At 65.4% G+C, this 115,343-nt stretch carries 102 protein-coding genes and 1 pseudogene (2 of these 103 cut by a window edge); 38 read left to right on the top strand and 65 right to left on the bottom strand.

The window, feature by feature from the left end; all coding sequences use genetic code 11:
• From pafA to U7114_RS09170, 10 genes are all read left to right on the top strand, one after another.
• Nucleotides 1-355: the 3' end of a Pup--protein ligase gene (gene pafA / locus U7114_RS09215; RefSeq protein ID WP_323057151.1), read on the top strand. Its footprint begins 1,010 nt before the window's first position; 355 of the gene's 1,365 nt are visible here — the last part of the coding sequence; the start codon falls outside the window, past its left edge; its stop codon occupies nucleotides 353-355.
• Nucleotides 356-467: 112 nt separating this feature from the next.
• A complete protein-coding gene (locus U7114_RS09210) occupies nucleotides 468-1,394 on the top strand; it encodes an FKBP-type peptidyl-prolyl cis-trans isomerase (RefSeq protein ID WP_323057150.1) in 927 nt (308 codons plus the stop codon).
• Nucleotides 1,395-1,492: 98 nt separating this feature from the next.
• Nucleotides 1,493-1,888: an FKBP-type peptidyl-prolyl cis-trans isomerase gene (locus U7114_RS09205; protein WP_104997974.1), complete on the top strand. Its 396-nt coding sequence runs from the start codon at nucleotides 1,493-1,495 to the stop codon at nucleotides 1,886-1,888.
• 120 nt (nucleotides 1,889-2,008) lie between these two features.
• Nucleotides 2,009-3,988, top strand: a complete 1,980-nt coding sequence (locus tag U7114_RS09200) for a helix-turn-helix transcriptional regulator (RefSeq protein WP_323057149.1) — start codon at nucleotides 2,009-2,011, stop codon at nucleotides 3,986-3,988.
• Between the two features lie 10 nt (nucleotides 3,989-3,998).
• Nucleotides 3,999-4,352, top strand: a complete 354-nt coding sequence (locus tag U7114_RS09195; protein ID WP_157242308.1) for a hypothetical protein — start codon at nucleotides 3,999-4,001, stop codon at nucleotides 4,350-4,352.
• Nucleotides 4,353-4,379: 27 nt separating this feature from the next.
• The gene (gene tatA, locus U7114_RS09190; protein ID WP_045731378.1) at nucleotides 4,380-4,652 is read left to right on the top strand and encodes a Sec-independent protein translocase subunit TatA; all 273 of its coding nucleotides are present in this window, start codon (nucleotides 4,380-4,382) and stop codon (nucleotides 4,650-4,652) included.
• Between the two features lie 48 nt (nucleotides 4,653-4,700).
• Nucleotides 4,701-5,495: a twin-arginine translocase subunit TatC gene (tatC, locus tag U7114_RS09185; protein WP_157242307.1), complete on the top strand. Its 795-nt coding sequence runs from the start codon at nucleotides 4,701-4,703 to the stop codon at nucleotides 5,493-5,495.
• A gap of 19 nt (nucleotides 5,496-5,514) precedes the next feature.
• Complete coding sequence (locus U7114_RS09180) at nucleotides 5,515-8,448, top strand: DEAD/DEAH box helicase (protein WP_323057148.1); 2,934 nt, start codon at nucleotides 5,515-5,517, stop codon at nucleotides 8,446-8,448.
• A 53-nt stretch (nucleotides 8,449-8,501) separates the two neighbouring features.
• Nucleotides 8,502-10,157 carry an amidohydrolase gene (locus U7114_RS09175; RefSeq protein ID WP_323057147.1) on the top strand — a complete coding sequence of 552 codons (1,656 nt, stop codon included), beginning with the start codon at nucleotides 8,502-8,504 and terminating at the stop codon, nucleotides 10,155-10,157.
• 94 nt (nucleotides 10,158-10,251) lie between these two features.
• Nucleotides 10,252-10,998 (top strand): polyprenol monophosphomannose synthase, encoded by a 747-nt coding sequence (locus U7114_RS09170; protein ID WP_321213565.1) that lies wholly within the window; start codon nucleotides 10,252-10,254, stop codon nucleotides 10,996-10,998.
• Nucleotides 10,999-11,101: 103 nt separating this feature from the next.
• Here the strand turns inward: U7114_RS09170 and U7114_RS09165 are convergent, their stop codons facing one another.
• From U7114_RS09165 to U7114_RS09145, 5 genes are all read right to left on the bottom strand, one after another.
• Nucleotides 11,102-11,449: an RNA polymerase-binding protein RbpA gene (locus tag U7114_RS09165; protein WP_013600997.1), complete on the bottom strand. Its 348-nt coding sequence runs from the start codon at nucleotides 11,447-11,449 to the stop codon at nucleotides 11,102-11,104.
• Between the two features lie 264 nt (nucleotides 11,450-11,713).
• A complete protein-coding gene (locus tag U7114_RS09160) occupies nucleotides 11,714-12,655 on the bottom strand; it encodes an SPFH domain-containing protein (protein ID WP_157242304.1) in 942 nt (313 codons plus the stop codon).
• 33 nt (nucleotides 12,656-12,688) lie between these two features.
• Nucleotides 12,689-13,153 carry an NfeD family protein gene (locus U7114_RS09155; protein ID WP_157242303.1) on the bottom strand — a complete coding sequence of 155 codons (465 nt, stop codon included), beginning with the start codon at nucleotides 13,151-13,153 and terminating at the stop codon, nucleotides 12,689-12,691.
• 125 nt (nucleotides 13,154-13,278) lie between these two features.
• The gene (locus U7114_RS09150; protein WP_323057146.1) at nucleotides 13,279-14,160 is read right to left on the bottom strand and encodes a putative RNA methyltransferase; all 882 of its coding nucleotides are present in this window, start codon (nucleotides 14,158-14,160) and stop codon (nucleotides 13,279-13,281) included.
• A 46-nt stretch (nucleotides 14,161-14,206) separates the two neighbouring features.
• On the bottom strand, nucleotides 14,207-14,887 hold the full coding sequence (locus U7114_RS09145; protein ID WP_323057145.1) for a peptide deformylase: 681 nt from the start codon (nucleotides 14,885-14,887) through the stop codon (nucleotides 14,207-14,209).
• A gap of 58 nt (nucleotides 14,888-14,945) precedes the next feature.
• On the opposite strand from U7114_RS09145, the gene U7114_RS09140 reads away from it, so the two are divergent.
• The gene (locus tag U7114_RS09140) at nucleotides 14,946-15,359 is read left to right on the top strand and encodes a nuclear transport factor 2 family protein (RefSeq protein ID WP_321213568.1); all 414 of its coding nucleotides are present in this window, start codon (nucleotides 14,946-14,948) and stop codon (nucleotides 15,357-15,359) included.
• A gap of 35 nt (nucleotides 15,360-15,394) precedes the next feature.
• On the opposite strand, the gene U7114_RS09135 is transcribed toward U7114_RS09140, so the two are convergent.
• The 3 genes from U7114_RS09135 to U7114_RS09125 are packed head-to-tail and all read right to left on the bottom strand — an operon-like array spanning nucleotide 15,395 to nucleotide 18,457.
• Entirely contained in the window at nucleotides 15,395-16,543 is a 1,149-nt protein-coding gene (locus U7114_RS09135; protein ID WP_323057144.1) for an NAD(P)/FAD-dependent oxidoreductase, read from the bottom strand.
• Between the two features lies 1 nt (nucleotide 16,544).
• A complete protein-coding gene (locus U7114_RS09130) occupies nucleotides 16,545-17,240 on the bottom strand; it encodes a class I SAM-dependent methyltransferase (protein ID WP_323057143.1) in 696 nt (231 codons plus the stop codon).
• Between the two features lie 5 nt (nucleotides 17,241-17,245).
• Nucleotides 17,246-18,457: a type III polyketide synthase gene (locus tag U7114_RS09125; protein WP_157242299.1), complete on the bottom strand. Its 1,212-nt coding sequence runs from the start codon at nucleotides 18,455-18,457 to the stop codon at nucleotides 17,246-17,248.
• A gap of 335 nt (nucleotides 18,458-18,792) precedes the next feature.
• Between U7114_RS09125 and U7114_RS09120 the strand changes: the two genes are divergently transcribed.
• Nucleotides 18,793-18,993 carry a hypothetical protein gene (locus tag U7114_RS09120; RefSeq protein WP_236820718.1) on the top strand — a complete coding sequence of 67 codons (201 nt, stop codon included), beginning with the start codon at nucleotides 18,793-18,795 and terminating at the stop codon, nucleotides 18,991-18,993.
• Nucleotides 18,994-19,029: 36 nt separating this feature from the next.
• Here the strand turns inward: U7114_RS09120 and U7114_RS09115 are convergent, their stop codons facing one another.
• The 7 genes from U7114_RS09115 to U7114_RS09085 all read right to left on the bottom strand — a co-directional run bounded on the left by U7114_RS09115 (nucleotide 19,030) and on the right by U7114_RS09085 (nucleotide 27,273).
• Complete coding sequence (locus U7114_RS09115; protein ID WP_323057142.1) at nucleotides 19,030-20,166, bottom strand: Fis family transcriptional regulator; 1,137 nt, start codon at nucleotides 20,164-20,166, stop codon at nucleotides 19,030-19,032.
• A gap of 337 nt (nucleotides 20,167-20,503) precedes the next feature.
• Nucleotides 20,504-20,857, bottom strand: coding sequence for a helix-turn-helix domain-containing protein (locus U7114_RS09110; protein ID WP_115789147.1), 354 nt, complete (start codon nucleotides 20,855-20,857; stop codon nucleotides 20,504-20,506).
• A complete protein-coding gene (locus tag U7114_RS09105; protein ID WP_323057141.1) occupies nucleotides 20,850-21,941 on the bottom strand; it encodes a tyrosine-type recombinase/integrase in 1,092 nt (363 codons plus the stop codon). The genes U7114_RS09110 and U7114_RS09105 overlap by 8 nt, the downstream gene beginning before the upstream one ends.
• A gap of 981 nt (nucleotides 21,942-22,922) precedes the next feature.
• A complete protein-coding gene (locus U7114_RS09100; RefSeq protein ID WP_321213570.1) occupies nucleotides 22,923-23,360 on the bottom strand; it encodes a hypothetical protein in 438 nt (145 codons plus the stop codon).
• A gap of 126 nt (nucleotides 23,361-23,486) precedes the next feature.
• The gene (locus U7114_RS09095) at nucleotides 23,487-25,070 is read right to left on the bottom strand and encodes an alpha/beta fold hydrolase (protein ID WP_321213571.1); all 1,584 of its coding nucleotides are present in this window, start codon (nucleotides 25,068-25,070) and stop codon (nucleotides 23,487-23,489) included.
• A gap of 575 nt (nucleotides 25,071-25,645) precedes the next feature.
• Nucleotides 25,646-26,461, bottom strand: coding sequence for an AfsR/SARP family transcriptional regulator (locus tag U7114_RS09090; RefSeq protein ID WP_323057140.1), 816 nt, complete (start codon nucleotides 26,459-26,461; stop codon nucleotides 25,646-25,648).
• Nucleotides 26,462-26,799: 338 nt separating this feature from the next.
• On the bottom strand, nucleotides 26,800-27,273 hold the full coding sequence (locus U7114_RS09085; RefSeq protein ID WP_321213572.1) for a VOC family protein: 474 nt from the start codon (nucleotides 27,271-27,273) through the stop codon (nucleotides 26,800-26,802).
• Nucleotides 27,274-27,345: 72 nt separating this feature from the next.
• Here U7114_RS09085 and U7114_RS09080 point away from each other — a divergent pair, with 72 nt between their 5' ends.
• Nucleotides 27,346-27,747 (top strand): DUF3054 domain-containing protein, encoded by a 402-nt coding sequence (locus tag U7114_RS09080; protein WP_321213573.1) that lies wholly within the window; start codon nucleotides 27,346-27,348, stop codon nucleotides 27,745-27,747.
• Nucleotides 27,748-27,855: 108 nt separating this feature from the next.
• On the top strand, nucleotides 27,856-28,137 hold the full coding sequence (locus U7114_RS09075; protein WP_321213574.1) for an Lrp/AsnC ligand binding domain-containing protein: 282 nt from the start codon (nucleotides 27,856-27,858) through the stop codon (nucleotides 28,135-28,137).
• A 21-nt stretch (nucleotides 28,138-28,158) separates the two neighbouring features.
• On the opposite strand, the gene trpD is transcribed toward U7114_RS09075, so the two are convergent.
• Entirely contained in the window at nucleotides 28,159-29,214 is a 1,056-nt protein-coding gene (gene trpD / locus U7114_RS09070) for an anthranilate phosphoribosyltransferase (RefSeq protein WP_321213575.1), read from the bottom strand.
• A 112-nt stretch (nucleotides 29,215-29,326) separates the two neighbouring features.
• Here trpD and U7114_RS09065 point away from each other — a divergent pair, with 112 nt between their 5' ends.
• The 4 genes from U7114_RS09065 to U7114_RS09050 all read left to right on the top strand — a co-directional run bounded on the left by U7114_RS09065 (nucleotide 29,327) and on the right by U7114_RS09050 (nucleotide 33,696).
• Nucleotides 29,327-30,001 carry a cytochrome c oxidase subunit 3 gene (locus U7114_RS09065; protein ID WP_197432522.1) on the top strand — a complete coding sequence of 225 codons (675 nt, stop codon included), beginning with the start codon at nucleotides 29,327-29,329 and terminating at the stop codon, nucleotides 29,999-30,001.
• Between the two features lie 86 nt (nucleotides 30,002-30,087).
• On the top strand, nucleotides 30,088-30,876 hold the full coding sequence (locus U7114_RS09060) for a c-type cytochrome (protein ID WP_321213577.1): 789 nt from the start codon (nucleotides 30,088-30,090) through the stop codon (nucleotides 30,874-30,876).
• A 98-nt stretch (nucleotides 30,877-30,974) separates the two neighbouring features.
• Nucleotides 30,975-32,048 (top strand): ubiquinol-cytochrome c reductase iron-sulfur subunit, encoded by a 1,074-nt coding sequence (locus U7114_RS09055; RefSeq protein WP_157242294.1) that lies wholly within the window; start codon nucleotides 30,975-30,977, stop codon nucleotides 32,046-32,048.
• On the top strand, nucleotides 32,026-33,696 hold the full coding sequence (locus U7114_RS09050; protein ID WP_321213578.1) for a ubiquinol-cytochrome c reductase cytochrome b subunit: 1,671 nt from the start codon (nucleotides 32,026-32,028) through the stop codon (nucleotides 33,694-33,696). Before U7114_RS09055 ends, U7114_RS09050 begins: the two co-directional genes overlap by 23 nt.
• A 119-nt stretch (nucleotides 33,697-33,815) precedes the next feature.
• Here the strand turns inward: U7114_RS09050 and U7114_RS09045 are convergent, their stop codons facing one another.
• Nucleotides 33,816-34,586 (bottom strand): GntR family transcriptional regulator, encoded by a 771-nt coding sequence (locus U7114_RS09045; RefSeq protein ID WP_157242292.1) that lies wholly within the window; start codon nucleotides 34,584-34,586, stop codon nucleotides 33,816-33,818.
• Nucleotides 34,587-34,749: 163 nt separating this feature from the next.
• On the opposite strand from U7114_RS09045, the gene U7114_RS09040 reads away from it, so the two are divergent.
• A complete protein-coding gene (locus U7114_RS09040; RefSeq protein ID WP_321213579.1) occupies nucleotides 34,750-35,043 on the top strand; it encodes an HPr family phosphocarrier protein in 294 nt (97 codons plus the stop codon).
• A gap of 74 nt (nucleotides 35,044-35,117) precedes the next feature.
• On the opposite strand, the gene U7114_RS09035 is transcribed toward U7114_RS09040, so the two are convergent.
• The 5 genes from U7114_RS09035 to U7114_RS09015 all read right to left on the bottom strand — a co-directional run bounded on the left by U7114_RS09035 (nucleotide 35,118) and on the right by U7114_RS09015 (nucleotide 40,347).
• Entirely contained in the window at nucleotides 35,118-35,519 is a 402-nt protein-coding gene (locus U7114_RS09035) for a cytochrome c oxidase subunit 4 (RefSeq protein ID WP_013601026.1), read from the bottom strand.
• A 2-nt stretch (nucleotides 35,520-35,521) separates the two neighbouring features.
• A complete protein-coding gene (gene ctaD / locus U7114_RS09030; protein WP_321213580.1) occupies nucleotides 35,522-37,243 on the bottom strand; it encodes a cytochrome c oxidase subunit I in 1,722 nt (573 codons plus the stop codon).
• A gap of 10 nt (nucleotides 37,244-37,253) precedes the next feature.
• Nucleotides 37,254-38,126 (bottom strand): cytochrome c oxidase subunit II, encoded by an 873-nt coding sequence (coxB, locus tag U7114_RS09025; RefSeq protein WP_321213581.1) that lies wholly within the window; start codon nucleotides 38,124-38,126, stop codon nucleotides 37,254-37,256.
• Nucleotides 38,127-38,312: 186 nt separating this feature from the next.
• Nucleotides 38,313-38,702 (bottom strand): HesB/IscA family protein, encoded by a 390-nt coding sequence (locus U7114_RS09020; RefSeq protein ID WP_066275924.1) that lies wholly within the window; start codon nucleotides 38,700-38,702, stop codon nucleotides 38,313-38,315.
• A gap of 202 nt (nucleotides 38,703-38,904) precedes the next feature.
• Nucleotides 38,905-40,347, bottom strand: coding sequence for a dipeptidase (locus tag U7114_RS09015; protein WP_323057138.1), 1,443 nt, complete (start codon nucleotides 40,345-40,347; stop codon nucleotides 38,905-38,907).
• A 92-nt stretch (nucleotides 40,348-40,439) separates the two neighbouring features.
• Here U7114_RS09015 and U7114_RS09010 point away from each other — a divergent pair, with 92 nt between their 5' ends.
• Complete coding sequence (locus U7114_RS09010; RefSeq protein ID WP_321213583.1) at nucleotides 40,440-41,039, top strand: DUF3043 domain-containing protein; 600 nt, start codon at nucleotides 40,440-40,442, stop codon at nucleotides 41,037-41,039.
• A gap of 77 nt (nucleotides 41,040-41,116) precedes the next feature.
• Here U7114_RS09010 and U7114_RS09005 read toward each other — a convergent pair whose 3' ends face one another.
• Entirely contained in the window at nucleotides 41,117-42,187 is a 1,071-nt protein-coding gene (locus tag U7114_RS09005) for a quinone-dependent dihydroorotate dehydrogenase (protein ID WP_323057137.1), read from the bottom strand.
• A 75-nt stretch (nucleotides 42,188-42,262) separates the two neighbouring features.
• Here U7114_RS09005 and U7114_RS09000 point away from each other — a divergent pair, with 75 nt between their 5' ends.
• Complete coding sequence (locus U7114_RS09000; protein WP_157242287.1) at nucleotides 42,263-43,258, top strand: alpha/beta hydrolase; 996 nt, start codon at nucleotides 42,263-42,265, stop codon at nucleotides 43,256-43,258.
• Nucleotides 43,255-44,283, top strand: coding sequence for an alpha/beta hydrolase (locus U7114_RS08995; RefSeq protein ID WP_323057136.1), 1,029 nt, complete (start codon nucleotides 43,255-43,257; stop codon nucleotides 44,281-44,283). Before U7114_RS09000 ends, U7114_RS08995 begins: the two co-directional genes overlap by 4 nt.
• Before the next feature lie 48 nt (nucleotides 44,284-44,331).
• Here U7114_RS08995 and U7114_RS08990 read toward each other — a convergent pair whose 3' ends face one another.
• The 3 genes from U7114_RS08990 to leuA all read right to left on the bottom strand — a co-directional run bounded on the left by U7114_RS08990 (nucleotide 44,332) and on the right by leuA (nucleotide 47,753).
• Complete coding sequence (locus U7114_RS08990) at nucleotides 44,332-45,159, bottom strand: isoprenyl transferase (RefSeq protein ID WP_321213586.1); 828 nt, start codon at nucleotides 45,157-45,159, stop codon at nucleotides 44,332-44,334.
• 2 nt (nucleotides 45,160-45,161) lie between these two features.
• On the bottom strand, nucleotides 45,162-45,914 hold the full coding sequence (gene recO / locus U7114_RS08985) for a DNA repair protein RecO (RefSeq protein WP_321213587.1): 753 nt from the start codon (nucleotides 45,912-45,914) through the stop codon (nucleotides 45,162-45,164).
• A gap of 99 nt (nucleotides 45,915-46,013) precedes the next feature.
• Nucleotides 46,014-47,753, bottom strand: a complete 1,740-nt coding sequence (leuA, locus tag U7114_RS08980) for a 2-isopropylmalate synthase (RefSeq protein WP_323057135.1) — start codon at nucleotides 47,751-47,753, stop codon at nucleotides 46,014-46,016.
• 253 nt (nucleotides 47,754-48,006) lie between these two features.
• On the opposite strand from leuA, the gene U7114_RS08975 reads away from it, so the two are divergent.
• A complete protein-coding gene (locus U7114_RS08975) occupies nucleotides 48,007-49,959 on the top strand; it encodes a M13 family metallopeptidase (RefSeq protein ID WP_323057134.1) in 1,953 nt (650 codons plus the stop codon).
• A gap of 87 nt (nucleotides 49,960-50,046) precedes the next feature.
• On the opposite strand, the gene U7114_RS08970 is transcribed toward U7114_RS08975, so the two are convergent.
• The 5 genes from U7114_RS08970 to U7114_RS08950 form a co-directional block, all read right to left on the bottom strand.
• On the bottom strand, nucleotides 50,047-51,486 hold the full coding sequence (locus U7114_RS08970) for an LCP family protein (protein WP_409339725.1): 1,440 nt from the start codon (nucleotides 51,484-51,486) through the stop codon (nucleotides 50,047-50,049).
• Between the two features lie 218 nt (nucleotides 51,487-51,704).
• Nucleotides 51,705-52,664, bottom strand: coding sequence for a GTPase Era (gene era / locus U7114_RS08965; RefSeq protein WP_321213591.1), 960 nt, complete (start codon nucleotides 52,662-52,664; stop codon nucleotides 51,705-51,707).
• Nucleotides 52,648-53,979: a hemolysin family protein gene (locus U7114_RS08960; protein WP_321213592.1), complete on the bottom strand. Its 1,332-nt coding sequence runs from the start codon at nucleotides 53,977-53,979 to the stop codon at nucleotides 52,648-52,650. Before U7114_RS08960 ends, era begins: the two co-directional genes overlap by 17 nt.
• Nucleotides 53,976-54,449: an rRNA maturation RNase YbeY gene (gene ybeY, locus U7114_RS08955; protein ID WP_157242282.1), complete on the bottom strand. Its 474-nt coding sequence runs from the start codon at nucleotides 54,447-54,449 to the stop codon at nucleotides 53,976-53,978. The genes U7114_RS08960 and ybeY overlap by 4 nt, the downstream gene beginning before the upstream one ends.
• Complete coding sequence (locus tag U7114_RS08950; RefSeq protein WP_157242281.1) at nucleotides 54,446-55,534, bottom strand: PhoH family protein; 1,089 nt, start codon at nucleotides 55,532-55,534, stop codon at nucleotides 54,446-54,448. Before U7114_RS08950 ends, ybeY begins: the two co-directional genes overlap by 4 nt.
• Nucleotides 55,535-55,891: 357 nt before the next feature.
• Here U7114_RS08950 and U7114_RS08945 point away from each other — a divergent pair, with 357 nt between their 5' ends.
• Nucleotides 55,892-56,839: a GerMN domain-containing protein gene (locus U7114_RS08945; protein WP_321213593.1), complete on the top strand. Its 948-nt coding sequence runs from the start codon at nucleotides 55,892-55,894 to the stop codon at nucleotides 56,837-56,839.
• A gap of 28 nt (nucleotides 56,840-56,867) precedes the next feature.
• On the opposite strand, the gene U7114_RS08940 is transcribed toward U7114_RS08945, so the two are convergent.
• The 3 genes from U7114_RS08940 to hrcA all read right to left on the bottom strand — a co-directional run bounded on the left by U7114_RS08940 (nucleotide 56,868) and on the right by hrcA (nucleotide 59,884).
• Nucleotides 56,868-57,662, bottom strand: a complete 795-nt coding sequence (locus U7114_RS08940) for a 16S rRNA (uracil(1498)-N(3))-methyltransferase (protein WP_323057133.1) — start codon at nucleotides 57,660-57,662, stop codon at nucleotides 56,868-56,870.
• A gap of 2 nt (nucleotides 57,663-57,664) precedes the next feature.
• Nucleotides 57,665-58,792, bottom strand: a complete 1,128-nt coding sequence (gene dnaJ / locus U7114_RS08935; protein WP_157242280.1) for a molecular chaperone DnaJ — start codon at nucleotides 58,790-58,792, stop codon at nucleotides 57,665-57,667.
• 78 nt (nucleotides 58,793-58,870) lie between these two features.
• Nucleotides 58,871-59,884, bottom strand: a complete 1,014-nt coding sequence (gene hrcA / locus U7114_RS08930; RefSeq protein ID WP_321213595.1) for a heat-inducible transcriptional repressor HrcA — start codon at nucleotides 59,882-59,884, stop codon at nucleotides 58,871-58,873.
• A gap of 176 nt (nucleotides 59,885-60,060) precedes the next feature.
• Here hrcA and U7114_RS08925 point away from each other — a divergent pair, with 176 nt between their 5' ends.
• Complete coding sequence (locus U7114_RS08925; protein WP_323057132.1) at nucleotides 60,061-60,909, top strand: DUF3097 domain-containing protein; 849 nt, start codon at nucleotides 60,061-60,063, stop codon at nucleotides 60,907-60,909.
• Between the two features lie 149 nt (nucleotides 60,910-61,058).
• Nucleotides 61,059-61,481 carry a DUF4870 domain-containing protein gene (locus tag U7114_RS08920; RefSeq protein WP_321213596.1) on the top strand — a complete coding sequence of 141 codons (423 nt, stop codon included), beginning with the start codon at nucleotides 61,059-61,061 and terminating at the stop codon, nucleotides 61,479-61,481.
• Nucleotides 61,482-61,546: 65 nt separating this feature from the next.
• Here U7114_RS08920 and hemW read toward each other — a convergent pair whose 3' ends face one another.
• The gene (gene hemW, locus U7114_RS08915) at nucleotides 61,547-62,776 is read right to left on the bottom strand and encodes a radical SAM family heme chaperone HemW (protein WP_323057131.1); all 1,230 of its coding nucleotides are present in this window, start codon (nucleotides 62,774-62,776) and stop codon (nucleotides 61,547-61,549) included.
• Nucleotides 62,777-62,812: 36 nt separating this feature from the next.
• Entirely contained in the window at nucleotides 62,813-64,666 is a 1,854-nt protein-coding gene (gene lepA / locus U7114_RS08910; protein ID WP_199775233.1) for a translation elongation factor 4, read from the bottom strand.
• A 187-nt stretch (nucleotides 64,667-64,853) separates the two neighbouring features.
• Here lepA and U7114_RS08905 point away from each other — a divergent pair, with 187 nt between their 5' ends.
• A complete protein-coding gene (locus tag U7114_RS08905) occupies nucleotides 64,854-65,429 on the top strand; it encodes a type II toxin-antitoxin system PemK/MazF family toxin (protein ID WP_323057130.1) in 576 nt (191 codons plus the stop codon).
• A gap of 169 nt (nucleotides 65,430-65,598) precedes the next feature.
• Complete coding sequence (gene rpsT, locus U7114_RS08900) at nucleotides 65,599-65,859, top strand: 30S ribosomal protein S20 (RefSeq protein WP_011692086.1); 261 nt, start codon at nucleotides 65,599-65,601, stop codon at nucleotides 65,857-65,859.
• Nucleotides 65,860-65,980: 121 nt separating this feature from the next.
• On the opposite strand, the gene holA is transcribed toward rpsT, so the two are convergent.
• The 5 genes from holA to leuS all read right to left on the bottom strand — a co-directional run bounded on the left by holA (nucleotide 65,981) and on the right by leuS (nucleotide 73,725).
• Nucleotides 65,981-66,997, bottom strand: coding sequence for a DNA polymerase III subunit delta (holA, locus tag U7114_RS08895; protein WP_323057129.1), 1,017 nt, complete (start codon nucleotides 66,995-66,997; stop codon nucleotides 65,981-65,983).
• Complete coding sequence (locus U7114_RS08890; RefSeq protein ID WP_323057128.1) at nucleotides 66,931-68,862, bottom strand: ComEC/Rec2 family competence protein; 1,932 nt, start codon at nucleotides 68,860-68,862, stop codon at nucleotides 66,931-66,933. Before U7114_RS08890 ends, holA begins: the two co-directional genes overlap by 67 nt.
• A gap of 315 nt (nucleotides 68,863-69,177) precedes the next feature.
• A complete protein-coding gene (locus tag U7114_RS08885; protein ID WP_323057127.1) occupies nucleotides 69,178-70,071 on the bottom strand; it encodes a ComEA family DNA-binding protein in 894 nt (297 codons plus the stop codon).
• A gap of 49 nt (nucleotides 70,072-70,120) precedes the next feature.
• A complete protein-coding gene (locus U7114_RS08880) occupies nucleotides 70,121-71,134 on the bottom strand; it encodes a DegV family protein (protein ID WP_323057126.1) in 1,014 nt (337 codons plus the stop codon).
• Between the two features lie 56 nt (nucleotides 71,135-71,190).
• Complete coding sequence (gene leuS / locus U7114_RS08875) at nucleotides 71,191-73,725, bottom strand: leucine--tRNA ligase (RefSeq protein WP_321213602.1); 2,535 nt, start codon at nucleotides 73,723-73,725, stop codon at nucleotides 71,191-71,193.
• A gap of 540 nt (nucleotides 73,726-74,265) precedes the next feature.
• Between leuS and U7114_RS08870 the strand changes: the two genes are divergently transcribed.
• Genes U7114_RS08870 through U7114_RS08855 form a run of 4 tightly spaced genes read left to right on the top strand, consistent with a single transcriptional unit; the run spans nucleotide 74,266 to nucleotide 81,955 of the window.
• Nucleotides 74,266-77,439, top strand: a complete 3,174-nt coding sequence (locus tag U7114_RS08870; RefSeq protein ID WP_323057125.1) for an efflux RND transporter permease subunit — start codon at nucleotides 74,266-74,268, stop codon at nucleotides 77,437-77,439.
• Entirely contained in the window at nucleotides 77,436-77,885 is a 450-nt protein-coding gene (locus U7114_RS08865) for a hypothetical protein (RefSeq protein ID WP_321213604.1), read from the top strand. Before U7114_RS08870 ends, U7114_RS08865 begins: the two co-directional genes overlap by 4 nt.
• A gap of 1 nt (nucleotide 77,886) precedes the next feature.
• Nucleotides 77,887-81,027: an efflux RND transporter permease subunit gene (locus tag U7114_RS08860; RefSeq protein WP_321213605.1), complete on the top strand. Its 3,141-nt coding sequence runs from the start codon at nucleotides 77,887-77,889 to the stop codon at nucleotides 81,025-81,027.
• Between the two features lie 31 nt (nucleotides 81,028-81,058).
• Nucleotides 81,059-81,955, top strand: a complete 897-nt coding sequence (locus tag U7114_RS08855; RefSeq protein WP_323057124.1) for a hypothetical protein — start codon at nucleotides 81,059-81,061, stop codon at nucleotides 81,953-81,955.
• A 99-nt stretch (nucleotides 81,956-82,054) separates the two neighbouring features.
• On the opposite strand, the gene glpK is transcribed toward U7114_RS08855, so the two are convergent.
• The 3 genes from glpK to U7114_RS08840 all read right to left on the bottom strand — a co-directional run bounded on the left by glpK (nucleotide 82,055) and on the right by U7114_RS08840 (nucleotide 86,233).
• On the bottom strand, nucleotides 82,055-83,569 hold the full coding sequence (glpK, locus tag U7114_RS08850; RefSeq protein ID WP_323057123.1) for a glycerol kinase GlpK: 1,515 nt from the start codon (nucleotides 83,567-83,569) through the stop codon (nucleotides 82,055-82,057).
• 49 nt (nucleotides 83,570-83,618) lie between these two features.
• Nucleotides 83,619-84,368, bottom strand: coding sequence for an MIP/aquaporin family protein (locus tag U7114_RS08845; protein WP_157242093.1), 750 nt, complete (start codon nucleotides 84,366-84,368; stop codon nucleotides 83,619-83,621).
• A 92-nt stretch (nucleotides 84,369-84,460) separates the two neighbouring features.
• Nucleotides 84,461-86,233, bottom strand: coding sequence for a glycerol-3-phosphate dehydrogenase/oxidase (locus tag U7114_RS08840; RefSeq protein ID WP_370460710.1), 1,773 nt, complete (start codon nucleotides 86,231-86,233; stop codon nucleotides 84,461-84,463).
• 179 nt (nucleotides 86,234-86,412) lie between these two features.
• Here U7114_RS08840 and U7114_RS08835 point away from each other — a divergent pair, with 179 nt between their 5' ends.
• Genes U7114_RS08835 through U7114_RS08820 form a run of 4 tightly spaced genes read left to right on the top strand, consistent with a single transcriptional unit; the run spans nucleotide 86,413 to nucleotide 90,289 of the window.
• Complete coding sequence (locus U7114_RS08835; RefSeq protein ID WP_157242091.1) at nucleotides 86,413-87,387, top strand: sugar-binding transcriptional regulator; 975 nt, start codon at nucleotides 86,413-86,415, stop codon at nucleotides 87,385-87,387.
• 10 nt (nucleotides 87,388-87,397) lie between these two features.
• Nucleotides 87,398-88,267, top strand: coding sequence for an aldo/keto reductase (locus tag U7114_RS08830; RefSeq protein ID WP_323057122.1), 870 nt, complete (start codon nucleotides 87,398-87,400; stop codon nucleotides 88,265-88,267).
• Nucleotides 88,268-88,277: 10 nt separating this feature from the next.
• Nucleotides 88,278-89,204: an alpha/beta hydrolase gene (locus tag U7114_RS08825; RefSeq protein WP_323057121.1), complete on the top strand. Its 927-nt coding sequence runs from the start codon at nucleotides 88,278-88,280 to the stop codon at nucleotides 89,202-89,204.
• The gene (locus U7114_RS08820; protein ID WP_323057120.1) at nucleotides 89,201-90,289 is read left to right on the top strand and encodes a glycosyltransferase family 4 protein; all 1,089 of its coding nucleotides are present in this window, start codon (nucleotides 89,201-89,203) and stop codon (nucleotides 90,287-90,289) included. The genes U7114_RS08825 and U7114_RS08820 overlap by 4 nt, the downstream gene beginning before the upstream one ends.
• A 9-nt stretch (nucleotides 90,290-90,298) precedes the next feature.
• Here U7114_RS08820 and U7114_RS08815 read toward each other — a convergent pair whose 3' ends face one another.
• The 13 genes from U7114_RS08815 to pyrR form a co-directional block, all read right to left on the bottom strand.
• Nucleotides 90,299-92,338: a primosomal protein N' gene (locus U7114_RS08815; RefSeq protein ID WP_323057210.1), complete on the bottom strand. Its 2,040-nt coding sequence runs from the start codon at nucleotides 92,336-92,338 to the stop codon at nucleotides 90,299-90,301.
• Nucleotides 92,339-92,567: 229 nt separating this feature from the next.
• Nucleotides 92,568-93,803, bottom strand: coding sequence for a methionine adenosyltransferase (metK, locus tag U7114_RS08810; protein WP_323057119.1), 1,236 nt, complete (start codon nucleotides 93,801-93,803; stop codon nucleotides 92,568-92,570).
• Between the two features lie 86 nt (nucleotides 93,804-93,889).
• Complete coding sequence (gene coaBC / locus U7114_RS08805; RefSeq protein WP_323057118.1) at nucleotides 93,890-95,131, bottom strand: bifunctional phosphopantothenoylcysteine decarboxylase/phosphopantothenate--cysteine ligase CoaBC; 1,242 nt, start codon at nucleotides 95,129-95,131, stop codon at nucleotides 93,890-93,892.
• Between the two features lie 34 nt (nucleotides 95,132-95,165).
• On the bottom strand, nucleotides 95,166-95,426 hold the full coding sequence (rpoZ, locus tag U7114_RS08800; RefSeq protein WP_321213611.1) for a DNA-directed RNA polymerase subunit omega: 261 nt from the start codon (nucleotides 95,424-95,426) through the stop codon (nucleotides 95,166-95,168).
• A 15-nt stretch (nucleotides 95,427-95,441) separates the two neighbouring features.
• Nucleotides 95,442-96,038, bottom strand: a complete 597-nt coding sequence (gene gmk / locus U7114_RS08795) for a guanylate kinase (protein WP_321213612.1) — start codon at nucleotides 96,036-96,038, stop codon at nucleotides 95,442-95,444.
• A gap of 34 nt (nucleotides 96,039-96,072) precedes the next feature.
• Nucleotides 96,073-96,402, bottom strand: a complete 330-nt coding sequence (gene mihF / locus U7114_RS08790) for an integration host factor, actinobacterial type (RefSeq protein WP_157242087.1) — start codon at nucleotides 96,400-96,402, stop codon at nucleotides 96,073-96,075.
• Nucleotides 96,403-96,512: 110 nt separating this feature from the next.
• Nucleotides 96,513-97,385 (bottom strand): orotidine-5'-phosphate decarboxylase, encoded by an 873-nt coding sequence (pyrF, locus tag U7114_RS08785; RefSeq protein WP_323057117.1) that lies wholly within the window; start codon nucleotides 97,383-97,385, stop codon nucleotides 96,513-96,515.
• Nucleotides 97,378-100,692 carry a carbamoyl-phosphate synthase large subunit gene (gene carB, locus U7114_RS08780; protein ID WP_157242085.1) on the bottom strand — a complete coding sequence of 1,105 codons (3,315 nt, stop codon included), beginning with the start codon at nucleotides 100,690-100,692 and terminating at the stop codon, nucleotides 97,378-97,380. Before carB ends, pyrF begins: the two co-directional genes overlap by 8 nt.
• Nucleotides 100,692-102,011: a glutamine-hydrolyzing carbamoyl-phosphate synthase small subunit gene (gene carA / locus U7114_RS08775; protein WP_323057116.1), complete on the bottom strand. Its 1,320-nt coding sequence runs from the start codon at nucleotides 102,009-102,011 to the stop codon at nucleotides 100,692-100,694. Before carA ends, carB begins: the two co-directional genes overlap by 1 nt.
• Nucleotides 101,992-102,513, bottom strand: a complete 522-nt coding sequence (locus U7114_RS08770; protein ID WP_157242083.1) for a hypothetical protein — start codon at nucleotides 102,511-102,513, stop codon at nucleotides 101,992-101,994. The genes carA and U7114_RS08770 overlap by 20 nt, the downstream gene beginning before the upstream one ends.
• Nucleotides 102,513-103,853: a dihydroorotase gene (locus U7114_RS08765; RefSeq protein ID WP_157242082.1), complete on the bottom strand. Its 1,341-nt coding sequence runs from the start codon at nucleotides 103,851-103,853 to the stop codon at nucleotides 102,513-102,515. Before U7114_RS08765 ends, U7114_RS08770 begins: the two co-directional genes overlap by 1 nt.
• Nucleotides 103,853-104,878 (bottom strand): aspartate carbamoyltransferase catalytic subunit, encoded by a 1,026-nt coding sequence (locus tag U7114_RS08760; protein WP_323057115.1) that lies wholly within the window; start codon nucleotides 104,876-104,878, stop codon nucleotides 103,853-103,855. Before U7114_RS08760 ends, U7114_RS08765 begins: the two co-directional genes overlap by 1 nt.
• The gene (gene pyrR / locus U7114_RS08755; RefSeq protein WP_321213616.1) at nucleotides 104,875-105,462 is read right to left on the bottom strand and encodes a bifunctional pyr operon transcriptional regulator/uracil phosphoribosyltransferase PyrR; all 588 of its coding nucleotides are present in this window, start codon (nucleotides 105,460-105,462) and stop codon (nucleotides 104,875-104,877) included. Before pyrR ends, U7114_RS08760 begins: the two co-directional genes overlap by 4 nt.
• A gap of 189 nt (nucleotides 105,463-105,651) precedes the next feature.
• Between pyrR and U7114_RS08750 the strand changes: the two genes are divergently transcribed.
• Nucleotides 105,652-106,929: a PrsW family intramembrane metalloprotease gene (locus U7114_RS08750; protein ID WP_323057114.1), complete on the top strand. Its 1,278-nt coding sequence runs from the start codon at nucleotides 105,652-105,654 to the stop codon at nucleotides 106,927-106,929.
• Nucleotides 106,930-106,942: 13 nt separating this feature from the next.
• Here the strand turns inward: U7114_RS08750 and U7114_RS08745 are convergent, their stop codons facing one another.
• The 7 genes from U7114_RS08745 to U7114_RS08715 all read right to left on the bottom strand — a co-directional run bounded on the left by U7114_RS08745 (nucleotide 106,943) and on the right by U7114_RS08715 (nucleotide 114,462).
• On the bottom strand, nucleotides 106,943-107,758 hold the full coding sequence (locus tag U7114_RS08745) for a triose-phosphate isomerase family protein (RefSeq protein WP_323057113.1): 816 nt from the start codon (nucleotides 107,756-107,758) through the stop codon (nucleotides 106,943-106,945).
• A gap of 8 nt (nucleotides 107,759-107,766) precedes the next feature.
• Entirely contained in the window at nucleotides 107,767-109,119 is a 1,353-nt protein-coding gene (locus U7114_RS08740) for an MFS transporter (protein WP_321213619.1), read from the bottom strand.
• Nucleotides 109,120-109,278: 159 nt separating this feature from the next.
• Nucleotides 109,279-110,046: an SDR family NAD(P)-dependent oxidoreductase gene (locus U7114_RS08735; protein WP_157242076.1), complete on the bottom strand. Its 768-nt coding sequence runs from the start codon at nucleotides 110,044-110,046 to the stop codon at nucleotides 109,279-109,281.
• Nucleotides 110,047-110,074: 28 nt separating this feature from the next.
• Complete coding sequence (locus U7114_RS08730) at nucleotides 110,075-111,067, bottom strand: 3-hydroxyacyl-CoA dehydrogenase family protein (RefSeq protein ID WP_323057112.1); 993 nt, start codon at nucleotides 111,065-111,067, stop codon at nucleotides 110,075-110,077.
• 2 nt (nucleotides 111,068-111,069) lie between these two features.
• Nucleotides 111,070-111,588, bottom strand: a complete 519-nt coding sequence (locus U7114_RS08725; protein WP_157242074.1) for a ribose-5-phosphate isomerase — start codon at nucleotides 111,586-111,588, stop codon at nucleotides 111,070-111,072.
• On the bottom strand, nucleotides 111,585-113,363 hold the full coding sequence (gene dhaL / locus U7114_RS08720) for a dihydroxyacetone kinase subunit DhaL (RefSeq protein ID WP_323057111.1): 1,779 nt from the start codon (nucleotides 113,361-113,363) through the stop codon (nucleotides 111,585-111,587). Before dhaL ends, U7114_RS08725 begins: the two co-directional genes overlap by 4 nt.
• Nucleotides 113,364-113,460: 97 nt before the next feature.
• Nucleotides 113,461-114,462, bottom strand: coding sequence for a sugar phosphate isomerase/epimerase family protein (locus U7114_RS08715; protein ID WP_323057110.1), 1,002 nt, complete (start codon nucleotides 114,460-114,462; stop codon nucleotides 113,461-113,463).
• On the opposite strand from U7114_RS08715, the pseudogene U7114_RS08710 reads away from it, so the two are divergent.
• Nucleotides 114,460-114,612, top strand: a pseudogene (locus tag U7114_RS08710) (ABC transporter); the annotation flags it as partial. The gene U7114_RS08715 and the pseudogene U7114_RS08710 sit on opposite strands and share 3 nt — an antisense overlap.
• Before the next feature lie 84 nt (nucleotides 114,613-114,696).
• Here U7114_RS08710 and U7114_RS08705 read toward each other — a convergent pair.
• On the bottom strand, nucleotides 114,697-115,343 hold the 3' portion of the coding sequence (locus tag U7114_RS08705; protein ID WP_157243165.1) for a GntR family transcriptional regulator. 40 nt of this gene lie beyond the right edge of the window; the window shows 647 of its 687 coding nt (coding positions 41-687); its start codon lies beyond the right edge, outside the window; it ends in the stop codon at nucleotides 114,697-114,699.

Here is a 115,343-nt window from a genome sequence, read left to right as displayed (position 1 = left end):
CTACCGTGAACGCCACGGGCTGGGCCTGGACGCCCCGCGGATTGCCCAGCTGGATCTCACGTACCATGACATCTCGCGCAGCCGCGGCCTCTACTACCTGCTTCAGTCACGCGGGGCAGTCCGCCGCATCGTGGAAGATACGGTCATCAAGGACGCCGTTGACGTTCCGCCGCAGACAACCCGGGCAAAGCTGCGCGGGGATTTCGTGCGCCGCGCCCAGGAGCTGGGCAGGGACTACACGGTTGACTGGGTGCACCTCAAGCTGAATGACCGTGCGCACCAGACCATCCTGTGCAAGGATCCGTTCCGCAGCGTCGACGAGCGTGTGGATGCGCTCCTTGACTCTATGGGCTGACACCCAGCTTCAGGGGCTATTCTGGATAGGGCCCTTTATCCGGGCCCTGCGCGATGCCGGCCGTTGCCATGCGGAACATCGCATCCATCCTGCCCCGACGAAAGTTTTATACGTGCGCCGACTACTAGCAATCCTTCTTCCCGGCCTGCTGTTGCTGACCGCCTGCGGCGGTTCAACCGCAGAGCCGGAACCCACCAGCGTATCCGCCGGTGAGACTGCCAAGTTCGACTCCCTCAAACTGACCGACAACGGGGACAAGAAAGCCCCCGGTGTTGAATTCACCAAGCCGTTGGAAGTGGCAGAACCCACCATCAAGGTGGTCACCGAGGGCAGCGGCGAAACTGTTAAAGCCAACCAGGTCGCCAACATTTCCATCCTGGCCCTAAACGGTACCGACGGCACTACGCTCGAGGACACATTCCCGGGTGAACCGGAACCGCTTGAGCTGAACGAGGAGCTGAAGACCGGCAGCGAGGTCATCTACAACGCGTTCGTCGGGTCGAAAGTAGGCTCCAGCCTGGCACTGGCTGTGCCCGGCCAAGCCGCGTCAGCCGGAGCCGAAGCCCAGCCCACCCAGTTGCTGGTCATCAAGGTGCTGTCCGCTGAGGATGTAGCGCCGGTCCTGGAAAAGCCCGAGGGCGAGACCGTGACCCCGCCGGCAGGATTGCCCACAGTCACCGAAAAAGACGGCATCCCCGAAATCAACGTCGAAGGCGTAGCCGCCCCCACGGCCCTGGTGTCGCAGGACCTCATCAAGGGCAAGGGCCCCACAGTTAAGGAATCCGACACCCTCACCGTCAACTACGTTGGCGTGACCCTCGTTGGCGGCACCAAGTTCGATTCAAGTTTCGACCGCGGCGAACCCGCAAGCTTCCCGCTCACCGGCGTCATCAAGGGCTGGACCCAGGGCCTTGCCGGCAAGACGGTTGGTTCCCGCGTCCTCCTGGTCATCCCCAAGGACCTTGCCTACGGCGACGCCGGACAGGGCGAGGCCAAGGGGGACCTCGTCTTCGTAGTGGACATCCTCGGGGCGAAGTAGCAACACTTACAGTCGGGCCGCTGCCCCACCGCGGCATCGATCAGCAGCACCACACGTGCGCAGCAGAACACGAGCAGCACAGACCTAAAGGAGTAACCATGTCATTTGGCCAGCGTGATTTCGACCGCCAGAAGCCCGAGATCGACTTCCCCGAGGGCGATGTTCCCACGGAACTGGTGATCACCGACCTCATTGAGGGCGACGGGCGGGAAGCCAAAGCGGGCGACACCGTATCCACCCACTACGTGGGCGTTGCCTGGTCAACAGGCGAAGAGTTCGACGCATCCTGGGGCCGCGGCGCACCGCTTGACTTCCGCGTGGGCGTCGGCCAGGTCATCCAGGGCTGGGACCAGGGCCTGCTCGGCATGAAGGTGGGCGGCCGCCGCCGCCTGGAGATCCCCTCCGAGCTGGCGTACGGCTCACGCGGCGCCGGCGGAGCCATCGCTCCGAACGAAGCCCTGATCTTCGTAGTGGACCTCGTAGGCGTGCGCTGACGGAGATCAGCCCCTCAACGGTATCCATCACCGCCAGGAGCGCGGCAGGCCCAGGACTTTGAACACCCGGGCCTGCCGCGCTTTCTGCGTTCCGGCGCGGACTTTAGTAACGTAGCCAGGGTGTCCGTATCCCGTACTGAACGTCTCCTCAACCTGCTCATCGCGCTCCTGAACACCCGGTATGGCCTGCGCCGCAGTGAGCTGCGGGAGAAGGTCTACCACGACCAGTCAGGAAACGACGTTGCCTTCGGGCGGATGTTCGAACGGGACAAAAACGACCTCCGCCAGTTCGGCTTCGATGTGGAAACACTTACGGACACGGGGTGGAGCGAGGACGACCCTGCAACCACCCGCTACCGGATCGGCAAGGAATCGAACCGCCTTCCTGATGTCCAGCTGGGGCCGGAGGAATGGACCGTACTCCTCCTGGCCTCGCAGTTGTGGGAACGCGCCGCCCTGGGCACGTCCGCCCAAAGCGCGCTCCGGAAGCTCAAGGCTTCCGGCCGGATGGCCGACGTCGGCCTGCCCGCCGGCGTCCAGCCACGGATCAAACCCGCCGGACAGGCCTTCGATGACCTGGTCGCCGCAATGCACTCCCGGCACCCCGTCACCTTCACGTACCTCGCGGGCACCACCGGCAAGGAGGAACTGCGGACAGTGGAACCATGGGGCCTGGGCAGCCGCTTTGGCCAGTGGTACCTGATGGGCCACGACCGGGTGCGGAATGCCACCCGGCACTTCCGGCTCTCCCGCATTACCAGTGCGGTGACAACCCTGGACAAAGAGCTCTTTACGCCGCCCGCGGACTTCAATGTACGGCAGGAACTGGCCCGCCTCCCGGAGCTTCCGCTGCGCCCTGCCATCGTGGACGTCAGGGAAGGACGCCTGCTGGCCCTGCGCCGGCGGAGCTCTGAGGCAGGCAACGCGGCGGGGCGGCCGGCCGCCGGCTATGAGCGGTTGGCCCTGCAATTCAGGGACCCCGAGAGCCTGGCCGAGGAACTCGCCTCTTACGGGCCGGATGCGCGCGCGGTGTCCCCCTCCGAGCTCGTCAAAGCCGTCCGCCGCAGGCTGCGAGCCGCTGCGGACTTCAGCGCGGCTCCTGTGCCCTCCTACCGCTTCGGCGAGGCCCGTGCCCGGAGTGTCCGCAAACGCACTTCCGAGGACCAGCTCAAGCGGATGCTCCAACTGGTGCCCTTCCTGGTGCACAACCAGGGCCTGCACATCCAGGACGTCGCTGATCAGTTCGGCGTCAGCAGGAAGGAGCTGGAGGACGACCTGCAGATTCTGATCTGCTCCGGGCTGCCCGAGGGATATCCCGATGATCTTTTGGACATCCAGTGGGACGACGACCACGTGTTCATCACCCAGGACCTGGACCTGACGAAACCGGTCCGTTTCACCGTGGAGGAGGCCTGCGCCCTCCTGACCGGGCTGGAGACGCTGAACGGGCTGCCGGAAGTAGCCGAGGGCGGCGCCCTGGAATCGGTGACGCTAAAACTCCTGGCAGCAGCCGGCGAAGAAGGGCTCAGGGCGGCCTCCCTTGCCGGGCCCGAAGTCGCACCCGCGGATGCCGCCACTCACGCCGCCGTGCGGCAGGCGATCGAGTCACGCTCACAGCTGCGCCTGGCGTACCTGTCGCCCCAGCGGGACGCCGTGTCCGAACGCGATGTGGACCCCCTCCGGCTCTACTCCCTGGACAACACCTGGTACTTCGAGGCCTACTGCCACCTGGTCCGCGGGCTGCGGAATTTCCGCCTGGACCGGGTCCAGGAGCTGCACCCGAACGGTGCTCCCGTTTCCGCCGACATCACGCCGGCCGAAGGGGCGCCCGCAAAGCTTTTCACCGCCAACGACGACGACACCACCGTCACCGTCCAGCTCACCCGGCAGGGGAGGGGACTGGCAGATGACTACTACGCGGAACGCACGGCGGAACTGCCCGACGGCGGCCTGGTGGCGGACATCCGCTTCAGCAACACCGCATGGTTGCCGATGTTCGTGGCCCAGCACGGGGGTGCTGCCCGTATTCTTGCCCCCGAGGAGCTGGCGGAAGCTGCCCGCACCTGGCTGGCGGCATCGCTGGCCATGTATGGCGACTAGACTTCTCAGCATGCCTTGGTGGTCCTGGATCCTGATATGGGTGGCGCTCGTTGCGCTCTCGCTGCTCTTCTATGTCCTGCTGGGCATCCGGTTGTTCCGCCAGTTCATGGCAACCGTCAAGGACCTGGGGGCGGCCGGTGAAAAACTGGGGCAGCTGGGCCCCATGGAAACATCCCCGGCCTCCACAGCGCCGGCGACGCCCCACCCGGGATCCGCGGTTTTTGCCTCGCCGACTGTCATGAGACATGATTACGAGGCATCCAAGTCGTCCCGACAGGAAGAACGCCGTCTTCGGCGGGTGCAGCGCAAGATCGACCGGGGCCAGCCGCAGGCACTCGGCGATCTGGACTTCACCTCGAAGTAAAATTGTATTGAAACGAAAGGATTTCCCGTGGGAAGACTCTTTGATGGCCCCTGGCCCATCGTAATTATCATCGTTGTTGCATTGCTCCTTTTTGCCGCGCCTAAACTTCCGGCCATGGCGCGCAGCCTTGGCCAGTCCATGCGGATCATCAAGTCCGAAGTCAAGGAAATGAAGAACGACGGCAAGACCGAATCCACTGACGCCTCAGGTCCGGTGGAAGGCACCATCGTCAACCACCCGAAGGCGAAGCCCGGTGAGCCGACAGACGGCACTGACGTTCCGCCGTCGAACCGCGCCTGACCCCCAGTGGCACTGTCGCGGGCCCGTAAAGCCAACCCCGAGGGGCGGATGGCTCTTTGGGACCACCTCAAAGAGCTCAAGAACCGGCTGATCAAGTCGGCGATCGGCGTCGTCATTGGCGGCATCGGGGGCTGGATACTTTACGATCCGTTGCTGAAGGCCCTGGCCGAGCCGGTCAACCGCATCTCCGAGCAGACCGGCGGGCTCTCGGCCATAAACTTCGGAAGCATTGCATCTCCGTTCGATTTCAAGCTGCAAATGTCACTCCTCATCGGCGTGGTCATTTCCAGCCCCATCTGGATCTACCAGCTCTGGGCGTTTATCACGCCCGGCCTGACCTCCAAGGAACGCCGGTACACGCTGGGGTACATGGCGGCGGCAGTCCCGTTGTTCCTGGCCGGTATCTGGGCCGGCTGGCTTGTTGTGCCGCAGGTGGTCCACGCGCTGACGCAGTTCACCCCGGAAGGGTCCTCCAGCGTCATCGATGCCCGCACATACATCGAGTTCGTGACCCGCATGGTGCTGGTCCTGGGCGTGGCTTTCCTGGTTCCCGTGGTGCTGGTGGGCATCAACATGGCGGGCATCATCTCCGGCAGTACCATCCTCAAGGCCTGGCGCATCACAGTGTTCCTCGTGTTCGTCCTCGCTGCCATTGCTGCTCCCGGAGCAGATGCCATCTCGATGTTCATGCTGGCCGGCCCACTGCTGGTGCTTTTCTTTGCCGCGATCGGCATCTGCCTGATGAACGACAAGCGCCGCGAACGCAGGACAGCCAAACGGGCAGCTGAAACCGAGGCCACAGCGGACATCGCCACCCCCGGCAGTGAGCTCAAGAACCTCTGAGCCCCGTTAGGCTTGGGGTATGTCCTCCAACACCGGGCCTTCTTCCATTGGACCGTTCCCTGCCGGGCCCACCGACACTGAAGAGCTCTCTCCTGCCGAGCGGTACCGTGCCAGCGCCGAGCGCAGGGCCGAAGCGGCGACATACCTCGGAGCCTTCGTCCGTACCCTGGACTTCGAACTGGACGACTTCCAGCGGCAGTCATGCCTCTCCCTCCAGGAGGGCAGGGGAGTGCTGGTGGCGGCCCCCACAGGCGCCGGCAAGACCATCGTCGGTGAATTCGCCATCTACCTGGCGCTTCAGCGCGGCCTGAAGGCGTTTTACACAACCCCCATCAAGGCTTTGAGCAACCAGAAGTTCACCGAACTTTCTGAAAAATACGGCGCCCGGAATGTTGGCCTCCTCACCGGCGACACCAGCATCAACGGTGACGCCCCCGTCGTCGTCATGACCACGGAAGTCCTCCGGAACATGCTGTACGCGGATTCGGCAACATTGGACGACCTCGGCTATGTGGTGATGGACGAGGTGCATTACCTGGCCGACAGGTTCCGGGGTGCCGTCTGGGAGGAAGTGATCATCCATCTCCCCAGCGAGGTGCAGGTGGTTTCACTCAGCGCCACCGTCTCGAACGCCGAGGAGTTCGGAGCCTGGCTGGACACCGTCCGCGGTGATACTGACATCATCGTCTCCGAGCACCGGCCGGTACCTCTCTGGCAGCACGTGATGGTTGGCCGCCAGATCATGGACTTGTTCGCCGGAGAAACCAGCTTCGACGAAATTGCGCCGCCGGTGGACGGGGGGGAGACGCAGCCGGTTTCGTCGAAGGACAGCGCAAAGGGCCGCGGCGTCGACGTCAATCCCGACCTCCTCAAGGTAGCGCGCAGCGAAATCCAGCAGAGTTTCCGCAGCCGCCAGGGCGGGCCCGGCGGACGCGGCCAGCGCGGGCGGCGCGGCAACGACCGTCCCGGCCGGGGCGGCGACGAACGTGGCGTTCGCCCCGCCAGCCGCCCCCAGGTCATCGCAAGCCTGGACCGCATGGACCTGCTCCCTGCCATTACCTTCATTTTCTCAAGGGCCGGCTGTGACGCTGCCGTGGCACAGTGCGTCGGCTCCGGGCTGTGGCTCACCACGGAGAAGGAACAGCGGATCATCGCCCAGCGCGTTGACGAAGCCGGCCAGGATATCCCGCCGGACGACCTCGATATCCTGGGCTTCTGGACCTGGCGTGACGGGCTGATCCGGGGCTTCGCCGCCCACCATGCCGGCATGCTGCCCACTTTCAAGGAAGTGGTGGAGAAACTCTTCGCCGACGGCCTGGTCAAAGCGGTTTTCGCCACGGAAACCCTGGCCCTGGGCGTCAACATGCCTGCCCGCTCCGTGGTGCTGGAAAAGCTGGACAAGTTCAACGGTGAAGCCCATGTGGACATCACCGCCGGTGAGTATACGCAGCTGACCGGCCGTGCGGGCCGCCGCGGCATCGACGTCGAAGGCCATGCAGTGGTGCTGTGGCAGCCCGGTACGGACCCGACGGCGGTCGCCGGCCTGGCGTCCCGGCGCACCTACCCCTTGAACTCGAGCTTCCGGCCCACGTACAACATGAGCATCAACCTCCTGGCCCAATTCGGCCGGGCCCGGGCCCGCGAAATCCTTGAGTCCTCCTTTGCCCAGTTCCAGGCTGACCGTTCGGTGGTGGGGCTTGCCAGGCAGGTGCGCAGCCGGGAGGAATCGCTGGCCGGGTATGCCAAGTCGATGACCTGCCATTTGGGCGACTTTACCGAGTACGCGCGGCTGCGGAGGGAACTCTCCGACGCCGAAAACGCCGGTTCGCGTACCAAGTCCCGCGCCCGGAAATCACTCAGCGATGATTCCCTGGCCCGCCTGTTGCCGGGGGACGTGGTGGAGGTGCCCGGGGGCAGGGCGCCCGGCCCGGCCATTGTGCTCAGTTCGGACCACACCAGCCGCGAGCCGCGGCCTGCCGTCCTGACGCTGGACAACCAGTTGCGGAGAATCGGAACCGATGATCTGGAAGGCCCCATCGCGCCGGTGACGCGCATCCGCATTCCCAAGTCCTTCAATGCCAAGGTGCCCAAATCCCGCCGTGATCTCGCGTCCTCGGCCCGGAACGCGTTGCGGGAGAACCGGCCGCCCGCCCCGGGCAACACCCGCAACCACGATTTCGGACTTGCCACGGCCCTGCCCAACCAGGAAAAGCGCATCGCCGACCTCCGCCGCGTCCTCCGGGCCCACCCGTGCCACGGCTGCAGCGAACGGGAGGACCACGCCCGCTGGTCCGAACGCTGGTGGAAGCTGCGGCGGGAAACCGATGGGCTGGTGCGCCAGATCCAGGGCCGGACCAACACGATCGCCAAGACCTTTGACCGTGTGTGCGACGTCCTGACCGCGTACGGGTATCTGGAGCCGGCTGCCGACGGCCGGCTGGGCATCAGTCCCGATGGCCAGCGGCTGCGGCGGATCTACGGGGAGAAGGACCTCCTCATTTCCCAGTCCCTGCGGCTGGGCGCGTTTGACGACCTGGATGCCGTGGAAGTTGCAGCACTGGCCAGTGTGCTGGTGTACCAGGCGAAAAGGGAGGACCGGGGGCTCCGGCCGCGGATGCCCAGTATTTCCCTTGAGACGTCGGTGGATATCGTCGTCCGCGAGTGGTCTGCCTTGGAGGACGTGGAAGAGGAGAACAAGCTTCCGCTGACCGGCGAACCCGAACTGGGGCTCGTCTGGCCGATCTACAAGTGGGCCCGTGGCCGCCACCTGCAGGACGTCCTGAGCGGCACGGACCTGGCAGCCGGTGACTTTGTCCGGTGGGTGAAGCAGGTTGTCGACCTCTTGGACCAGCTCGCCAAGATTCCCGGCCTGGAACCCCGCCTTGCCAGGCTCTGCGCCGAAGCCATCTCGCTGATCCGCCGCGGCGTCGTGGCTTATTCGTCCGTACTCTGACAAGCCTCGCCGGCCGCCCGCCGGCCCACACCAACCCAGGAGCACTGCCCCGCATGTCACAGCCTGAACCGCTGCCCGCTGCCCGCGCCAAGACTGTCCTCTACCGGAACGGGTCCGTCTACACCGCGGCAGACCCTTTTGCCACGGCCATGGTGGTTGACGGCGGCACGGTTGCCTGGGTGGGATCCGAACAGGCAGCCTCATCCATCGCTGACAGTTCAATGGAGATCATCGATCTCCGGGGCGCCCTCGTGGCGCCGGGCTTTGTGGACTCGCATATCCACCTGACCGAGACCGGCATCGCGCTGGACTCACTGCAGCTGGGCGGAATCCGTTCAGCCAAGGAACTGCTGGACGCCGTAGCCGGTGTCCCCGGCGAAGGACCTGTGCTGGGCCACGGCTGGGACGAGACCACCTGGGCCGATGACACCCTGCCCACCGCCGAGGAACTGGAACGGGCGTCCGCCGGGCGGCACGTGTACCTTTCCCGGGTGGACGTTCACTCCGCGCTGGTGTCCGGGTCCCTGGCCCACGCGGCGGGCGTCCGGGAGCTGGACGGGTTCGACGGCGGGGCGAGGGTCCGCCGGGCAGCGCACACGGCCGCCCGACAGGCTACCCGCCGGCTGCCGCACGACGAGCTGCGGCGCCACCAGGGCCGTGCATTGTCCGAAGCGGCGGCTAATGGCTACGTGGCGGTCGCGGAAATGGGCGCACCGCACATCGGCGGCGCAGAGGACCTGCGGCTTGCCGCCGCATGGAACAACGGCGGCCCTGAAAGCGCCGGAGTCCCTGAAGTCCTTCCCTACTGGGGGGAACTGGCGGCCTCCGAAGAACATGCCCGCAGCCTCCTGGACCAGTTTGGCTTCGGCGTGCGGGGGCTGGCCGGCGACCTCAACATCGACGGCTCCATCGGATCGCGGACCGCCGCCCTAAGGTCCGGGTACGAGGACGCGCCGGGCGAGCAGGGGAGCCTGTATCTGACTGTTGATGAAGCTGCAGCGCACCTTGCTGCATGCTCCCTTGCCGGAGTCCAAGGCGGATTCCATGTTATTGGGGACGCCGGGCTGGACACCGCGCTGGCCGCCCTCGAGCTGGCAGCACGTGAAGTGGGTGAGCAGCGGGTGCGTGCCGCAGGCCACCGCCTTGAACACGTGGAGATGGTGGACGCCGCCGCCGTCGAAACCCTGGCCCGGTACGCGGTAACAGTCAGCGCCCAGCCGGCGTTCGACGCTGCCTGGGGCGGCCCCGGAGGGCTGTACGAACAAAGGCTGGGGGAGCGGAGCCGGTCAATGAACCCCTTTGCCAGGCTCTTCGCGGCCGGGGTTCCGGTGTGCTTCGGCAGCGACAGCCCAGTGACGCCCCTGCGGCCCTGGTCCAGTGTCCGCGCCTGCCTGGAGCACCACAACCAGGATGAGCGGATTTCGGCCCGCGCAGCCTTCCTGGGCCACACCCGGGCAGGCTGGCGCGCCGCCAGATATTCCGACCCCATGGCGGGACAGCTCGTGCCCGGAGCTCCTGCCAGTTTCGCCGTCTGGGAGGTCGAGGAACTGATGGTCCAGGTGGCGGACGGCCGCGTCCAGTCCTGGAGCACCGACCCGAGGGCGCGGACACCGCTGCTGCCTGCCCTGGACACCGGCACTGATCCAGTGTGCCTGCAAACGGTCAGGAACGGCATCGAAATTTTCGCAAGTCCAGCGCTCCGGTCCTGACCCGGCTGCCGCCACCCTATAATTGGTAGTTGCGCCTGCTGCGACCCCGATTGCGGCCGGGCGCTCTGACCGTTTCCCCCAGGAAAGGCCCTCTGTGCGCGTCCTCACGATCATTCCCACCTACAACGAGCTGGAATCGCTGCCCAAGACCCTCCAGCGGCTTCGCGCGGCGGTCCCGGCGTCGGACGTGTTGGTGGTGGATGACAACAGCCCTGACGGCACCGGCCAGCTCGCGGACCGTTTCGCTGCCGAGGATTCCCAGGTGCACGTCCTGCACCGCAAGGGCAAGGAAGGCCTGGGCGCCGCGTACATTGCCGGCTTCCGGTGGGGTCTGGACGCCGGATATGACGTCCTGGTTGAAATGGACGCTGACGGTTCCCACCAGCCCGAGCAGCTTCCCCAGCTGCTGGAAGCCGTTGAACAGGGCGCCGACCTTGCCATGGGCTCCCGGTGGGTTCCCGGCGGCAGCGTCGTCAACTGGCCCCTCTACCGCCAGGCCATTTCCAGGGTGGGCAGCACCTATGCGCGCCTCATGCTGGGTCTGAAGATCAAGGACGTCACGGGCGGCTACCGCGCGTTCCGCAGGACCACGCTGGAAAAGCTCAACCTGGACCAGGTGGACTCGGTTGGCTACGGCTTTCAGGTGGACCTCGCGTTCCGGGTGGCCCGCATGGGGCTCCGGATCGAGGAACGGCCCATCACTTTTGTTGAGCGGGAACTCGGCGCCTCCAAGATGAGCGGCAACATCGTGCTCGAAGCCATGGTCAACGTCACCAAGTGGGGCCTGCAGGCCCGCTGGCACGCCCTGACCGGCAAGAAGACACCGGCGCGGCAGCCGTAACCGCTGCAGCGCAGCGCGTAGAAGCCGAATTAAACAAGGAAGGGGCTGTCCCTGCACAAAGTGCAGGGACAGCCCCTTTGGTTCAAGCCCTGGGCTGGATTCCTTAGGCGGAGCGCCGTTCTCCGCGGCGTTCGCGCAGGATGGTCAGCCGGTCTTCGAGGATCTGCTCAAGCTCGGGCAGCGAGCGGCGTTCCAGGAGCATGTCCCAGTGGGTACGGACAGCTTTGTCGTTGCTGGTGTCGGGCCGTTCGCCATCAACCAGGAGCGCTTCCTTGCCGGTTTTGGAAACCCACACCGGGGGGATTTCCGCCTCTGAGGAGAAGGTGACGAAGACCTGCTCGCCGTCCTCGCACCGGTACTCGACACGCTGGCGCGGAGCCGGCTCTACTCCGGACTCGGTCTCCATGCTCTGTGCACCAAGGCGCATGCCCCGCAGGCTGCGATCGCTCATGATTTCTCCCTCTGGTCGATTCGCGGTGTACAACACCGCGCCGGCCGACGGTAAACACGTACCATCGGACTACTGTGTGCTCTGTGCTGCATCTCTAGATTCAACGCATCGCGAAGCTTTGTTGTTCCAGCGGATCTGCTCCAGCCGGACAAATACACAATTATACCGGCGTAGGGCCGGAACAGCCAAAAGAGGGGTCCGTTCAGCACGGACCCCTCCTCGTAACCGGCAAACACCGTCAGCCGGTCCTCCGGCCGTAGCGCCCTAAGGCTCCGACGGTTTGGCCCCGACTTCGTCGAACAGGCCGCCGGCGGATTCCGGGGTGGTCCCGCCCAGGGCGTTGCCGATTCCCTTGAGTGCTTCGCCGACTTCACTGGGAATGATCCACAGCTTGTTGGAGGAGCCCTCCGCCAGCTTGGGCAGTGTCTGCAGGTACTGGTAGGCCAGCAGCTTCTGGTCCGGATTGCCCTTGTGGATGGCGTCGAAGACCTTCTGGATGGCCTGGGCTTCGCCGTCGGCACGGAGGATGGCCGCCTTCGCATCACCTTCCGCTTTCAGGATGGAGGCCTGCCGCTGGCCCTCAGCGGTGAGAATCGCTGACTGCTTGGTTCCTTCGGCCGTCAGGATGGCCGCGCGCCGGTCGCGCTCGGCGCGCATCTGCTTCTCCATCGAGTCCTGGATGGAGTGGGGCGGATCGATTGCCTTCAGTTCCACGCGGGAAACCCGGATGCCCCAGCGGCCCGTGGCCTCGTCCAGGACGCCGCGCAACTGTCCGTTGATCTGGTCCCGGGACGTGAGCGCCTCCTCAAGGTTCAGCCCGCCCACCACGTTGCGCAGCGTGGTGGTGGTCAGCTGCTCCACGGCCTGGATGTAGTTGGCGATCTCGTACGTGGCGGCGCGCGGGTCCGTGACCTGGAAATATACCACGGTATCGATGGAGACCACCAAGTTGTCCTCGGTGATGACAGGCTGCGGCGGGAAGGAGACCACCTGCTCGCGCAGGTCCAGCAGCGGCAGGAGCCGGTCAACGAAGGGAATAAGGATGGTCAGTCCCGGATTGAGCGTCCGCTGGTATTTGCCCAGCCTTTCAACAACACCAGCCCGTGCCTGTGGAATGATCCGGACCGCCCGGACCAGGACAATAATCACAAACACGATCAGGACCACCAGCACAATGGCGAGTGCGGCTCCTCCTGCGTTATCCATACATTTCCTTCTTCCCCAATTGATCAGGCTGTATCAGGACTTGGTGTCGGGTTCGGATGCTGCCGAAACCACGGCGGTGGCACCGTCTATGGCGGCCACCACAACTTTTTGGCCGGCGGGAAGGACTCCTGCCGCTGAGCGGGCGCTCCAGATATCGCCGCCGATTTTGACCAGGCCGCCGTCTGAGGAGACGGGTTCCATGACCACGGCCTGTTCACCGATCAGCCGGTCAACGTTGGTGCGCTGCTCGGACGGACCCTTCTTCAAGTGGGACAGGGCCACCGGCCGGACAAAGGCGATCATGAGCAGGGAGACGACGCAGAAAACCACAATCTGCAGCCAGAGGTCAGCGCCGGCGAAATCAGCCACCAGGGCGGCAAGGGTTCCTCCGCCGAGCATGATGAAAAACAGGTCAAGGGTGATCATCTCGATCACTGCAAAGGCGAGGAAAGCGGTGAGCCACAGTGCCCACCAGTTTTCGCCCAACCATTCAAACAACATGCTCCCCCTTCGCTACGGGGAGCCGCTACCGCGGACCCTCCAGCAACTGTTCTTCCATCCTAATGCTGGCAGCCTTCCTATGGGCGGGCCGCCGTAAGTTGGCGGGGATAGTGGCCAAGTCGTTACTGCGTGCGGGCCGTCGCGGGGCGGAAGACTGTGAGGCGGAACCGCGCTTCGGCCAGGACGGGCTCCGGCTGGCCCTCCAGCCGGGCGGCGATGGCGGTGCGGTCGCTGTGATGCCCCGCCGGACCCATGAACGCAAGGTCCGCTGCCTCCTGGCGGGTTAGCGCAAGGGGGAAGTCGATGTCCCGGGCGCTTTCGATCGTGAAGTGCGGCTCCATTGCCCCGGCCAAACGGTTCTCCTTGCCTTCTTCGATACCGAGCATGCCGGCCGGCTCCGCCATGGAGGCGAGATGACCGGGCCGGGGTGTCACCACGGCCAGCAGGCCCGCTGGCCGCAGCACGCGTGCGAACTCCGGGGCGTTCCGGGGCGCGAAAATGACCGTGACCGCGTCAACCGAGTTGTCCTTCACCGGCAACGGCTGCCATACGTCCCAGGCGAGGTTTACCGCCTCCGGGTTGAGCCGCGCGGCGCGCCGCAGGGCGAATTTCGAGATGTCGAGGCCAAGGGCGGCCACCTCCCGGCCGTTGGCCGCCGCCGCATCAAGCAGAACGCGCAGGTAGTGTCCCGTGCCGGTTCCTGAGTCCAGCACGACGGCTCGGTCCCGGGGCAGGGATGGGACGACGGCGGCTGCCACCGCCTCTGCCAGCGGCAGGTAGTGCCCCTTCCCCAGGAAGTTGAAGCGGGCCTCCACCATCTCGGCGGTGTCCGCTTCGAACGCGGTGCCTTTTCCCACCAGCAGGTTGAAGTACCCCTGCCTGGCGGCGTCGAAGCTGTGGGAAGATCCGCAAAGAAGGCGGCCGTGGCCGGAGGGATGGGGTCCCGCCGGCTCCAGCGGCTGGAAGCACACAGGGCACAGCAGGGGAAGCTTGGGAGCGGGCATAGCCACCATCTTAGGGCGGCCCGCCCGGCGCCCCGGATGGGTCCGGCTAGGAGCCGGCGACGCTGACCGGGCCGGTATCGAACCCGAGCCCTGCCCGGGCCTTGCTGATCCCCGGTTCCGCCCAGTGCGCGGCGTACTCCGCGTTGCTGCTGAGCGACCGCAGCTGGGCCCGGTCCACGTACAGGACACCGTTCAGGTGGTCGGTTTCGTGCTGCACGATCCGGGCCTGCCAGCCTGCGAACTCCCGCTGCACCGGTGAGCCATCGGGTGCCTGGAAGTCCAGCAGGACGTTCTCGGGTCGGGTCACCACTGCCTGGAGCCCGTTCAGGGAGAGGCAGCCCTCGTAAAAGGAGGCATACTCCGTTCCCAGCGGCGTGTACCCGGGATTTAGGAGTGCCAGGAACTCCAATGGACGTCGCTTGCGCAGCGCAGCGGCCTCCGGATCGACGTCGAACTGGTCCTCGACGACCGCGATTTGGAGGGGGATGCCGAGCTGCGGCGCCGCCAGTCCCACGCCGGGGGCCTCGTGCATAACCTGCCGCATGAGGGCGATGAGGCGCTCCAGCTGGTCGGAGGAGAGTTGACCGTCAAGGGCGGCGGCGCGCTGTCGAAGTGCGGGGTGGCCGGCCTGCACGATGGGCGGGAGCGTTCCGGCCGAAAGGATCCGCTCCACGGTTTCCCGGATCTGTTCATCGCTGGCGGTGGTCTCCGGCGGGATGGGGTTCATGGGGAAAGCCTACTGGCCTCCGTCATCCTCCCGGCCGCAGTGGGTTAGTGTCGTTTCCATGGCTGAAGACCCTTCCCTGAGCATCTCCCCGTTGGATCGGGTCCTCGGATTCATCCGGGTACTGGAAGCAGGCGGAGGGGCCGCTGAGATCAGGCCTTTCCTGGCGGACACCTTCGTGCTGGTGGAAGCACCGCACCTCCTGGCTCCGGAAGGCTCCACGCGCACGCTCGCTTCGGTCCTTGCCGGCGCGGACCAGAGCTCCGAGGTGGTCTCGGACCAGAAGTTCCACATCAGGCGCACCACCTGTGAAGGCGGAAGGGTGGCCGTGGAGGCAGACTGGTCAGCGACGGTCCGGATGGACCTCCGCTACTGGGACCGGGGGGAGACCATCCGGGCCCGGACGTCGTCGGTTTTTGAGGTTGCTGACGGAAAAATCGTGAGCCAGGACAGCTACGACTGCTACTTCCGCTGACTCCCGCCGGGGGCCATGTCCGAGCGTTCCCGGCCCTACTGCATGGTGAAGCGCCGGGCCGTCCACCGGTTCATGGCCGGGATTGAAGCGGCTCCGCCGATGGCAAGGTTGCGAAGCCTAAGGAGCGGCGCCGGCAGCGGACGTCCCAGCAGCATGTTCACTTCGGACTGGCGCCGCGCGATCACAGCGGCACGTCGCCGCCCGGCGTCGAATGCCTTCAGCCGCCCGGCCACTGGCTTTCCCGCCACAGCCTCCCGAACCACGGGAGCCAGGGCCTGGGCGTCCAGCCAGCCAAGGTTCATGCCCTGGCCGCCGATCGGGCTGATTTCGTGGGCGGCGTCGCCCACCAGCACTACGCGCCCGGCCACGATGCGCCGGGCCATTGTGGAGCGGACGCTGAAGGCGCTCAGCATGGCGTTGGTCCGCACGTCAGGGAGGATTCCCGTCCGCCGCAGGACCAGGCGTGCCAGCCGGCCGGCGTCGGCTCCTTCCGCGGGCTGGCCGAGCCGTACCACCCACCGCCGCAGCCCGCCCGGGAGCGGAAAGGATTCTACGATCCCCTCCGGCTCGAGGAAGAGGACAGCCATCTGCCCATGGCGTCCGGAGTCGGCGAAGTCGCCCATCAGGTAGTGGTCCGGATAGGCCTTGGTGCGGACGGGCATACGGACGGCATCGCGCAGCCGTGACCTTGCGCCGTCGGCGGCGACCACAATTGACGCTTCAAAGCTGCCGCCCCCTGCCGTTGCGTCGCTGGAAGGTTCGACGACGACGGCGGCCGAAGCGCCGTCGTCGTTCACTCCTGTGACGCGCACGCCCCTGACGATGGCCCGGCTGTCGAGGGCATTGACGCGTTCCTCGAGGAGTTGTTCCGTCCGGTACTGGGGGAGGGCCAGCACGAACGGAAAGTCCTCCGAAACGCCTGCGAAGGACATGGTGCCCACGGTCCTCCCGCCGCTGAGGGCCATGCCCGCACGGATCGGCACGCCCTCCCGCACCATGGCATCGGCCAGGTGGACGCCGTCCAGCGCCTCGAGGGCGGGAGGATGGATCCCGATGGCGCGGGTGTGGATATTGCGTTCCGTCCGCTGCTCGAGGAGCCGTACGGAGACGCCCTCCTGGAGCAGGGAAGCCGCCAGGTAGAGGCCCACCGGGCCGCCGCCGACGATGACCACGTCTGTTTCCACGTCAGTCCCTCGAAAAAGCGAGGACCTGGTGGAAGGCGCTGCTCGGCCTGACCACCCAGCCGGGGGGAGCGACGGCCGCCAGTTCCCGGCGCGAATAGCTGCGCCGGATGGACGTGAGCCCGTCCGCGCGGATGAATGAATGCCGGAAGGGCAGGGCGGCGGCACTGAAAAGGGCATAGGCAACCGGGCTGCGGCGGAGATCGTTGTGCAGCACGGCCTTTTCGGCCAGAACTTGCGAATGCGCCAGCAGTTCCTGCAGTTGTGCCTCAGCAAGGTGGTGCAGGACATGGTTGGAAATCACGAAGTCGTACTGCCTGCCCTCGCTCACCAGATCGGCGCTGTGGGCCTGCCGGAAAGTGAGTCCCGGGACTTCGGGGCGCCGCTTAGCGAAGGCGGCGGCCCGGGGATCGGGATCGATGCCCGTGATGTGCAGGGCGAGGTGGTCGCGCGCGGCCCAGCGCCACAGCAGGGTTGGGAGATCCCCTCCGCCTGAGCCAATGTCAAGGAGCGTCACGGGCCGGGAGCTGCCGGCCAGGAAAGGACGCAGCTCGCGCACGTACAGCCGGCGCCATCCGGAGAGCATCCGGTTTATGACAGCGAACTGGCGGTACGTGTTGTCCAGGGCCTGCGGGTCGCAGTCGGGCAGGTCCATGATTTCCACCGCCCAGGCGGCGCGCCGCCGCAGCAGGAGATCCACGGGGATCAGGCCACCGGCGCTTCCACCGGCAGCCCCTCCTGCACCTGTTCCTCTGGAGAGTTGTGCGCCGGCCGGGTGGTGCGCGGCGCTTGCCGCAGTTTCGTGAAGACCGCCGTTTCCACAGTGAGGCCGGGGCCGAAGGCCATGGAGCAGATCCGTTCGTCACCCGGCTCCGGGTCCTGTTCCAGGATGTGCTTGATGACGAACAGGACGGTAGCGCTGCTCATGTTGCCGTAATTGCGGAGGACCTCGCGGGCCGGAACCAGCTGTTCCTGCGTGAGGCCGAGCCTGGACTCGACTTTGTCGAGGATGCTGCGGCCGCCCGGGTGGATGGCCCAGTGGCGGATGGAGGAATAGGGGAGTGCTGCCAGTTCCGGTTCCCGCGCCAGGAGGGGCGCCAGTGCCCCGACGATGTGGTCGTCGATGATGTGCGGGACGTAGTTGCCCAGGACCATTTCGAATCCGTGGTCGCCAATGTTCCAGGCCATGGAGTCCTCGCCGACGGGGGTGAGGACTGTTTCAAAATGGTCCAGCTGCATCAGCGCATGGTCTTCGGCGCCTTGCCGGGCAGTGACGACGGCGGCTGCCGCACCATCGGCGAAGAGTGCTGACCCCATGATGGTGTCGGGGTCGTTGGAGGTACGGACATGCAGCGAGCACAGTTCGGCGCAGACCACCAGGACAACGGCGTTGGGGTCGGCTTCGCAGAACAGCTTTGCTGCGCGCAGCGCGGGAAAGGCCGCATAGCAGCCCATGAAGCCGAGGTGGTAGCGCTGGACCGCTGGATCCAGGCCGAGCTCCCGCACGATTTTGTAGTCGGGCCCCGGATTGAAGAATCCCGTGCAGGAGACTGTCACCAGGTGAGTTATGTCAAGTAAATTGAGTTCCGGGCAGGCGCTGACGGCGGAGCGGGCGGCTTCGACGAAGAGCTTGGTGGCTTCCCGGCCGAAGATCTCATTCCGGGCTTTGGTGCCGGGGTTCAGGAGGAGGCCGGTGGCCGGGTCGTAGAATTGCGGATCGTCCGAGCGGAACTCGTTGGTCAGTTCCTCGACGGCGGTAAAGCGGGTGTCAATGGCCGCTGAATCGAAGCACGTGTTCACCAGCCGGGAACCAAGCCTGGACAGGCCAGGCTGGGCCGCAAAGACATCCCGGGCTTCCGACTGGATCAGCATCGTTTTCGGAACTGCAGTTTCAAGTGAACGCACGTAGACCGTCATTGGTTCATTCTTAGCGAGCCCTTGGAATAAGGCAACGGTGGGCGGCCCGGTGACCTGCGGAGTTGTCCGTTCCGGCGGGTGCGTCCGCGCTGGTGGACCCACGCTTCCGTAACCTCACATACTGGCATGCACGGGTATTCATGGGACGGGAGTAGCCGCCTCCGTGATTTGCCGACGGTGAACGGCACTCATACTGCTCGGTGGCGGGGCCGGTGTTAGCTCATGACAGAAAGCTCCTCCGGCTGTAGGCTCCGAATATGCCTGAGGGTCGGAAGCGCCTTGAGCCGCGTATGACGCGGGGCGGATTTCGCTGGCAGCTGGTCATGGTGTCCTTCATGGCCGTAAACGCAATCGTGCAAATTGCATTCCGGTGGAATCAAGCTTGGGGTCCCTTTCTTTACCTCATGCTGGCAATGCTGATTATCTGCGCGGTCTTCACCGCCTATCTGCTCTATGTGCGCCACTACGACGGTCATTTCTGGGACGAGGAAGAAGCCCGTCGCCAGGACTGGGATCGTCGGGGCCGGCAGCTTTAGGTATGTCCTCACGGACGCAAGCGAGACGGAGCCGTTCTAGTTTCTCGGGCTTTCGTGCAGGACGGACTCGTTTACTGCTGCGATGTACCGGGCATAGGCGGATGCCGAGTCGGTGGCGTGGCGTTCGATGGTAGTCGGGGAGTAGCCGAGGGTTTCGGCGATGATGGCCACGGGTGCGAGTTTGGTGAGTTCGTGGAGTGTTCCGAGTCGCGCGGCTCGGGTGTTGAAGAGCTTGCTGAGTCGGGTTGTGAGGTGCCCTGGGTGGATGTGGCGTCCGGGTGATGTTCCGCGGAATACCCACTTGGTGTTGGGGTGTGCTGCGGTCAGTTCGTGGCTTGGGTTTGCGGCGAGCTCCCGCCATGGCTGGGCTAACGGGTCCGGCAGCGCAATTTTGGTGGTTCCGAGTTGGATGGTGACTAAGTCTTCAGTGACTGTGACGTCGTCCCAGGTCAGCCGGGCGATGTTTTCGGCTTGTTGTCCGAAGACGAGGATGAGGATCGCGGCGGCCCGGTCACGGGTCTCCAGTGCGTTGGTGTGGATGATTTGTTGGAGCGCTTTGTCTTGCCCGATCTTGGGGAGTCTTGGGCTGGTGCCGCGGCGGTGCGGGACGATGGTGAGCCCCGCTGGGGCGGCCTTGGTTTTGATGGCCCATTTGAGGAAGCGCTCAGCGATGCGTCTCGTCGTGGGCCCCTCGGATTGCCATACATCAAGGTGGGACTGCTGCAGTTCCGGCAGTTTGATGTCATGACCGGTGAGCCAGTTCAGGAGGTCGATGGCGACGGTGACTTCCTGTTTGGCGCGCAGGAAGGTGCCGCGGGGGACTTCGTCCATGAGGTTCATGCGTCGCTGGTGATGCCATCGGATGTAGCGGCGGATCACGTCAAGGTTCTGTGGGTCGCTGACGCGTTCCATGGCTTGGGTGGCCCAGCTTTCGTAGCGAATCAGGAACGCATTTCGCTGGGGGAGCACCCCGTGTTCGATGAGGAGCCCTCGGACGTACTCGCGGGTGCGGGAGTCGGGCAGTTCATCGAAGGTGTCGTGACTGATTTTGGGTGCGGTAGCGAGGTTACGAAGGAAGGCCGTGACGTGCTTTTGCCGGATCCAGGTCATGCCGCTGTTGGCCCGTTTCATTGACTTCAGTGCCGCCGCCAGCGGGATCAGTTCCGTGGCCATGACTCCCGTAGCTGGGTCTGTAGGCAGGTCGTCTACGATGTCGCCGAGGACGCAGGTCCAGCAGCGTCCACCACTGTAAAGTTCGTCTTCGGCGCCGCAGCCCACACAGTCGACGTTGAGCCGAACGCCCGAGCAGCTGCGGCATGCCGGCTCCTCATCGATAATTCCCGGAAGAACACCTTCATGGCCGCAGGCGCAGACTCCACGGGTGCGCTTTGCCTGCTGATAGCAGTAGCCGCAAACGCCGCCGTCTGGCCAGCGCGCGACGGTTTGATGGTGCTGACCGCAGCGACTGCAGGGAACCGGCCAGCGGATCGGGTCCTCTGCTTTGCGTGGCCTACTCACCGTCCTCAGAAGCGACGAGGCGGACACGTCGTGCGATGGGGTTGCCTGGTTGGATGCCGAGGTCTTCACTGCGCTTCGGGGCATTCGCTGTCGCCGCGGCGCGCATCTCCACGAATGGTTCGAACAGGTCGTTGGGTGTGCAGTCCAGGATGTCGCAGAGCGCGGCGAATGTCCTTGCCGGAATGCGCTCCGGCGTGGAGGTGACCAGCCTGTAGACCTGACTTTCGGAGAGGTTGATGCCACGGGACTTCAGGAGCGGCATCAGTTCGGTGGTCTTCCACAGGTTCTGCTTTGCCATCAGGGCTCGCAAGTTCCAGCGGTAGCCGATCCGGCGCTGTTCAGGCATCTGGGTCCTCCAAGTTCGCGATGCGGCGTGCAATCATCTGCTGCACGGTTTTCTGCTTGAAGTCCGACGATACCGAGGTGTAGAGCCCGGTGGTCGAGGCGTAGGAGTGGCCAACCTGAGTCTGCACGAAGGCCGCGTCGTAGCCGGCTTCGATCAGGTGGGTCACGTAGGAATGCCTGAGGCAATGCAGACCCAGCTCCTGGGGCAGGCCGACGGCATCCCGGGCAGCGGCGAACGCATCCCCGAAAGAGCCCAGGGACATCCGGGCGCCACGTTCGCTCGGCCAAAGAGCCGAAGACCGTTCAGCTGTCGGGAACTGCTGCCTCATGCCGCCGGCTGTCCAGGTCTTGAGCTGGTCCACGACCCAGTCGAACTCCGGCACGGTCAACACGGTGCGACGTCTGGGTCCCGAGCCTGCCGTACCTTTGGCGAACCGAACCTGGACTGCTCCGAACCGGCCGTAGTCGCTGACGTGCGGGTTCGGGCCGAAGTCTTCCAGGTCCAGCATGGTCATTTCGCGTCGGCGAAGCCCATAGGCGTAACAGACTTTGAACGCCACCGAGTCGCGGAACAGGGGCAACCAACGCTTGCTGCCAGCGGCGTATTCCCTGTCGACAAGGTCATCGATGTAGTCGAAAAGGCGCTGCAGTTCCGCCTTGGTGAAGGACCGCTTCTTAGCCGGGACGGCATCATCGGTGGTGTGCCGTGGCATGTTCCACTCGAAGCAGATCTGGCCCGGAATATCGCCGAATGTCCGTTCGCAGAACTCGCCCCACCCATAGCCAGGATGCGTCAGGTAAGAGCAGAACATCGCCACGGCGTTGCTGTACGAGCGCAACGTCTTCAGACTGATCGGTTTCTCGCCCGAGCGCAGATCGGCCAGGAAGTCATCAATGTCGGCGGGGCGCCATTGCCACGGAAATTCACCCGTAAAGCGCTGAAAACGCTCCAGCAGCTGGCAGCGCTGCTTGATGGTCTGAGTCGTGAGGCCGCGTGCCAGCATCTGCGCCCGCCAGCCATCGAGCATGGCAGTGAAAACCCGTTCATCAGCCCTGAACAGCCCAATGTCCGGATCCACCAGCATCCGCGGGACGAAACCTGGACCGGCACCACTCACAACGACCCCTAAACCATGGAAACATGCATTAGATGCAGGAAACCTACAGCCATAAGCGATCCAAGGGCAAATTCAGCCGTCGGCGTGAGGAGCGCGCGTTACCAGCAAAGCCCTGTTGACCTGCGGAAACGCTGGATTCGTCAAGGGAAGGGAGTTCTCGCAGCTACTTCTACTCCCGTACTTTGAACGCCGATAATCTACATTATGTCAAGTAGTAGCAAACACGCCGCCGCCGCGGGTGTCCCCATGGCCGGCTACGCAGGTGCGCGTCTGACTCCTCTGGGATCCTGACGCGCCTGACCTCGGTTGCAGCACGGTGGGTCCGCGAACAACTAAAGTCGGTCTCGTGACGGGTGATCTGCGAGGCTTCTCCCTGGGGACGTGGCTGCGAGTGCGCGGGGACCTCATTGGAGTGCTCTGCGGTCCCCGTATCCATGATCGCGCTGCCCCGACGGCCAAGTGGAGGTGACCCAAGTGGAACGGTTTCTGATACTACTGGCCATAGTCCTTGCTTCAGTGGCAGTCTGCGTAGCCGGACGCTATCGATTCCCCATCAAGGAAGGATCCCGAGCGGATCAGTTCTTCGAATGGCTCCAGTTGGCAGGGAACGTAGTATCCATCGGAGTGGAACTCCTGCTTCCTGCCGTCACCGGTTTCCTCGGCCAGCCTTTCCTGGCCTACGCGGCCGCAATCCTCCAAGTTTTCGCTGTGAGCATCTTCCGAATCCAGCTGCCTTCAATTCGGGCGTTCCGCCCCGGGACGGCCGCTCAGCACTCAGTAGGTGAACCGGAACTTCGCCGCACCCGATGGCCCTACCAAACTGCCTTCGCACTGGGATACGTCCTGCTCCTTGCTTACGTGGCGTCCATTTTCGGTACGTATTTCTAATAGCGACGGCGCGTTCTGCAGCTGCCGTGGGGAGAATCACGCGCTGCTTCACGTTCGGATTCATGGAACTTTGGGCGGCTTCGTCGACCCCAGACGTTCGGCCAGCACCGGAGGCCCCCGCGCACCCAACTGTTCCACCTTCCAGGCATCGGGGAAGAACCGGCTCCGCACCTGCTCAGGCGTGATGCCAGGAGGCAGCAAAACTGGATCGAAGGCAAGCTGGTCTTCGAAAAGCAGCAGGTCCACGTCCGCCGGCACGAAGGCCCGCACCCAGGCCACCAATTCGATCATCGGCGCGGGCGGAGCGCTGATCACGAACGCGGTGCGGTCATCGCTGAGCCCGACATCCCAGGCGTCCGAGTAGCCGACTCGCGCCAGCCGTCTACCGCGGCGCTCGAGAGGCTGTCCGATGTGGTCGCGCCGCAGTGCTCCGAAGACGCCTTCGCGGTCGAACCGCCACTCAGCCCCGTTGACCACGACGAAGGTGTAACCGCCCACCGTCACCTCCTGTCCACGAAAGCCCCCTACCTGCTTCTGGCACAATTCTGGCATCCCGCTCTCGCGGACGGCAGGCACCAGTGCGTTCGGAACTGCACCACTCCCCTGCGGCTGAAGCGGTCGGTCTCAGAATGAAAGGGTTCTCGGGGTCACGGTGAGGTTGATCCCTGCATGCCGTCCCAGCAGGTCCCGGGAGGCCTCCGGGACGTCTATGCGTCCGCTCCAGCGGTGAACGGTAGGGTCTATGTCCTTCAACTGGTCCCTCTCCCCCGGCTCCCAGTCCCGAAGGGCCGTCGGGATCACGCTGTTCCAGGCAGCCCATGCCCTCGGCAGCGGCCGGTCTTTTGCGGGAGGTTCGATGTCAACCACCAGGGTGTCCTGCCAGTCCTCGGTCTGCTCCAGGTGGTCGTCAAAGAAGAAGTGTCCCTCCTTCTCCCTGATGGACATCAGCCGGAGCCGGAGCGCATGACGAAGCCGGGGTACCACCCTGCCGCCGACACGCGGCCGTGGCGCCTTGGAGGAAAGGAAAGTCGTCAGCAGCGGAACCGGAGAATCGATGGGGTCCCCTTCCCGCCAGTGCTCAATCTGTACCGGACAGAAGTGGGACGCACTCTGCTCGTGGACCATAACCGGCAGTCCCCTGATGGCCAGCGCGACGTCAAGCTGGAATTCGACGTCGGCAGGTGCGTCCCTGCCGACCGTGAAGCCGACCAGCTCCACTTCGACCTTAAGATCGCCGAAGAGGAAGCGCTGGAGGTTCTGGTAGCCCTCCTCCGAGTTGACGATTCCGTACCGCCCGCTGTGGCTGCGGTGCACTACGGCCAGCGGCGCGCCCCGGACCGCAGCGTTGTCGATCTGGACCAGCCCGTCACTGCGGGCTCCCACCGCCTTGGAGGACAGGCCCAGGGCCACATCGTAGTCCTCCGGATTGGACCCGACGAGGCAGAACAATTCGTCAACCGGGAAGCCCTCCTCGGGCATCTCGGTTGCGATGAATTGGTCGCGCGTCAGCGTCCTCCTGAGGGCAGGAGGGGTGAGGTACTCGTACATCCGGTCAGGGCCAAAGATATCCGCCCCCTGGAGCCCCGTGGCGTCGCGAATCTTCTCCAGCAGGCCAAAACCGATGGCGAAACGGATTCCACCGTGCGGCGTTGCGTAGGTAAAAACCCGGGCAACAAATCCGGCTCCCGCGGCGGGGTCCAAATTTCCGTCCTGCCCGGCGAGGCTTTCCGGGATGACCCGTTGCAGAAGCGAGCGGCAGATCAGCCCGCCCATGGAATGAGCCACCAGGAAGACCTTGGGCGCGCCGGTCTTCTCCAGCACAAGCTTGATCAGCTTGAACAGGTCGCGTGCCGCATCCTCGAAGGAGAAGTTTTCCGGGTCCGCGCCAAAGGTATCTGCTGACACGTCGTAGAAGCGGTGGATCCACACCGACGCCGGGTTCACCGAGCCGGCGTCCGCGCTGTTCAGAAAGGCCCATTGGTCACCGTGAACAGGGACCTCGTACTTATGGTCGCTCACCAGCCGCAGCATCGGAGACTCGAACTGGTGGAACTTCGCCCGGCCATTGCTGTCAGCCCTGACGTGCACAGAGCCCTGACTGAAGCCGTAGAACGGGTCATCGACGGCGGTATTGACGGCGGTGCCTGTTCCGGCGAAACCCCGGACGTAGATCACGGGCAGCCGGCCGTCGTCGCCAGGGAACCCCATACTGTCCCTCCTTAGGCAACAGATCAGGACTCTGCCGTGCGCCTTGCAGCGTACGGGTCTTGGCCGATTGGACCATCCGCGGCGTTACCGCAGCGTTACTGCTGCCGGTTCCTCCGCCGCGCCCCGCGGGTCCCGGTGCCGGTGCCGTGGGGGTTAACGGCTCAGCGGTGTACGGGGGCGGGAGCCCCGCCGGGCAGGACTAATCTTGCGTCAATATTTCGGAAACGCGAGCCAACTCCTGATTTTCCTCCACCAAGATCAAAGGAACCAAGAGGAAGGCCTCCATTCAATGGAGGGCACCTCTGGCGGCCAAGGGATCGGCGCGGCAGAAGCCTGGACCTTCCCACAATCATTGAGCCAGGACGGGAGAGGTGACCGCGGTGATGCAAGACCACCATTGGTCCGAGCCCGCGGGCGACCAGGGACCAGAGCAGGAGCCCCCCTCCGCCGGCTTCATGGTCATTCGAACCTGGCAGGAGCCCGGCCACCCACAGGGGTTCCGCGCGAGGATAACCTACGGACAGACTCCCAGCAGCACTCAAAGCACCGTGGCCACAGCCGACCCCGCGGAGGTCCTAAGCGTGGTCAAGCGCTGGCTGGCCGCTCAGCCAGGGGTGACCGGGCGGAACTGACCGCTCCGTCCCCAAACCTGGCCGGCGCTCAAGGGGCCCCGTGAGAAGCCCGCTGACCGATTCCGAAGGCAGTAGACCCATGTCTTCCCCAAGCTGCTTCCGGTAGCGTTCGTAAGCCCTGAGCGCGGCGGCGGGATTGCCGTGCTGCAATTCAGCCTGGATAAGGAGACTGACGGCAGTCTCATAGAGCGGCTCGATCTCCACCGCCGCCTCGGCGGCTGCCTCTGCCGTACCGGTGTCCCCCACGGCAAGTGCATGCGAAGCGATAGCTACGTAAGCCCGTAAGCGGTCCTGCTGCAACCGGCTCTGTTCAACCATCATCCAGTCCTCGTACCAGCCGGGAAGCAGCTGCGCGTCATGTAGTCCGTCCAGCAGGGATGCAGGGTCGGCCTGCAGCCCTGCACCGCCCAGGGCCCTGGCCTGAAGCCGGACCCGCCTTAGGTCAACATCCACGTCGTCGCTGAGGTACAGCATCCGGCCCTCGTTGACGATCAGCCCGGGCACTTGGCGGGAAATCAGATGCACACTGACGCGCAGGCTCTCCAACGCCTTGGAATCCGGATACTCGGGCCATAACAAGCCGACGAGGTAGTTACGGAGAAGCGGACCCTTGATGGCCAGCGCCGCGATCAGCCGCTGCTGACGCGTCGCAACGTGCACAACCACGCCGTCCCGGCAGAGACGCCAGGACCCGAGCAGTTCCAGTTTCAATTCTCCATAGCCGTCGGCGCCCATGGGAACCTGATTTCGGTTCAGCAAAACGTGTGATGGATGGTACGAATGAGCATCCTCAGGACGGTCGGTCCTGTCAATGGGGCCATCCCCATACTTCCTAAGGGAGAGGTCCCTCTCCGAAGCGGAGGCAACGCGGACGGAATCTAGCGCCTGGACCCGATCCCGGCGCCAACCACGGCCCCGATCCCAAGTCCCAGTGCAAAACCAAGCAACGGACTGTCAAAAACCGCGAGCCCAAGGGTAATTCCAACAGCACCGCCAACGAGGCAACAGATCCACAGTGGCTTGTTCACAGGGCCTCCGGCAGCGGATACTTCGGCAGCGCAGGCCGACCGGAGATTACTTCGGATTTCCCGGCAAGGTCACCCGTCATAGGCTTTCTGCAGTTCGGCGATGTCCAGCTTGCGCATCCCCAGCATGGCCTGCATGGCCCGCTGAGATCCGTGGGGGTCGGGTCCCGCGATCAAGGACGGCAGGATTGAGGGTATGACCTGCCAGGACAAACCGAAGCGGTCCTTTAGCCAACCGCACTGGCTTTCTGAGCCGCCGTCGGTCAGGGCTGCCCAGTACCGGTCCACCGCGGACTGGTCCTCGCAGTCCACCACGAACGAAACAGCCTCAGTGAAGGTGGATCCCCGGGCACCATTCAGGGCAGTGAACCCCCGTCCTTCGAGTTCAAAGTCGACGGCGATTGCTTCGCCTGCCGCGCCCGGTCCGCCCTCACCGAACCGCGAAACATTGAGGATTCTTGAATCGTCGAAAACCGAAGTGTAGAACTGTGCCGCTTCTTCCGCCTGGTTTTCGAACCAGAGGCAGGTCCCGATCTTTCGTGGCATGGTGGCTCCCTTCCGGCTTGAGCCTAATGCCGCGGTCCACGGCACACAACGGCCGGCGTTAAGCTCGGATCCATGACTTCCCGCAACATGAAGACCGCAAAACCGCACGCCTTCCGCCTGACTCTGGCAGCCGCGGCGACCGACGCCGTCATGATTCTGGTGTTCGCCGCCGTCGGACGTGACGCCCACCAGCGCGGCGATGTGGTGACCGGTGTGTTCCTGACCGCCTGGCCGTTCCTGGCGGGTGCTGCGCTGGGCTGGATCATTGCGAGGGCATGGCGGCAACCCCTCTCGGTACGGCGCACCGGCCTCGCCGTTTGGCTCGGCAGCGTGGCGGGAGGGATGGTGCTGCGCGCCCTGACCGGCCAGGCCGTGGCGCTCCCGTTTGTCATAGTGGCTTTGGTCAGCCTGGGGGTCCTGCTGCTTGGCTACCGCGTGCTGCTGGCGGGGTTCAGGCGCCGCCGGCGTACCTGAACAGGACGGGACACGACGGTCCGGCCGCGCGCAACTGCCAATGTAATAGGCTGGCAGCAGAAGCTTGCCGGGCACTGCTACGGCGCAACAGATCCGGAAGGGTTCAACGTGATCACTGCATTTGTCCTGATCAAGACCGACGCTGCCCGCATCCCTGAAACTGCCGAGGAAATCTCCTCGATCGAGGGGATCAGCGAGGTTTATTCCGTAACCGGAGAATGGGACCTCATTGCCGTGGCCCGGGTCCACCGGCACGAGGATCTGGCGGACGTCATCGCGGACAGGCTTTCCAAGGTCCCTGCCGTGGTCCACACCACAACCCACATTGCCTTCCGCGCATATTCGCAGCACGACCTGGACGCGGCGTTCTCGCTGGGCTTTGAGCAGTAGCCAGTAGGGAACTGACCTTGCTCACCGGGCGGTGAGCGAGACCCACTTCCCAAGGACGGCTGCGGCGGCCCCGGTATCAATGGATTCGGCAGCGCGGGCAAAAGCCTTCCGCATCCGGTCAAGGAAGGTGCCCTCGGCCGATTCGTCGAAGGCCACCAGACCGGCCGCTGCATTGACCAGGACGGCGTCCCTGGCCGGGCCTGCCTTGCCGGCGAGGACCTCGCGGACAACGGCTGCGTTTACCTCTGCGTTTCCACCCCGCAGCTGTTCCACGGTGGCAAGGCGGATGCCCAAGTCCTCCGGAGAGAAAGTCAGCTCTGTCACCCGGCCATCACGGATCTCCCACACTGTGGACGGACCCGTGGTGGTGAGTTCGTCCAGGCCGTCGTTGCCGCGGAATACCAGGCCCCTGCTCCCCCGCTGCGCCAGCACGCCGGCTACCAGCGGCGCCATCCTGGCGTTTGCGACGCCGACCGCTGAGGCCTGCACGTTGGCAGGGTTGGTGAGGGGGCCGAGGAAGTTGAAAGCGGTGGGAATAGCCAGCTCGCGCCGGGGAACGGCGGTGTGGCGGAATGAGGGGTGGAACACCTGCGCAAAGCAGAACGTGATTCCGGCCTCTTCGGCGTTGCGCGCCACCTCCTCGATGGTCAGGTCGAGCCGCACGCCCAAGGCTTCGAGTACGTCTGCAGAGCCGGACGACGACGACGCGGCCCGGTTGCCATGCTTGACCACCTTGGCACCGGCCCCCGCCGCGACAAGGGCTGCCATCGTGGAGATATTCACCGTGTTCAACTGGTCTCCGCCGGTGCCCACGATGTCAAGCTTCTCGCCGGAGATGCTCACAGGCCTGGCATGGGCAAGCATGGCCGCCACCAAGCCCGAAAGCTCCTCAACTGTTTCGCCTTTGGAGCTGAGGGCCACCAGGAATCCGGCAATCTGGGCGGGCGTGGCCTCCCCCGACATGATGGTGTCCATCGCCCAGGAGGTATTGTCCGCTGTCAGGTCAGCACCGCCGATCAAGGCGGAGATCAGGCGGGGCCAAGAATTGCCGGACGGTGCGGAAACCTGTGAAGTCACCTCCTGATGCTATCGAGCGTTGCCGGGGCGTGACCAATGTGAACCCCTCCAGGAACTTTTCCGGGCGATTTCGCGTCTTTGTAGAAAAAGTCCCCCGAAAAGGCGGTTTGCGTTGGGCAGCACGGAGTTTTACAGACATAATGTCTATGTGACATCTGCGACCCATGCCCCCAGTACCCCGGCGCACCCCACGCTGAACCGCCCGAACATGGTTTCCGTTGGAACCGTTGTGTGGCTGTCCAGCGAGTTGATGTTCTTCGCCGGTCTCTTCGCCATGTACTTCACGCTGCGCTCCACGAGTGCGCAGATGTGGGCCGATGAGACAGCCAAGCTCAACTTCCCCTTTGCGCTCGTCAACACCATCGTCCTCGTGGCAAGTTCCTTCACTTGCCAGATGGGCGTCTTCGCGGCCGAACGGCTCCAGCCGCGCCGGACCGGGGGCGCTTTCCAGTTCGCCCGCTGGGGAATGAACGAATGGTTCACCCTGACGTTCCTCATGGGCGCATTCTTCGTTGCCGGACAGACCACGGAATACGCCATGCTGGTCTCTGAGCACGTCTCGCTGTCCTCCAACGCCTACGGCTCCGCCTTCTATATGACCACCGGCTTCCACGGCCTCCACGTCATTGGCGGCCTCATCGCCTTCCTGCTCATCATGGGCCGGTCCTTCGCTGCGAAGAAGTTCGGGCATTTTGAAGCGACCTCAGCGATTGTCACCTCGTACTACTGGCACTTCGTGGACGTCGTGTGGATCGGCCTCTTCCTGGTCATCTACGTACTCAAGTAGCCAGCTTTGATTCTTTTTCTACAAGAGGCAGAATTTCAGGTAGCGGCTCCCGGAGCCGGCGCAGGATCGAATAAAGGAACCACCACGTGAAGGCACTCTCACAAAAGCGGCGTCACCCACTAGCAGCACTAGCGCTGCTCCTGATGGGGCTCCTCATCACGGGTGGGGTATACGCCGCGGCTACCACAGTCAACGAGGCCAAGGCCTCCAGCACTTCCTACAGCGCCAATGACGTGGAAGAAGGCGGCAAGCTGTTTGCAGCGAACTGCGCTACCTGCCACGGGATGGGTGCCAGCGGAAGCCAAGCTGGTCCTTCGCTGGTTGGCGTTGGTGCAGCAGCCGTTGACTTCCAGGTGGGCACCGGCCGCATGCCGATGCAGATGAACGGCCCCCAGGCCATGAAGAAGCCCGTGCAGTTCAACGATGAGCAGACCCGGCAGCTTTCAGCCTATGTTGCTTCCCTGGGTGCCGGCCCGGCGGTCCCTGAAGAAGGCCTGCTCGACGAAGGCGGCGACGCAGCAGAAGGCGGCGAGCTGTTCCGCACCAACTGCGCCATGTGCCACAACGCAGCAGCCGCCGGAGGCGCGCTGACCCGCGGCAAGTTCGCACCCGCGCTGGCAGACGTATCCGGCAAGCACATCTACGAAGCCATGGCCACCGGCCCCCAGAACATGCCTGTGTTCAGTGATTCGAACATCACCCCCGAAGGCAAGCGGGACATCATCACCTTCCTCAAGCAGATCGAAACCACCGGCTCGCCGGGCGGAGCAGACCTCGGATCCCTGGGCCCGGTGGCAGAAGGCCTGTTTGTTTGGGTTGCCGGCCTCGGCGTCATTATCGCCTTCACTATCTGGCTGACTTCCCGGACGTCCTGACCCCTGGGAACCACCACACACTTCTGCTGATCCGTCAGCAGCTTGATATTAGAAACTAACCCGGCACCCGCCGGGACGAGAGAAGGATGAGGCGAATTATGGGCAACCATAGTGACGGCAGTCCGAACCACTCGGGCACCGTAGCTACGGCTGGTCAGAATGAGGTGGAGAAATTCCAGGATCCTGGAATCCCTCCGCACCGTTTGCGCCTGGCTGACACGGACCCGAAGGCCGCAAAGCGGGCAGAACGGCAGGTCGCCTTACTATTTGGCATCTCTGTTGTTGGCACCCTGATCTTCCTGGTGGCGTACTTCGCCATTGACCTGGGAGGCGAAGAATCGAGCATCGGCACCATCCGGCTCCAGAACATGCTGCTCGGCCTTGGCACGGCGTTCGCCATGCTCGGGATCGGTACCGGCATTGTGCACTGGGCCAAGGCCCTCATGCCGGACCACGAAGTTTCCGAGGAGCGCCACGCGATCCGCTACGAGGAGGACCGGCAGGCGGCTGTCCGCATCGTCGATGACATCGTCGAAGAGACGGGCATCAAGCGCCGTCCGCTGATCCGTAACACCCTCCTGGGTGCCGTTGCACTCGCGCCGCTTCCGGCAGTCGCTATCTTCGGTGACCTCGGACCGCGCCCGGACGACAAACTGGCCCACACCATGTGGGCACCCCAGGAAGGCAAGCTCAAGCGGCTTGCCCGTGACCCTGACGGAACACCGATCAAGGCCTCCGACGTCACCATCGGCTCGGCCTTCCACGTTATTCCGGAAGGGCTGAACGACCTCCACGAGGGCAAGCTCAACGAAAAGGCCAAGGCCGTTGTGCTGCTCATGCGGCTGGACCCGGCATCGCTGAACCCCTCCGAGGGCCGCGAGGACTGGGGCTACAACGGCATTGTTGCCTACTCCAAGATCTGCACCCACGTCGGTTGCCCTGTTGCCCTGTACGAGCAGCAGACGCACCACCTGCTGTGCCCGTGCCACCAGTCCACCTTCGACCTCACCCAAGAGTGCAAGGTGATCTTCGGCCCCGCCAGCCGGCCCCTCCCCCAGCTGCCCATCGCAGTTGACGACGAGGGCTACTTGGTCGCCACCAGCGACTTCAAAGAACCCGTAGGACCAAGTTACTGGGAGCGTGATATGCATGAGCGCAGCATCACCAGCTGAGCCGGCTTTCGTCGCCAAAACCAAGACGGGCCGGATTACCGACTTCGTCGATGCACGTGTTGGCGGTTCCGGAATCCTCCGCGAGTTCGGCCGCAAGGTCTTCCCGGACCACTGGTCCTTCATGTTCGGCGAAGTGGCCCTCTACTCGTTTGTCATCCTCCTGCTCTCGGGCACGTTCCTGACATTCTTTTTTGATCCGTCCATGGCCGAGACGCACTATGAGGGTTCATACGTCCCGCTGAAGGGCGTGGAGATGTCCGTGGCGTACAGCTCGTCGCTCGACATCTCGTTTGACATCCGTGGCGGCCTGTTTATGCGCCAGGTCCACCACTGGGCGGCCCTGCTGTTCGTAGCCTCCATCGCGGTGCACATGCTGAGGGTCTTCTTCACCGGCGCCTTCCGCAAGCCCCGCGAAATGAACTGGGTTGTGGGCAGCGTCCTGCTCATCCTGGCAATGGCCGCCGGCTTCACCGGCTACTCGCTGCCTGATGACCTGCTCTCCGGAAACGGCCTGCGCATCATCGACGGCGTGATCAAGTCCATCCCGGTCATCGGCACCTACATCTCGTTCTTCCTCTTCGGGGGAGAATTCCCGGGCACCGCCATCATCGGGCGCCTCTACATGCTGCATATCCTGCTGGTGCCGGCACTCATCCTGCTGATGATCGTCCTGCACCTCTTCATGGTGGTCGTCCACAAGCACACCCAGTACCCCGGCCCCGGCCGGAACGACAACAACGTCGTCGGCTACCCTCTGGGTCCTGTCTATGCAGCCAAGGCCGGTGGATTCTTCTTCATCGTGTTCGGCGTCCTGGCCCTGATGGCAGGCTTCTTCACGATCAACCCGATCTGGAACTACGGCCCCTACGATCCCTCCCCCGTATCCGCCGGTACCCAGCCCGACTGGTACATCGGTTTCGTTGACGGCGCCCTGCGCCTGATGCCGGGTGTGATTGGCGACTTCCACTTCGAATACGTCATCTTCGGCTACACCCTCACGCTGAATGTCCTGCTGCCGGCCCTGGTCCCGGCAGGCATCCTGTTCACCATCATGTTCATGTACCCGTGGATCGAACGCTGGGTTACCAAGGACGAACGTGAACACCACGTCCTGGACCGTCCCCGGAACGCCCCCACCCGTACGGCTATCGGTATGGCCGGCTTCGTCTGGTACTGCGTCATGTGGGCGGCTGCCGGGTCCGACCTCATCGCAACCCACTTCCATGTCTCCCTGAACGATGTGACGTACTGGCTGCGCGCCCTGTTCTTCGTCGGGCCGATTATCGCCTTCGTCGTCACGAAGCGCGTGGCGCTGGCCCTCCAGCGCAAGGACCGCGAGATCGCCCTGCACGGACGCGAGACGGGCCGCATTGTCCGCCTCCCGCATGGTGAGTTCATCGAGGTTCACGCTCCCCTGGACGAGTACAAGCGCTACAAGCTGGTGGGCTTCGAATCGCCTGAGGTTCTTCCTGCCGTGCCGAATGAACACGGCGTTGTAACCCGCAAGGAAAAGCGCCGCGCGTTGCTCTCCAAGTGGTTCTTCGAGGACCGGGTTGCACCTGCAACTCCGGCTGAACTTGAAGCTGCGCACGGCCACGGCCATGCCGCAGTGGAAGCACCCGAGGAAGCAAAGAGCCTGTCCCACTAAGGCTTACAAAGGCAAACAGGAAGGCCGGGTCCACAGGCACCGGGCCTTCCTGTTTGCCTTTCGCGTGTCCGCAGCGCCAGCGCTGCACTCCGTCTGCCGCCGGTGTGGCGGCGGGCGCCTCAGTGGTTACGTGCCCGGCGTGCACCCGGGCGCTGCAGCGGCACCCATAGCTTGTACCTGTCTGCGCGGTAGTAGGAGACCGAATAGTCAACCATGGCCCGGGCTACGAAGGCATGCCGCTGGATCTTAAGGAGCGGCGCACCCACCTCCACGTTCAGCAACCGCGCGGTGGACGGCGAAGCCGCGGTGGCCTCGATCATGTCCTCGCCCCATTCCATCACCAGCCCAAATTGCTCGCTGAGGACGTTGTACAGCGAGGTGGGCGGTTCCCCGTCCAGCAGTCCAGGCACCCGGTGGGCCGGAATGAAGTTCTCGTCAACGCTCATGGGTTCACCGTCGGCCAGGAGCAGGCGCCGGAAACGCACCAATGGCGTTCCCTCATCCAACTGCAGCTCGCGTGCAAGGAACGCACTGGCGGCAATCTGCTCAAAGCTCAGGACCTTCGCCGCGGGGACCATCCCGCGTCGCTGCATCTCCTCGCTGTAGGACGTCAGTTTGACCTGGAGATCGAGCTTAGGCCGGCGGACGAACGTGCCCAGGCCCACTACTCTCTCGATCACTTCTTCGCCTACCAACGCATCAATCGCCTGGCGGACGGTCATGCGGGCAAGGCCGAACCGTTCGGCGAGATCCCGTTCAGACGGCAGGGCTGATCCCGGCGGGCAGGAGTCGGCGATGTAGGTACGCAGGATCTCACGCAGCTGGACGTAGATGGCCGTGCCACTGGACCGGTCGATGTCGCCGGTGATGGCTGCCGCACTAGCTGGCATGGATTGTCTCCCCTGCGTTGAAGTTCACCTTCCAATTTTAGGTCAGGTCTAGACCAGCGTCGTTCACCATGCCCAGCCGTTTAGCAGGGCAACGGGGCAGGCCCTATATTTGTCATGAAAACGCGATGTCGACGGAGGGGGCCGTCATAACGGAGGAGTCCCTTTGCCAACACATAACGCCGTGGTCAAAGCATCGGTGGGCCTGCACGCCAGGCCTGCCGCCCTATTTGTACGGGCTGTTACGGAAACCGGACTGCCGGTGACCATCTCCAAGGAGGGTGGCCCAGGCGTTGATGCGCGCTCCCTGCTGCAGGTAATGGCGGCGGATTTTCACCAGGGATGCATCGTGGAGCTTGGCGTCAGCGACGCGGCCGTCAGAGGCCCGCTGGGGCGCCAGGTGGCCGAGGACGCCTTGCGGGCGCTTGGCGAGCTGCTGGAGTCGCAGGGCGCAGCCTAGGGCGCGCCAGGAGCAACAAAAACGACGTCGGGCCCCACCATTTGGTGGGGCCCGACGTCGTAATCGGTGAAGCGTTAGTGCGCGTGGTCTCCGCGGCTGTATTCGTACACCCAGCCGATGAGTGCCACTACTGCCAGGCCGGCCGCGATGAACACAATCCAGAAACCGACCGCAAGGCCCAGGAAACCTGTTGCGCACGCGATTCCCAGGACCAGCGGCCACCAGCTCCAGGGGCTGAAGTGTCCCTGCTCGCCGGCGCCTTCGTGGATCTCAGCATCGCTGCGGTCCTCGGGGCGCATACCAACGCGCTTCCCGGTGAAGCCAAGGTAGCCGCCAATCATGCCGGCAAGTCCGCCCACCAGCAGGATGCCGAGGATGCCCACCCATTCGCCCCAGTTGGTCAGGAAGCCATAGACCAGGGACACCGGGACGAAGAAGAAGACTCCGGCACCAAAAATCCAAGATTCAATTTTCATTGTCAGTTGTCCCTCTGGTCGGCGTTTCCGAGTACCTGGGCGGCCGGCGCCGGTGACTCAACGGTGTGGACCTGGCGAAGTTCCGGGTGGTGCAGGTCCAGGGCGGGCCGCTCGGAACGGATCCGGGGCAGCGAGGTGAAGTTGTGCCGCGGCGGCGGGCAGGACGTGGCCCATTCCAGCGAGGCGCCGAAGCCCCACGGATCATCAACCTGGACCTTTTCCCCGTTGCGCCACGTGATGTAGACGTTCCAGAAGAACGGGATCAGGGAGGCGCCCAGGACGAACGATGCCACGGTGGAGAACTGGTTCATCCAGGTGAAGTTGTCCTCCACCAGGTAGTCCGCGTAACGGCGCGGCATGCCTTCGACACCCAGCCAGTGCTGGATGAGGAACGTCCCGTGGAAGCCAAGGAACAGCAGCCAGAAGTGGATCTTGCCCAGGCGCTCGTTCAGCATCTTCCCGGTGAACTTCGGCCACCAGAAGTAGAAGCCGGCGAACATCGCGAACACCACGGTGCCGAACACCACGTAGTGGAAGTGCGCCACCACGAAGTAGGAGTCCGAGACGTGGAAGTCCAGCGGCGGGGACGCCAGGATGATGCCGGTGAGGCCGCCGAACAGGAAGGTGATCAGGAAGCCGATACTCCAGAGCATCGGGGTCTCGAACGTCAGCGAACCGCGCCACATGGTGCCGATCCAGTTGAAGAACTTCACACCGGTCGGAACCGCGATCAGCATGGTCATGAACGCGAAGAACGGCAGCAGCACGGATCCGGTGACGTACATGTGGTGTGCCCACACGGTTACCGACAGTGCGGCGATGGCGATGGTGGCGTAGACCAGGCCCTTGTAGCCGAAGATCGGTTTGCGGCTGAACACCGGGAAGATCTCCGAAACGATGCCGAAGAACGGCAGCGCGATGATGTACACCTCGGGGTGGCCGAAGAACCAGAACAGGTGCTGCCAGAGGACGGCACCGCCGTTTTCCGGATCGAAGATGTGGGCACCGAAGCGGCGGTCGGCACCGAGCGCGAACAGAGCAGCCGCTAGCGGCGGGAAGGCCATCAGCACGAGGATGGAAGTCACCAGGGCGTTCCAGGTGAAGATGGGCATCCGCCACATGGTCATGCCGGGGGCACGCATACAGATGATGGTGGTGATGAAGTTGACCGCGCCCAGGATGGTGCCGAAGCCGGACAGCGCCAGGCCGAACACCCACAGGTCGCCACCGATGCCGGGGCTGAACGTCGTGTTGGACAGCGGCGCGTAGGCGAACCAGCCGAACGATGCCGCACCCTGCGGGGTGATGAAACCGGACACCGCGATGGTGGAACCAAAGAGGAAGAACCAGAAGGCCAGGGCGTTCAGCCGCGGGAACGCGACGTCGGGGGCACCGATCTGCAGCGGCATGATGACGTTGGTGAAGCCGGCGAACAGCGGTGTCGCGAACATCAGCAGCATGACGGTGCCGTGCATCGTGAAGAGCTGGTTGTACTGCTCTTTGGTCTGCAGGATCTGCATGCCGGGCTCGAACAGTTCGGCGCGGATGAGCAGCGCCATGACGCCGCCCAGGCAGAAGAACACGAACGACGCGATCAGGTACATGTACCCGATGGTCTTGTGGTCGGTGGAGGTGATCCAGTTGACGACGATGCGTCCCTTGGACTTAGGAACTACGGAAGCCTCGAGGGTTCCGGCAGGTGCGGTCTGGGTATAAGTAGCCACGTCGCTCCCCTTACTTAATTTCGTTCAGGTTCGGGTTGCGGTCGTACTCGACGCCGAGGAGACCCGTGTTGCCGGCTTCGCGCAGCTCGTTCATGTGGGCCTGGAATTCGGATTCCGACACCACCTTCACGCGGAACAGCATTTCGGAGTGGTACTCACCGCAAAGTTCGGCACACTTGCCGTCGTAGGTGCCCTCTTTGGTGGGGGTGAACCTGATGTAGTTGGTCTTGCCCGGGATCATGTCGCGCTTCTGGAGGAAAGCGGGGACCCAGAAGGAGTGGATGACGTCGCGTGCGTTGAGTTCGAGGTCAACAGACTTGTTGACCGGCAGGTACAGGGTGGGGAGCTGTTCCTTATCGATGGTGTTGCCCGTGAGGTGCGCCTGCACCCCGGCCTCGTGGACGTCCTCTTGGATGACGTCGCCGGCCTTGTAGTTGAAGTCCCAGGCCCACTGCTTGCCGCGGACGTCGACAACGACGTCGGCAGGCTGGGAGCGGTTGTCAATCGCCTGCTGGTCACGGTCGGTGAAGTAGAAGAACACCACAACCATGAACAGGGGGATGGTCAGGTAAAAGACTTCAAGGGGCAGGTTGAAGCTGGTCTGCCGCGGGAACCCGACGGTGCCCTTGCGGCGGCGGTATGCAACAAGGCACCAGACGATCAGGCCCCAGGTAATGATGCCCACAACCAGGGCGGCAATCCATGAGTTGACCCAGAGGTCCATGATGCGGTCGGTGTTGCTGGTGGTGCCACGTTCAGTGGGCAGCCACCCTTTCTCTACCTCTGGCGAACATCCGGTCAAAACCAACGCGCCGGCAATTGCCAAGCTTGAGATCGTTGTGATCGTTTTGCGTCGGCTGCCGGTTCGGTTCTGCGAACTCACAGACGGCCCTTCCTACTTGTTGCTGTTGTCCGGGCAGCCTTGGCCGCCCCGGGCACACTAAAAGTTTTACTACTCGGTGTAGAGCTTACCGCTCCGCCGGGCGTTTCGCCCACATGTCGGCGCCGTGCCCCCGTACCGATATTTTCGGCAGGAAACCCGGCGCCGGCATCGGGCGAAATAACCGGCTTAGTGGAACGAATCCCCACACGCGCAAGAGCCGCCGGCGTTCGGGTTGTCGATGGTGAAGCCCTGCTTGGAGATGGTGTCCTCGAAGTCGATGCTGGCACCGCTAAGGTACGGAACGCTCATCTTGTCCACGACAACCTCGACGCCGTCGTAATCCCGGACTGCGTCTCCGTCCAGGAGCCGCTCATCGAAGTAGAGCTGGTAGATCAGTCCGGAGCAGCCGCCGGGCTGCACTGCAACCCGGAGGCGCAGATCCGTACGGCCTTCCTGCTCGAGAAGACTGCGTACCTTACCTGCGGCGACGTCGGTCAGCTTGACCTCGTGGACGGGCAGTTCGTCACTGGCCGTGCTGGTGGTACCGGTGCTGTTCTCATTGGTTGCGGTGCTCATTTGGCCTACCTTCTTAGGACGGTCTGGCGGCGCCGCGCTGGCGGTGCCTGCCCCTACGGTTTCGGTATGGGCTATAGCTACATGCTACGCGGGGCGGAGGTGTAGCTCTAACTCCTGAACGTAACCATCGACGGCTCCCCGTTGTTCCCCGGGAACAGCCAGCGCCGCGCTCCCATCGTGCCCCGGGTCCCCTGAACCGGTCCTAGAGTCCCTGGTCGTTAATCCGGGCCAGGAGCAGGGCCTCGGCAAGGATGGCCTTGCGGAAATCGCCAAGGTGCAGGGACTCATTCGCACTGTGCGCCCGGGAGTCCGGATCCTCCACACCGGTCACCAGGATCTGCACGTCCGGATACAGTTCCGTGAGGTCGGCAATAAAGGGAATGGATCCGCCGATCCCTGTTTCCACGGCTTTGACTCCCCAGGCCTCTCCCAGCGCCCACATGGCCAGTGACGCCGCAGACGACGACGTGTCGGTCAGGAACGGGTTGCCGCTCTCCCCCGGCGTGAAGGTCACCTTCGCGCCGAAGGGTGCGTTTGCCGCAACATGCCGGCGCACAGCCTCCATGGCTTCCTCCGGGACCTGGCCAGGGGCGAGGCGCAGGCTGAACTTCGCCCGGGCGCGGGGCAACAGGGTGTTCGAAGCCGCCTCCACTGACGGAGCGTCGAACCCGATGATGGACAGGGCCGGCTTGGTCCACAATCGGGAGGCGATGCTGCCCGACCCGGCAAGCCGGACGCCGTCGAGTACTGAAGCGTCTGCCCGGTAGTCTTCCTCGGAAAGGTCAACCGTGGCTGTATCCCTTGCCACCAGTCCCTCGATGGCGACATTTCCTTCGTCGTCGTGCAGGGTGGCGATGAGGCGCGACAGGAGGGTGGGCGCATCCAGCACCGGTCCCCCGTACATACCGGAGTGCACGGCGTGGTCGAGGACCTGGACTTCGATGGTTCCGTCCACCAGGCCCCGCAGGCTGGTGGTCAGGGCCGGAACCCCCACCTTCCAGTTGCTGGAATCGGCGACGACGATGACGTCGGCGCGGAGCAGTTCCCGGTTTGCCTCCAGGAAAGAGCGGAAAGTAGGCGAGCCGGCTTCTTCCTCACCCTCAAAGAAGAACGTGACGCCGAGCCCCAGCGAGTTCCCGAGCACCTCCGTAACTGCTGCGTATGCCGCCAGGTGCGCCATGATGCCGGCTTTATCGTCCGCCGCGCCGCGGCCGTACAGGCGTCCGTCCTTCTCGACGGCGGTGAACGGTTCCGTCTCCCACAGACTCTGATCACCCGCGGGCTGGACGTCGTGGTGGGCATAGAGGAGGATCGTCGGCTTGCCGTCGGCGGCAGGCCGTTGGGCGACGACGGCGGGCCCTCCCGGCGTGCCGTCAGGCTTGTTGCAGCCAAGGATCTGGACGTTTCCGAGTCCGGTGCCGCGGAGCAGTTCCGCTACAGCTTCGGCGCTGCGTTCCAGCGGGGCCCGGTCAAAGCTTGGCCAGGCGATGCCGGGGATGGCGACCAGCTCTTTGAGCCGGGCCAAGGTCTGGTTGAAGGACCGGTCTATGGAGCTGCGAAGGTCTTCCGTCCGGTTGTTTCCGGCAAGGCCCGGTGATGGAAGGGCATTATGGTTTTGCGGCGTGCCCGTCGGCAATGAAGTCATGGCAAAACATTACCCGCGTCACATTGACTGCTTGGGACCAACGGTTGGCCTGGGCATGACTTCAGTTCCCCGCCGCAAGGTATTCTGTTCTGGTGTTCGGACGTAAAAAGGAAGCGCCCTCGGCGCAGCAAATAATAGACCAACAGGCTGCAGAGCCGGGGCGGACAGAGGGCTTGAGCGGCAAGGGTGCCCCAACTCCCACGCGTAAGGCACAGGAGGCGGCCCGCAGGCGGCCACTTGTCCCGGAAGACCGTAAAGCCTCGAAGGCTGCCGAGCGCCAGGCAATCCAGGACCAGCGGCTTAAGATGCGCCAGGCGCTGGACACCGGTGACGAACGGTTCCTGCCGCTGCGCGACAAGGGTCCGCAGAAACGGTTTGCCCGTGATTACGTTGACGCACGTTTCAGCCTCGGTGAGTACCTGATGTTCGGCGCCCTCGTATTCGTCCTGGTGTCGTTGGTGGTCCCGGCGTCCAGCGACTTGATGATCTACGTCCTCGGCGGGTTCTGGGTGATGTTCCTGGCCGTCTTCGTGGACGTGTTCATCCTGTCCCGCCAGCTTCGCAAGCGGCTGACCGCCAAATTCGGCGAGGTGGAGCGCGGAACCGTGTGGTACGGCTCCATGCGTTCCCTGCAGTTCCGCAAGCTCCGCCTCCCCAAGCCCCAGGTCAAGCGCGGCCAGTACCCGGCCTGAGCCCGCGGCGCCCTCCAACAGCCAACAAAACCCCGGCGGATATTCCGCCGGGGTTTTTGCTTTGGACCGTTCACGGCCTAGGGCCGGCGGCTCTTCGCCAGTTCGCGGTTGATCCGGGCAGCCCAGAACGGTCCTTCATAGAGGAAGGCGGTATAGCCCTGGACCAGGGTGGCCCCGGCGTCGAGCCTGTCCTGGACGTCCTGTGCCGTTTCAACGCCGCCCACGGCCACCAGGGTGAGGGCGTCACCGGTGACCTGCTTCAGGCGGCGCAGCACGTCGAGGGAGCGCTGCTTCAGCGGCGCACCCGAGAGCCCTCCGGCGCCGCACTTTTCCACCTCTTCCGCCGGCGTGGACAGGCCGCTCCTGGCGATGGTGGTGTTGGTGGCGATAATGCCGTCCAGCTTGAGGTCCAGCGCCAGGCGTGCGACGTCGTCGATATCCTCGTCGCTGAGGTCCGGGGCGATCTTTACAAGCAGGGGGACGTGGCGGCCTGCCGACCTGTCCGCTTCCTGGCCCACAGCCGTCAGCAGCGGCCGGAGCGACTCCACATCCTGCAGCAGCCGCAGGCTGGGGGTATTGGGCGAACTTACGTTGACCACCAGGTAGTCCGCAGCAGGTGCAAGGCTGCGGGCACTGACGAGGTAGTCCTCCACCGCATCGGCAAGCTCCACCGTTTTGGTCTTGCCGATATTGACGCCGATGACGGGGCGCACGCCCCGGTGCCGGCGCTGGAGGGCGGCGCGCGCGGCCTTGAGCCGCGGGGCCACGGCGGTTGCGCCGTCGTTGTTGAATCCCATGCGGTTGATGACCGCGCGGTCCTCCACCAGGCGGAAGAGCCGAGGTTTCTCGTTGCCCGGCTGGGCCTGCCCGGTGATGGTTCCCACCTCAACGTGGCCGAAGCCAAGCTCCGTCAGGGCCTCGATCCCATGGCCTTCCTTGTCGAAGCCGGCAGCAAGCCCGAACGGCGATGGAAAGGTGATTCCGAAGGCCGTGGTCTGGAGCGACGGTGCTGGAGCCGTCAGCTTCGCCAGCACCTTCCCCGCACCGGAGCGATGCGCCAGCCTGATGCCCTTGAATCCGATCTTGTGGGCGCGCTCGGCGTCCATCCATGAAAAGGCCAGCCTGAAGAATGTGGGATAAACGCGCATGCCTCTAGTTTTCCGCCTAGGAGGGCCCAGACCAAAATGAGGCGGGGCAAACCTGCAGCGGATTAGCATAAACGCATGGAATGGCAGCAGGACATCCTGGGCGCTGACTTCGAGTCGCACGCCTTCCGCGCCACGGGGCCGGACGGTGTGGAGCGCACCGCCACGCTGGTCCGGTTCCGCCCAGCACTGACGAAGTTGCCTCCATCCCCGGGCCGGCGCAGCGCCGTCCTGTTCCTGCATGGCTGGAGCGACTATTTCTTCAACGCGGACCTTGCCCGATTCTGGTCCACGGCGGGTTACGACTTCTACGCACTGGACATGCACAACCACGGCCGGAGCCTGCGTCCGGATTTCCCGGGCGGATACGTCGCCGACCTCATGGACTACGATGCCGAAATCGAAGCTGCATTCCAACTGATCGGCCAGGACGGCGCGGACCCCTCGCTGACCCTTATGGGCCATTCGACAGGAGGACTGGTGGCGGCGCTGTGGGCCAGCCGGCACCCCGGCCGGGTCTCCCGGCTGGTCCTGAACAGCCCGTGGCTGGAGATGCACGGCAGCTCACTGGTGCGACGTGCGGCATCCAGGATGGTGGGACCGGTCGCGCGGTTCCGGCCCGAAGCCGTGCTTAGGCTTCCGGAACGGGGGTTCTACTGGCGGACCATCAGCAGCTCGGCCGACGGTGAGTGGACTCTGGATGACCGGTACCGTCCCCCGATGGCGTTTCCCGTGCGGGCAGGCTGGCTCAATGCCGTGCTGTCCGGGCACTCCAAGGTGGCGCGGGGCCTCAACATAGACGTTCCCATCCTTGTCCTGCTGTCCAGCGGCAGCGCCAACGGCCTCTTCTGGTCTGAAGAGATGCGGCGGACGGATGCCGTACTTGACGTCAACATCATCGCTACGCGTGCCCTCACCCTTGGCCGTACGGTGACCGTGGAACGCATAGACGGCGCCCTTCATGACGTGTTCCTCTCCCGCGCCGCGGTGCGTGCCGATGCCTATGCCCGGTTGGCACGCTGGCTTAAGGCTTATGGCGACGACGAGCCATCCGAAAGTTGGAAGAGCGGATGAGCAAAGGGCACGCGGGCCGGGAAAGAGCCGCTGCCCAATGGTCTGCCGACATCCTGGGGCCGCGTTTCGAGCAGCGCGTGCTGCCCCTGGAACCCGATGATGAAGGCGAAGTATGCGCAACGCTTGTCCGTTGCACCGGCCAGGGACCCCGGCAGGGTACGGCGGAACAGCGGGCGGCTGTCAACGTGGTCCTTTACGTCCACGGCTGGGCGGACTACTTCCTCCAGGCGGAAGTCGCGGAGTACCTCACCGGGGCGGGGTTCCCTTTCTACGCCGTTGACCTGCGCAAGTTCGGCCGCAGCCTGCGCCCCTGGCAGACGCCCGGCTTCACTGACGACCTGGGAGTCTACGATGCTGACCTGGCAGCCGCCATCGCGGCGATCAGGGAGGACTTCGAGGAGGCCCTGGGACCGGGAGTCTTCCCCACGGTGCACGTCCTGGCGCACTCCCTGGGCGGGCTTATCACCGCCCTGTGGGCTGACCGGAACCCGAAGGCGGTGGGCACCCTGATCCTGAACGCACCGTGGCTGGAACTGCAGGGGAGCAGCATCATCCGCACCATTGCCATGCACCTGGTGGACCCGCTGTCCAGGGCCGATCCCCGCCGCCCATTGTGGCTTCCGGAGATGCCCGGCTACTGGCAGAGCGTCAGCAGCGAGGCCCACGGGGAGGGGCACCTCGACCCGCAGTGGCGCCCACGGGCGTCCTTTCCCATTCGGGCAGGATGGGCCAAGGCAGTCCTTGCCGGCCACGCCGCGGTGGAACGGCGGCTGGACATCCGGGCCCCGGCCCTGGTCATGCTGTCGGACCGCACCCGCATCCAAATCGAGTGGTCGGCGGAATTGATGGAGGCGGACGCCGTCATCGATGTCGAGGAGACAGCCCACCGTGCGCTCCGCCTTGGACGGCGGGTGGCGGTGTTCCGCTATCCCGGTGCCATCCACGACGTTTTCCTGTCCCGCCGCGGGGTGCGGGAGGAAGCCTGCCGGGACCTCGCGGCGTGGCTCAGGGGCTACCCGGCCTGAAGGCCGCCTCCTGCCGGAACCGGGTGTGCTGCCGGCGGGGCGTGGACCCTAGGATCCCGCGGGTGCGGCGGCATCCACCGCCCCGCCGTACCGGCGGTCCCGCCGGGCGTACTCCTCCACTGCCGCCCAGAGCGTCCGGCGGTCGACGTCGGGCCACAGCGTGTCCATGAAAACGAACTCGGCGTAGGCGGACTGCCAAAGCATGAAATTGGACAGCCGCTGCTCGCCCGAGCTGCGGAGGAACAGGTCCACGTCCGGCAGGTCCGGCTCGTCAAGGTACTTCTGGATGGTCCGCTCGGTGATGGCACCGGGTTTCAGCCTGCCCGCAGCAACCTCGGCGGCGATGGCCGAGACTGCGTCGGTAATTTCAGCCCGGCCGCCGTAATTAACACACATGGTCAACGTGCAAGTGCTGTTGCCCGCGGTGAACTCCTCGGCCTCTTCCAGCTCCCGGATGACTGAGCCCCACAGCCGCGGCCGGCGGCCGGACCAGCGGACGCGCACGCCCCATTCATCGAGCTGGTTTCTTTGCCGGCGCAGCACATCCTTGTTAAATCCCATCAGGAAGCGTACTTCCTCCGGAGACCGGCGCCAGTTTTCCGTGGAGAAGGCATAGACGCTGACATACTCGATGCCGAGTTCTATCGCCCCTGCCATGACGTCCAGCAGCGCCGGCTCGCCTGCCTTGTGCCCTTCAATCCGGGGCAGTCCGCGCTGGTTGGCCCAGCGCCCGTTGCCGTCCATCACGATCGCCACGTGGCGGGGAATGAACTCTGCGGGGATGGAGGGCGCCACGGCTCCGGAGGGATGAGGGTACGGTGCAACCACCGGGTGGGTGCGCTTTCGGGACGCGGGGTTCTTTTTGCCGAGGGCCACTGTCAGCTTCGCTCCACATGTTTGAGGGACTTCAGGACTCGTTCGAGATGCCATTGCAGGTACGCCGCCACCAGGCCCGCAGCTTCTTTCCGGTGTGGCGGAAGGGAGCCGTCCGCCGTGGTCCAGTCACCGGTGAGCAGTGCCGCCAGGAGGACCACGGTTTCCGGCGCAGGAGCCGGTGATCCTGGGGGCCTGCAGCCGCTGCAGACCATCCCTCCCAGCGGCGCTGAGAAAGCGGTATGCGGGCCGGGAACCCCGCAGCGGGCGCAGTCCGTAAAACTGGGGGCCCAACCGCCGGTGGCCAAGGCGCGCAGCAGATAGGAGTCGAGGATCAGGCCGGCGGCGTGTTCATCCCTGCTCAAGGCGGCCAGGGCACCCACCAGCAGGTTGTACTGGGCAGTTCCTGCCTCCCCGTCGACGTCGGTGAGCTTCTCCGCCGTCTCGGTCATCGCCGCCGCCACCGTATACCGGCCGTAATCGGCGGCAATGCTGCCGCCGTAGGCGCCCTTGGCCACCGCCTGGGTGACGATGTCCAGCGTCTTGCCGGAAACAAGCTGCAGGTCCGCCACCATAAACGGCTCAAGGCGCGCTCCAAACCGGCTGCTGGTGCGCCGGACCCCCTTGGCCACAGCCCGCACCTGGCCGTGGTGCTTGGTCAGGAGGGTGATGATCCGGTCCGCCTCGCCCAGCTTATGGGTGCGCAGTACGACGGCGTCGTCCCGGTACGCGCGGGAGGCGAAAGAGTGTTGGGCCACGCCTTATCTTCCCATCCTTTGCAGGCACCATTCGGCCGGCCGCCACCAGGCGGGGCTCCGTTGTGCCGCCGGCGGTCCCGGCGGCACAACGGTGCGGCGTCAGGCCCGGGCGTCCCGGATGGCGCGGTTCACGGCGGAAATAACTGCCTTCAGCGAAGACATGCTGGTGTTGGCGTCAATGCCCACGCCCCACAGGACCCGCTCCCCCACGGCGCACTCGACGTAGGCGGCGGCCATGGCATTGCCGCCCTCGGAAAGGGCGTGTTCGCTGTAGTCGAGGACCCGGACATCCACGCCGTCTTCCCGCAGGATGCTCAGCAGGGCCGCAATGGGGCCGTTGCCGGTCCCGGTACGCTGGACCTGCACGCCGTCAACGGTGAGCGAGGCGTGAAGCGTCATGCCGCCGTCGTCATCCGTTTCTGTCTTGACAGCGCCCAGGGAGTAGCGTCCCCACTGCCCGTCTGCCTTCCCGGAGGGCAGGTACTCATCCTGGAAGACCTGCCACAGCTGGGCGCCGCTTACTTCGCCGCCAACGGTGTCCGTGCGCTTCTGGATCACGCCGGAGAATTCGATCTGAGCGCGGCGCGGCAGGTCCAGGCTGTGCTCGTTCTTCAGCAGGTAGGCCACGCCGCCCTTGCCGGACTGCGAGTTGACGCGGATAACGGCCTCGTAGCTGCGGCCCAGGTCCTTGGGGTCCACGGGCAGGTACGGCACCTGCCACGTGAAGTCTTCCACTGCCTTGCCGGCGGCCGCGGCGTCCCGCTCCAACGCCTCGAAACCCTTCTTGATGGCGTCCTGGTGGGAGCCGGAGAACGCGGTGAAGACGAGGTCGCCGCCGTAGGGTGAGCGCTCGGGGACGGGGAGCTGGTTGCAGTACTCCACGGTCCGGCGGACGTCGTCGATGTTGGAGAAGTCGATCATGGGGTCGATGCCCTGCACAAACAGGTTCAGGCCGAGGGTCACCAGGTCGACGTTGCCGGTCCGCTCACCGTTGCCGAAGAGGCAGCCCTCGATGCGGTCGGCGCCGGCCATATAGCCCAGTTCCGCGGCCGCTACGCCAGTGCCGCGGTCATTGTGGGGGTGCAGGGAGAGGATGATGCCTTCGCGGGGATGCAGGTGGCGGCTCATCCACTCGATGGAGTCGGCGTAAACATTGGGGGTGGCCATTTCCACGGTGGCAGGCAGGTTGATGATGACCTGGCGGTCCGCGGAGGCTTCAAAAACATCAGCGACGGCGTTGCAGACCCGCACAGCGTATTCCAGCTCAGTGCCGGTAAAGGACTCCGGGGAGTACTCGTAGGTCACGTGCGTGTCCGCGAGGGTCTCCTCGTACTTCCTGCACAGGCGGGCGCCCTGGAGTGCGATGTCCAGGATGCCGTCCTCGTCCTGGTTGAAGACAACCCGGCGCTGCAGGACGGAGGTGGAGTTGTACAGGTGGACGATGGCCTGCTTGGCGCCTACCAGGGATTCGTAGGTGCGCTCGATCAAGTGCTCGCGGGCCTGGGTGAGGACCTGGATGGTGACGTCGTCCGGGATGTGGTTGCCCTCAATGAGCTGGCGGACAAAGTCGAAATCCGTCTGGGAAGCAGAGGGAAAACCTACCTCAATCTCCTTGTAGCCCATCCGTACCAGCAGGTCGAACATCTTCATCTTGCGGGCAGGGCTCATGGGATCAATCAGGGCCTGGTTGCCGTCACGCAGGTCCACCGCACACCAGCGGGGGGCTTTGGTGATGATCTTGTCCGGCCACGTGCGGTCCGGCAGCTCTACCTTGATCTGGTCCTGGAACGGCGTGTACCGGTGGAAGGGCATTCCTGAGGGCTTCTGTGCGTTTCGCATTACTATCGGGGCCTTTTCTGTGGTTCTTCGGTGAAAGGGTGGCCGGGCAACACAAACTCCGCAGCGAGGGTGGGCCTTGCGCTAGATCGCGTCTGAGGCCTCGCCGCGGCAGCTAAGAAGAAGGAGCTCTGCACGCACCTTTTGAGGGTAACACGCGTGCGTAAGATGAAAGGGCACTACCGTCCGTAAAGTCCACCATGCAGACGCCGCCGGGTATTCGACCGGGCCGCGGCCCTTCATCAAAGGAGTTTCAGTGCCCATATCGGGGATCGACCTGTCCACCATCGACCACACGGTCCGGCCGCAGGATGACCTGTACCAGCACGTCAACGGTGCCTGGCTGAAGGGCGCGGAAATCCCTGACGACCGTCCGCTTGAGGGAGCCTTCACGGCGCTCCGGGACGGTGCAGAGATCGCGGTCCGGGACATCATTGAGGAGGCGGCGGCCAAGGGTGACGCCGCCAGCGGAATCGAGCGGAAGATCGGCGACCTCTACAACAGCTTCATGGACGAGGCCGCTGTTGAAGCCAAGGGCATGGAACCGATCCGGCAGAGGCTGGCAGCCGTGTTCGCCACAACCACCGTGGCTGAGCTCGTGTCCCTGGCGGGGCGGCTCTTCCGGGCCGATGTTGGGGGGCTCTTCTATATCTACCCGGCCCCCGACGCGGGCAACCCCGACCGGATCCTGCTGTACACCGGACAGGGCGGCCTCGGCCTGCCGGACGAGTCGTACTACCGGGAAGAAAAGTTCGCGCCGACGGTTACGGCGTACAACGCCCACGTGAAGACCATGCTTGAGCTGGCCGGCGTTGCTGACGCCGGGGCCGCCGCCGGGCGGGTGGTGGAGCTGGAGACCAGGCTCGCATCCCACCACTGGGACAAAGTCACGCTCCGGGACCCGCAAAAGACCTACAACCTGAAGACCGCGGATGAAGCGTCCGCGCTGTTCCCCCTGCTCACCACATGGTTCGAAGCCGCCGGCATCGACGAGGCCAAACGCCGGGAAATCGTGGTGAGCACCCCGCCGTTCTTCGACGGGGCCGCAGCGCTCCTTGAGTCCGAGCCGCTGGCCCACTGGCAGGAATGGCTCGCCATGCGGGTGGTGAGCGCCGCGGCCCCCTACCTTTCATCGTCGTTCGTGGATGCCAATTTCGCCTTCTACGGGACCACACTCAGCGGCACCCCGAGGAACAAGGACCGCTGGAAGCGCGGTGTCGCCGTCGTCGAAGCGGCGCTTGGCGAAGCCGTGGGGCAGATCTACGTCGCCCGGCACTTCCCGGAGACCCACAAGGCGCGCATGCAGGCGCTCGTTGCCAACCTGATAGAGGCCTACCGGCAGAGCATCACCGCCGTGGGCTGGATGGGAGACGCCACAAAGGCGGAAGCGCTCCGGAAACTGGAGGGGTTCCGGGCGAAAATCGGCTACCCGGAGGAATGGATCGATTACTCCGCCGTGGAGATCGATCCGGCTGACCTGCTGGGCAATGTGGAACGTGCACATAATGCCGACGTCGACAGGCACCTTGATGAGGTGGGCAAGCCCGTGGACCGCAACAAGTGGCTCATGACCCCGCAGACGGTCAACGCGTACTACCACCCGATGATGAACGAAATCGTGTTCCCGGCAGCGATCCTGCAGCCCCCGTTCTTCACGGCCGATGCTGACGACGCCGTGAACTATGGCGGCATCGGGGCTGTCATCGGGCACGAGATCGGCCATGGTTTTGATGATCAGGGGTCCCAGTTCGACGGCGGCGGGGCGCTGCGGAACTGGTGGACGGACGAGGACCGGCAGGCTTTCGAAGAACTCACCGCCAAACTCGTAGCCCAATTCGATGCCCTGTCACCCTCCGCGGCGCCAGGACACAACGTCAACGGCCGGCTCACGCTTGGCGAGAACATTGGCGATCTGGCAGGCCTGGCGATCGCCTACAAGGCCTACCAGATCAGCCTTGACGGAAAGGAACCGGAGGTCCTGGACGGCCTGACCGGGGAGCAGCGCTTCTTTGCCTCGTGGGCCGCCGGCTGGCGGCAGGTCATTCGGCAGGAGGAGGCTATCCGCCGTCTCGCGACGGACCCGCACTCCCCTAACGAGTTCCGCACCAATGCCATTGCCAGGAACCTCGACGCCTTCCACGAGGCATTCGAGGTTTCCGAACAGGATGGCATGTGGATGCCTCCCGCGGAACGCGTCAGCATCTGGTAATGACAAGGCACAGCGGGACCCGCCTTCCGGCGGTCCCCGCTGTGCCTTGTCACAGACTGTTCCGTTGTGCCGCTGGGGCCCGGTCCGCTAACGCTCGATGAGCATCGGATTGGCCTGCTGGCAGGCCGCATCCTTGGCTGTCTGGTTAACGATGTCTTCGGGCAATACGGCCGCCCCGTAGGTGGTGCCGGCGGTGAAGTCGGTACCGAGGTATACCTGGACCCCTGCGATGTTCGGGGCAGGGAGCATTTGTTCAGCGGGAATACCCAGCATTGCGGCAACATCCGCTGCCACGTCCGCGAAGTCCGGGCCGTAGTAGACCACTGACTGCGCCACAGCCGTCGCCTCAAACCGGCCGGCCTGCGCGAATCCGCCGGCGACCAGGGCCTGGACTATTTCCTGGGCACGGCCCGGGACGCCGCTGCCGTTGGCCACCGTGACAGGCTGCAGGGCTTTGTCGTAGGGCGGGGGCGCAGGCGTGGTTTCCGTGGGGGTCGGGGGTGCCGACGTCTCCGTTGGCGGAGGCGACGGAGCGGTTGGATCGGTCAGGTCGACGTCCTGCCGCATTGCCGAGAAGAGCTGGGAACCTGCGGGCTCGGCAATCTGGAGCCTGTTCGGATCCAGCACCGCGGGGGTGGTGGGCACAGCCACGAACGCCACCTTGCTGACGTCGATGTCCTTGAGCCGGGACCCGATGGTGAGCAGGCTGGGCACCGAGGCCAGCCCTTCATCGACGGTCAGGTTCTGGGTTACCACGTCGGCGATCTTCAGCATCTTCCCCGGATCCGAGAGCGTACCGTCGTCCTTGATCTTGCGGGTCAGGGAGGACAGGAACCCTTGCTGGGCCTTGATCCGGCCCAGGTCGCCGCCGTCGGCAAAGGCATGCCGGGTGCGCAGGAACGCGAGGGCCATCTCACCCTGGACAGCCGAGGTGCCGGCCGGCAGCCGGAGGCGTGAGTCAGGATCGTAGACGGCGTCACTGATGCACACCTCCACACCCCCGACCGCGTTGGACAGTTCCTTCACGGCATTGAAGTCAGCCATCATGAAGTGGTCCACTTCCAGGCCGGTGAGTTTGTTGACGGTGTCCACGGCGCAGCCAATGCCTGCTTCAGCCATGGCTTCATTGATCATCACACCGCTGCGGGCAGGATAGACCTGGTTGGTTTTCGGGTCCTTGCACTGCGGGATGTCAACCAGCAGGTCCCGCGGGAAGCTGATGACGCTGACGCGCTTGTTGTCCTCGGAGATGTCCATCAGCATCATGACATCGGACTTGCCGTATCCGTTGGAGTCATCCGCGGTACCGTATTCGGAGTTCTTCCCGTCACGGGTATCGGAACCGAGGATGAGGATCTGCATCCGTCCGGTGGCGTCGCTCACGGATTCGTTGCTGCCGCCACCGGCGTTCAGGGGCGCTTTGGAAATGTTGCCCTGCAGGCGCAGAAACCAGAAGCCTGCGAAGGCGAGGCCGCCCACAATAGCCACTGACAGGATGGCCGTGACCACCTTCAGCCACACCGGCATTCCGCTTATGCGCCCAAGATGGCGGGCTGCACCGACGGTACCGCCGTCGGCGTGGCGGGATACGGGTCCCGCTCCGGCGGGACCATCGAGTCCGTTGTCGCGTCTGTCGCGGCCTAGCCCCACGTGGTGAACCTTCCTCTAAAAACCAAATCCGGCCCATTTTAGTGGCCCGGGCTGGGAAAATGCCGGGCGGCCTGCGCCGGCGGAGCCGAAACGGCTCAGAAACCCAGCTTGACCAGCTGTTTCGGGTCCCGCTGCCAGTCCTTCGCCACCTTCACGTGAAGGTCGAGATAGATCCGCGTGCCCAGGAGCGCCTCGATGCCCTTGCGTGCATTGGTGCCCACTTCACGCAGCCGGCTGCCGCCCTTGCCGATGATGATCGCCTTCTGCGAGGGACGCTCAACGTAGAGATTGACCCGCACGTCCAGCAGCGGGCTGTCTTCGGGCCGGTCTTCGCGGGGAACGATTTCCTCCACAACCACAGCGAGCGAGTGCGGAAGTTCATCGCGGACACCTTCCAGCGCCGCCTCGCGGATCAGTTCTGCGACCATGACGGCCTCAGGTTCGTCCGTCAGTTCACCGTCGGGGTACAGCGGGGGCGACGGCGGCATGTGGCTGATCAGGACGTCAGCAACGGTGCCCACCTGGAAGCCGTCGGTGGCAGAAACGGGAACGATGTCCTTCCAGCCGTCCTCCCCCATCACTTCCCTGCCGAGGGCTGCGACGGCCAGGAGCTGTTCCGTCAGGGCCTGGCGGTCCACGAGGTCGGCTTTGGTGACGATGGCGATCACGGGCTTGCGGCCAACCGCCGCGAGCTGGGCGGCAATGAATTTGTCTCCGGGGCCGATCTTTTCGTTGGCCGGCAGGCAGAACCCAATCGCATCAACTTCGGCCAGCGTATCCGCCACGAGATCATTAAGGCGCTTGCCAAGGAGCGTCCGCGGGCGATGGAGGCCCGGCGTATCCACGAGGATGAGTTGTGCGTCCTCGCGGTGAACGATGCCGCGGATGGTGTGGCGGGTGGTCTGCGGTTTGGCGGACGTAATGGCCACCTTCTTGCCCACCAGCGCGTTCGTCAAAGTGGACTTGCCCGCGTTGGGCCGTCCCACCAGGATCGCAAATCCTGCGTGGAAACCGCCGAAATCGTCCTGGCCTTCGGCCTTATTTTTCTTGCTCACGTGAAACTCCCTGCTGGGTTGCTTCCGCCTCGTCGAAGAGATCTTCAAGGTCAGTGTCTTCTTTTGCCAACGGTGCCGCAATAATGTGGCTGACGCGGTTTCGGCGGCCTTCAAGCCGGTCGGCCCGCAGGGACACACCGTGCACTTCCACGGAGCTCCCCACAATGGGAACGCGGCCCAGGGCCTTGGCGAGCAGGCCGCCGACGGTGTCCACTTCGTCGTCGTCAAGCTCAATGCCGAAGAGCTCGCCGAGGTCGTCAATCCCCATCCGCGCGCTGACCCGGTACGAACCGTCCCCCAGCTCCACGGCCTCCGCGCTTTCGGTGTCGTACTCGTCCACGATTTCGCCCACGATTTCCTCGATAAGGTCCTCGAGGGTGACCAGGCCGGCCGTTCCGCCGTATTCGTCGATCACGATGGCCACGTGCGTGGACTCTTTCTGCAGCTCCCGGAGCAGGTCGCTGACAGGTTTCGACTCCGGTACGTAGCGAACGTCGCGGGCGAGCGATTCCACCAGCGGCGGCTCCTCGTTGGGCGCCAGCTCATGGATGACGGCGGCAACATCCTTCAGGTAGATGATGCCCAGGATCTGGTCGGTACTGTCGCCGATCACCGGAATCCTGGAATAGCCGGAACGAAGGAAAAGCGACATGGCCTGGCGCAGGCTTGACCCCGCTTCGATGGTGAGGATGTCGGTCCGGGGCACCATGACGGCGCGGACAAGGGTGTCACCGAAGTCGAAGACGGACTGGATCATCTCAGCCTCGGTGTCCTCGATCATGTCCGACTCGCTGGCGCGCTCCACGAGTTCACGGAATTCCTGCTCGCTGAAGAACGCCTCGTCGCCGCCGGGGGCCCCGGGGGCCGCCGTGCTTCCAAGCCTCACCAGCCAGCCCGGGATGGGCCCCAGCACCCAGGTGAGGAAACGGATCGTCGGCGCGGTGAAGCGGACAACAGCGGCTGCGTGCAGCCGTCCGAGTTGCCGCGGGGAGACACCAACAATGACAAAGCCCAGCAGGGCCATAATCCCGGTTGCTGCAAGGCCCGCAAGCCAAACGTTGCTGAGCAGGCTGTAGAGCAGGACGGACACGGCAACGGCGGACGCCATTTCGAACCAGATGCGCCAGAACCTCAGGGCGCGGATGTGCGCCACGGGCTGGCCGAGGATGCGCCGCAGGGCGGTGCCGCGGCTCTTGACCAGGGCTTCCTCGGCATCATGGCGCGGGATGAAGTTGAACGCGGCCTCCGCCGCGGTCAGCACCGCCGCAACGGCCAGGAAGACCAGGGCCATTGCCACGAGGAGCAGGGGCGTCACTGGGTGGTCTCGGCAGGCGCTTCTTTGCCCGTGAAGCCGGACAGCAGCTCACGCTGGAGCCCGAACATCTCGGCCTTTTCCTCGGGTTCGGCGTGGTCGTATCCCAGCAGATGCAGGATGCCGTGGGTGGTCAGCAGCAACATCTCGTCCTGGAGGGGGTGGCCGGCGTTTTTGGCCTGCACCCGGGCCACCTGGGGGCAAATGGCAATGTCGCCCAGCATTCCCTGGGGCGTGGGCCGGTCAGGCGTACCCGGGGTCAGCTCGTCCATGGGCACGGACAAAACATCCGTGGAACCTGGCTCGTCCATCAGTTCGATGTGAAGCTTCTCCATTGCAGGCTCATCCACCAGGAGGATGGACAGTTCAGCCTGCGGATGGATGTAGAGCTGTTCGAAGATGTACCGGGACAAAGCAACGAGTTCAGCTTCGTCCACCTGGACACCGGACTCGTTGTTGACCTCGATGCTCATGCGTGTTCCCCCCGCTTGCCGGCGCCGGTCGAATGCTTTACCCGGCTGCGCTGTGCCTCATCCCAGATGCTGTAGGCGTTGACAATATCCCCCACCAGGCGGTGCCGGACAACGTCTGCGGCGTCCAGCACCGAGAAACTGACGCCTTCGATACCCTGCAGGATCTCCGCCACAATACGGAGCCCGGAGCGGGTGCCGAAGGGCAGGTCAACCTGGGTGACGTCGCCGGTGACCACCATCTTGGAGCCAAAGCCCAGCCGGGTCAGGAACATCTTCATCTGCTCGGGCGTGGTGTTCTGCGCCTCGTCAAGGATGATGAAGGCGTCATTGAGCGTGCGTCCGCGCATGTAGGCCAGCGGAGCCACTTCGATGGTGCCCGCCGCCATCAGCCTGGGAATGGACTCCGGGTCCATCATGTCGTGCAGCGCGTCGTAGAGGGGGCGCAGGTAGGGATCAATCTTGTCGCTCAGGGTTCCGGGCAGGAATCCCAGCCGTTCCCCGGCTTCAACTGCCGGGCGCGTCAGGATAATCCGGCTGACCTCTTTTTGCTGAAGCGCCTGCACAGCCTTTGCCATGGCCAGGTAGGTCTTCCCTGTTCCGGCCGGGCCAATGCCAAAGATCACCGTGTTGTTGTCGATGGCGTCGACGTAGGTCTTCTGGTTCAGCGTCTTGGGACGGATTGTCCTCCCGCGGCTGGAAAGGATGTCGTGGGTCAGAACATCCACGGGGTTCTGCAGCGACTGGGTACGCAGGAGGGCCACGAGCTGCTGAAGGACAGCGGGACTGATAACCGTGCCGCGGGCCACCAGGCCGCGGACCTCGTGGAGGAGCCGCATGATGCGGGGCACGTCGCTGGCAGGACCAGTGATGGAAAGTTCATTTCCGCGGACGTGGAAATTGACGTGCGGGAACTGTTCCTCGATGAAGCGCAAAGCCTCATCGTGGCTGCCCAAGGACTGGACCATCTGGTCGGAGTTGTCGAAAAGTACAACCTCGGTACGGCTGCCGGGCAGGGAATGGGGAAACTCCCCCGCAGCGCCTTCGCCTGTGTTGAGCCGGCGCTTTCCATTCGCTGATTCAGTCATGGTGACGGCCCGCAGGCCCGTGATCCCCTCAAAGTACGAAAATAATGTCCACCGCAGGGCCGGCCACCGCATCCGGCGCGCCTTGCCCAAGCGGTCCCTCCATCTTACGCCAGTACGGCGTCAACACCGGATGAGGGAACCAGCCACGGACCAGGGCAAGGCGGCCTTCAGGCGCGGAGGCTGCGTCATTAGGTATCAACTTCATATCGGCCTCATATCGTTCCCGTTGCAGTTGGCCCCGGGGACCATGGCAGGGCCGTACGGTCCAGCGCCCTGTGCCATGCTGGAAATCCAGCTTCATTGCTGGACTACCGCCGCCCGGAAGCGGCCCAGTTGCGAAAGGACAGGCAACCAAACGTGCCGGCATCAGCTGCGCCCCTGAGGGCAGGACGACGCTGGGGCCGTGCGCGCCCTGCGGTCCTCGCAGTGGTTCTGGCAGTGGGCCCGCTCCTGGCGGGGTGCCTGGCCGAGCCCAATCCTGCACCTACCGGCCTCCTGAACTCCGGGCCTGCCGCCACCGGCACCGCACCATCCACCAGCGCCCCCCTTGAAACCACGCAGTCCTCCAACAAGGCGCCGGTGTACTGGATTGGCCGCACCGGCAGCAGCGTGTTCCTTTACCGGGAGTTCCGGGACGTGCCGGAGCAGGAAAACCCCGTGACGCGTGCCCTGCGGGCGATGATGAAGGATAAGCCGCTTGATCCGGACTTCTTCACCCCGTGGCAGAATCCCAGCAAGCTCGCCACCTCGATTTCCGGCAAGGACGTTATTACGGTGGACGTGTCCGAGGACGCGTTCAACAGCAACCTCGACGCTGACATGGCGGCCCGTGCCGTCCAGCAGCTTGTTTATACGGCCACGGCCGCTGCGGCCAGCTCCGGGCTCATTGACTCCGGGCAGCAGATCCGGGTGCGGATCCTGGTGGACGGGCACACGGACTACGTTGCTTTCGACCACATCCAGCTGGGTGACCTCATGACGAGGGGCGCGGGCATGGTGGCGCCCGTCTGGATCATCGATCCGCAGGAAAATGTGGAAATTGCCGACGGAAGCGTGAAGATCACCGGCCGCAGCACCCTGGCCGGCAGCAAGCTGCGCTGGCAGATCCAGCGGGCGGAGCAGGACGGCAACAAGGTACCGTTCCTCACCGGAGAAACAACGGCCTCCGCCCAGCCCGGACAGGGAGGGATCTTCACGCTTGCCCTCACGCTGCCTTCCGGCGACTACGAGTTGCGCGTGGCCCAGGCCGGCGCCGACGGGCAGCCGGACCAGAACGAGGACTCGCGGGCTTTCAAAGTCCGCTAGCCCGCACGCTGCAGCTTCGGCGGCCTGCTCAACCGGCAGGCTCGGCAGCATGCGCCGCCCAGCGGCCCAGGACGTCGCTGGCAAGCACGACGGCGGCGGGGCCGGCGGTGGATGAGCGCAGCACATGGTGCCCCAGCAGGGCCGTGACAGCACCCTTGCCGCAGAGCCGGGTTACTTCCCGGGGACTGATGCCGCCTTCCGGCCCAACGATCAGGAAGACTTCGCGGGGTTCCGTTGGGGTTCCGCCGCGCTGCCACGCTTCCAGCACTGTCCGCAAGGGCCTAACCGCGTCCTCGTGCAGGATGACGGCAAGCCCTGCGGCCTCCACGAGGCCGGCCAGCGCGGCGGTGTCGACGACGGGCCGCACCTCGGGAACCCAGGCGCGGCGCGCCTGCTTGGCGGCTGCCGTGACCACGGACTGCCATTTGGCGTGGGCCTTCGCGGCCCGGTCGCCTTTCCAGCGGACGATGGACCGTTCGGACTGCCAGGGTATGACGGCGTCGATCCCGAGTTCAGTTGCCGTCTCAATGGCAAGTTCGTCGCGGTCGCCCTTCGCCAGCGCCTGTACCAGCACCAGCCTTGTTACCGGCTGCGGCTCAACGGCCACGGAGGAGCACTCAACATCCAGCCCGGAGGGGGACGCCGCAAGCACCTTTCCGCTCATGCGCGTCCCGGCGCCGTCCACGATGTCAACGGGCTCGCCCGGGGCAAGCCGCTTCACCGTGACGGCGTGCCGCGCCTCGGGCCCCTCCAGGACAAAGACTTCCCCCGCCACCAGCTGGTCAAGGGAACCGGGAGGAGTGAAAAAGACCGGGTTGCTCACCGCTACAGGTTACCGAGCCGGTCCCGGAGCTTGGCGAACATGCCCCCGCTGGCCGCAAGCTTGCCCTCGGTGATCTGTTCACCTCGCATCTTGGCAAGCTGACGCAGGAGGTCCTCCTGCGCGGCGTCCAGCTTGGCGGGAGTCTCGACCTGGAGGTGCACTTTCAGGTCGCCGCGCCCGTACCCGCGAAGGTGGGTCACGCCAAGTCCGCGAAGGGTGATGATCTCGCCGGACTGGGTGCCCGGCTTGACGTCGATCTCCTGCGGTCCGTCGAACGTTTCCAGGCTCACCTCGGTGCCCAGGGCTGCAGCGGTCATGGGAAGGTGCAGGGTTGCGTGGAGGTCGTCGTTGTCCCGGACATAGGTGGCGTCGTTGTTCACGCGGATCTCGACGTAGAGGTCGCCGGCGGGACCGCCGGCGGGACCTGCTTCGCCTTGGCCGGAAAGCTGGATGCGGGTTCCGGTGGCTACGCCGGCGGGAACCTTGATGGTCAGCGAACGGCGGCTGCGGATGCGTCCCTGGCCGCTGCACTCATTGCAGGGGTCCTTGATGACGGTGCCGAAGCCCTCGCACGTACCGCACGGGGCGGCGGTCATGACCTGTCCCAGGATGGAGCGCACGGCACGCTGGACCTGGCCGCTGCCGCCGCAGATGTCGCAGCGTTCCGGATGGGTTCCCGGCCGGCAGCACGAACCTTCGCAGGTGGGGCACGTGACGGCCGTGTCCACTTCCAGCTTCTTGTTGACGCCGAAGACAGCGTCGCGGAGTTCGATGCGGACACTGATGAGTGCGTCCTGGCCGCGCCTGACGCGGGAAGCCGGGCCCGTTGTTCCGCCGGCCCCGAAGAAGGTGTCGAAGATGTCCTGGAACGCGAATCCCTGGCCGGCGTAGCTGCCTCCGCCGAAGCCGTTGTCCGTGCCGTTCTCGTTGCCGGTGGTGTCGTAGACGCGGCGCTTCTGCGGGTCCGAAAGAACCTCGTAGGCGTGGGTCACGGCCTTGAAGCGGTCCGACGCGTCCTCACCCGGGTTGACGTCCGGGTGGAGCGTGCGCGCCAGCTTGCGGTAGGCCTTCTTGATCTCTTCTCCCGTGGCCTCCGGTGAGACTCCAAGGACGTCGTAGTGGCTGCTCAAAGTTCGTATCTCTTCCTTGTTGTACTGCCTGCAGTTGGACTGCGGGAAATGATCTGCATGCCCGGGAACGGGAAAACGTCAGGGTCCCAGGATCCGCGAAAGGTAGCGGGCAACGGCCCTGACTGCGGCCATGGTGGTGGGATAGTCCATCCGGGTTGGTCCCAGGACACCAATTTTCGCAATGTGGTCCGGACCGTACCCCGTGGCAACGACGGACGCCTCGGCAAGGCCGTCGTAGGGATTCTCGCGGCCGATGCTGACAGCCACCCCGCGGTGGTCCTGCGCCATTTCGCTCAGCAGGCGGAGCATGACCACCTGTTCCTCGAGTGCTTCCAGGACCGGTCCGATGCTGAGCGGAAAGTCCACGTTGGAACGCGCAAGGTTGGCGGTGCCCGCCATGACCATGCGGTCTTCCCTGCTGCTCTGGGCCAGGCCTTCGAGGCCGACGGCGAGGGCATGGGCGGCCTGCCTTTGCCCCGGGCCGGCTGTGGCCACCACTGCCGGCAGGGACTGGGCGAGCTGGTTCAGCGGAGTGCCGGCAAGGGAGCCAAGGAACCGTGCCCGCAGGGTGGCGAGGGCGTCGTCCCCCAGGTCCTGGCCGACGTCGATAACGCGCTGTTCCACTTTGCCGCTGTTGGCGATCAGCACCACCAGCACCTTGCGCGGCGCGAGGAGGACGAACTCGATATGGCGGACCAGTGCCCGGCTCAGGTGCGGATACTGGACCACGGCAACCTGGTTGGTCAGCTGCGACAGCAGGCGGACCGTGCGGTCAAGGACGTCGTCGAGGTCGTCAGATCCTTCCAGCAGCGACTGGATGGCCCTGCGCTCGGCCTGGGACAGCGGTTTGACCGCCGAGATCTGGTCCACGAACAGCCGGTAACCCTTGTCAGTGGGGATACGTCCGGCGCTGGTGTGCGGAGCGGTGATCAGGCCCTCTTCCTCCAGGGCGGCCATATCGTTCCTGATCGTTGCGCTGGACACACCGAGATGGTGCCGCTCCACCAGGGCCTTGGACCCGACGGGTTCCCGGGAGTGGACGTAGTCCTCCACGATTGCACGCAGCACTTCAAGTTTGCGTGGCTCGCTCACACTCCACCTCCATCCAGGGTTCGGGGCGGCCGCGCCGCCCGCGCTGTGCCACCTCAAGGGTTAGCACTCGACATGCCTCAGTGCTAACAGTCTATTATGACTCCCGCCGTTGCTAGCATTGGTACCGCTCCGGGCGAAATCCGGACCTGTGACCGAACGCTAGGCGGAGTGAAACCATGCAGTACCAGAACTGGGGCCCACGCGACTTGTCCGCTCCCGCAAAGACTGAACTGCCCGAGGTTCCCGTTGAACGGGGAATGGTCCTTGAGGACGTCCAGTCCGGCTGGGTGGGCGCCGTGACCCGGGTGGAAAAATCCGGCGGCATGCACGTGGTTGCCCTGGAGGACCGGCGCGGTAAATCCCGGTCCTTCCGGCTTGGTTTCGGATTCCTCCTCGAAGGCCGGGCCATCAAGCTCCTGCCCCCGGCCCCGCGGCAGGCCGCCGGCGCCGTCGCCGGCCGGACCGCCTCCGGGTCCGTCCGCGTCGCCGGCCAGCGGGCACAGGTGGCCAAGGCCAGCCGGATCTGGGTGGAGGGAAAGCACGACGCCGAACTGGTGGAAAAGGTCTGGGGAGACGACCTGCGCGTGGAGGGCATCGTCGTCGAACCCCTGCACGGCATTGATGACCTGGCGGGGGCCGTCGCAGCGTTCAGGCCCGGACCGGGCAGGCGCCTCGGCGTCCTGGTGGACCACCTGGTGCCGGATTCCAAGGAATCCCGCATTGCGGACGCCGTCATGGCCTCGCCGGGAGCTGCAGGGAACGTCCTGATTGTGGGTCACCCTTACGTGGACGTGTGGCAGGCCATCCGGCCCGCGGTCCTGGGCATTGAGCAGTGGCCGGTAGTGCCGCGCGGGCAGGATTGGAAGACCGGCATCCTCGCAGCGTTCGGCTGGCCCCATGCCACAAAGGAGGACGTCGGGCTTGGCTGGCAGAAACTGCTCGGCGCCGTCCGAACGTACGCCGACCTGGAAGCCTCGCTGCTGGGGAGGGTCGAAGAAGTCATCGACTTCCTCACCGTGCCCTGAAGGACGGTTCTGCCCCGGCCCGCGCATCCCGGGGCAGGTATGGGGCCGGTACCAAGTATTCTTGGTACTGCGGATCCTGCAACATTGCAGGCCGCCGCACCCAATAAGCTTTCTTAGCCGGCACCATTGCACTTCAGAAGGAACAGACTGTGGCAGAAAACGCACGTGATCACAGGGATAGCCCGGGCGGCCAGGGCCGTTCGGAGTACCACGGCGTTCCCGCGAATGCGCTGCCCCTGACAGCCAGCGAAGACCGGCAATGGGCCACCATGGCGCACTTCGGGGGCATCCTGGGCTGCGTTCCGTCGCTGCTGATCTACCTGATCTTCCGGGACCGCGGGCCCTTCACGGCACAGGAATCCAAGGAAGCCCTGAATTTCAGCCTGCCGCCCACCATTGCTGCCCTGCTGGCGAACATCCTGGTGGTCTTCGTCCCCGTGATCGGCAACATCTTTGCCGTCATCGCCACCCTCATCTGGATTGCGCTCACCTGCTTCTCGGTGGCGGCCGGCATCCATGTCAACCGTGGCCAGCCGCACCGTTACCAGTACAACCTGCGCTGGATCAAGTAGCGGCTGCACGGGTCCACGCCCGCGGGGTTCCCTGGCGGGCGCGGGCCCACGTTGCCTTGTGCCGTTCAGTCCGGCAGGACCCGGCGGACCACCGCGTCTGCCAGCAGCCTGCCCTTGAGGGTCAGGACCAGCCTGCCCCTGAACGCGGCAGCAGGATCCACGAGGCCGTCCGCGATCAGCCCCGCAACCTCATGGCGTCCTTCTTGGCCCAGCGACGATACTTCGAGGCCGGACTGGAGACGGGCCTCGAGCATCACACGTTCGACGTTCCGGGTCTCCTGGTCCAGGGTTTCCCTGCCGGCCGCCGGTGACACTCCCTGTGCGAGGCGTCCGGCGTAGGCCGTGGGGTGTTTGACGTTCCACCACCGCACGCCGCCCACATGCGAATGGGCGCCGGGGCCGATCCCCCACCAGTCGTCGCCCCGCCAGTAGGCGAGGTTGTGGCGGCAGGCCTGCTCCGGCGTGCGGGCCCAGTTGCTGACCTCGTACCAGCCCAGGCCGGCTTTGGTGATGAGGACGTCGGCGAGTTCGTACTTGTCGGCGTGGTCGTCGTCGTCGATTCCTGGAACCTCGCCCCGGCGGATCTGGGCGGCGAGCTTGGTTCCCTCTTCGATGATCAGCGCATAGGCGCTGATGTGGTCCGGCCGGTAGGACAGTGCCGTCTCCAGGGAGTAGCGCCAGTCGTCCAGGGACTCCCCCGGCGTGCCGTAGATGAGGTCCAGGCTCACAGCCAGTCCCGCGTCCCGGGCCCATTGCACAACCTGCGGGACCCGGCTGGGGGTGTGGGTCCGGTCAAGCACTTTGAGGACATGGGGCACTGCAGACTGCATCCCGAAGGAGATGCGGGTGAAGCCGGCTTCCTTCAGGATGGCAAGGGATTCAGGCGTGACGGAGTCCGGGTTCGCCTCCGTGGTGACTTCGGCGCCGGCCTCGATTCCCCACTGTCCGATGGCGCGGCGCAGTATCAGGGCGAGGTCCTCGGCGGGAAGCAGGGTGGGTGTGCCGCCGCCGAAAAACACCGTGCTGAGCGGGCGCGCAGGAAGCCCTGATTCCGCCAGGACCCTGGCTGCCAGGGACACTTCGGAGGCGGCCGTGGCGGCATAGGCGTCCTGCGAGGCCCCGCCGCCGAGCTCCGTGGCGGTATAGGTGTTGAAGTCGCAGTAGCCGCAGCGGACGGCACAGAACGGAATGTGTACGTAAAGCCCGAACGCCCGGCCCGCCGCACCGTCAGCTGCCTGGGGAGGCAGGAGACCGTCCGACGGCGCCGGGTCGCCGAGGGGAAGAGTGCTAGGCATTGCAGGGGCCTCCGGTGGCGCCGGCCGCTGTGACCACTATTTCTTGGCCTTGTCCTTGGACTCGTCCGTGGTGAGCGCGGCGATGAAGGCTTCCTGGGGGACCTCAACGCGGCCCACCATCTTCATGCGCTTCTTGCCTTCCTTCTGCTTCTCCAGCAGTTTGCGCTTACGGGAGATGTCGCCGCCGTAGCACTTGGCCAGGACGTCCTTGCGGATGGCGCGGATGCTTTCCCGGGCGATGATCCTGGAGCCGATGGCCGCCTGGATGGGCACCTCGAACTGCTGGCGGGGAATGAGTTCGCGCAGCTTGGTGGTCATCATGACGCCGTAGGCGTAGGCCTTGTCGCGGTGCGTGATGGCGGAGAAGGCATCCACCTGTTCGCCCTGGAGCATGATGTCGACCTTGACGAGGTCCGCCACCTGGTCGCCGTCGGCCTTCCAGTCGAGCGAGCCGTAGCCGCGGGTCTTGGACTTGAGGATGTCGAAGAAATCGAACACGATCTCGGCGAGCGGCAGGCGGTAGCGGATTTCCACCCGGTCCTCCGAGAGGTAATCCATTCCTCCCATGACGCCGCGGCGGCTCTGGCACAGCTCCATGATGGCACCGACGAATTCGTTCGGTGCCAGGATGGTGGCCGCCACCATGGGCTCGCGGACCTCGGAGATCTTGCCGGAGGGGTATTCGCTGGGGTTGGTCACGTGGACCACTTTCTTGTCCTCCAGCGTCACCTCGTATTCCACGTTGGGGGCCGTGGAAATCAGGTCCAGGTTGTATTCGCGTTCCAGCCGCTCGCGGGTGATTTCAAGGTGGAGCAGTCCCAGGAAGCCCACCCGGAACCCGAAGCCCAGCGCCGCGGAGGTCTCCGGCTCGTAGACCAGGGCGGCATCGTTGAGCATCAGCTTCTCCAGTGCATCGCGCAGCACCGGATAGTCCGTGCCGTCCAGCGGATACAGACCGGAAAACACCATCGGTTTGGCATCGGCGTAGCCGGGCAGGGATTCAGCGGCCGGCTTGGCGAGGTTGGTGACGGTATCGCCGACCTTGGACAGGCGGACGTCCTTCACTCCGGTGATGAGGTACCCCACCTCGCCGACGCCCAGGCCCTTCGAGGGCGTCGGCTCCGGGGAGCTCACGCCAATCTCGAGGAGTTCATGCGTGGCCCGCGTGGACATCATCTGGATGCGCTCGCGGGGGTGCAGCATGCCATCCACCACACGGACATAGGTGACCACGCCGCGGTAGGTGTCGTAGACGGAGTCGAAGATCATTGCGCGGGCCGGGGCATTGGCGTCACCCTGGGGAGCCGGGAGGTCGCGAACAATTTTGTCCAGCAGCGCTTCAACGCCCATGCCGGTTTTTCCCGATACCCGCAGCACGTCCTCCGGTTCGCCGCCGATCAGGCTGGCAAGTTCAGCCGCGTACTTCTCGGGCTGTGCCGCAGGAAGATCGATCTTGTTCAGGACCGGGATGATGGTCAGGTTGTTTTCCATTGCCAGGTACAGGTTGGCGAGGGTCTGGGCTTCGATGCCCTGTGCCGCGTCCACCAGGAGGATTGCTCCCTCGCAGGCCGCGAGGGAGCGGGAGACCTCGTAGGTGAAGTCAACGTGTCCGGGCGTGTCGATCATGTTCAGCGCGTAGCTGACGCCATCCAGCTCCCACGGCATGCGGACAGCCTGGGACTTGATGGTGATGCCGCGCTCGCGTTCGATGTCCATCCGGTCCAGGTACTGGGCCTTCATGTCGCGGGACTGGACCACTCCGGTGAACTGCAGCATCCGGTCGGCCAGGGTGGACTTACCGTGGTCAATGTGCGCGATGATGCAGAAATTCCGAATGATGGCCGGATCTGTCGCGGCGGGCACCGGGGCGGTGCGGGCCATGGGAGACACGCAGGGTCCTTACTGTTGGCATTCACTGATGGCTTTGGGCAACCAGGCAGGACGCGCCGATGGCACGCTGCGGCCCGACCGCACATTTTCAACCTCCAGTGTCCCACGTCAGGGCCCGCGCCACCGCATCCTGAGCGGAGTTCCTGCCTTCACTCTCCCGTACCGGGTGCGGTTATAGGGTTGCTGGATGGTTCTCAATCTCCGCTCCCTGCAGGATGCCGTCAGGACAGGCCTCCGGGCACTGCGCAACGCAGCCAGGACGCCCCCGGCGCCTGGCCCCGACTCCTCCCCCGGCCGGGCGGCGCCTGTGCCCGGCAACGCCCGCCTGCCGGCCGCTGCCCGCGGCGGCGATGTGGATGGCGATGTATATCCCGGGGACTTCCAGGGCCGGTCCAGCGTCCGCTACGCACCGAGGCCCGATGGTGAACCGGATCCGGGCGAGGTGGTGTGGGCGTGGGTGCCCTACGAAGAGGACCACAGCCGGGGAAAAGACCGCCCCGTGCTTTTGGTGGGCCGCAGCGGCAGTTACCTGTTGGGAGTCATGCTCACGAGCAGGGACCGTGTCCCCGAATCGGCCGTGTCACAGGACTATGTGGACCTGGGCGCCGGCGCCTGGGACAGGCAGGGCCGGGCCAGCGAAGCCCGGCTGGACAGGATCGTGCAGCTTCGGCCGGACGCCATCCGGCGCGAAGGTGCTGTCCTGGACCGTGCGCGCTTCGACACCGTGGCGGCCGGACTGCGCAGCCGACACGGCTGGACGTAAACACCGAAATGGCCAGCCCTGCCGCTGACCTGCTATTCTTTATAGCTGTGTGTCCGTGCAGGTCGACGGCCACTGATGGTTGGCCGCCATAGGTATCCCCACGCCGCTCAGTCAATGGCCAATCTGAAAGCCCTCTAGACCATTTCCGCATTAAAAAGAGAGTTCACACGTGGCGAATATCAAGTCCCAGAAGAAGCGCATCCTCACCAACGAGAAGGCACGCCTGCGCAACAACGCAGTCAAGTCCGAGCTGAAGACGGCCATCCGCGCCGTCAACACCGCCGTTGAGTCCACGGACAAGGATGCAGCTGCTGCTGCCCTGGTTGCTGCCAGCCGCAAGCTGGACAAGGCTGTCAGCAAGGGTGTTCTGCACAAGAACAACGCAGCGAACCGCAAGTCGGCGATCTCCAAGAAGGTCAACGCACTGTAAGGTTTCCAGTTCAACTGAACTGATGGTTGTGGCCGGTCCCCTCGGGGGCCGGCCACACATCTTTAAGGCCCGGAATTGCGGCCCCGGATGCCAGGCTTGGGCCCGGATCCGAACGGAACTGTCAGCGGCCCTGGACCGACATGGCGATCACCGTGACCGCATGCTCCACTGCATACACAGGATCACGCGAAAGCCCCTTGACCTGCGCGTCCGCCTCGGCCGTGGCCTGGATGGACCTGACCAGGCCATCCGGGGTCCACCGGCGGACGTCGCGCTGCGCCTGCTCCACCAGCCAGGGCTGCATGCCCAGTTCCGCGGCAATCTGGGCAGAGGAGCCCGACGCACCGGCAACGCGGGCCACGGTACGGAGTTTTGCGGCCAGCGCGGCAACAAGCGGGACGGGGTCTGCTCCCGTGGCGAGGGCATGACGGAGCGTGGACAGGGCCAAAGGAGCGTTGCCGGCCATTGCCGCGTCCGCCACCTTGAACGCCGTCGCTTCAATGCGTCCACCGTAGTAGCGGTCCACAATATCTGAAGTCACGGTGGTCCCGGCATCGGCGATGAGCTGGCTGCACGCCGCCGCAAGTTCCGAGAGGTTTGCGCCGACAGCGTTGACCAGGGCCTGCACCGCGTCCTGCTCAATACGGCGGCCGCCGGCCTTGAACTCGGCCGCCACGAAGGCCACCTTGTCTGCGTCTTTCTTGAGGGGCTGGCAGTCCACCACGGGCCAGCCGTCCTTCTTGATTGCGTCCAGGAGTTTCTTCCCACGGACTCCCCCGCCGTGCCGCAGGACAAGGACGGCATCGGGTTCCGTATGTTCTACGTACCGAAGCGCGTCAGCGAGGAAGGCGTCGTTCATGGCCTCGACGGCTTCGACCTCGATGAGCTTGCTTTCGCCGAACAGCGACGGGCTGACCTGCATCAGCAGGGTGCCGGGCTCGTACGCGGCCGCATTGATGCGGCTGACCTCCACGTCCGGGGCTGTTGCCCGGACCTGGGCACGGATGTGGTCCATGGCCCTGATGCCCAGGTACTCCTCCGGGCCGCTGACCAGCACCACCGCAGCGGGCTTTACGTCCCGCCAGGAGGCCGCATTCGATGCCGGGGAACGGGTTGCTCGCTTCTGCGCAGCGGCCATCGTGGGTTCCTTCCGGAAAGTCTTGTGGAGTATTCCAGCCTGCCACGTCCGGCCGTCCGGTCCAAGCCGGCGGGCGTCAGTGGCACCACGGGCCGGCTCGGCCCGGGCCCTGACCCGCGGCCAAGGCCGTCCAGGGTACCGACTTGGCCCGGTTCAAGGGCCTCGATCAGGGCTACAACGCGCCGATGGGAAGCCAGGACGCAGCGGCCGAACCTGCGGGGCCGGGAGGCCGCCCACAGCGTTCCAAACGTGAGGGCTGACAGGAAGAGCATGGTGAGCAGCCCGGCAACGCCTTCCGGCCACGGAAGTGATGCGCCCGGGAGCTGCGAGGTGAACCTTGCCGTGGCTGCAATGCCGGCGGTGAAGATACCCGCAACGGCGATCAGGGCTGTGGCGGACCAGGGAGCCGGAATTACCAAGGGCACGGCTGCGGTCCCCAGAAGTGTCACCGGAGCCACCAGGGGTGAAGCGATGACATTGGCCAGCAGCGAGTACGTTGAGAATTCGGGTTGCAGCAGCACTGTAACCGGCCCGCACATCAGTTGCGCAGACAAGGGGACTGCGACCCCGGCCGCCACCCAACGCGGAATGAACACCGGCGTCCAGTCGATGATGCGGCGCCCGAGGACAATGATCCCCAGGGTGGCCAGGACGGACAGGAGGAACCCGAAGCTCGATCCCAGGCCCGGGTCGATCAGCAGCAGCGCGATCACGGCCACGCTCAGGAAGCTGAGCCCGCGTCCGGACCGCCCGCCTGCCAGTGAGATCAGTCCAACACCTCCCATCAGCGCCGCCCGAAGTACGCTCGCATCGGGACCCACAAGCACCACGAACAGGCCCAGTCCGGCCCCGGCCAGCACAGCAGCCGGCACCCGGGGCAGGCGTAGGCTGCGGCAGGCCAACAGCAGTGCACCGAGGACCAGGCTGCAGTTGGCCCCGCTGACAGCTGTCAGGTGCGTCATGCCCACACCTTTCATGGCGTTCTTCAGGCCCTCATCCAGCGCGCTGGTGTCTCCCGTGACCATGCCGGGAAGGAGGCCCGCCGGATCAGAGGCGAGGAAGGAAGCTGCGGCAACAAACCGTTCCCGCAGTTCCTTGGCCGATCCCTGCAGTAGCGGAGATTCGTTGGGCCGCCCGGGCGGGGAGGAAGCAGTGAGGGTGCCGGCCTCCTCCCTGCCCGGATCAGGAGGGCGGAGCTTTCCTGCGGTGCGGACCAGCTGGCCCGGCACAAGGGTTCTCCAGGCCGGGCCGCCCATGACCACAAGGTGGGCACGCGTCCTGAGCAGGACGCCGCCGGTGCTGACATCCCGTGTCCAGACGGGCACCGACCAACGCTCGGGCGGTCCTGCCTGGCCGGGTGCCGCCAGTGCGCGCGGGGCTCCCGCCACTTCGACCACGGCCACCACCGACTTCCCGGACGCAATCGCCGCCGCCAGCGGACCCTCGGACCTCTGGCTGGACGCGACGGCCGAGTGCGATGCCGCGGCGGCAGCCAGGAAGAGTGCCACCGCGCTGGTGGCCAGGAAACTCCGCCGAACCGGAGTATTTTTGGCTGCCGGCGCCCCTCCTTCGCAGGCCCCGCCTCCCGATGCCCCCGTTCCCCCGGTACGGGTTCCCCCTGCCGGGTTTGCCCGTAGCCTGCGCCGGCGGAGGCCGGGCAAGGAGGGCCGGGCCGTGCGGAACAGCAGGTGCAGACCCAAGGCCACCGCTGCGCAACATACGACCGCCAGGGCTGCAGGGGCCAGCCAGAGCCCGGCGACTGACGCAGCCCACACCGCGGCTGCCGGCAGGGTGAGGCGGACATCCGTGCGGCGGCGCGGGGCCTCACCGGGGGTGCCGGTGATTGTCCCTGCCCCGTCCTTCACTGCCCGCGCCCAGGTGTCCTTTAGGATCCGGCTCCAATATTCCAGGACACGGTGCCGGAAGGGCACTGCAAGCCCCGGCCTCCGGCGCTCGAAAGGAGCATCCCCGGAGCGGACTGCCGGATTGTCACGGGTCCCGGGAAGGCGGGCGCCTGCTTCACGGCTGCCCCCAGGACCGGGTGGAGTAGCCGGTCCTTTCACAGCGGACTGCACGTAACGGCTCCAGGGACTCGTCCGGGAGGTCTTCCTGCCACTACCCATCGGGATCACGGTTCGCCCGGGCCTTCTCATACCGGGCCTCCCCATACCGCCAGAGCCTCACACCGTCACCAGTGGCAGCAATGCTTCAAGCATCTTGGGTCCCACGCCGTCCACGGCGTCCAACTCCTCGACGTTCTTGAATGCCCCGTGCTCCTTGCGCCAGTCCACGATTCGTTGGGCAAGGACAGGACCCACTTTCGGCAAGGCATCCAGCTCCTCCACGCCCGCCGTGTTGAGGTTGACTTTTCCTTCCGGCGGCATTGCACCGCTGCCGCCATCCCGGCCAGCGCCATCCGGCCCGCCTGCAGGGACCTCCTCCCCTTCCCGCGGAACATGGATCTTCTGGCCGTCCTCCACGGCCAGGGCAAGGTTCAGGCGGTTCAGGTCGGCTCCCGGCGCCCCGCCTCCTGCTGCCGCGATGGCCTCGTGCACCCGGCTTCCTGCGGGCAGTTGAACCACGCCCGGCCTTGCCACTGCCCCTGCCACATGGACCACTACCGATCCGGGGGATTCATCGCCGCGGGCGTCCCTGGCAGCTTCAGGATCACCTCCGGTCCCCTGGTCCCCCGCGGGGGCGCCGTCTGCCACCGGACCACCGGGGCTGATGCCGCTGAGGGGCAGGATCTCCGGACGGCCTGATGCCACCTGCCACCAGAACCATGCCCCCGCCGCAACAGAGAGGATGCCCAGCAGCACAGCGAGGCGCGGCCCCAGCCGCCACCGGAGCACGGATCCCACGGGAGTGGCGGCGGCAGGATCCAGGTCCTGCCGGGAACCGGCGGGTGGGGAGTGCGGGGAGGCCCCCGGCGGGTCCCCGGCCGGTCCCCGGTACTCAAAAGGCCCGTTACCGTTCCGGAGCAGCCCCGCGGGAGCCTCCCCGAGGGCGGCCTGCAGGCGATTCCTGGCATGGCGCGCCGGACCACCTGCTTCTCCAGCGTCCCGGCGTGACATGGCTTCACGCTAGGGAAACGTCCGGGCGCGGCAACAGGGCAGGCACGCGTTATGTGGAAAGGCCTGCCGAACGGCTGCCCGTTTCCGTCAGCTCTTCCCCCACGATCACGGCCAGGACCCCCAGGCCGGCATGGGCCGCGAGGACAGCGGGAAGCGGGCTGGTCTGGGCCGGCGGGCACCCCGGCAAGGCCAAGGCCAGGCGTGCAGCCAGGTTTTTGGCTTCGTCGGGATTGCCGAAATGGTGGATGGCAAGGTGGACGGCCGATGCCGGCCGGCCGGCAGCATCGGCGGCGACGATCTCTTCCAGGCGCGCAACAGCCCTTGCAGCAGACCGCACCTTCTCAAGCAGGACAATCCTGCCGCCCTCCACCGCCAGGATCGGCTTGATGGCCAGCATCGTCCCCAGCAGCGAGGCGGCTGCACCGATCCGGCCCCCGCGGCGCAGCTGCTCCAGGCTCGGGACGTAGAAATACACCTTGGTCCGTCCTGCCTGTCCAGCCGCGGCAGCGGCAACGGCCGCAGCGCCACCGCCGTCGGCCGCTGCCCCCACTGCCGCCTGGACGGCCATGCCCAAAGCCATGCCAACGGTGCGGGAGTCCACGACCTCCACCGGGATGTCCACCCTCGCCGCAGCCAGCCGGGCCGCGTCCGCCGTCCCGGACAGGTCCCCGGAAATATGGATGGAGACTACCGCCTCGAAGCCCTTTTGCCGGGCAGCGCGGTAGGCCTGCTCGAATTGGCCGGGCGAGGGCCGGGAGGTCTTAACGGAGGTCCCGGCGGCCAACGCCAGGGCGATGGTTTCGGAGATGTCGTCTTCGCCCTCGCCATAGATCTCCGACCCAACCATCACAGGCATCGGAATGACCGTCAGGACGCCGTCGCCCGTGAGCGCGGACACCCACTCCGGCGGCAAGGCAGCTGCGGAATCAGTGACCACGGCAGTACGCACGACGGCGCCCGGCCGTGTTCCGGAATCGTCCCGCCTGGCAGCCTCCTGCCTGGCGCGCATGGCCGCCAGGCGTGCGCGGAGCCAGGGCCAGGCGGCGGTGTCGCGGTCGGGCAAGGGGGCCTCCTGGTGTCACTGCAGGCCGCCGGAGCTGTTCCGGCGGCCCGGTCCGGCTAGGCCGGGACGATGTTGACCAGTTTAGGTGCGCGGACAATCACCGTGCGGATGCCGCGGCCGTCCAGTGCCCGCTGGACATTCTCCGACGCAAGCGCCAGTTCGCGCAGCTGGTCCTCGGAGACGTTCGGGGACACTTCCAGCCTGTCCCGGACCTTGCCCTGGACCTGGACCACTGCCGTGACGGTGTCCTGGACCAGCAGGGAGGCGTCATGGGCCGGCCATCCCGCATTCGCGACGGAGGCCGGGTGGCCCAGGACGTTCCACATGTCCTCAGCCGTATACGGCGCGAACAGGCTCAGGATCACCGCGACGGCCTCAGCGGCCTCGCGCACAGCGGGGTCGGCGCCGCCGGCACCGGAGGCTGCGTCTATGGTCTTGCGGGTGGCGTTGACCAGCTCCATCAGTTTGGCCACCACCACGTTGAACTTGTTGGCGTCCAGCAGCGCGGCGGCGTCGGCGATGGTCCGGTGCGTAACGGAGCGCAGTGCGCGGTCGCCGCTGGTGACGTCGATGCCGGGTTCGCTCGCCACATCCTGGGCCAGGCGCCACGCCCGCGCCAGGAACTTGGCGGAACCGGAGGGCGAAACGTCAGCCCAGTCCACGTCGTCCTCGGGCGGGGAGGCGAAGATCATGGTCAGGCGGACGGCATCCACGCCGTATTTGTCCAGCTGCTCGCCGAGGTCCACACCGTTGCCGAGGGACTTGCTCATGGCTTTGCCGCCGTTGAGCACCTGCCCCTGGTTGAGCAGGGCGCTGAACGGCTCGTCGGCGTCGATCATGCCGAGGTCGTGGATGACCTTGGTGAAGAACCGGGCGTACAGCAGGTGCAGGATCGCGTGCTCAACGCCGCCAACGTACTGGCCCACCGGCATCCAGTCGTTGATTTTCTCCGGGTCGAAGGGCCCCTCCGTGTAGTGCGGCGAAACGAAGCGCAGGAAGTACCACGACGAGTCCACGAAGGTGTCCATGGTGTCGGTATCCCGCTTGGCCGGGCCGTGGCAGGAAGGGCAATCCACGTTGACCCACGCTTCGGCAGCAGCCAGCGGAGAGGTGCCCTTGGGCGACAGGTCTTCACCGCGCAAATCGGACGGCAGCGTGACGGGCAGCTGCTCGTCGGGGACAGGAACCTCGCCGCAGGACGGGCAGTGGATGATCGGGATCGGGGTGCCCCAGAACCGCTGGCGGCTGAGCAGCCAGTCCCGCAGGCGGAAGTTCACGAACTTCTCACCGGTGCCCTGGCGTTCCAGCATGGCGATCGCGGCCGGGATGGCCTCCGCCTTGGGCAGGCCATCCAGCCCGCCCGAGTTGATCAGGGTGCCCTCGCCCGTGGTGGCCGTGCCGGAAACGGCAGGATCCTCCTCGCCCGTGTCCAGGACTGCCCGGACAGGCAGGTCGAAGGTGCGGGCGAAGTCCAGGTCGCGCTGGTCGTGGGCCGGCACGGCCATGATCGCGCCGGTGCCGTAGTCGGCCAGGACGTAGTCAGCGGCCCAGACGGGAAGCTTCTCCCCGTTGAGCGGGTTGACGGCGTACCGGCCGGTGAAGACGCCGGTCTTCTCCCGCTCAGTGGACTGGCGTTCAATCTCGGAGAGCGCCTTGACCTGCTCGCGGTATTCGTCCAGGGCCGCGGCGTGCTCCCCGGTGACGAGTTCGACGGCGAGCGGCGCGTCCGCGGCCACCACAAAGAACGTCGCGCCGTACAGGGTGTCGGGGCGGGTGGTGAAGACAGTCACCTCCTTGGCGGGCTTGCCGCCGTCGGCCTCGATCACGAAGTTGACGTGGGCGCCCTCGGAGCGGCCAATCCAGTTCTTCTGCATGGCCAGGACGCGCTCGGGCCAGTGGCCGCGGAGCTGCTCCATGTCGTCAAGCAGCCTGTCGGCGTATTCGGTGATCTTGAAGTACCACTGGTTGAGGGACTTCTTGGTGACGGTGGTGCCGCAGCGCTCGCAGGCACCGTTGACTACCTGTTCGTTGGCCAGCACCGTTTGGTCCTTGGGGCACCAGTTGACCGGGGAGTCCTTGCGGTATGCCAGCCCGCGCTCGTAGAAACGCTTGAACAGCCACTGGGTCCAGCGGTAGTACTCGGGATCCGAGGTATGCAGCCGGCGCGACCAGTCGGCCGAGATGGCGTACCGCTTAAAGGACGCGGCCTGGGTGTCGATGTTGGCGTAGGTCCACTCGCTGGGGTGGGCGTTGCGCTTGATGGCAGCGTTTTCCGCCGGAAGGCCAAAGGAGTCCCAGCCGATCGGGTGGAGGACGTCGAATCCTTTCTGGCGCAGATAGCGGGCCACCACGTCACCCATGGCGAACGCCTCCGCATGGCCCATGTGGAGGTCGCCCGAAGGGTACGGGAACATATCCAGCACGTAGCGCCGCTCCCGGGACCCGTCGTCGACAGGGGTGAAGACCTTGAGGTCTTCCCACACCTGCGGCCATTTGGCCTCCATCGCCGTGAAGCTGTAGGTGCCCTCCTCGGGCACCTCCGCTGACACTGTTGCTGCTGTTCCGGTCTCTGTCTCCGGCTGAACGCCCACTGCTGCCCTCTTCTGTTCTGTTACGGCATCTGTGCTGCCATAACGGCCTGATCCTCCTGCTGTCACCGGACGCTCCCGGACACACAAAAGCCCCTCACCATGGAGGGGCTGCCGCACGCTATCCGTTGGTCCGGATACCGGGCGGCTGGCTAAGCAGAAGGATCGCACGCATGAAACCACTTTAGCGCACCCGGGAAGGAACATCGCCGGGGGCCTGCCGGGAATGACGGCCTCCGTCAGGACCCCGAGGGTACGAGTCCCCCTACTGGAACGGCCCGCAGGATTACGTGTCCCCCTACTGCCGCAACCCGCAAAACCACGTGCCCTCCCCTACCCCCTACAGCTGCGAACTTGTGTGCTTTCCCCCCTTGCCAACAGTGGCAGGGCAGGTGCATTGTAATGACCAAGTCTGAGGGGGAAACTGACTGGTCTCCGGCGTAGGAGCCTGAAATGTATTCATGCCAGTTACACCCGCAGCAAAGTAGCCGCGGGTCTTACCCTTCGTCTAACCCCGGCCGAGAATCCAACGGGTGACGAACCATGTTTGGCTGGGTTACCCGGTTCAGCATGCAGTTTCGGATTCTGGTTCTCGCGATCGCAGCGGGCCTTATTACTTTTGGCGTAGTAAACATTCCACATATGGCTGTGGACACGATGCCGGAGTTCGCCCCCGCACAAGTCGAGATCCAGACCGAAGCCCTCGGGCTTTCCGCCGCTGAGGTCGAACAGCTCATCACCGCCCCCATGGAGGCGGACCTTCTTAATGGCGTGGCCTGGCTGGACGAGATACGCTCCAAGTCCGTTCCCGGCCTGTCGTCCATCGAACTCGTCTTCGAGCCCGGTACGGACGTCCTGCGTGCACGCCAGCTGGTGGCGGAAAGGATGACGCAGGCCCACGCGCTGCCCAACGTCTCCTCGCCGCCCCTGATCATGCAGCCGATGTCGTCCACGAGCCGCGTGATGATGATCAAGATGAACTCCACCGAGCTCTCGGGCATCGACATGTCCGTCCTGGCCCGGTGGAAGATCAAGCCGCGCCTGATAGGCATCCCGGGCGTCGCAAACGTGTCTATCTGGGGCCAGCGCGAACAGCAGCTGCAAGTTGAAGTCACTCCCACGCAGCTCCGCGACAAGGGCATAACCCTTGAGCAGCTGGTCAAGACCACGGGCAACGCCGTCTGGGTTTCGCCGCTGAGCTTCCTGGAGGCATCCACGCCGGGTACCGGCGGCTTCGTGGAGTCACCCAACCAGCGCCTTGGCATCCAGCACGTCCTCCCTATCCGCACCCCGGCCGACCTGGCAAAGGTCAGCGTGGAGGAAGCGGACCCGCCGGTGCTCCTGGGCGACATCGCCCAGGTCAAGGAAGGCCACCAGCCGCTGATCGGGGACGCCGTGGCCGGCTCAGGTGCAGGCCTGATGCTGGTCGTCGAAAAGTTCCCGGGCACCAACACACTGGAAGTCACCCGCAACGTTGAAGCCGCGCTGAAGGACATGGAGCCGGGCCTCACCGGGATCCAGATCGACACGTCCGTCTTCCGGCCGGCAACCGGCGTCCAGGAATCCGTCGACAGCCTGGGCCTCTCCCTGCTCATCAGCCTGCTGATTGCCGTAGCCCTGTTCTGGCTGCTTTTCCGCTCCTGGCGTGCGGCTGTGATTGCGCTCGTGGCCATCGCCACGACGGTCACGACGGCCGCAGTTGTGCTGTTCGCCCAGAATGCAACACTCAACATCGCCATCCTGCTCGGGGTTCTGCTCGGCACATCGGTAATCGTGGGCGACATTGTGGAAGACATCCAGGCCCACCGGCGGCTGGCCTCGGGCCAGGATGTGGCGAAGCCGGGAACTTCCCCAAGGTCGAGGATCAGCCTCATCGCGAAGGGAATCCGCACTCCGCTGTTCCACGCATCGCTCATCATGGTGGTTGTCCTCGTTCCCACGCTCTTTCTGACCGGGGTCGGCGGCTCGTTCTTCACCCCGCTGTTCTGGTCACTTGCGCTGACCCTCGCCGCCGCACTGATAGTTGGCCTCTCCGTGACGCCCGTGCTGGCGTACTTCCTGCTTCCGCCGAAGACTGCTCCGGCCAGGGAACTTCCCGCTGTAGGACGCGCGAAGGCCTACTACGGCCGCGCGCTGGACGGAATCGGTCCCCGGAAAGGCCTTGCCGTCGCGGTGGTGGTGGTTGTGGGAATGCTGGGGATCGTAGCCGGTTCCCAGCTGACGCAAAACAGGCAACTTGTTCCCACGATGCCTGACCGCACGCTTTTGGTTCAGTGGGACACCATGGCCGGGACCTCCAACGATGAAGTCCAGCGGGTTGCCGCCAAGGCCGCCGAGGAACTTCGGGCCCTTCCGGGGGTCTCCGGAGTCGGCGGGCACCTGGGACGCGCCATTTCAGCAGACCAGGTGGTAGGCAACAGCTCCGCCGAGCTGTGGGTGTCGATCGACCGGGGCGCCAACTTCGGCGAAACCGAGCGTGCCGTGCGGGAAGTGGTCCAGGGTTACCCTGGCATCGCGCACAACGTGATGAACTACTCGCAGCAAACCATCGGAGATGTACGCTCCAGCATGGAACCGGACTTTGCGGTCCGGGTCTTTGGAACGGAAATGCCGGTGCTGCGTAAAAAGGCAGAAGAGGTCCGCCAGGCCCTCCAAAAGATCAACGGGGTGAACAACCCGACCATCGACGCACCGGCCGTGACCCCGATAGTGGAGGTCCAGGTCAACCTCGAAGCCGCCCAAAAGGCAGGTATCAAGCCCGGTGACGCAAGGCGCGCCGCTGCGACCCTGATGCAGGGCATCGTGGTTGGGAACCTCTTTGAACAGCAGAAGGTTTTCGAAGTGGTTATCCGGGGGGCCGTTGGCGTCCGGGATGACCTGACAAGCATCCGTGAGCTGCTCCTTGACACCCCCAACGGCGGCCACATCCAACTGGGGCAGATCGCCGACGTGCGGATGGTCCCGAGTGAAGTCGTGGTCCAGCACGATGCTACGTCGCGGCGCATCGACATTGTCGCCGACATCAGCGGACGCCCCTTGGAAGATATTCAGCGGGACATCCAGGCAGCCGTCCAGCAAATCGAGTTCCCGCTCGAGTACCACGCCGAGATCCCCACGAAATATGGTGAACTCCAGGCCGCGGATACCTTGGTGCACGGACTCGGAGTTGCTGCCGCCCTGGCTGTGCTGCTTCTGCTCCAGACAGCGGTGAGGAGCTGGAAACTGGCTGTCGCCACCTTCCTGGCCCTTCCCGCCGCGATGTCCGGAGCAGCGGTGGCGGCCTGGTTCGGATCGGCGTCGCTGTCCTGGCTGTCACTGACAGCGTTTGCTGCCGTCCTTGCCATCGCCGCGCGCAACGCAGCCCTGTTGTCCGCACGCGTCGACGAGATCTGGCGGGAGACTGCCGGAGCTTCGCGCACAGACGTGGTCATGCAGGCAGCCCGGGACCGCGTGTCGCCAGTCCTGAAGTCGGCCATCATCACGCTGCTTGTGCTGATACCGCCCGCCTTCATGGGCGGCACGGTCGGCCAAGCCTTGATAGGGCCGATGCTGCTGATCCTGGCCGGTGGCCTGGTGACCACAACGCTCGTGGGGCTCTTCATCCTCCCGCTGCTCACCCTGTGGTTCGGTCCCCGCACCGAGCCCGAAGAGTGGTCGGAAGTCTACGAATCAGAACATCCAGTCATGTCGATGCCGGAAAAGGTGAAAGTATCATGACCAGCAAAAGCCTCCTTCGGCGCCTGCCAGTCGCAGCTGCCGTCTGCGCCGCCCTGCTGTCTTCACTGCCGGCCTGCGCCCAATCCACAGCGCAGGCGGAGTCTGCAGCCGAAGCGCCTGCCAAGGTGGAGAAGAACGCCACCACGGGAATTGCACGCATAACGCTCAGCCAGCGGGCCATTGAACGGCTTGAACTGCTCACGGAGACCGTCAAGCCGGCGGATGGAGGCATCCTCCTCCCCTACGCTGCCCTGCTTTACGACGCCGAGGGGAAGACCTGGGTTTACGGGAACCCCGAACCACGGGTGTTTGAACGCCAGGCCGTCACCGTGACCAAAGTGGAGGCTGGTGTTGTCACCGCCAGCGCAGGTCCCGCAGTGGGTTCCCAAGTGGTGACCGTGGCCGCCGCTGAGTTGTTCGGCGCAGAGTTCGTCACGGGCAAATGACATGCGCCGGATAGTCGCCGCCAGCCTCCGCTTCAGATCCATCGTCATCGCGTTGGCGGCGGCTCTGATGATGGTTGGCGGCGCCCAGCTCAGCAACGCCTCAGTGGATGTCTTCCCTGAATTCGCGCCGCCAAAAGTCGAGGTCCAGACAGCATGCCTTGGCCTAACGGCCGCGGAGGTTGAAGAACTGGTATCGGTTCCCATGGAGGAGGCCTTCAACGGCATAGACGGCCTCGACCACATGCGCTCCAAGTCAGTCCCGCAGTTGTCCTCGATCGTCATGGAATTCGAGAACGGCACGGATCTGCTGACTGCACGCCAGCTGGTATCCGAACGGATGGCGACAGTCATTCCCACCCTGCCCACCTGGGCAGCCCCGCCGGTGATGCTGCAACCGCTGTCCTCCACCAGCCGGGTGATGAAGATCGGCCTGTCCTCCGACACGCGGTCCCTGATCGAGATGTCCATGATCTCCTACTGGAACATCAGGGCCCATCTGCTCCGCGTTCCGGGTGTGGCGAACGTGGCAATCTGGGGCGAACGCCTCCAGATGCTGCAGGTCCAGGCGGATCCCGCCAGGCTGGCGACCCACAAGGTCAGCCTGGAAACAGTGATGAATTCTACGGCCAATGCGCTGGATGCCGGGCTCCTCCATTACTCCTCGGGTGCCATGATCGGCACCGGCGGATCCCTGGACACGCCCAGCCAATCCATCGGAATCCGCCACGTCCAGCCCATCACCACCCCGGAAGACCTCGCCCAGGTGGCGCTGGAGGACCGGGAGGGGCAGCCACCACTGAAGCTGGGCGACGTGGCAAATGTCGTGGAGGACCACCAGCAGCTTATTGGTGACGCAGTGATCAACGGCGGCCCGGGCCTGATGCTGATCGTGGAGAAACTGCCGTGGGGAAACACCCTTGAAGTCACCCGGGGCGTTGAAGAGGCAATGAAGCAACTCGAACCCGGCCTGACCGGAATTGCCGTGGACACCACGATTTTCCGGCCGGCAACATTCATCGAGGAATCCCTCAATAACCTGGGCGTCGCCCTTCTCCTTGGCTGCCTGCTTGTCATCATGGTGTTGAGTGTCTTCCTCTTCCAGTGGCGGACGGCGCTGGTCAGCGTGCTGGCCATCCCCTTGTCGCTGGTGGCGGCTGCCCTTGTGCTCTATTGGACCGGCGGCACAGTCAACACCATGGTGCTTGCGGGGCTGGTGATTGCGGTCGGGGTGGTGGTGGACGATGCCATCATCGACGTCGAAAACATCGTCAGGCGCCTTCGGCACCACCGGGCAACCGGGGGCACGGGAAGCACGGCGAGGGTTGTGGTCAACGCGTCCCTGGAGGTCCGGGGACCCATCGTTTATGCCACACTGATCATCGTCGCGGCCACGGTTCCGATCTTCTTCCTGGACGGGCTGACGGGGGCCTTCTTCCGGCCGCTGGCCACGGCCTACACGTTGGCAGTGTTCGCGTCGATGCTCGTGGCCCTTACGGTGACCCCCGCGTTGGCATACATCTTCCTCCGGAACGCCAAGCTGGAGGACAGGGATCCGCCCGTGGTCAGGGTCCTCAAGCGCTGGTACAGCAAGGCCCTCCGGCCCATCGTCCGGCGGCCAATTCCCGGTTACCTCGCCTTGGCCGCCTTCGGCATGGTGGGCATAGTGGCGGCACCGTTGCTGGGCCAATCCCTGCTCCCTTCCTTCAAGGAACGCGATTTCCTCATGCACTGGCTTACCAAACCAGGTACGTCCAACGCCGAAGAAGTCCGGGTCAGCCAGCTGGCCTGCAAGGAACTCATGACCATCCAGGGCGTGAACAACTGCGGATCCCACACCGGCCAGGCCTTCAACGCTGATGAAGTGGTGGGTGTCTACTTTGGTGAGAACTGGATCAGCGTAGACCCGGGCGTGGACTACGATTCCACGCTGAAGTCGGTCGAGTCTGTAGTGGCCGGCTACCCCGGTATCCAAAGGGACGTGCAGACCTACCTCAAGGAACGCATCCGTGAGGTGCTGACGGGGACCGGCTATGCCGTCGTCGTCCGCGTCTACGGCGACGACCTTTCGATACTTCGCCAGGAAGCCGACAAGATCAAGGAGATCCTCGGCGGCATTGACGGGGCCATCGGTGCCAAGGTCGCGCTCCAGTCCAACATTCCGCAGATTGATGTGGAGGTGAACCTGGACGCAGCGAACCGCTACGGACTGAAGCCGGGCGATGTGCGCCGGGCGGCGGCCACCATGGTGGCCGGCGAAGAGGTGGGCGACATCTACCGTGACGGCAAAGCCTACGACGTCCAGGTCTGGAGCCCGCCGGAGGTCCGGACGAGCGTCACAAGCATAGAGAACCTCGTGCTGGATACGCCGTCCGGGCAGAAGATCCGGTTGGCTGACGTGGCGGCCGTTTCGGTCAAGCCGACACCCAACGTCGTTGAACGTTCCGAAGGGTCAAGGCGCATCGATGTCAGCGCCAACGTCAAGGAAGGCGACCTGGCCAAGGTGGTGGAGAAGCTGCAGGACGGCATGAAATCAGTCCAGTTCCCGGTCGGCTACAGCGCCGTTGTCCTCGGCGAATACGCGGAACGGCAGGCCGCATCGCAGCGCCTGATGCTCTACTCCATCGTCGCACTCATCGTTGTCTACCTTCTCCTGCAGGCTGCTTTCAGGAGCTGGCGGCTTGCCACCCTGGCCATCCTGACCCTCCCGGTGGCGCTTGTGGGCGGGGTGATCGCTGCGCACCTCAGCGGCGGAATCCTGTCCCTGGGTTCCCTGGTCGGCTTCCTGACGCTGATGGGGATCGCGGCACGCAACGGCATCCTGCTCATCAACCACTGCCAGCACCTTGAACAGTTCGAAGGCGTCCCCTTCGGGCCGGAGCTGGTGCTTCGGGGGGCTGCAGAGCGGTTGTCGCCGATCCTGATGACCACGCTGGCCACCGCGCTGGCCCTGGTGCCGCTCGTTGTCATGGGCAACATCCCGGGCCACGAGATTGAGCATCCGATGGCGGTGGTGATCCTGGGCGGGCTCGTCACGTCGACGTTGGTCAACCTGTTTATCGTCCCCTCGCTGTACCTCCGCTTCGCCAAGGGCGGCCGCGGTCGGCGCAGCACCCCCGAACTGCAGCCGGCCCCTGCGGTGTAGTCCTCTTCCAACCAGTATGAAAGGCACTGAGATGACGCTTTTGGCACGCCGCCTCACAGCATACGGGTCCGCGCTGCTGCTGGCCTTCGGGTCGCTGACGGTGATCTCGGCACCAACGGCGGCCGCGCCGGCAGCCGAAGAACTCTGCGGCGAAGGGTCCGCGATTAATTTCGACCGGTCCGCCTTCCCGGAATATCCGCGGATCGACAACAAGTGGTTCCCGCTCAAGCCGGGCATGCAGTTCACCACGGTGGGCACCGTGACATCGGCTGACGGCGTACAGGCGCACAAGGTGGTCCATACGGTCACCGGCCTGACGAAGGTAATCGACGGCGTGACCACCCGTGTGATGTGGGACCGTGACTACTCTGACGGTGAACTGGTGGAGTCCGAACTGGCCTTCTTTGCCCAGACCCGTGCCGGGGATGTGTGGCTGTTTGGCGAATACCCTGAGGAATACGAAAACGGCGAGTTCGTGGGCGCCCCAAGCACCTTCATCAGCGGGCTCGCCAAGGCACAGGCGGGCATCGCCATGCAGGCAAAGCCCGAGACGGGCACGGCCTCCTACGTCCAGGCCTACGCACCCAAGGTTGATTTCCTCGACTGCGGGACAGTGTTCAAGACAAACCAGGAAGTCTGCGTTCCCACCGGGTGCTACTACGACGTCCTGGTGATCGACGAATACAACCCCCTGGAACCGCCCGAGGCCGGACACCAGCGGAAGTTCTACTCACCCGGAACCGGGCTGATAAAGGTCACTGCCGTTGGCGGTGAAGACCAGGAATTCATGGATCTGGTGAAAGTGCGGAAATTGAACGCCGAGAAGTTCGCGGCCGTCAACGCGCAGGCCCTGGAACTGGACGAAAGGGGATACGAGGTCAGCCGCAGCGTCTATGCCAAGACGCCGCGGGCCGAACTCAACTACTGAGAGGCAGAGGAAGTTCCTGGCCGGCATGAAGCCGGCGCAAGAAGGAGGGCGGCACCCGTGCCGCCCTCCTTCTTCGCCATCCGCTGCCGGCAGGGGCGCCTAGCGCACGTCCTCGTCAACCCAGTCCATGGACTTGGTGACGGCCTTCTTCCAAAGCCGCATCTGCCGGTCCTGCTCCGCCTGGTCCAGCTGCGGTTCCCAGCGCTTGTCCTCGGACCAGTTGGCCGAGCACTCCCCCAGGTCCTTCCAGAACCCGACGGCAAGGCCGGCGGCGTAGGCGGCACCCAGCGCGGTTGTCTCCACTACCTTTGGCCGGATGACGGGGACGCCCAGGATGTCCGCCTGGAACTGCATCAGCGCATCATTGGCCACCATGCCGCCATCGACCTTCAGCTCGGTCAGCGGAACGCCGGAGTCCGCGTTCACAGCGTCCAGGACCTCCCGCGTCTGGAAGGCGGTGGCCTCCAGCGCGGCACGCGCGATGTGGTTCCTGTTGACGAACCTGGTCAGTCCCACGATGGCGCCGCGCGCATCGGACCGCCAGTAGGGTGCGAAGAGACCCGAGAAGGCCGGCACGATGTACACGCCGCCGTTGTCCTTCACGGACGCAGCCAGGGTTTCCACCTCAGGTGCGCTGCTGATCAGGCCCAGGTTGTCACGCAGCCACTGGATGAGCGAGCCGGTGACAGCGATGGAACCTTCCAGGGCGTAGTGCGGCGCAGCGTCACCGAGTTTGTAGCCCACCGTCGTCAGCAGCCCGTTCTTGGAGTGGACGATCTCCTCGCCGGTGTTGAAGATCAGGAAGCAGCCCGTGCCGTACGTGTTCTTGGCCTCGCCTGCCTCGAAGGCCGCCTGGCCGAACGTGGCGGCCTGCTGGTCCCCGAGGATCCCGGCAACGGGAACCTCCCGCAGGAGTTGGGAGGTGTGCACGGTGCCGTACACCTCCGAGGAGGACTTAATCTCGGGCATCATCGTCCGGGGAACACCGAAGATGCCAAGGATCTCCTCATCCCACTGCAGGGTATCCAGGTCCATGAACAGCGTGCGGGAGGCGTTGGTGACGTCCGTGACGTGAACCCCGCCGTCCACTCCGCCGGTCAGGTTCCACAGGACCCACGAGTCGGTGTTGCCAAAGACCAGGTCGCCGGCCTCAGCCTTGGCGCGGGCGCCCTCCACGTTGTCCAGGATCCACTTGATCTTTGTTCCGGAGAAGTACGTGGCCAGCGGGAGGCCCACTTTTTGCTTGAAGCGGTCCGGTCCGCCATCCTTGGCCAGCTCGTCCACGATGTCCTGGGTGCGGGTATCCTGCCAGACGATGGCGTTGTAGACGGCCTCACCGGTGGTCTTGTCCCACACCACCGCAGTTTCACGCTGGTTGGTGATGCCGACTGCGGCGATATCGTGCCGTGTCAGGTTCGCCTTCGACAGCGCTGAGGCAATGACCTCCCGGGTGTTGTTCCAGATTTCGGCCGGGTCGTGCTCCACCCAGCCGGCCTGCGGGAAGATCTGTTCGTGCTCCATCTGCCCGGAGGACACGATGCTCCCGCTGTGGTCGAAGACGATGGCACGGGTGCTGGTGGTTCCCTGGTCGATGGCGATTACGTACTGGTTCATGGTTGACGTCCTTGTCTGTAATGGTGTTGAGCAGTGGTTGGGTAGGGGGTCAGGAGGCGGCCGTGACGATGATGGGGGCAATCCTGGCGACGATGCCGCCAAGGGCGCCGCCAACCAGCGGGCCTACCACCGGAATCCATGAATAGCCCCAGTCGCTCGAGCCCTTGCCCTTGATGGGGAGCAGGGCATGGGCAATGCGTGGACCGAGGTCGCGGGCAGGGTTGATGGCGTAGCCGGTGGGGCCGCCCAGGGAGACGCCGATGCCGACGACGAGGAGTGCGACAGCCAGCGGGCCCAGGCCGGAGGGGGTCCCGCCGAACGTCAGGATGACAAACACCAGGACGAAGGTGCCGATGATTTCGGTCACCAGGTTCCAGGAACTGGAGCGGATGGCCGGTCCGGTGGAGAAGACGGCAAGCTTGCTGGCAACCTCCTCTTCAGCGTCAAAGTGCTGTTTGTAGGCGAGCCAGCACACCACGGCGCCGAGGAAGGCGCCGAGCATCTCGCCGCCGAAGTACGTCAGGGTGGAAGCGAAATCCACCGGTACATCCGGCGCGTATTCGGCCTTTCCGTTAATCAGCAGCCCCAAGGTCACGGCAGGATTCAGGTGCGCCCCGGACTTTGCGGCCACGAAGACGCCCGCGAAGACAGCGATGCCCCATCCCCAGGTGACCATCAGGAACCCGCCGCTGTTGCCCTTTGTCCCCCTCAGGGCAACGTTGGCGACGACGCCGCAACCCAGAAGGGTCAGCATCGCCGTTCCGAATACTTCGGAAAGGAAAACTATTCCAAGAGACATCTTTGACTCCTTTTATTTTCAGATGGAGGTCCTTCGCGGGTTGAAGGACCGTGTGGCCGGGGCGGGTTGCCGCCCCGGCCGACAGCCGGGCCTCAGGCGACCAGGCTGTGGGTTTCTACACGGTGGAACTTCTGCAGCACTTCCTGGGCATGCTTGATTTCCGCTGCCCGGGCTGCGGCGTTCCAACCCAAGGGAACGGACAGCACTTCGGCCATTTCGTTGAGCAGCTCGCCCGTCACCAGCCCCCGGAACGCCAGGGAGGTCCGGCGGATGAGGACGTCCACCAGGTGCCCCACCTGCTCATGGGCCGCCATGAACTCAAGTTCACGGACGCTCAGTTCGCGGGTGGAGTGCAGCAGCCTGTCAGGTCCGGCGTCAAGGTATTCCATGACCGCTTCCGCACGTGTCCCGTACCTGGTCAGGAGCCCTGCTGTACGGTCCGCGTCACGGTTGTCGGCCATATGGGCCTTGATCCACTTCTGGACACCGGCCTCATCGGCAGGGAACCCGGCGCCGCCGCCGATAGGCAACTGCGCGGTGGAGACTTTGCGCTCCATCCCGATCTCAGCCAGGACGTCGTTCGTCATGTGTTCGGCGAGGGCACGGAAGGTTGTCCATTTGCCGCCTACCAGGCTCAAGACCACGGCGCCCTTTCCATTCCGGTCCAGTCCCGTTTCCCGGCGCTCGATGCGGTAGTCGCGGGAAACGAAGCCGGGCTGGGTGGCATCGTGGCGCGGCAGCGGCCGCACTCCGGAGAAGGTGTAGACGATCTGCTCACGAGTAACGGCGATGTCCGGGAACACGTGGCCTATCAGGTCGAAGAAGTACTCGATTTCCTCATCTGTGCAGACGGCGTCCTCCGCCATGTCCGCATCCACATCCGTGGTACCCACAAGGACCCGGTCACCCATGGGGTAGATCAGGACGATCCGCCCGTCCGTGTGCTCGAAGAAGATCTCCCTGCCGCGGCAGGCTTCAAGGAGCGCAGGGTGGTCCAGGACGATGTGGGAGCCCTTGGTGCCGCCCATGAACGTGGAGGCAGAGCCCATGGCGGCGTTGGTGAGGTCCACCCAGGCGCCCGTGGTGTTCACAATGACGTCTGCAGTGAAGTCGAATTCCTCCCCCGTCAGTTCGTCCCGCAGCCGCACGGTGCTTCCCCGGCCGGTGCCCGGATTGGGCTGTCCGGTGACGGACTGCAGCGAAACGTAGTTGCTGGCACGGGCCGTGCTGCCCTGTCCGTTGCCTGCACCGGTTGCCGCCAGCCCGGCTTTCTCCCCGTCCTGGAGGACATCGAGCGTAAGCCGCTCCGGGTTGTGCACGGAAGCGTCGAAGTAGGTCGCCGTGTATTTCACGTCGGGGCGGAGGCTGGGCAGCTCGGCAAGGGCACGCTGGCCGCTGCGGAACTGGTGACGCGGGACGGCGCCGCCATCCCGGGAAAAGGAGTCGTACAGGCTCAGTCCGAGCTTGATGAGGAAGGCACCCCGTTCCTTCGGCTTGCCGTGCTGCTTGTGCGTCAGGAAGCGAAGCGGTGCCGCAAGGACGCCGGAGAAGGTGCTGAAGATCGGGATGGTGGTCTGCAGCGGCTTAACGTAGTGCGGGGCGATGCGAAGCAACCGGTTACGTTCCACCACTGATTCCCGGACCAGGCGGAACTCGCCGTTTTCCAGGTAGCGGATGCCGCCATGGATCATGTGGGAGGAGGCGCCGCTGGCCCCCTGGCAGTAGTCGCCGCGTTCCACGAGGGCGACGTCCACGCCCTGCAGCGCAAGGTCACGGAAAGTTCCCACGCCGTTGATACCTCCTCCCACCACGAGGACCTTGGCATGTGGACGGCGCCGGAGGTGGTGCACTGCGCTGCGCTCCACTCCTGGCTTCGCCGCTGAAGCAATAGGTTGGACGTGAAAATCCTTGGGTCCCAAAACAACTCCCTTGGGGCTTTGTGTGACGCGGTACCGGATGGGTTTACCGCCGTTTCACCACTATTCTTTGGAGTAATGGAAAATGGAGTCAAGCACTATGCACAAACGTGCAGTCTGGAGGACTGATGGACCCCTCACGCCACTCTGACGCACTGCGGGCTGCACAAATGTATTACCTGCAGGACCTCACCATGGACGCCATAGCCCGGGAGCTGGGGACGTCCCGGTCCACGGTTTCCCGCCTCCTGTCCTCCGCCCGCGAATCCGGCCTGGTGCAAATCCAGATCCGCAATCCGCTGGATACGGGTCCCGAACTGGAGGGCAGGATCCGCCGGCGGTACGGCGTGGATGTCCACGTGGTTCCGGTCATGGAAATACTCAATGAGGCGGAAACACTGGACCGGGTGGCGATGCAGGCAGCGCGAACCATCGGACCGCTGGTGGATTCCAACGCGATCATCGGAGTGGCCTGGGGATCCACCCTGAGCGCCGTCAGCCGCCACCTCACCCGCAAGATCACCCATGACAGCGTCATCGTGCAGTTGAACGGCGCCGGCAACATGCACACCACCGGCATCACGTATGCCAGCGACATCATGCGGCGGTTTGGAAGCGCCTACGGGGCCAGGGTTGAACAGTTCCCGGTGCCTGCCTTCTTTGACCACGCAGCCACCAAGGTTGCCATGTGGAATGAACGCAGCGTGCAACGGATCCTCGAACTCCAGGCGAAGATGAGCATCGCAATTTTTGGCGTGGGCTCCGTGGACGCCGACTATCCCAGCCACGTGTATGCCGGTGGATACCTGGACGAGGCTGACCTCAACATCCTGGCAACCTCGGATGTTGTGGGCGACGTAGCCACCGTCTTCTTCCGCAGCGACGGCTCCTCCGACGGGATCGTCCTCAACGAACGATCCACCGGACCCGCACTCGCGCAGTTGCGGCAAGTCCGACGGAGGATCTGTGTAGTGTCCGGGGTGTCCAAGATCAACGGGCTCCGCGGAGCCCTGGCGGCGGGCCTGGCCACGGACCTGATCCTGGACGAGGCCACCGCGCGCCGCCTGGTGGATTTTGAAGGTCTCGCCACCGCTGGTGGGTAGAGTCGTGGCTATGAGAACTTCACCGCGGCTCAGCCTTAACAATGGCGTGCTGATCCACCAACTCGGATACGGGCTCTACAAGGTCCCGGCCGCCGACGCGGAAGGCCTCGTCGCCACTGCGCTCGCAGCCGGATACCGCCACTTCGACACGGCGGCGATGTACGGCAACGAAACCGGTGTGGCTCGGGGCATCAGTTCGCAACTGGGCGGTGACGCGGGCAGCGGCGGCTCGGGCGAGCTGTTCCCGGCTCTGTCCCGGGAAGACATTTTCGTCACCACGAAGGTGTGGAACAGCGACCACGGCTATGACGCCACGCTGCGTGCCTTTGATGAGTCCATGGTCAATCTCGGCCTTGACTACGTTGACATGTACCTCATCCACTGGCCTTGCGCCGCCCGCGGCCTATTTCCGGACACGTACCGTGCACTGGAAACCCTGTACCGGGAAGGAAAAGTCCGTGCCATCGGCGTCAGCAATTTCCAGCCCGCCCACTTTGACCGGCTGCTGCAGACCGCGGAAGTGGTCCCCGCCGTCAACCAGATAGAACTGCATCCGTGGCTGCAGCAGGCAGAACTCCGGACACTGCATGATGGACTGGGTATCCGGACCGAAGCGTGGAGCCCCCTGGGGCGGGGCCAGGTCCTCGCCGACCCCGTTGTCCGCGCCTGCGCCTCCGAACATGGCAAAACCCCCGCCCAGGTGATCCTCCGCTGGCATATCCAGCTGGGAAATATTGCCATCCCCAAGGCGAGCTCGGAGGTGCGGATCCGGGAAAACATGGACATCTTCGACTTCGAGCTCTCCGCCCGGGACATGACGGCGCTGGCCGGGCTGGACCGGGGTTACCGCACCGGGTCCCACCCGGACACCGTTAACTGAGGCAGGACACATGACTACAGCACAGCCCGGATCCGCCGCGCCCGCCTACTTCAGCGCCGACCTGGCCGCACGCACGTCCGCCTCCACCCTGGAGCTCGACGGCGGCAAGGTTGCCTATTGGACCTACGAACCGCTGGTGGCCAGCCCCGAAACACGCACCATCCTGGTCATCCATGGCTTCCGCGGAGACCACCACGGACTGCTGAGGGTGGCAGACCAGCTTCCCGAGATGCGGATCATCATGCCGGACCTGCCCGCATTTGGTGAGTCCGCGGCATTCCGGTCGGGCGAGCATTCCGTGGAGCGCTACGGCCTGTTCATCACGCAATTCATGGCAGCCCTGGGCCTCGGCCCGGACACGGTCCTGCTGGGACACTCGTTCGGCTCCATCATTGCGGCGCACTTCGTGGCCGATCGTCCCGGCACCGTGGATCCGCTCATCCTCATCAACCCCATTGCGGCACCGGCACTGGAAGGGCCAAAGGGTGTGATGACCAGGCTGGCGATCCTGTACTACCGCCTTTCAGCCCGGCTCCCCCGGACGGTGGGACTGGCCCTGCTGCGGAATCCGCTGATTGTCCGGGTAATGAGTGAAACCATGGCCAAGACGGGCGATAAAGACCTCCGCCGGTTCATCCACGGCCAGCACCACGCCTACTTCAGCGCTTTCGCCAGCCGGGAGAGCCTCCTTGAATCGTTTACGGCATCAGTCAGCAGCCATGTGGCGGAAGTAGCCGGCCAGCTGACCCTGCCAGTCCTGCTGATCGCGGGGGAAAAGGACGAGATCGCCGTCCTGGCCGACCAACACCGCCTGGCTGCGCTGCTGCCGGATGGAGAGCTCCAGGTGATTCCCGGCGTCGGGCATCTGATCCACTACGAGACACCTGAACCGGCAGCCACTTTCATCCGCAGCTTCCTTAAGGACCATCCCGCGTGAAGATTGTCATTGACGCACGGTTTACCCGGACAGACCACCACGACGGCATCAGCCGCTACGGCGCCAGCCTGATTGCCGCCACGGCTAAAATCGCCGACGTCTCCATGCTGGTCTCCGACGTCCGGCAACTCGCCCTGCTCCCGGACGTTCCGTACACCCTGATCGGCAGCCCGCTGTCGCCCAGGGAACTGTTTGTGGCGCGGACCATCAACAAGCTGGGCGCCGACGTGGTGGTGTGCCCCATGCAGACGATGGGAACCTGGGGCCGCAAGTACGGCCTGGTCCTGACCCTCCACGACCTTATCTACTACGAACACCCGGCCCCGCCCGGCTTCCTCCCCGCGCCCGTGCGCCTGCTGTGGCGGCTGTACCACAAGGCATACTGGCCGCAGCGGCTCCTCCTCAACCGCGCCGACACTGTGGCCACCATCAGCGCAACCACGGAAGCGCTGATCGCAAAGTACCGCCTGACGCGCCGCCCGGTGCGGATCATCAGCAATGCCCCCCAGCCGGAGCAGGAACACGGACCGCGGCCCGCTGGCGCCGGTGCAGACCGCGCGCTCGTCTACATGGGCTCTTTCATGCCGTACAAGAACGTGGAAACCATGGTGGCGGGGATGGCGGGCCTGCCCGGGTACACCCTCCACCTGCTCAGCCGCATCACGCCCCAACGCCGCGCCGAATTGGAACGCCTGGTTCCTCCAGGGGCGCACGTGGTATTCCACAACGGCGTCACGGACGAGCAGTATCACGAATTCCTGCGCTCTGCTGCGGCGCTGGTCAGCCTGTCCCGGGCTGAAGGCTACGGGCTTCCCCTGGTGGAGGCCATGGCGCTCGGCACCCCTGTTGTTGCCAGCGACATCCCCATCTTCCGGGAGGTCGGCGGGGACGCCGCTCTCTACGTGGATCCGGAGTCCCCGGAACAGTTTGCCGATGCCGTGCGCACGCTCCAGGACAACGGGCACTGGGAGGAACTTTCGCGGCGCTGCGTTGCGCGTGCACGGGAGTTCACCTGGGACGAGTCGGCCCGCCAGCTGGTGGATGTGGCACACGAAATCATGGCCCGGCGCCGGGGCCGGCGTTAGAGGACGCCCCTAGAGGACGTCGATGCCGTCCAGCCGGAGCTGGAAAGGCTCGCTGGAGCGTTTCGCAGCGGCCGCGGCCCTGGTGACCCGCAGGACACGGGTGACGGCCGCAGCCTGTCCGTAGGGGAAGAAGAGCAGGGTGCGCACATCCTCCGCTGAACGGCGGGGCGACGGCGGACCGCTGAGCACCACGGGTGCGGGCCCGGCGGTCCGTAAGGTGATCCCGCTGGAGGCAAGTTCCGCTGACACGGCACCGGTGTAATGTTCGACGGCGGCGCGCGGCCCGGTGACGGAGGCGAGGCGGACCGCGGGGGGAAGCTGCAGCTCCATGCGCAGGGAAAGTTCCCGTTCCGCATATCCGGCGGGGTCCCAGCGAAGCAGTGCACCCACGGCAGCTGTATCCGCGGCCGTGACCACTACCAGCCCGCCGTCCGCCGCCGGACGCACCAGCGCGGCTGCATTGAACCACCGACGCACCGTATCCTCGCCGGCGCGCAGCGTCTCCCGGCGCAGGAGTGAATCACCGTCCAGGAGCAGTGCAGCCGCGTATCCCCCGTCCGCTACCGGTTCGGCACCCACCGTGGCCACCACCAGTGCCTTGCCCGGACCCACCTCAGCCTTTACCTGGTCTCCCGAGGAAGTAACGACGGTCTTCCCGGGAAAGGCACGGCCGAGTTCCTCAGCTGTCCTGATCACTCCAGTGGCACCCTTGCGCAGGCGCCTGCCGCCGCAGTGCACGCAGTGCCAGTCCGGCGCCGGGGTGGAGCACCAGCGGCATTGGGGCATGGCGGACGTGCCGCTGGCGCCTGCCACGGCCAGTGGTCCCTGGCAGCTGCCGCAGCGCGCCGGCTCCCGGCACATCTCACAGGCCAGTGACGGCGCATAACCGGCGCGGGCCACCTGGACCAGGACCGGTCCGCGCTCCAGCCCCTCCTTGGCGGCCCGCCACGCGGCGCCGGGCAGGCGGGCGATCCTGGCCAGCGGATCCCGCTCCTGCTCGAAGCTGTCAGCAGTGTTGACGATGCGCGGAGCTGTCCTCCGGACGTCAGGGCGGCCGGCTTCGACCGCACGTGCCCAGCCCGCTTCTACCAGCCGCTGGGCTTCCGTGCTTCGGGAGTGGCCTGCAAGGAGGCACGCGGCATCCTCCTGCCCAGCCCGCAGGAGCAGCACCTCGCGGGCGTGCGCATACGGGGCGCGCTGCTCGATGTGGAGGTCGTCCCCGTCGTCCCAGCAGGCCACCAGGCCCAGGTCCTTGACGGGTGCAAAAGCTGCCGACCTGGTGCCGATGGCAACCCGGGCAGTCCCTGCCAGGAGCCGCAGGAAACTCCGGTACCGCGGGGTGGGACCGTCGTCGGCAGTCAGCCGGGCAACTGCGTCTTCGGGCAGCAGGCAGTGGAGCGCCTCTTCAAGGCGGTCAAGGTCCCGGTAATCGGGCACAACCACCACGGCGCCGCGCCCTGATGCGTACGCGGCGGCCACGGCCTCCGCCAGCAGCTGGGGCCACCCACCCGGACCGAATCCCTGCAGCGGGTTCAGCACGGCCCTGGGCGAACCGCCACCGGCCAGGTGCTGCAGGAAGGCCTGGCCGTTATTGTAGGCCGCCCAGGCACTCGGCAGGGCGTCCTGCGCGGGACCGGCCTGCAGGGCCGTGGCCTCGCGGGGTTCTGCCTGGTCCGGGACTGCCGGCCCCTCCGGCTCCGCTGACGCGAACTCCTTTTCCAGCCTGGCCACCCTGGGCGGGACGGCGACGCGGAGGACATCGCTGACCGTCCCGGCGTAGCGTGCGGCGACGGAGGAAACAAGCTCCCGGACGGCGGGCGTCAGCACCGGCACCGGGGACACAACCTTCGCCAGCGGCACCAGGGTGTGCCCGGCGTCGGACTCTGCCACCCGCTCCATGATGAACCCGTTGAGGTCCTGGCTGTTGAACTTGACTTTGACCCGGACTCCCGGCTTGGCGGACTCGTCGAGGGCCTCCGGAACCCCGTAGTCGAAAAGCCGGTCCAGGTGCGGAAGGGAGGATTCCACCAGGACCCTGGCCACGGGCATGTTCTTTGACAGCTGCGGTCCCGGCGGCCGGGACGCGGAAGGAAACCCCTGCAGCAGGGTAGGCTGCACGGCGTCCGGGATGTCCAGGAATGGCTTGAGGGTCCTGTCAGCAGCGATGGCCGTTACCTCCGTTCAGCTCCCGTGTGGACATGTCCAGCCAACCACAGGGCGGTGACATTCCGCCGAAGGCAATGATTCCCAAGGCAGGCTCAGGGCGGCCCACCGGGGCTTAGGCGTTGAAGAACGCCTTTAGGTCATCAACGCGGTCCAGCCGCTCCCAGGTAAAGTCCGGCTCGTCGCGGCCAAAGTGGCCGTGGGCTGCCGTCTTGGCATAGATGGGGCGCTTCAGGTCCAGTGCATCGATGATGGCACGGGGGCGCAAGTCGAAAATTTCCGCGATGGCGGCGCTGATCCGGGCCGGATCAACGGTTTCAGTCCCGAAGGTTTCCACGTAGGTACCTACGGGACGGGCCTGGCCAATGGCGTACGCAATCTGGATCTCCGCACGCTTGGCGAGTCCTGCCGCCACCACGTTCTTGGCAACCCACCGCATGGCGTAGGCAGCCGAGCGGTCCACCTTGGACGGGTCCTTGCCGGAGAAGGCCCCACCGCCGTGCCTGGCCATGCCGCCGTACGTGTCCACGATGATCTTGCGGCCGGTGAGGCCGGCGTCGCCCACGGGCCCGCCAATCACGAACTCACCGGCAGGGTTGAGGATGTTGCGCACCCGGGACAGGTCCAGGTTGGCACCTGCGAGCACCGGTTCGATGACGATCGACGCGAGGTCGGCGCGGAGCTGGTCAAGACTTGCACCTTCGGCGTGCTGGCTTGAGATAACCACCGTTTCCGCCGAGACCGGAACGTCTTTGTCGTATCCGACCGTCACCTGGGTCTTGCCGTCCGGACGCAGGTAGGCCAACTGGCCCGACTTGCGCACTTCGGTGAGTCGTTCGGACAACCGGTGTGCCAGCCAGATGGGCACGGGCATGTAGGAGGGGGTTTCATCGCTGGCGTACCCGAACATGAGGCCTTGGTCGCCGGCGCCCTGAAGGTCGTAATCGTCTTCCTGGCGCCCCTCACGGGCCTCCAGGGAGTTGAACACGCCCCCGGCGATGTCGTTGGACTGCTGGCCGATGGATACGGACACTCCGCAGCGGGCGCCGTCGAATCCATTGGCTGAAGAGTCGTAGCCGATGCCCAGGATGGTTTCGCGCACGATCTGCGGAATCTCCACGTAGGCATCGGTGGTGACTTCGCCTGCAACGTGGACCAGGCCGGTAGTGGCCATTGTCTCCACCGCGACCCGGGATTCGGGGTCGGCGGCCAGCAGCGCGTCCAGGATGGCGTCACTGATCTGGTCGCAGATCTTGTCCGGGTGGCCCTCGGTGACCGACTCGGAAGTGAAGAGCCGAAGCGCGGGAGGCGTGGCCCCGGAAGTGTGGGGAAGGTGCAGCGGTAAAGTCACTTAACTACCTTACTGGTTGGAATACGCCCGCCCCGCAGGAGACGCCGGGAGATGTCTCCGTGCTAAGCAAACGTGGCCTGAAACACTCAGGCGCGGGGCGAAACGGCATTCAGTTCAAAGGCGATCCGGCTGATGATGGCCGCTGACACCTCGGTCTTGGTTCCGGACGCCTCCTGTGGTTCGGACCCGGAGCGGGCAAGGATGACAACCGAAGTGGTGTCCTGGCCAAACACTTTGTCCGTACCCACGTGGTTGACCACCAGCAGGTCGCAGCCCTTGCGTTGCAGCTTCGCTTCGGCGTGGGCCAGGACATCGCCGTCGCTGTCTCCGGTCTCCGCCGCGAAGCCGACAATCAGCTGGTGCCCCTCCCCCCGGACGGTACTGTTGCGCAGTTCCACCAGTTCAAGCAGGATGTCCGGGTTGCGGACCAAGGTGATCACGGGATCGGTCCGGTCATCACGTTTCTTGATCTTGGTGTCCGAGACCTCCGCGGGGCGGAAGTCCGCCACTGCCGCGGACATGATGACGACGTCGGAATCAGCTGCCGCCGCCAGCGCCGCCTCCCGCATTTGCAGGGCGGTCTCCACTTGGACAACCTCGACGCCGGCCGGCGGCGGAACTTCCATGTGCGCTGCGAGGAGCCGGACGTTTGCCCCTGCATTCCGGGCGGCTACGGCCAGGGCGACACCCTGCTTGCCCGAGGACCTGTTGCCGAGGAACCGCACCGGGTCCAGGGGCTCGCGGGTGCCACCGGCGCTGATGGTGATTGTGCGGCCGGCCAGCGGAAGCTGAAAGTCCTGCCGGCCCTCCACCAGGGCCATGGCGGCGGCGAAAATGGCTTCCGGCTCGGGAAGCCTGCCGGGGCCCGAATCTGCACCCGTGAGCCGCCCGGTGGCCGGCTCCAGGACCGCGGCCCCGCGCCCGCGGAGGGTCTCGACATTGGCGCGGGTGGCCGCGTGCTGCCACATTTCGGTGTGCATGGCGGGGGCAAACAGCACCGGCCCGTGAGCCATCAGCAGCGTGTTCGTCAGGAGGTCCCCGGCCTGTCCGGTTGCAGCCTTCGCCAGGAGGTCCGCCGTGGCCGGAGCGACGACCACGAGGTCTGCCTCGTGGCCGAGACGCACGTGGTTGACCTGGTGGACGTCGTCAAAGACGCTGTTGCTGACCGGATTCCCGGATAGCGCCTCCCAGGTGGCGCTGCCCACAAAACGTGTGGACGCCTCCGTGGGAATCACGGTCACGTTGTGCCCGGCTTCAGTAAAAAGCCGGAGGAGCGACGCCACCTTGTAGGCGGCAATCCCTCCCCCGACTCCGAGGACTATGCGCACGTGGCCTCCGTCACCAGTACGTCAGGCGGCAGTTTTACTCTGCCGGCTGGATCGGCGTGGAGACCAGCTTGCCTTCGTTGATCTCGCGAAGGGCGATCGAGAGGGACTTCTCGTTCAGCTTGGTGTCAACCAGCGGGCCGACGTATTCGAAAAGGCCCTCGTGCAGCTGGGCGTAGTAGGCGTTGATCTGACGAGCACGCTTGGCACCGAAGATCACCAGGCCGTACTTGGAATCTGCCGCTTTAAGCAGCGAGTCGATCGGCGGGTTGATGATGCCTTCAAGGTTCGTGGACACGAATTCTCCAAAGTTCTAGCGGGTTGACGGTTCCGGCAAACCGTGCGGATGCGGGGTCAGCCCCATGAGTGAAACAAGCTCGTCCGCTGCCCGGCGAACGTCGTCGTTGATGACGGTATGGTCGAACTCCGGTTCAGCAGCAAGTTCCAGTTTAGCGGTTTCCAGGCGTCGCTGCTGTTCCTCGGGGGATTCCGTGCCGCGGCCCACCAGGCGGCGCACCATTTCGTCCCAGCTGGGCGGGGCCAGGAACACAAACTGGGCGTCCGGGACAGCGGCCTTGACCTGCCGGGCACCCTGCAGGTCGATTTCCAGGAGCACGGACCGGCCCTCGGCGATGGCATGGTCCACCGTGCTCTTCAAGGTCCCATAGGTGTTCTGGCCGTGGACCACTGCCCATTCGAGGAGTTCACCGTCAGCCACGAGTTTTTCGAACTCTTCCTTGGACTTGAAAAAGTAGTGGACCCCGTCCTGCTCTCCGGGGCGGGGTGCGCGGGTGGTGGCGGATACGGACAGCCAGACCTCGGGATAGTTGTCCCGGATGTAGGTGGACACGGTGCCTTTGCCAACAGCCGTCGGGCCAGCGAGGACTGTCAATCCAGGTTTCTTGCTCACGTATTCCTTTGCCGGGGTTTGGGTTAAGGCGGGTTTAGGGCCCGCCCTGGTTATCGTCTATAAAATCTACCAGCGCCCGGCGCTGGTGAACGCCCAGGCCGCGGACCCTGCGGGAAGCGGCGATTCCCAACTGGCCCATGATGATCGCGGCCCGGACCTTTCCGATGCCCGGAAGGGCCTCGAGCAGCTCCGAAACCTTCATCCGCGCAAGGGCGTCGTCCTGCTGCGCGGAGTCGATGATGTCCGCCGCGGACCTCTCACCGTTCTTCAGGCTTTCCTTGGCCGCCGCGCGGGTGGCCCTGGCTGCTGCCGCCTTGTTCAGCGCGTCAGCCCGTTCCGACGCGGATAACGGTCGCAGGACCATGTGGACACCCCCGGATTCGGCGGACTGTGTCCAAAGGCGGCCGCCCTTGGACCTGTCCTGAAACTACCCTTTGGTGCTGCCCGAATCAATGCATCCGGTGAAACCCGCCGCTATTCGCTGCGGAGGCCGTGCAGGGTCCGCTGCGCGGCGTCCCGCAGGCCGCGCAGGTCCGGCCCGGCGGACAGGATGTCCCGGCTGGATGTTCCGAGGACCTGCGGGTAGGCCGTACCGAACGTGGCGCGGAGGTCGGCGGGCGTGGCGCCCTGGGCCCCGAGGCCCGGCGCCAGGAGCGGGCCGCGGACCGCGGCAAGGTCCAGTTCCAGTTCAGCGAGGGCCGAGCCCACGGTTGCACCCACCACCAGGCCCACGGAGCCCAGGTTCCCCGGGTAGCGCCGGTTTTCCGCCGCGGCGGCTTCGGTAATCCTCCGGGCCACCGAATCGGTTCCGCCGACGTGCTGGACCGAGGCGCCCTCCGGATTGGACGTCAGGGCAAGGACGAAGACGCCGCGGCCGGTCGCGGCAGCGAGGTCCAGGGCTGGCCGCAGGGACTCAAAACCCAGGTACGGGCTGAGTGTCACCGAATCCGCTGCCAGCGGGGAATCGTCACGGAGCCAGGCGTCTGCGTAGGCGGCCATGGTGGATCCGATGTCGCCGCGCTTGGCATCGGCGATGGTGAGCACCGACTCATCGCGCGCTTCGGCAAGAAGCTCCTCCAGGACAGCCATGCCGGCGGACCCGTGGCGCTCATACAGCGCCACCTGCGGCTTGATGGCGGCAGCGAGCGAACCCACGGCCTCCAAAACTGTCAGCGAAAACCGCCTCAGCCCGCCGGCGTCGTCCGCCAGCCCCCAGGCCTTCAACAGGGCAGGGTGCGGATCGATCCCGACGCAGAGCGGACCGCGGGCGGCCATGGCCGCGCCAAGCCGGGAGCCGAAGGGCTCCCGGCCCTGCACTGCAGGGGACGCTGGTGCCTGCTCAGGCACGCTGAAGCGCCGCCTTCTGGGACTCGGCCAGGGCAGCGGCATGCTCCTGCAGGCTGGTGACCGACCATTCGTAGGTCCGCATGGCCTCGATGGCCTGCACTGCGGCGTTGAACTCGGCCACCGTGGTGATGCAGGGGATGCCGATGGACGTGGCCGCGGCCCGGAGTTCGTAGCCGTCGCTGCGGGCCTCGCCGCCGGAAGGCGTGTTGAAGACCATGTCGATCTCACCCGCGATCACGAGGTCGGCGATGGTGCCTTCGCCTTCGGCGCTGCTGCCTTCTGCCACCTTGCGGACCGGCGTTGCCTGGATGCCGTTGCGGCGCAGGACGTCGGCGGTGCCGCCGGTGGACACGATCTCGAAACCGAGGTCGGAGAGCCGCTTGACGCCCATGATCACCGAGCGCTTGTCCCGGTTGGCCACGGAGACAAAGATCTTGCCTTCGGTGGGCAGTGCGTTGTTGGCGGCGGCCTGGCTCTTCGCGAAGGCGGTGTCGAAGTGCTTGTCGATGCCCATCACCTCGCCGGTGGAGCGCATTTCCGGGCCGAGCAGGGAATCCACAACCTTGCCTTCCAGCGTACGGAAGCGGCTGAACGGCAGGACTGCCTCCTTGACGGAGACGGGGGCGTCCAGGGGCAGGGTGGATCCGTCACCGGTCTCCGGCAGCATCTTGTAGGCGCTGCGGAGCTGGTTGATGGTCACGCCGGTGCCGATCAGGGCGGCGGCCTTGGCCATCTGCACGCCGGTGGCCTTGGAGACGAACGGCACCGTGCGCGATGCGCGGGGGTTGGCTTCCAGGACGTACAGCACATCCGAGGCGAGGGCGAACTGGATGTTGATCAGGCCGCGGACGCCCACGCCTTCGGCGATGGCGCGGGTTGCCGTGCGGACCCGTTCCAGGACATTGGTGCCGAGGGTGATGGGCGGCAGGACGCAGGCCGAGTCGCCGGAGTGGATGCCGGCTTCCTCGATGTGCTCCATGATGCCGCCCAGGTACATGTCCGTCCCGTCGAAGAGCGCGTCGACGTCGATTTCGACGGCGTCCTCCAGGAAGCGGTCGATCAGCACCGGATGGTCCGGGGTGATTTCCGTGGCGTTGGCGATGTAGCGGGACAGGTTGGGCTCGTCGTAGACGATCTCCATGCCGCGGCCGCCCAGCACGTAGGACGGGCGGACCAGGACCGGGTAGCCGATCTCGTCGGCGATCTTCTTGGCGTCCTCGAAGGACACGGCGGTGCCGTTCTTCGGGGAGATGAGGCCGGCCTTGTCGAGCACCCGGGAGAAGGCGCCGCGGTGCTCGGCGAGGTCGATCGCCTCCGGGGAGGTGCCAAGGATGGGGACGCCGGCGTCGGCCAGCTGCTGGGCCAGCTTGAGGGGGGTCTGGCCGCCGAGTTGGACGAACACGCCCATCACGCCGCCGGTGCGTTCCTCGGCGGCGATGACCTCCAGCACGTCCTCAAGCGTGAGCGGCTCGAAGTACAGGCGGGTGGAGATGTCGTAGTCGGTGGAGACGGTTTCCGGGTTGCAGTTGACCATGACGGTCTCGTAGCCGGCCTTGCGCAGCGCCATGGAGGCATGGACGCAGGAGTAGTCGAACTCGATGCCCTGGCCGATGCGGTTGGGGCCGGAGCCGAGGATCAGGATGGACGGCTTGGAGTGCAGCGCAACCTCGTCCTCCTCGTCGTAGGCCGAGTAGTGGTAGGGCGTGTACGCGGCGAACTCGGCGGCGCAGGTGTCCACGGTCTTGTAGACGGGGCGGATGCCCAGGGCCTGGCGCACTCCGCGGACCACGGCCTCGGAGTTGTGGGTGAGGGAGCCGATCTGCTCGTCGGAGAAGCCGTGGCGCTTGGCCCGCTTGAGCATGTCAGCCGTCAGCGCGCCGGCCTGGCGGATTTCCCGGGAGATCTCGTTGAGGAGCTGGAGCTGGTCGAGGAACCAGGGGTCGATCTTGGTGGCTTCGAAGAGCTGTTCAACGGTGGCGCCGCCCAGGAGGGCGCGCTGCACCTGGTGGAGCCGTTCCGTCGTCGGGCGCTTTGCCTTCTCGATGAGGTCCGGCACTTCCCATTCCGGGACGGAGCTGAAGTCCAGCTGCGAACCCTTCTGCTCCAGGGAGCGCAGTGCCTTCTGCAGGGCTTCGGTGAAGTTGCGGCCCATGGCCATGGCCTCGCCCACGGACTTCATGGTGGTGGTGAGGGTGTTGTCCGCCGCCGGGAACTTCTCGAACGCGAACCGCGGAACCTTGACCACAACGTAGTCGAGCGTGGGCTCGAAGGACGCCGGGGTCTTCTGGGTGATGTCGTTGGGGATCTCGTCCAGCGTGTAGCCGAGGGAAAGCTTGGTGGCGATCTTGGCGATCGCAAACCCCGTGGCCTTGGACGCCAGCGCCGAGGACCGGGACACCCGGGGGTTCATCTCGATGACCACGACGCGGCCGGTGGCGGGGTCGATGGCGAACTGGATGTTGCAGCCGCCGGTGTCCACGCCAACTTCACGGATGACGGCGATGGAGATGTCGCGCAGCCGCTGGTATTCCCGGTCGGTGAGGGTGAGGGCCGGTGCCACCGTGATGGAGTCGCCGGTGTGGACGCCTACGGGGTCGAAGTTTTCAATGGAGCAGACCACCACGACGTTGTCGTTCTTGTCGCGCATCATCTCGAGCTCGTATTCCTTCCAGCCGAGGATGCTCTCTTCGAGCAGCACCTCGCTGGTGGGGCTGTACTGCAGGCCCTGTCCCACGATGCGGCGGAGGTCGTCCTCGTTGTAGGCGAGGCCGGAGCCCAGGCCGCCCATGGTGAAGGAGGGCCGGACCACCATGGGGTAGCCGAGGTCCTCGGCGGCTTTCAATGCCTCGTCCATGGTGTGGATGATGTGGCTGCGGGCGGACTCGGCGCCGCAGCGCTCCACCACGCCCTTGAACTTCTCGCGGTCCTCGCCAAGCTCGATGGCGGCGATGTTGGCGCCGATCAGCTCCACGTTGTACTTCTCCAGCACACCGTTCTTGTCCAGCGCGATGGCCGTGTTCAGCGCGGTCTGCCCGCCCAGTGTGGGCAGCACGGCGTCGGGGCGTTCCTTGGCGATGATCTTCTCCACCACCTCGGGGGTGATGGGCTCGATGTAGGTGGCATCGGCGAACTCGGGGTCCGTCATGATGGTGGCCGGGTTGGAGTTGACCAGGATGACCCGCAGGCCCTCCTCCTTCAGGACGCGCAGCGCCTGCGTGCCGGAGTAGTCGAACTCGGCGGCCTGGCCGATGACGATCGGGCCGGAACCAATGACGAGGACGCTTTTGAGATCTGTACGTTTCGGCATTACTTCTTGTCCTCAGTCTTGTTGTCGTTGTTGTGCCCGGTACCAGCGGCGGCACCGGCAGCGGGATGGGCGGAGTCCACCGGTTCCTTGGACAGGTTGGCGGTCCTGCCGTCCCGGGTGCCCTCCATCAGGTCAATGAAGCGGTCGAAGAGGTACGCGGCGTCGTGCGGTCCCGCGGCTGCTTCCGGGTGGTACTGGACGGAGAAGGCGGGGATGTCCAGGCAGGCGAGGCCTTCCACCACATCGTCGTTCAGGCTGACGTGGCTGACTTCGACGCGGCCGTAACGTGCCTCCGGTGCCTGCGTGGCGCCGTCGAGCGGTGCATCCACGGCAAAGCCGTGGTTCTGGGAGGTAATCTCCACCTTGCCGGTGCGCCGGTCCATGACTGGCTGGTTGATGCCGCGGTGGCCGTACTTCAGCTTGTAGGTGCCGAAGCCGAGCGCACGGCCCAGGATCTGGTTGCCGAAGCAGATGCCGAAGTAGGGCAGCTTTTCGTCCAGGACGGAGCGGAGGAGCTTGACCTGGGCGTCGGCTGTGGCGGGGTCCCCGGGGCCGTTGGACATAAAGAAGCCGTCCGGGTTGACGGCTTTGACGTCCGCCAGGGTTGCGGTGGCCGGAAGCACGTGCACGCGGACGCCGCGCTCGGCGAACCGGACCGGGGTCATGGCCTTGATGCCAAGGTCGATGGCGGCGATGCTGAAGCGGGGTTCGCCGTCCCAGCCGTGGTCCTTGGGTTCCACCACGTAGGCTTCGTCGATACTGACTTCCTCGGCCAGCCGGGCGCCTTCCATCGGGGCGCTGGCCAGCACGGCGTCGAGCAGTTCCTTGTCCGTGGCCTGGGCGGCCTCGCCGGAGAAGATGCCGGCGCGCATGGTCTTGTGCTCGCGCAGGTGGCGGGTGATGGCGCGGGTGTCCACGCCCTGGATGCCGACGATGCCCTGTGCCACCAGCTCCTCGTCCAGCGAACGCTCGGAGCGCCAGTTGGACGGGCGGCGGGCGGCATCGCGGACGATGTAGCCGGCGACCCAGACGCGGCGGGACTCGGCGTCCTCATTGTTCACGCCGGTGTTGCCGATGTGCGGAGCGGTCTGCACTACGAGCTGGCGGGCGTAGGAGGGGTCCGTGATGGTTTCCTGGTAGCCGGTCATGCCGGTGGCGAAGACTGCTTCGCCCAGCGCGGTTCCGGTGGCGCCGTAGCTGCTTCCGCGGAAGATGCGGCCGTCTTCGAGCACCAGCGCAGCTGGAGCGGACACGGGAGCGGAAACTGGGGCGGTTACTGCGGTGTTTGTTGTCACTGTCTTACTTTCCACTATTGGCATCAGCCGCGGGGGCCGAAGAAATCAATTCCTGAAGTGCTGCGATGAGCACGTCCCTGTCCTCTGCGCGCCTGGTCCGGAAGCCGGTGTCCAGCACATGGCTGCCGTGCGCCCAGGCAAGGACCAGGAGGCCGTCCTTCTCCACGAACTTTCCGGCCATCCCGCTGTCCAGCCGCACGCCGGCCAGGGACGCCGCCGGGATATAGAGCGCCGGAGCCCCGGAACGGTCAAAGAGGACGCCGTGCGGGTAGACCTCCAGCGTGGCATTGGTGCGGATGCCCAGCGCATGCACGGCGATCCGGTCCAGCCAGTCACCGGCGGTGGTGGACGCTACGTACTGGCCCTCGGCTGCGGCGAGCGGCTCCCCCGGCGCCTCCGGCACCACGGGCAACCGTTCGACGTCGGACTGGCGTCGGAGGCGGTTCCGCCAGCCCATCCAGATAAGGGCAAATGCTATGGCGATGAGGCCCAGCGTGATGACCAGCGAAAGCAGCTTGGTGTCCATCAGGCTGCGCCTGCGGTTGTGGCCGACCCGTACGGGTACGGGGTGTTGAGCTCGCCGTTGAGGACGGTGGGGTGGCCCTTGAAGAACGTGGCCACCACCTTGCCGGGCAGTTCCATGCCCTTGAACGGGGAGTTCCGTCCCATCGTGGCCATCTTTGCGGGCTCCACGGTCCAGCGCGCGGCCGGGTCCACCAAGGTGATGTTGGCGGGCTCCCCTGCTTCCAGCGGCCGGCCCTGGTCCTCGAGGCGGCCGATCGCCGCAGCCGCCGTGGAGGTCACCCTGGCAAAATCCGCCCAGGTGATCAGGCCGGTTTCGATCATGGTGTGCTGGACCACGGACAGGGCAGTTTCCAGTCCGGTCATTCCCATGGCCGCCTGCGCCCACTCGCATTCCTTGTGCTCACTGGGGTGCGGCGCGTGGTCCGTGCCCACGACGTCGATGGTGCCGTCCGCGAGGCCGGCGCGCAGGGCCTGGACATCGGCGTCGGTCCGCAAGGGCGGGTTCACCTTGTAGACGGGGTCGTAGCTGCGGACCAGGTCGTCGGTCAGGAGCAGGTGGTGCGGGGTGACCTCGGCGGTGACGTTGATGCCGCGCTCCTTGGCCCAGCGGATGATTTCCACCGAACCGGCGGTGGAGACGTGGCAGACGTGGAGCCGGGACCCGACATGCCGGGCCAGCAGGACGTCGCGGGCAATGATGCTTTCCTCGGCCACCGCGGGCCACCCTGCCAGCCCCAGCACGGCGGACACCTCGCCCTCGTTCATCTGGGCGCCGGCTGTCAGGCGGGGTTCCTGCGCGTGCTGGGCCACCACGCCGTCGAACGCCTTGACGTATTCCAGCGCACGGCGCATGAGGACGGGATCGTGGACGCAGATGCCGTCGTCGGAGAACATCCGGACCCTGGCGCGGGAATCGGCCATGGCGCCCAACTCGGCGAGCTGTTCCCCGGCCAGGCCCACGGTGACGGCGCCGACGGGCCGGACGTCCACCCAGCCGGCCGTTTGGCCGAGGGTGTAGACCTGTTCCACCACGCCGGCGGTGTCTGCCACGGGAGTGCTGTTGGCCATCGCATGGACAGCGGTGTAACCGCCCAGCGCGGCGGCCCGGGTTCCGGTCTCCACGGTTTCGGCGTCTTCGCGGCCGGGTTCGCGGAGGTGGGTGTGGACGTCCACCATGCCGGGCAGTGCCACCAGGCCGGCGGCGTCGACCACTGTGGCACCGTCGGCTGAAAGACCCGTCCCACGCTCAGCGATCAGCCCGTCGCGGATCAGCAGGTCCGCCGGTTCGCCGCCCAGGATCGAGGCGCCGCGGATCAGGTAGGTTCCGGTGTTGGCTGCCATCAGTTGCTCTCCTTGGTGGGATGGGTGCCGGCGTACGCCAGGGCGGGGGTGGCGGCTGGTCCGCGGGTGTCCCCGGAGAGCAGCAGGTAGAGTGCGGCCATGCGCACCGAGACGCCGTTGCGGACCTGGGCCAGCACGGTGGAACGCGGTGAATCAGCGGCTGCCGCCGAAATTTCCAGGCCGCGGTTCATCGGGCCGGGGTGCATGATGATGGTGTCCTTCATGCCCAGGGTGTCCAGCGCCCGCAGACGGTTGTCATCAAAGCCCCAGCGGCGGGAGTACTCACGGGTACTGGGGAAGAAGGATGCATTCATGCGTTCACCCTGAACGCGGAGCATCATGACCGCGTCCACGCCCTGTTCGAGTGTCTCGTCCAGGTTGTAGCTGACCTTGCAGGGCCACTTTTCGACGCCGATGGGCAGCAGGGTGGGCGGCGCCACGAGGGTGACGTCGGCACCGAGGGTACGCAGGAGCCAGACGTTGGAGCGCGCCACCCGCGAGTGCAGGACGTCCCCGGCAATGGCCACCCGCATGCCCTTGAGGTCTGCGCCTTCGGAACCGGTGCCGGCCAGGCGGGCCCAGTGCCGGCGCATGGTGAACGCATCGAGCAGTGCCTGGGTCGGGTGTTCGTGGGTGCCGTCCCCGGCGTTGATGACGGCGGCGTCGATCCAGTCGGTTGCGGCCAGGCGGTGCGGCGCACCGGAGGCCCAGTGGCGGATCACGACGGCGTCCGCGCCCATGGCGGACAGCGTCTGGGCGGTGTCCTTCAGGGACTCCCCCTTGGACACCGAGGATCCCTTGGCGGCGAAGTTGATGACATCCGCCGAGAGCCGCTTGGCGGCGGCCTCGAAGGAGATGCGGGTGCGGGTGGAATCTTCGAAGAAGAGGTTCACCACGGTACGGCCACGAAGGGCCGGGAGCTTCTTGACCTCGCGGTCGCCCACGGCAGCCATCTCCTCGGCGGTGTCGAGGATACGGATCGCGCTGGCAAGGCTGAGGTCCTCGGTGGAGAGCAGGTGCTTCATGAGCGCCCCTCGATGACTACTTCGTTGACGGGTGCGCCGCCGGGGGCGGTATCGGTTTCCTCCAGCCGGACCCTGACCTTTTCCGCGGATGACGTCGGCAGGTTCTTGCCGACGTGGTCGGCCCGGATGGGAAGCTCCCGGTGGCCCCGGTCGATCAGAACGGCGAGCCGGACGATGCGGGGGCGGCCGAGGTCTACGAGGGCGTCCAGGGCGGCGCGGATGGTGCGGCCGGAGTAGAGGACGTCGTCGATCAGGACCACCACCTTGTTGTCGATGCCCGTGCGCGGCAGCTTGGTGGGGTACGGCGGCCGGGTGCCCTGGTGGGAGAGGTCGTCGCGGAACATGGTGACGTCCAGCTGGCCGACGATGGCCGCTGCGTCAACGGTGGGATCCGCGGCGGCGATTTTTTCGGCGAGCCGGACAGCCAGCGGGAAACCGCGGCGCGGGATGCCCAGCAGGACGAGGTCCTGCGATCCCTTGTTGGCCTCAAGGATCTCATGGGCGATACGAGTGAGCGCCCGGTCAATGTCCGCCTGGCTGAGGACAACCCTGGCTGGAACCGGTGCGCTGGTGACAGAAGTCAACGCTCGTCTCCCCTTTCCCCGCCTCACGGGACGGAATTAAAAAAGGATCATGTGCGTCTCAAAATTACCACAGCGGCCTCCCTGGACATGCGTCGGGAGGACGCGGTGATGGTCACACCCAGGCGGCTTAGTGGAACCGGCAAGGCGTGGTCTTAGGCGTCCGGGCGACTCACACCTAGGCTTTTCGGTATGTCGATGCATCCGAGCAACCCTGCGTCCGGCCGGCCGGAAGACCCCTGGGGGCGGGGAACGGCGCCGCTGCCCGCCCAGGCCAACCCCAGCTGGATGGGGCACGTGCAGCCCGGGAACTACCGTCCGGCGCCCGGGCATGAGGGGGCACCGGTTGGAACTGTGGTGCCGCCGCAGGACCAGGGAACCATGGTGAAGGCGGCCAGGTCCCGCAGCGGCCTGCTGGGTTTGACCGTCGGCGTCAGTGTCCTGGCCCTCCTGAGCCTTTTCCTGGTGGTGCCGTTCCTGCTGTCCAGCACGGGGGCGGCCGGGTTCGTTGTGGGGTTCCTCGCATCATTGATCCCCCTGTCCGTGGTGCTCCTGGCCGTGCACATCATCGACAAGTGGGAGCCCGAGCCAAAGCGGCTGCTGTACTTCGCCTTCACGTGGGGCGCCGCCGTATCCATTGCGGTGACCCTGCTCATCCAGCCGTTTTTCGTCCTGGCGTTCCAGTTTTCTGACGAGGCGGACCTCCGGACCTACATGGCCACGGTGCAGGCGCCCGTCGTGGAGGAGTTCGCCAAATCCCTGGGGCTGCTGATGCTGCTCCTGCTGGCGAGGAAACACTTTGACGGGCCGGTGGACGGCGTGGTCTTCGCGTTCACCATCGCCGGGGGTTTCGCTTTCACCGAGAACATCCTGTACTTCGGCAGGGCCATCGCGGAGTCGGCAGATCCCGCAGGCGACTTCGCCCAGGTCTTTTTCCTCCGCGGGGTCATGTCGCCCTTTGCGCATGCGATCTTCACGGGCACCACCGGGCTGGTCATGGGGTTCGCCGCCCGGCGCTGGCATACCGGCGCCTCGGTGGCCGCTTTCCTGGTGGGGCTGCTGCCTGCCATGTTCCTGCACAACCGCTGGAACAGCATGGGGCAGGGCTTCCTGGCGGACTACATCCTGGTCCAGGTGCCCATCTTCCTCCTCGCTGTAGGCGGCATCATCCTGCTGCGCGTCGCGGAGAAGAGGCTGACCCGGCAGCGGCTGCTCGAGTACTCGGCGGCAGGCTGGTTCACTCCCGCTGAGGTGGAGCTCCTGGCCACCGTGGGCGGACGGCGGACGGCGTTGAACTGGGCCGGCAGCTATGGCAGGAAAAGGCAGATGAGGGAGTTCCTGAAGGCCGCCACGCATCTGGCGAATACCCGGCAGCGCATCCTGAGCGGCCGCGATGTCCAGCTGCACCAGGCTGAGGAGCGCCAGCAGCTGCAGCGCATCCTGGCCCTGCGGGCCGCCGTGGCCGGCTGATGTCCCGCCGCCCTTACCCGGCAGAGGACGCAGTGGCCTTTGAAGTCAGTGCCAGCGCCTCGTCCAGTACCTTCCCGAAGTTGGCGGGATCGTGGGCAAAGCGGCCCAGGAACAGCCCGGAAACGCCGCTGAGCCTGGGCAGCACGCCGGGCTTGGCTGACCCGCCGTAGATGACCGGGAGCCCCACTAGCCCATGCCCGGCGAGCAGCGCGCGGAGGTGGCTGACGACGTCGGACACGTACCCGGTGTCCGCCGGCTCTGCTGCCCCGATGGCCCAGACAGGTTCGTAGGCCACGATGACCCGGGCGGCCAGCGCCCAGTCGCCGCCAACGGCCGCCCGGATCTGCCTGTACACAACGACGGCGGCGTCACGGGGGGAGCCTTCCCCCAAGGAGTCTTCTCCCACGCAGAGCAGCGGCGTCAGCCCGGCGTCGTCCGCTGCCCGGACCTTGAGCGCCACAATGCCGTCAGTTTCGCCGAAGTGGGCGCGGCGTTCGGCGTGGCCGATCTCCACCAGGAGGACGCCCAGATCAGCCAGCATGGACGGAGCCACTTCCCCCGTCCAGGGCCCGTCCGCCCAGCCGCAGTTCTGCGCGCCGAGGCGGACCGGCGACCCTTCGAGGATCCGGCCGGCGGCGGGCAGCACCGGAAAACTGGGGACGACGAACGGGACCACCCGCCCGGCCGCAAGGGCCGGACGGGTGTCCACTTCGTGCCTGATGCCGGTGAGCCACTCAAGGGAGTCGGCGTAGCCCAGGTACATTTTGGTGCTGACGCCGACGTACACCGTTTCGGTGCCCTGGCGGTCCGATGTGCTGCAGTCGGGCATGGGTTCGATCACTTGTGGTCGAGCAGGTCGTCCGCCTTGTTGCGGAACCGCTTGGTGGCGTACATCATGATGGCGGCCACGAACGGCAGGACGCCCAGCGCGTAGACCCCCATGGTGCCGGTGTCCGACGCCGTAACCTGGTTGACCGTTGTGCGCAGGATCGGGGCCACGAAGCCGCCCAGGTTGCCCAGCGAGTTGATCAGGCCAATGCCCGCGGCGGCTGCCGTTCCGGTGAGGAAGGCCGTGGGGTAGGACCAGGCGATGGGGCCGATGGACAGGAAGCTGCACACCGCCAGGGTGATGAAGAGGATGCCCAGGGCCGGGATATGGTTTGCTCCCGCCCAGGCAGAGCCGAAGATGCACAGGCCGGTGGAGAGGAACAGGCCGGTGCCCCAGACACGGCGGCGGACTATGGTGTTGGCGGCCCGGCCGATGAAGTAGCAGGCGAAGATGCCAAAGAACCACGGGATCGCTGCCAGCAGGCCCACCATCAGTCCGACCTTTTGGCCGGTCAGCTGGGACACCTGCTGCGGCAGGTAGAACGTCACGCCATACACAGCCACCTGGAGGCAGAAGTAGATGGCCGTGAAGTACCAGACCTTGCGGTTCTTCATGGCGGCAACGACGCCTCGGGGGCCGGTTTCTTCCTTGACGGTGTCCTCCAGCGCCATGACATCCAGCAGGGCCTGTTTTTCCCCGGGGTCCAGGAATTTGGCATCCTGGGGGCTGTTGATCAGGAAGAAGTACGCGGCGATGCCGGCCACAACGGCGAGCATGCCTTCCACGAAGAACATGACCTGCCAGCCGGCCACGCCGGGAACCTGGTCGCCGATGTTTATCAGCCAGCCGGACAGCGGGGCACCCATCATCTGCGAGAACGGCTGCGCGAGGTAGAAGATGGCGAACATCTTCACGCGCACCTTGTTGGGGAACCAGGCAGCGAGGAACATGATGACGCCGGGGAACAGGCCTGCTTCGGTTACACCCAGCAGGAAACGCAGGATGATGAAGGAAGTCTCGCCCTGGACGAAGGCGAAGCAGGCGGACACGATTCCCCAGGTGATGGCGATGCGGGCCAGCCACACCTTTGCGCCGAACTTGGTCAGGAGCAGGTTGCTGGGGATTTCGAACAGTGCGTAGCCGATGAAGAAGATACCGGCGCCAAGGGCGTAGGCCCCCGCGGTGACCCCGCGGTCCACCCCGAGCGCCGCCTCCGCGAAGCCCACGTTGGTACGGTCCAGGAACGCAACGATGTACAGGATGACGAGCATCGGCATGAGCCGGAAGGAGGCCTTGGAGATCGCCGATTTAAGGACCGGCGAGTCCAGGAGCTCCTTGGTGGATGCTGCTGTTAGGGACATCTAAACTCCTCTTTGAGTATGTAAGCGTGGAAATCGGTGCACGTTGATGCCCGGTTACAGCGGGAAGGCGATGAGAACCACGCCCGCCAGGCAGGCGAGCACGCCGATTGCCAGGTAGATCCGTCGTTCCTTGGTCCAGGCGCCCATGGGGGTCCTTTCCTAGTGCATGTAGAGGCCGCCGTCCACATTCAGCGTCTGGCCGGAGATATAGCCGGCGTCCTCGCTGATGAGGAAGGCGATGGCGGCAGCGATGTCGCGGGGGGATCCCACCCGGTTGACCACCAGGTCGCGGGTGAGTTCTTCCTTGCGTTCCTCGCTGAGGGTGCCGCCCATGATGTCGGTATCGATCGGGCCCGGGGAGATGGCGTTCACGGTGATGTCGTACTCCCCCAGTTCGCGGGCGGTGGAGCGGGTCAGCCCGATCACGCCGGCCTTCGCCACCGAGTAGGGCGTTTTGGAGAACGTTCCGCCGCCCCGCTGGGCGGACACCGAAGAGATATTGACGATCCGACCGATCCGGTTCTTAACCATTGACTCCGCGACCCGGCGGGTGGCGTAGTGGACGCCGTTCAGGTTGATGTTCAGCACGCGGTCCCACTCGGCCGCGTCAAGGTCCAGGTACGGAACCGGGGAGCTGACGCCGGCAATATTGGCCAGGGCCACCACCTGCGGCAGCTCGGCTTCGATTGAGTCGACCGCGGCGCGGACGGAGCCTTCGTCAGCCACATCGGCACCGGCGCCATGGGCCTGCACGCCGTAGCGGGATGCCAGTTCCTTGGCCGTGGCCTTGCACAGTGCGTCGTCGAGGTCGATGATGCCGATGTTCCAGCCCTGGGCCGCAAGGTAGTTGGCGGTGGCCCGGCCGATGCCGCGCTCAGAGACCGCCCCGGTGACGATGGCGGTGCGTCGTGCAGGGAAAACACTCATGGTTGCTCCTGGGAGTAGGAAGGGATGGTCAGCCGATGGGTGCCGGGCCGAGCTCATCAAGCAGTTTCTGCATGGCCACGTAGGCCCTGTTGCGGTAGGCGATGAGCTCGGGGGTGCGTTCGGCCGGGACATTGAGGAAGCCGGCGCCGGTCTTCGTGCCGAGCTTCCCGGCCTCCACCAGGTCGCTGAGGATCCTGGGCGTGGCAAACCTCTCCGGGAAGTCGGTCTGCAAGGACTTGTAGCAGAAGTTGTAGACATCCAGCCCGGCCATGTCCGCGATGGCGAAGGGCCCAAAGAACGGCAGCCGGAAACCAAAGGTGGTGCGGACCAGTGTGTCGACGTCGTCCGCCGTCGCAATCCCCTGCTCCACCAGCTGGGCAGCTTCGTGGAACAGCGCATACTGCAGGCGGTTGAGCACGAAGCCTGTGACGTCCTTGACCACTGCTGTCTGCTTGCCGGCGGCGTGGACCAGGTCGCGGGCTGTCCCCACTGCTGATGCGGACGTGCCGGCGTGGGGAATGATTTCCACACCGGGGATGAACGGCGACGGGTTGGAGAAGTGGACGCCCAGGAAGCGCTCCGGGTTGATGACCGGCCCGGACAGTTCGGCGATGGAAATGGTGGAGGTGTTGGAGCCGATGATGGCATCCGGCCGCGCCGCTGCGCTGATGCGGGCCAGCGTCTGATGCTTGATGGCGATGACCTCGGGGACGGCCTCTTCGATGAAGTCAGCGTCCGCCACCGCTTCCTCGATGTCCTTGGCGGCCCAGAGGTTCTGCTTCAGGATCTCTGTGGAACCGGCGGGGAAAAGGCCGCCGGCCACGAACTGGTCCGATTCGGCCAGAAGGCGGTCGTAGTTGCCCCGGGCCACTTCGGCGGACACGTCCGCCAGTGCCACGCGCGCTCCGCCGAGCGCCAGGACCTGGGCGATGCCGCCGCCCATGTAGCCGGAGCCGACGACGGCGATCTTCCGCGCGCTGATGGCGTCCGTTGGAGTCGGGGTGCTTGCTGTTTCGGTCATGGTCAGACTGCCTTCGTGTAGTCGGGCTCATAGGAGCAGATGGCGTCCACCTTGGCGGCGGAGGCTGAAGTCTCATCGAAGCGGTAGTCGAGCCATTCGCCCACCAGCTTCTTGGCCAGTTCGAGGCCGATGACGCGCTGGCCCATGGTGAGGACCTGGGCGTTGTTGCTCAGGACCGAACGTTCCACGGAGTAGCCGTCGTGGGCCGTAACCGCACGGACGCCCGGGACCTTATTGGCCGCGATGGCCACCCCCAGGCCGGTACCGCAGATCAGCAGGGCGCGGTCTGCCTCACCGTCTGCCACCTTGCGGGCGGCGTCCACGGCCACGTGCGGGTACGCGGTCGAGTCGTTCGCCCCTACGCCGATGTCGACGACGGACGCCACGCGGCTGTCTGCCTCGAGCAGCGCCCTCAGGGCATTCTTGTACTCGACCCCGGCTTCATCGTTGCCAATGACGATGCGCCACCCTGCTGCCGCGCCCTGTCCGGGATTCTGTCCTGTGTTCTGTCCTGCGCTCATTCTTGTGCTCCATTTCCGGCCGCGGAAGCGGCCAGCCGGGAATCAGTCAGTGGGTTGTCGGCTGTGCCGGAGTCGGCATAGCGTGCTATGCGGGAGGCGATGAGGCCGAAGGATACGGCTCCGGGGTCGGGATGCCCCAGGCTCTTCTCCGCCAGGGGCCGGGCACGGCCCTTGAGCGGACGGAGGGAAGCCGTGGCATCGGCCGCCTCCCGGGCAGCAGCGGCCGCCGCCGCCAGTGCCCCCTTGACCTGCGTGCCGCCGTCGAACGCTGCCCGGAAAGCCTCCTGGTAGGGAAGCAGCGCATCCACCATGGTTTTGTCGCCAGGTTCAGCCCCGCCCAGTCCGGTGATGGCATCCACGAACGCGGCCACGGCAGCGGCCGCGTCGCCGCCGCGGTACGAGTCCTTGTTGCCGAGCGCGAGCCCGGCCGCAATCACGGCTGATCCCCACAACGCACCGGAGGTGCCGCCGGCACGTTCACTCCAGGCCTCCCCGGCCGACGTCAGCACGCGCTCCACGGAAACTCCGGCAGCAGCTGCTTCAGCCGCGGCCGCCGCTGCCGCGTCCACGCCGCGGCGCATGCCGATGCCGTGGTCGCCGTCGCCCGCGATGGCGTCCAGGTTCCCCAGTTCCTCTTCATGCTCGACGACGACGCCCTGCACCTGGGCGAGCACGGCGGCGGCCAGCCGGCCCAGCTCGGCTGCTGCCGCCGTCGTGTTCTCCGCTTCACCGGCCACGGCGTCTTCCGGTCCGGCCAGCTCACGGCGGGCCCGCGGAGCCAGGTTGCCCTTGCGGAAGGCGGGGGTGTCGGCAGGTGCGGCCCAGTACCGCCCCAGCTCGTCGTCCAGCCAGAGCAGGGTGAGGGAGAGTCCGGACATGTCCAGGCTGGTGACCAGCTCGCCGCACTCGGGCTCCACAACGGTGAGGCCGGCGGCGGTGAGGAGCTTTTCGATCTTCCCGAAAAGCAGGAACAGCTCGTCGTACTTGACCGTGCCCAGGCCGTTGACGATGGCCACCACACGGTTCCCGGCGTCGTCGGGCTTGTCCGCCAGGAGCCTGGAGACCAGCAGTTCGGCGAGTTCGGAGGCGGTGGGCATGGGGTGTTCGGAGATGCCCGGCTCGCCGTGGATGCCGAGGCCCAGCGACATCTGCCCGGCGGGCACGTGGAACAGCGGCGCGTCCGCTCCCGGCAGCGTGCAGCCGTCAAAGGCCACACCCAGGGAACGGGTGCGGTAGTTGGTCCGGATGGCCAGGCGTTCGACGGCGCCGAGGTCCAGTCCTGCTTCGGCCGCGGCGCCGGCAATCTTGAAGACCGTCAGGTCCCCGGCAATGCCGCGGCGCTTCTCGATCTGGTCCAGCGGAGCGCTGGCGATGTCGTCCGTGACCAGGACGGTGCGGGTTTCGATGCCTTCGGCGTTGAGCCGCAGCTGGGCCTGGCCGAAGTGGAGCACGTCGCCGGCGTAGTTGCCGTAACTCAGCAGCACGCCGCCGCCCGCGTTGGCGGCCTTGGCCACCCGGTAGACCTGGCCGGCTGCCGGGGAAGCGAACATGTTGCCGCAGGCGGAGCCCGTGGCGAGGCCCGGTCCCACGAGGCCCGCGAAGGCCGGGTAGTGGCCGGATCCGCCGCCCACCACCAGGGCCACTTGGCCGGCGGGCACCTCGGTGGAGCGGACCACGCCGCCGTCCACCCGGGCGACGTACCCGCGGTTGGCTGCCACAAAGCCGTCCAGTGCCTCATCCGCGAAATCAGCGGGGTTGTCGAAGATCTGGGTCATGGTTTCCTCATTGAATCCGAGTTGGAGAAGTAAAGCCGGGAGTCTGAATTGGTGCGGCCGCCACCGAATGCATGCCGGCCGCACCAGGCGCCATGGATCAGACGCTGCTGAGTTCCGGGGCGGGCAGCTGCCTCCCCTGCGCCACCCGGCTCTGCCCGAGTGCGTAGCCGTCGGTCTTGGGGAGGACGTGGCGGCGGAGGTAGTCCTGGTTGCTGGCGGTGACGCTCAGTCCGTCGCCGCCGTAGTGCTCGGTGCAAAGGATGCCCTGGAAGCCCACGGACAAGGCGACTTTGAAGGCCTCGCGGTAGTTGATGAGGCCGCTCTCCATGGGTGCCGGCATGGCGACATACATGTCGCGGGCCGTGTCCTCGTCCCGGATGTAGTTCTTCATGTGCCAGTAGTTGGAGTACGGCAGGGTCTTGGCCACCATCTCGCGCCAGTCCTCGATGGGCCGGTGCAGCCGGATGAGGTTGCCGAGGTCCGGGTTGAGGCCGACGTTGGCGAGGCCGATGTCCTGGACCATCTTCACGGAGGAGTCGGCGGTGCCCAGGTACGTGTCCTCGTACATTTCCAGGGACAGCAGGACGCCCACCTCGGCCGCGTGCCGGCCCAGTTCACGGAGGCGCGACACGGCGTTGTTCCACGCTTCCCTGTTGCCTTCGGGGTCCTTGTAGCCTTCCACCGTCCAGAACCACAGCTGCTTCTGCTGCTCCGCCGTGATGGCCTGGTGGAGTCCAAAGGAGACAACCTCGCAGCCCAGCGCTGCTGCGGCGTCAATGGTGCGGTGGCTGTAGGCCAGGTTTTCTTCCCACCTGCCTTCTTCGATGACGCTGCGGCGGATAGCCGAGATGACCGGTACGCCGATTCCAACAGCGTCCGCGGCCTCCTTGAACTCGGCCAGGCGCCCTTGGCTCAGATCGCCCGGCCGGACCCAGCTGTCCGTGAGGTCGGCATTGGCGAAGCCGGCCTCCTTCACCTCGGACAGGACACCGGCCCAGACGGAGGCTTCGGCGTCGTTCACGTGGACACCCCGGGCGTCTGTTGCCGGAAACTGCAGCAGTGCTGCAGTGATGGGCCAGTTGTCGGCTGTGTACGCCATGGTGTAGCTCCCTTGCNCGAACTGCTGCGCCAGATCAGCGTGGGCGCCTTCACCGCTGCCACCCCCGTCCACATCGGCTACTACCTGGTGATGACCGCCGTCGGCATGCTGCTCACCACGGTCCGCCTGCGCCAGCTCTTCCTGAGGTAGCCCCCCCAACTAGGTAGCGCTAAGTGTCGTTTTGGGGGTTCAAAACGACACTTGGCGCTACCTAGTTGGGCGTGAGGGGCTGGTTCAGCCTGGCGGGGCGTCAGCCATGGCACGCGCACGGACCTGCCGGATGTGCTCGGCCATCGCGGCCTCCGCCGTGCCGGGGTTGCCCGATGCAAGGGCCTTCAGGACAGCCTGGTGTTCGGCGATTGCACTGTCGGCATCGGTAATTCCCACTCCCCCGAAGAGCCTGAACCGCTGGATCTGGCCGCCGAGGGACGCATAGGCGGCTTCCATGAACTGGTTGCCGGTGTGCCGGGCGATGAGCTGGTGAAAACGCTCGTCCGCTTCCAGGTAGTCCTTGAACTCGGCGAAGGACGGGCCCCGTGGAGCGGCCTTCAGGTCCTCCACCGCCGTTTCCAGTTCGGCCAGGCCCTTCTGGCCGATCCGTTCACAGGCCAGCTTGGCGTTCACGGGTTCGATAGCCAGCCGCGCCTCCATGAGCTCGGCGAAGTCCTCCCTTGTGAAGACCGGAGCCACCCGGTACCCCTTGAGGGCCACCCTCCGGACCATGCCCGTGTGCTCCAGCCTCGCCAGCGCCTCGCGGACAGGCGTGGGCGAGACGTCCAGGTCCCGGGCGGTGCCGTCAATGCTGACCACGGCTCCCGGCGCCAGGCGGCCGTCCATAAGGGACGCCAGGAGTTCCGCGTAGACGTGGTCGGCGAGCACCT

This window comes from Pseudarthrobacter sp. C1 (genome assembly GCF_034720455.1).
Taxonomy (GTDB): domain Bacteria; phylum Actinomycetota; class Actinomycetes; order Actinomycetales; family Micrococcaceae; genus Arthrobacter.
Note: the sequence above shows the minus strand (reverse complement) of the source record. Positions and strands in the feature narration are given on the sequence as shown.

Bases quoted from the DNA above. Each gene is read 5' to 3' on its own strand.
- ybeY (WP_157242282.1), bottom strand. From the start codon at position 54,449: ATGAGCATCGAGGTCAACAACGAGTCCGGTGTCCAGGTGGACGAAGCT.
- U7114_RS09120 (WP_236820718.1), top strand. From the start codon at position 18,793: ATGGCCGTAAACGCAATCGTGCAAATTGCATTCCGGTGGAATCAAGCT.
- U7114_RS09095 (WP_321213571.1), bottom strand. From the start codon at position 25,070: ATGGGGTTCCCTGGCGACGACGGCCGGCTGCCCGTGATCTACGTCCGG.
- U7114_RS08995 (WP_323057136.1), top strand. From the start codon at position 43,255: ATGAGCAAAGGGCACGCGGGCCGGGAAAGAGCCGCTGCCCAATGGTCT.
- dhaL (WP_323057111.1), bottom strand. From the start codon at position 113,363: ATGACCCAGATCTTCGACAACCCCGCTGATTTCGCGGATGAGGCACTG.
- U7114_RS09045 (WP_157242292.1), bottom strand. From the start codon at position 34,586: ATGCCAGCTAGTGCGGCAGCCATCACCGGCGACATCGACCGGTCCAGT.
- U7114_RS09160 (WP_157242304.1), bottom strand. From the start codon at position 12,655: ATGGATAACGCAGGAGGAGCCGCACTCGCCATTGTGCTGGTGGTCCTG.
- carB (WP_157242085.1), bottom strand. From the start codon at position 100,692: ATGCCGAAACGTACAGATCTCAAAAGCGTCCTCGTCATTGGTTCCGGC.
- U7114_RS09175 (WP_323057147.1), top strand. From the start codon at position 8,502: ATGTCACAGCCTGAACCGCTGCCCGCTGCCCGCGCCAAGACTGTCCTC.
- U7114_RS09110 (WP_115789147.1), bottom strand. From the start codon at position 20,857: ATGCCTGAACAGCGCCGGATCGGCTACCGCTGGAACTTGCGAGCCCTG.
- U7114_RS08750 (WP_323057114.1), top strand. From the start codon at position 105,652: ATGTCGATGCATCCGAGCAACCCTGCGTCCGGCCGGCCGGAAGACCCC.
- U7114_RS09180 (WP_323057148.1), top strand. From the start codon at position 5,515: ATGTCCTCCAACACCGGGCCTTCTTCCATTGGACCGTTCCCTGCCGGG.
- U7114_RS09015 (WP_323057138.1), bottom strand. From the start codon at position 40,347: ATGACTTCATTGCCGACGGGCACGCCGCAAAACCATAATGCCCTTCCA.
- U7114_RS09055 (WP_157242294.1), top strand. From the start codon at position 30,975: ATGGGCAACCATAGTGACGGCAGTCCGAACCACTCGGGCACCGTAGCT.
- U7114_RS09195 (WP_157242308.1), top strand. From the start codon at position 3,999: ATGCCTTGGTGGTCCTGGATCCTGATATGGGTGGCGCTCGTTGCGCTC.
- hemW (WP_323057131.1), bottom strand. From the start codon at position 62,776: ATGCCTAGCACTCTTCCCCTCGGCGACCCGGCGCCGTCGGACGGTCTC.
- U7114_RS08725 (WP_157242074.1), bottom strand. From the start codon at position 111,588: ATGAGCGCAGGACAGAACACAGGACAGAATCCCGGACAGGGCGCGGCA.
- U7114_RS08870 (WP_323057125.1), top strand. From the start codon at position 74,266: ATGTTTGGCTGGGTTACCCGGTTCAGCATGCAGTTTCGGATTCTGGTT.
- U7114_RS09035 (WP_013601026.1), bottom strand. From the start codon at position 35,519: ATGAAAATTGAATCTTGGATTTTTGGTGCCGGAGTCTTCTTCTTCGTC.
- glpK (WP_323057123.1), bottom strand. From the start codon at position 83,569: ATGAACCAGTACGTAATCGCCATCGACCAGGGAACCACCAGCACCCGT.
- leuA (WP_323057135.1), bottom strand. From the start codon at position 47,753: ATGCGAAACGCACAGAAGCCCTCAGGAATGCCCTTCCACCGGTACACG.
- U7114_RS09145 (WP_323057145.1), bottom strand. From the start codon at position 14,887: ATGAACCCCATCCCGCCGGAGACCACCGCCAGCGATGAACAGATCCGG.
- U7114_RS08835 (WP_157242091.1), top strand. From the start codon at position 86,413: ATGGACCCCTCACGCCACTCTGACGCACTGCGGGCTGCACAAATGTAT.
- U7114_RS08925 (WP_323057132.1), top strand. From the start codon at position 60,061: ATGCAGTACCAGAACTGGGGCCCACGCGACTTGTCCGCTCCCGCAAAG.
- U7114_RS09205 (WP_104997974.1), top strand. From the start codon at position 1,493: ATGTCATTTGGCCAGCGTGATTTCGACCGCCAGAAGCCCGAGATCGAC.
- U7114_RS09050 (WP_321213578.1), top strand. From the start codon at position 32,026: ATGAGCGCAGCATCACCAGCTGAGCCGGCTTTCGTCGCCAAAACCAAG.
- U7114_RS08845 (WP_157242093.1), bottom strand. From the start codon at position 84,368: ATGTCTCTTGGAATAGTTTTCCTTTCCGAAGTATTCGGAACGGCGATG.
- U7114_RS08760 (WP_323057115.1), bottom strand. From the start codon at position 104,878: ATGAAGCACCTGCTCTCCACCGAGGACCTCAGCCTTGCCAGCGCGATC.
- U7114_RS09080 (WP_321213573.1), top strand. From the start codon at position 27,346: ATGACTTCCCGCAACATGAAGACCGCAAAACCGCACGCCTTCCGCCTG.
- mihF (WP_157242087.1), bottom strand. From the start codon at position 96,402: ATGGTCCTGCGACCGTTATCCGCGTCGGAACGGGCTGACGCGCTGAAC.
- U7114_RS08905 (WP_323057130.1), top strand. From the start codon at position 64,854: ATGGTTCTCAATCTCCGCTCCCTGCAGGATGCCGTCAGGACAGGCCTC.
- U7114_RS08825 (WP_323057121.1), top strand. From the start codon at position 88,278: ATGACTACAGCACAGCCCGGATCCGCCGCGCCCGCCTACTTCAGCGCC.
- U7114_RS09105 (WP_323057141.1), bottom strand. From the start codon at position 21,941: ATGCTGGTGGATCCGGACATTGGGCTGTTCAGGGCTGATGAACGGGTT.
- U7114_RS08860 (WP_321213605.1), top strand. From the start codon at position 77,887: ATGCGCCGGATAGTCGCCGCCAGCCTCCGCTTCAGATCCATCGTCATC.
- U7114_RS09150 (WP_323057146.1), bottom strand. From the start codon at position 14,160: ATGCCCGCTCCCAAGCTTCCCCTGCTGTGCCCTGTGTGCTTCCAGCCG.
- U7114_RS08970 (WP_409339725.1), bottom strand. From the start codon at position 51,486: ATGCCGGTGTGGCTGAAGGTGGTCACGGCCATCCTGTCAGTGGCTATT.
- U7114_RS08855 (WP_323057124.1), top strand. From the start codon at position 81,059: ATGACGCTTTTGGCACGCCGCCTCACAGCATACGGGTCCGCGCTGCTG.
- U7114_RS09000 (WP_157242287.1), top strand. From the start codon at position 42,263: ATGGAATGGCAGCAGGACATCCTGGGCGCTGACTTCGAGTCGCACGCC.
- U7114_RS09165 (WP_013600997.1), bottom strand. From the start codon at position 11,449: ATGAGCGATCGCAGCCTGCGGGGCATGCGCCTTGGTGCACAGAGCATG.
- carA (WP_323057116.1), bottom strand. From the start codon at position 102,011: ATGCCAATAGTGGAAAGTAAGACAGTGACAACAAACACCGCAGTAACC.
- U7114_RS09140 (WP_321213568.1), top strand. From the start codon at position 14,946: ATGGCTGAAGACCCTTCCCTGAGCATCTCCCCGTTGGATCGGGTCCTC.
- U7114_RS09005 (WP_323057137.1), bottom strand. From the start codon at position 42,187: ATGCGCGTTTATCCCACATTCTTCAGGCTGGCCTTTTCATGGATGGAC.
- U7114_RS08865 (WP_321213604.1), top strand. From the start codon at position 77,436: ATGACCAGCAAAAGCCTCCTTCGGCGCCTGCCAGTCGCAGCTGCCGTC.
- U7114_RS08765 (WP_157242082.1), bottom strand. From the start codon at position 103,853: ATGGCAGCCAACACCGGAACCTACCTGATCCGCGGCGCCTCGATCCTG.
- U7114_RS08830 (WP_323057122.1), top strand. From the start codon at position 87,398: ATGAGAACTTCACCGCGGCTCAGCCTTAACAATGGCGTGCTGATCCAC.
- U7114_RS08715 (WP_323057110.1), bottom strand. From the start codon at position 114,462: ATGGCGTACACAGCCGACAACTGGCCCATCACTGCAGCACTGCTGCAG.
- holA (WP_323057129.1), bottom strand. From the start codon at position 66,997: ATGGCCGCTGCGCAGAAGCGAGCAACCCGTTCCCCGGCATCGAATGCG.
- U7114_RS09115 (WP_323057142.1), bottom strand. From the start codon at position 20,166: ATGGCCACGGAACTGATCCCGCTGGCGGCGGCACTGAAGTCAATGAAA.
- U7114_RS08735 (WP_157242076.1), bottom strand. From the start codon at position 110,046: ATGAGTGTTTTCCCTGCACGACGCACCGCCATCGTCACCGGGGCGGTC.
- U7114_RS08950 (WP_157242281.1), bottom strand. From the start codon at position 55,534: ATGACTGAATCAGCGAATGGAAAGCGCCGGCTCAACACAGGCGAAGGC.
- U7114_RS09125 (WP_157242299.1), bottom strand. From the start codon at position 18,457: ATGACGGTCTACGTGCGTTCACTTGAAACTGCAGTTCCGAAAACGATG.
- U7114_RS09085 (WP_321213572.1), bottom strand. From the start codon at position 27,273: ATGCCACGAAAGATCGGGACCTGCCTCTGGTTCGAAAACCAGGCGGAA.
- U7114_RS08815 (WP_323057210.1), bottom strand. From the start codon at position 92,338: ATGCCCGTGGCCAGGGTCCTGGTGGAATCCTCCCTTCCGCACCTGGAC.
- U7114_RS08740 (WP_321213619.1), bottom strand. From the start codon at position 109,119: ATGTCCCTAACAGCAGCATCCACCAAGGAGCTCCTGGACTCGCCGGTC.
- U7114_RS08885 (WP_323057127.1), bottom strand. From the start codon at position 70,071: ATGTCACGCCGGGACGCTGGAGAAGCAGGTGGTCCGGCGCGCCATGCC.
- U7114_RS08770 (WP_157242083.1), bottom strand. From the start codon at position 102,513: ATGGACACCAAGCTGCTTTCGCTGGTCATCACGCTGGGCCTCATCGCC.
- U7114_RS08730 (WP_323057112.1), bottom strand. From the start codon at position 111,067: ATGACCGAAACAGCAAGCACCCCGACTCCAACGGACGCCATCAGCGCG.
- U7114_RS08745 (WP_323057113.1), bottom strand. From the start codon at position 107,758: ATGCCCGACTGCAGCACATCGGACCGCCAGGGCACCGAAACGGTGTAC.
- U7114_RS09020 (WP_066275924.1), bottom strand. From the start codon at position 38,702: ATGAGCACCGCAACCAATGAGAACAGCACCGGTACCACCAGCACGGCC.
- tatC (WP_157242307.1), top strand. From the start codon at position 4,701: ATGGCTCTTTGGGACCACCTCAAAGAGCTCAAGAACCGGCTGATCAAG.